Annotated in this window: 110 protein-coding genes and 4 pseudogenes (1 of these 114 cut by a window edge); 50 read left to right on the forward strand and 64 right to left on the reverse strand. The window is 66.2% G+C overall.

What is annotated here, in order from left to right; all coding sequences use genetic code 11:
* Positions 1-65 precede the first annotated feature (65 nt).
* The 4 genes from AC5Y6Y_RS11805 to AC5Y6Y_RS11820 all read left to right on the forward strand — a co-directional run bounded on the left by AC5Y6Y_RS11805 (position 66) and on the right by AC5Y6Y_RS11820 (position 4,152).
* Positions 66-443, forward strand: coding sequence for an STAS domain-containing protein (locus AC5Y6Y_RS11805; RefSeq protein ID WP_463827817.1), 378 nt, complete (start codon positions 66-68; stop codon positions 441-443).
* Between the two features lie 45 nt (positions 444-488).
* Positions 489-911 (forward strand): ATP-binding protein, encoded by a 423-nt coding sequence (locus tag AC5Y6Y_RS11810; protein ID WP_463827816.1) that lies wholly within the window; start codon positions 489-491, stop codon positions 909-911.
* Positions 912-1,026: 115 nt separating this feature from the next.
* Positions 1,027-2,787 (forward strand): N-acyl-D-amino-acid deacylase family protein, encoded by a 1,761-nt coding sequence (locus AC5Y6Y_RS11815; protein ID WP_473138795.1) that lies wholly within the window; start codon positions 1,027-1,029, stop codon positions 2,785-2,787.
* Positions 2,788-2,796: 9 nt separating this feature from the next.
* Complete coding sequence (locus AC5Y6Y_RS11820) at positions 2,797-4,152, forward strand: aromatic ring-hydroxylating oxygenase subunit alpha (RefSeq protein ID WP_463827814.1); 1,356 nt, start codon at positions 2,797-2,799, stop codon at positions 4,150-4,152.
* Positions 4,153-4,195: 43 nt separating this feature from the next.
* Here AC5Y6Y_RS11820 and AC5Y6Y_RS11825 read toward each other — a convergent pair whose 3' ends face one another.
* Complete coding sequence (locus tag AC5Y6Y_RS11825; protein ID WP_473138794.1) at positions 4,196-7,477, reverse strand: helix-turn-helix transcriptional regulator; 3,282 nt, start codon at positions 7,475-7,477, stop codon at positions 4,196-4,198.
* Between the two features lie 182 nt (positions 7,478-7,659).
* Here AC5Y6Y_RS11825 and AC5Y6Y_RS11830 point away from each other — a divergent pair, with 182 nt between their 5' ends.
* From AC5Y6Y_RS11830 to AC5Y6Y_RS11845, 4 genes are read left to right on the forward strand one after another with little or no spacing between them, the layout of a single operon-like run.
* The gene (locus tag AC5Y6Y_RS11830) at positions 7,660-8,907 is read left to right on the forward strand and encodes a cytochrome P450 (protein ID WP_473138793.1); all 1,248 of its coding nucleotides are present in this window, start codon (positions 7,660-7,662) and stop codon (positions 8,905-8,907) included.
* 57 nt (positions 8,908-8,964) lie between these two features.
* Complete coding sequence (locus AC5Y6Y_RS11835) at positions 8,965-9,738, forward strand: PP2C family protein-serine/threonine phosphatase (protein ID WP_473138792.1); 774 nt, start codon at positions 8,965-8,967, stop codon at positions 9,736-9,738.
* 37 nt (positions 9,739-9,775) lie between these two features.
* Positions 9,776-10,423, forward strand: coding sequence for a hypothetical protein (locus AC5Y6Y_RS11840; protein WP_473138791.1), 648 nt, complete (start codon positions 9,776-9,778; stop codon positions 10,421-10,423).
* A gap of 25 nt (positions 10,424-10,448) precedes the next feature.
* Positions 10,449-12,065: an FAD-binding protein gene (locus AC5Y6Y_RS11845; protein WP_473138790.1), complete on the forward strand. Its 1,617-nt coding sequence runs from the start codon at positions 10,449-10,451 to the stop codon at positions 12,063-12,065.
* On the opposite strand, the gene AC5Y6Y_RS11850 is transcribed toward AC5Y6Y_RS11845, so the two are convergent.
* The 5 genes from AC5Y6Y_RS11850 to AC5Y6Y_RS11870 form a co-directional block, all read right to left on the reverse strand.
* Positions 12,041-12,991, reverse strand: a complete 951-nt coding sequence (locus tag AC5Y6Y_RS11850) for an alpha/beta fold hydrolase (protein WP_473138789.1) — start codon at positions 12,989-12,991, stop codon at positions 12,041-12,043. The two genes, AC5Y6Y_RS11845 and AC5Y6Y_RS11850, sit on opposite strands and share 25 nt — an antisense overlap.
* A gap of 42 nt (positions 12,992-13,033) precedes the next feature.
* Entirely contained in the window at positions 13,034-13,993 is a 960-nt protein-coding gene (miaA, locus tag AC5Y6Y_RS11855; protein WP_473138788.1) for a tRNA (adenosine(37)-N6)-dimethylallyltransferase MiaA, read from the reverse strand.
* A 204-nt stretch (positions 13,994-14,197) separates the two neighbouring features.
* Positions 14,198-14,758, reverse strand: coding sequence for a hypothetical protein (locus tag AC5Y6Y_RS11860; RefSeq protein ID WP_463826411.1), 561 nt, complete (start codon positions 14,756-14,758; stop codon positions 14,198-14,200).
* Complete coding sequence (locus AC5Y6Y_RS11865; protein WP_473138787.1) at positions 14,755-16,107, reverse strand: FAD-binding oxidoreductase; 1,353 nt, start codon at positions 16,105-16,107, stop codon at positions 14,755-14,757. The genes AC5Y6Y_RS11860 and AC5Y6Y_RS11865 overlap by 4 nt, the downstream gene beginning before the upstream one ends.
* Positions 16,094-18,736, reverse strand: a complete 2,643-nt coding sequence (locus AC5Y6Y_RS11870; RefSeq protein ID WP_473138786.1) for a cytochrome b5 domain-containing protein — start codon at positions 18,734-18,736, stop codon at positions 16,094-16,096. Before AC5Y6Y_RS11870 ends, AC5Y6Y_RS11865 begins: the two co-directional genes overlap by 14 nt.
* Before the next feature lie 963 nt (positions 18,737-19,699).
* Here AC5Y6Y_RS11870 and AC5Y6Y_RS11875 point away from each other — a divergent pair.
* Positions 19,700-21,937, forward strand: coding sequence for an NADP-dependent isocitrate dehydrogenase (locus AC5Y6Y_RS11875; protein WP_473138785.1), 2,238 nt, complete (start codon positions 19,700-19,702; stop codon positions 21,935-21,937).
* Between the two features lie 38 nt (positions 21,938-21,975).
* Here AC5Y6Y_RS11875 and AC5Y6Y_RS11880 read toward each other — a convergent pair whose 3' ends face one another.
* Together AC5Y6Y_RS11880 and AC5Y6Y_RS11885 are read right to left on the reverse strand one after the other, a co-directional pair.
* Positions 21,976-23,448 carry a PPE family protein gene (locus tag AC5Y6Y_RS11880; RefSeq protein WP_473138784.1) on the reverse strand — a complete coding sequence of 491 codons (1,473 nt, stop codon included), beginning with the start codon at positions 23,446-23,448 and terminating at the stop codon, positions 21,976-21,978.
* A complete protein-coding gene (locus AC5Y6Y_RS11885; protein WP_473138783.1) occupies positions 23,445-24,131 on the reverse strand; it encodes a DUF998 domain-containing protein in 687 nt (228 codons plus the stop codon). The genes AC5Y6Y_RS11880 and AC5Y6Y_RS11885 overlap by 4 nt, the downstream gene beginning before the upstream one ends.
* A gap of 91 nt (positions 24,132-24,222) precedes the next feature.
* Between AC5Y6Y_RS11885 and AC5Y6Y_RS11890 the strand changes: the two genes are divergently transcribed.
* Entirely contained in the window at positions 24,223-24,855 is a 633-nt protein-coding gene (locus AC5Y6Y_RS11890; RefSeq protein ID WP_473138782.1) for a TetR/AcrR family transcriptional regulator, read from the forward strand.
* Between the two features lie 21 nt (positions 24,856-24,876).
* On the opposite strand, the gene AC5Y6Y_RS11895 is transcribed toward AC5Y6Y_RS11890, so the two are convergent.
* Entirely contained in the window at positions 24,877-26,121 is a 1,245-nt protein-coding gene (locus AC5Y6Y_RS11895; protein ID WP_473138781.1) for an adenylate/guanylate cyclase domain-containing protein, read from the reverse strand.
* 146 nt (positions 26,122-26,267) lie between these two features.
* Here AC5Y6Y_RS11895 and AC5Y6Y_RS11900 point away from each other — a divergent pair, with 146 nt between their 5' ends.
* Positions 26,268-27,482 carry an acyl-CoA dehydrogenase family protein gene (locus AC5Y6Y_RS11900; RefSeq protein ID WP_473138780.1) on the forward strand — a complete coding sequence of 405 codons (1,215 nt, stop codon included), beginning with the start codon at positions 26,268-26,270 and terminating at the stop codon, positions 27,480-27,482.
* Positions 27,475-28,515 carry a phosphotransferase family protein gene (locus tag AC5Y6Y_RS11905; RefSeq protein WP_473138779.1) on the forward strand — a complete coding sequence of 347 codons (1,041 nt, stop codon included), beginning with the start codon at positions 27,475-27,477 and terminating at the stop codon, positions 28,513-28,515. The genes AC5Y6Y_RS11900 and AC5Y6Y_RS11905 overlap by 8 nt, the downstream gene beginning before the upstream one ends.
* On the opposite strand, the gene AC5Y6Y_RS11910 is transcribed toward AC5Y6Y_RS11905, so the two are convergent.
* The 3 genes from AC5Y6Y_RS11910 to AC5Y6Y_RS11920 form a co-directional block, all read right to left on the reverse strand.
* Positions 28,516-28,668: a DUF8730 family Cys-rich protein gene (locus AC5Y6Y_RS11910; protein ID WP_499918733.1), complete on the reverse strand. Its 153-nt coding sequence runs from the start codon at positions 28,666-28,668 to the stop codon at positions 28,516-28,518.
* 80 nt (positions 28,669-28,748) lie between these two features.
* Positions 28,749-29,789, reverse strand: a complete 1,041-nt coding sequence (locus AC5Y6Y_RS11915) for an LLM class F420-dependent oxidoreductase (protein WP_473138778.1) — start codon at positions 29,787-29,789, stop codon at positions 28,749-28,751.
* 2 nt (positions 29,790-29,791) lie between these two features.
* The gene (locus tag AC5Y6Y_RS11920) at positions 29,792-30,202 is read right to left on the reverse strand and encodes a nuclear transport factor 2 family protein (RefSeq protein WP_463826400.1); all 411 of its coding nucleotides are present in this window, start codon (positions 30,200-30,202) and stop codon (positions 29,792-29,794) included.
* A gap of 121 nt (positions 30,203-30,323) precedes the next feature.
* Here AC5Y6Y_RS11920 and AC5Y6Y_RS11925 point away from each other — a divergent pair, with 121 nt between their 5' ends.
* Together AC5Y6Y_RS11925 and AC5Y6Y_RS11930 are read left to right on the forward strand one after the other, a co-directional pair.
* A complete protein-coding gene (locus AC5Y6Y_RS11925; protein WP_463826399.1) occupies positions 30,324-30,887 on the forward strand; it encodes a PadR family transcriptional regulator in 564 nt (187 codons plus the stop codon).
* On the forward strand, positions 30,884-32,338 hold the full coding sequence (locus AC5Y6Y_RS11930) for a flavin-containing monooxygenase (protein ID WP_473138777.1): 1,455 nt from the start codon (positions 30,884-30,886) through the stop codon (positions 32,336-32,338). The genes AC5Y6Y_RS11925 and AC5Y6Y_RS11930 overlap by 4 nt, the downstream gene beginning before the upstream one ends.
* Here the strand turns inward: AC5Y6Y_RS11930 and AC5Y6Y_RS11935 are convergent.
* On the reverse strand, positions 32,335-32,892 hold the full coding sequence (locus AC5Y6Y_RS11935; RefSeq protein WP_463826397.1) for a TetR/AcrR family transcriptional regulator: 558 nt from the start codon (positions 32,890-32,892) through the stop codon (positions 32,335-32,337). The two genes, AC5Y6Y_RS11930 and AC5Y6Y_RS11935, sit on opposite strands and share 4 nt — an antisense overlap.
* Positions 32,893-32,988: 96 nt before the next feature.
* Here AC5Y6Y_RS11935 and AC5Y6Y_RS11940 point away from each other — a divergent pair, with 96 nt between their 5' ends.
* The 8 genes from AC5Y6Y_RS11940 (at position 32,989) to AC5Y6Y_RS11975 (ending at position 40,149) form a co-directional block, all read left to right on the forward strand.
* Positions 32,989-33,396: a hypothetical protein gene (locus AC5Y6Y_RS11940; protein WP_473138776.1), complete on the forward strand. Its 408-nt coding sequence runs from the start codon at positions 32,989-32,991 to the stop codon at positions 33,394-33,396.
* Positions 33,393-34,856: an FAD-dependent oxidoreductase gene (locus tag AC5Y6Y_RS11945; RefSeq protein WP_473138775.1), complete on the forward strand. Its 1,464-nt coding sequence runs from the start codon at positions 33,393-33,395 to the stop codon at positions 34,854-34,856. The genes AC5Y6Y_RS11940 and AC5Y6Y_RS11945 overlap by 4 nt, the downstream gene beginning before the upstream one ends.
* Before the next feature lie 100 nt (positions 34,857-34,956).
* Positions 34,957-36,171 carry a GNAT family N-acetyltransferase gene (locus AC5Y6Y_RS11950; protein WP_473138774.1) on the forward strand — a complete coding sequence of 405 codons (1,215 nt, stop codon included), beginning with the start codon at positions 34,957-34,959 and terminating at the stop codon, positions 36,169-36,171.
* Between the two features lie 2 nt (positions 36,172-36,173).
* A complete protein-coding gene (locus AC5Y6Y_RS11955) occupies positions 36,174-37,121 on the forward strand; it encodes an NAD(P)/FAD-dependent oxidoreductase (protein WP_463826393.1) in 948 nt (315 codons plus the stop codon).
* Between the two features lie 61 nt (positions 37,122-37,182).
* Complete coding sequence (locus AC5Y6Y_RS11960; protein ID WP_473138773.1) at positions 37,183-37,791, forward strand: TetR/AcrR family transcriptional regulator; 609 nt, start codon at positions 37,183-37,185, stop codon at positions 37,789-37,791.
* A 29-nt stretch (positions 37,792-37,820) separates the two neighbouring features.
* Positions 37,821-39,032 carry an acyl-CoA dehydrogenase family protein gene (locus AC5Y6Y_RS11965; protein WP_463826391.1) on the forward strand — a complete coding sequence of 404 codons (1,212 nt, stop codon included), beginning with the start codon at positions 37,821-37,823 and terminating at the stop codon, positions 39,030-39,032.
* A 73-nt stretch (positions 39,033-39,105) separates the two neighbouring features.
* The gene (locus AC5Y6Y_RS11970; protein WP_463826390.1) at positions 39,106-39,534 is read left to right on the forward strand and encodes a hypothetical protein; all 429 of its coding nucleotides are present in this window, start codon (positions 39,106-39,108) and stop codon (positions 39,532-39,534) included.
* A gap of 60 nt (positions 39,535-39,594) precedes the next feature.
* Positions 39,595-40,149, forward strand: coding sequence for a DUF998 domain-containing protein (locus AC5Y6Y_RS11975; protein WP_473138771.1), 555 nt, complete (start codon positions 39,595-39,597; stop codon positions 40,147-40,149).
* On the opposite strand, the gene AC5Y6Y_RS11980 is transcribed toward AC5Y6Y_RS11975, so the two are convergent.
* Both AC5Y6Y_RS11980 and AC5Y6Y_RS11985 read right to left on the reverse strand, forming a co-directional pair.
* Positions 40,143-40,892, reverse strand: a complete 750-nt coding sequence (locus AC5Y6Y_RS11980) for an acyl-CoA thioesterase domain-containing protein (protein WP_473138937.1) — start codon at positions 40,890-40,892, stop codon at positions 40,143-40,145. The two genes, AC5Y6Y_RS11975 and AC5Y6Y_RS11980, sit on opposite strands and share 7 nt — an antisense overlap.
* A 125-nt stretch (positions 40,893-41,017) precedes the next feature.
* Entirely contained in the window at positions 41,018-41,512 is a 495-nt protein-coding gene (locus tag AC5Y6Y_RS11985; RefSeq protein WP_463826388.1) for a UCP032817 domain-containing protein, read from the reverse strand.
* A gap of 58 nt (positions 41,513-41,570) precedes the next feature.
* Here AC5Y6Y_RS11985 and AC5Y6Y_RS11990 point away from each other — a divergent pair, with 58 nt between their 5' ends.
* On the forward strand, positions 41,571-41,780 hold the full coding sequence (locus tag AC5Y6Y_RS11990; protein ID WP_473138770.1) for a hypothetical protein: 210 nt from the start codon (positions 41,571-41,573) through the stop codon (positions 41,778-41,780).
* Here the strand turns inward: AC5Y6Y_RS11990 and AC5Y6Y_RS11995 are convergent, their stop codons facing one another.
* A complete protein-coding gene (locus tag AC5Y6Y_RS11995; RefSeq protein ID WP_473138769.1) occupies positions 41,781-42,497 on the reverse strand; it encodes an NUDIX hydrolase in 717 nt (238 codons plus the stop codon).
* Positions 42,498-42,698: 201 nt separating this feature from the next.
* Here AC5Y6Y_RS11995 and AC5Y6Y_RS12000 point away from each other — a divergent pair, with 201 nt between their 5' ends.
* The 3 genes from AC5Y6Y_RS12000 to AC5Y6Y_RS12010 are packed head-to-tail and all read left to right on the forward strand — an operon-like array spanning position 42,699 to position 45,848.
* The gene (locus AC5Y6Y_RS12000; protein ID WP_473138768.1) at positions 42,699-43,115 is read left to right on the forward strand and encodes a DUF5313 domain-containing protein; all 417 of its coding nucleotides are present in this window, start codon (positions 42,699-42,701) and stop codon (positions 43,113-43,115) included.
* Between the two features lie 17 nt (positions 43,116-43,132).
* Positions 43,133-43,621: a MarR family winged helix-turn-helix transcriptional regulator gene (locus tag AC5Y6Y_RS12005; protein WP_463826384.1), complete on the forward strand. Its 489-nt coding sequence runs from the start codon at positions 43,133-43,135 to the stop codon at positions 43,619-43,621.
* Between the two features lie 43 nt (positions 43,622-43,664).
* The gene (locus tag AC5Y6Y_RS12010; protein WP_473138767.1) at positions 43,665-45,848 is read left to right on the forward strand and encodes a molybdopterin-containing oxidoreductase family protein; all 2,184 of its coding nucleotides are present in this window, start codon (positions 43,665-43,667) and stop codon (positions 45,846-45,848) included.
* An 8-nt stretch (positions 45,849-45,856) separates the two neighbouring features.
* On the opposite strand, the gene AC5Y6Y_RS12015 is transcribed toward AC5Y6Y_RS12010, so the two are convergent.
* Complete coding sequence (locus tag AC5Y6Y_RS12015) at positions 45,857-47,119, reverse strand: alpha/beta hydrolase-fold protein (protein ID WP_473138766.1); 1,263 nt, start codon at positions 47,117-47,119, stop codon at positions 45,857-45,859.
* 71 nt (positions 47,120-47,190) lie between these two features.
* The gene (locus AC5Y6Y_RS12020; protein WP_473138765.1) at positions 47,191-48,006 is read right to left on the reverse strand and encodes a hypothetical protein; all 816 of its coding nucleotides are present in this window, start codon (positions 48,004-48,006) and stop codon (positions 47,191-47,193) included.
* A 75-nt stretch (positions 48,007-48,081) separates the two neighbouring features.
* On the opposite strand from AC5Y6Y_RS12020, the gene AC5Y6Y_RS12025 reads away from it, so the two are divergent.
* Positions 48,082-49,308, forward strand: a complete 1,227-nt coding sequence (locus tag AC5Y6Y_RS12025; RefSeq protein ID WP_463826380.1) for a L,D-transpeptidase — start codon at positions 48,082-48,084, stop codon at positions 49,306-49,308.
* Between the two features lie 15 nt (positions 49,309-49,323).
* Here the strand turns inward: AC5Y6Y_RS12025 and AC5Y6Y_RS12030 are convergent.
* From AC5Y6Y_RS12030 to AC5Y6Y_RS12040, 3 genes and pseudogenes are all read right to left on the reverse strand, one after another.
* Positions 49,324-50,556 (reverse strand): annotated as a pseudogene (locus tag AC5Y6Y_RS12030) (DNA polymerase); the annotation flags it as partial.
* Positions 50,557-50,558: 2 nt separating this feature from the next.
* Positions 50,559-51,518 (reverse strand): dipeptidase, encoded by a 960-nt coding sequence (locus tag AC5Y6Y_RS12035; protein ID WP_473138764.1) that lies wholly within the window; start codon positions 51,516-51,518, stop codon positions 50,559-50,561.
* 18 nt (positions 51,519-51,536) lie between these two features.
* Positions 51,537-52,238: a Crp/Fnr family transcriptional regulator gene (locus AC5Y6Y_RS12040; protein WP_473138936.1), complete on the reverse strand. Its 702-nt coding sequence runs from the start codon at positions 52,236-52,238 to the stop codon at positions 51,537-51,539.
* 255 nt (positions 52,239-52,493) lie between these two features.
* Between AC5Y6Y_RS12040 and AC5Y6Y_RS12045 the strand changes: the two genes are divergently transcribed.
* From AC5Y6Y_RS12045 to malQ, 5 genes are all read left to right on the forward strand, one after another.
* Entirely contained in the window at positions 52,494-52,904 is a 411-nt protein-coding gene (locus AC5Y6Y_RS12045; RefSeq protein WP_463826378.1) for a Zn-ribbon domain-containing OB-fold protein, read from the forward strand.
* A gap of 28 nt (positions 52,905-52,932) precedes the next feature.
* Positions 52,933-54,144, forward strand: a complete 1,212-nt coding sequence (locus AC5Y6Y_RS12050; RefSeq protein ID WP_473138763.1) for a thiolase family protein — start codon at positions 52,933-52,935, stop codon at positions 54,142-54,144.
* 93 nt (positions 54,145-54,237) lie between these two features.
* Positions 54,238-55,038 (forward strand): SHOCT domain-containing protein, encoded by an 801-nt coding sequence (locus AC5Y6Y_RS12055; RefSeq protein ID WP_473138762.1) that lies wholly within the window; start codon positions 54,238-54,240, stop codon positions 55,036-55,038.
* A gap of 62 nt (positions 55,039-55,100) precedes the next feature.
* Positions 55,101-55,529 (forward strand): pyridoxamine 5'-phosphate oxidase family protein, encoded by a 429-nt coding sequence (locus tag AC5Y6Y_RS12060; RefSeq protein ID WP_463826375.1) that lies wholly within the window; start codon positions 55,101-55,103, stop codon positions 55,527-55,529.
* 115 nt (positions 55,530-55,644) lie between these two features.
* On the forward strand, positions 55,645-57,639 hold the full coding sequence (gene malQ / locus AC5Y6Y_RS12065) for a 4-alpha-glucanotransferase (protein WP_473138761.1): 1,995 nt from the start codon (positions 55,645-55,647) through the stop codon (positions 57,637-57,639).
* Here the strand turns inward: malQ and AC5Y6Y_RS12070 are convergent.
* The 7 genes from AC5Y6Y_RS12070 to AC5Y6Y_RS12100 all read right to left on the reverse strand — a co-directional run bounded on the left by AC5Y6Y_RS12070 (position 57,630) and on the right by AC5Y6Y_RS12100 (position 64,104).
* Positions 57,630-58,385, reverse strand: coding sequence for a class I SAM-dependent methyltransferase (locus AC5Y6Y_RS12070; RefSeq protein ID WP_473138760.1), 756 nt, complete (start codon positions 58,383-58,385; stop codon positions 57,630-57,632). The two genes, malQ and AC5Y6Y_RS12070, sit on opposite strands and share 10 nt — an antisense overlap.
* Complete coding sequence (locus AC5Y6Y_RS12075; protein WP_473138759.1) at positions 58,382-59,359, reverse strand: methylenetetrahydrofolate reductase; 978 nt, start codon at positions 59,357-59,359, stop codon at positions 58,382-58,384. The genes AC5Y6Y_RS12070 and AC5Y6Y_RS12075 overlap by 4 nt, the downstream gene beginning before the upstream one ends.
* A gap of 79 nt (positions 59,360-59,438) precedes the next feature.
* Entirely contained in the window at positions 59,439-60,422 is a 984-nt protein-coding gene (locus AC5Y6Y_RS12080; RefSeq protein ID WP_473138758.1) for a 2-hydroxyacid dehydrogenase, read from the reverse strand.
* A 3-nt stretch (positions 60,423-60,425) separates the two neighbouring features.
* Entirely contained in the window at positions 60,426-60,875 is a 450-nt protein-coding gene (locus tag AC5Y6Y_RS12085; RefSeq protein WP_463826370.1) for a YiiD C-terminal domain-containing protein, read from the reverse strand.
* A 35-nt stretch (positions 60,876-60,910) separates the two neighbouring features.
* The gene (locus AC5Y6Y_RS12090) at positions 60,911-61,885 is read right to left on the reverse strand and encodes a GGDEF domain-containing protein (RefSeq protein WP_499930095.1); all 975 of its coding nucleotides are present in this window, start codon (positions 61,883-61,885) and stop codon (positions 60,911-60,913) included.
* A gap of 228 nt (positions 61,886-62,113) precedes the next feature.
* Entirely contained in the window at positions 62,114-62,524 is a 411-nt protein-coding gene (locus AC5Y6Y_RS12095) for an ATP-binding protein (RefSeq protein WP_463826439.1), read from the reverse strand.
* Between the two features lie 110 nt (positions 62,525-62,634).
* Positions 62,635-64,104 (reverse strand): amidase, encoded by a 1,470-nt coding sequence (locus AC5Y6Y_RS12100; RefSeq protein WP_473138757.1) that lies wholly within the window; start codon positions 64,102-64,104, stop codon positions 62,635-62,637.
* Between the two features lie 106 nt (positions 64,105-64,210).
* Here AC5Y6Y_RS12100 and AC5Y6Y_RS12105 point away from each other — a divergent pair, with 106 nt between their 5' ends.
* Complete coding sequence (locus tag AC5Y6Y_RS12105; protein ID WP_463826367.1) at positions 64,211-64,378, forward strand: hypothetical protein; 168 nt, start codon at positions 64,211-64,213, stop codon at positions 64,376-64,378.
* Positions 64,379-64,396: 18 nt separating this feature from the next.
* Here the strand turns inward: AC5Y6Y_RS12105 and AC5Y6Y_RS12110 are convergent, their stop codons facing one another.
* The 4 genes and pseudogenes from AC5Y6Y_RS12110 to AC5Y6Y_RS12125 all read right to left on the reverse strand — a co-directional run bounded on the left by AC5Y6Y_RS12110 (position 64,397) and on the right by AC5Y6Y_RS12125 (position 67,527).
* Complete coding sequence (locus AC5Y6Y_RS12110; protein WP_473138756.1) at positions 64,397-65,521, reverse strand: acyl-CoA dehydrogenase family protein; 1,125 nt, start codon at positions 65,519-65,521, stop codon at positions 64,397-64,399.
* Positions 65,522-66,754 carry an acyl-CoA dehydrogenase family protein gene (locus tag AC5Y6Y_RS12115; RefSeq protein ID WP_463826365.1) on the reverse strand — a complete coding sequence of 411 codons (1,233 nt, stop codon included), beginning with the start codon at positions 66,752-66,754 and terminating at the stop codon, positions 65,522-65,524.
* A 50-nt stretch (positions 66,755-66,804) separates the two neighbouring features.
* A pseudogene (locus AC5Y6Y_RS12120) lies at positions 66,805-66,924 on the reverse strand (SDR family NAD(P)-dependent oxidoreductase); the annotation flags it as partial.
* Between the two features lie 27 nt (positions 66,925-66,951).
* A complete protein-coding gene (locus tag AC5Y6Y_RS12125; protein ID WP_473138755.1) occupies positions 66,952-67,527 on the reverse strand; it encodes a TetR/AcrR family transcriptional regulator in 576 nt (191 codons plus the stop codon).
* Between the two features lie 90 nt (positions 67,528-67,617).
* Here AC5Y6Y_RS12125 and AC5Y6Y_RS12130 point away from each other — a divergent pair, with 90 nt between their 5' ends.
* On the forward strand, positions 67,618-68,232 hold the full coding sequence (locus AC5Y6Y_RS12130) for a hypothetical protein (protein WP_473138935.1): 615 nt from the start codon (positions 67,618-67,620) through the stop codon (positions 68,230-68,232).
* A 40-nt stretch (positions 68,233-68,272) separates the two neighbouring features.
* Here the strand turns inward: AC5Y6Y_RS12130 and AC5Y6Y_RS12135 are convergent, their stop codons facing one another.
* The 4 genes from AC5Y6Y_RS12135 to AC5Y6Y_RS12150 form a co-directional block, all read right to left on the reverse strand.
* Positions 68,273-69,493, reverse strand: coding sequence for a cytochrome P450 (locus AC5Y6Y_RS12135; RefSeq protein WP_473138754.1), 1,221 nt, complete (start codon positions 69,491-69,493; stop codon positions 68,273-68,275).
* Positions 69,465-70,466 carry a glycoside hydrolase family 6 protein gene (locus tag AC5Y6Y_RS12140; protein WP_473138934.1) on the reverse strand — a complete coding sequence of 334 codons (1,002 nt, stop codon included), beginning with the start codon at positions 70,464-70,466 and terminating at the stop codon, positions 69,465-69,467. Before AC5Y6Y_RS12140 ends, AC5Y6Y_RS12135 begins: the two co-directional genes overlap by 29 nt.
* Positions 70,467-70,575: 109 nt before the next feature.
* The gene (locus tag AC5Y6Y_RS12145) at positions 70,576-71,061 is read right to left on the reverse strand and encodes an SRPBCC family protein (protein WP_473138753.1); all 486 of its coding nucleotides are present in this window, start codon (positions 71,059-71,061) and stop codon (positions 70,576-70,578) included.
* 2 nt (positions 71,062-71,063) lie between these two features.
* The gene (locus tag AC5Y6Y_RS12150; protein WP_463826361.1) at positions 71,064-71,402 is read right to left on the reverse strand and encodes an ArsR/SmtB family transcription factor; all 339 of its coding nucleotides are present in this window, start codon (positions 71,400-71,402) and stop codon (positions 71,064-71,066) included.
* A gap of 121 nt (positions 71,403-71,523) precedes the next feature.
* Between AC5Y6Y_RS12150 and AC5Y6Y_RS12155 the strand changes: the two genes are divergently transcribed.
* Both AC5Y6Y_RS12155 and AC5Y6Y_RS12160 read left to right on the forward strand, forming a co-directional pair.
* Positions 71,524-72,657 carry a glycosyltransferase gene (locus tag AC5Y6Y_RS12155; RefSeq protein ID WP_473138752.1) on the forward strand — a complete coding sequence of 378 codons (1,134 nt, stop codon included), beginning with the start codon at positions 71,524-71,526 and terminating at the stop codon, positions 72,655-72,657.
* A gap of 61 nt (positions 72,658-72,718) precedes the next feature.
* Positions 72,719-73,639: an SDR family NAD(P)-dependent oxidoreductase gene (locus AC5Y6Y_RS12160; protein ID WP_473138751.1), complete on the forward strand. Its 921-nt coding sequence runs from the start codon at positions 72,719-72,721 to the stop codon at positions 73,637-73,639.
* A gap of 25 nt (positions 73,640-73,664) precedes the next feature.
* On the opposite strand, the gene AC5Y6Y_RS12165 is transcribed toward AC5Y6Y_RS12160, so the two are convergent.
* Positions 73,665-74,480 (reverse strand): SDR family oxidoreductase, encoded by an 816-nt coding sequence (locus AC5Y6Y_RS12165; protein WP_463826358.1) that lies wholly within the window; start codon positions 74,478-74,480, stop codon positions 73,665-73,667.
* A gap of 179 nt (positions 74,481-74,659) precedes the next feature.
* Between AC5Y6Y_RS12165 and AC5Y6Y_RS12170 the strand changes: the two genes are divergently transcribed.
* Positions 74,660-75,460, forward strand: a complete 801-nt coding sequence (locus tag AC5Y6Y_RS12170) for a DNA-formamidopyrimidine glycosylase family protein (protein WP_473138750.1) — start codon at positions 74,660-74,662, stop codon at positions 75,458-75,460.
* 51 nt (positions 75,461-75,511) lie between these two features.
* The gene (locus AC5Y6Y_RS12175) at positions 75,512-76,537 is read left to right on the forward strand and encodes a fused (3R)-hydroxyacyl-ACP dehydratase subunits HadA/HadB (RefSeq protein WP_473138749.1); all 1,026 of its coding nucleotides are present in this window, start codon (positions 75,512-75,514) and stop codon (positions 76,535-76,537) included.
* A gap of 2 nt (positions 76,538-76,539) precedes the next feature.
* On the opposite strand, the gene AC5Y6Y_RS12180 is transcribed toward AC5Y6Y_RS12175, so the two are convergent.
* The 3 genes from AC5Y6Y_RS12180 to yaaA form a co-directional block, all read right to left on the reverse strand.
* Positions 76,540-77,184, reverse strand: a complete 645-nt coding sequence (locus AC5Y6Y_RS12180; RefSeq protein WP_473138748.1) for an ATPase — start codon at positions 77,182-77,184, stop codon at positions 76,540-76,542.
* Positions 77,185-77,196: 12 nt separating this feature from the next.
* Positions 77,197-77,553 carry a type II toxin-antitoxin system prevent-host-death family antitoxin gene (locus AC5Y6Y_RS12185; RefSeq protein WP_463826354.1) on the reverse strand — a complete coding sequence of 119 codons (357 nt, stop codon included), beginning with the start codon at positions 77,551-77,553 and terminating at the stop codon, positions 77,197-77,199.
* Between the two features lie 92 nt (positions 77,554-77,645).
* Positions 77,646-78,398, reverse strand: coding sequence for a peroxide stress protein YaaA (gene yaaA / locus AC5Y6Y_RS12190; protein WP_473138747.1), 753 nt, complete (start codon positions 78,396-78,398; stop codon positions 77,646-77,648).
* 91 nt (positions 78,399-78,489) lie between these two features.
* Here yaaA and rnhA point away from each other — a divergent pair, with 91 nt between their 5' ends.
* The gene (rnhA, locus tag AC5Y6Y_RS12195; protein ID WP_463826353.1) at positions 78,490-78,939 is read left to right on the forward strand and encodes a ribonuclease HI; all 450 of its coding nucleotides are present in this window, start codon (positions 78,490-78,492) and stop codon (positions 78,937-78,939) included.
* Positions 78,940-78,966: 27 nt separating this feature from the next.
* Here the strand turns inward: rnhA and AC5Y6Y_RS12200 are convergent, their stop codons facing one another.
* From AC5Y6Y_RS12200 to AC5Y6Y_RS12215, 4 genes are all read right to left on the reverse strand, one after another.
* Positions 78,967-79,737: a MerR family transcriptional regulator gene (locus tag AC5Y6Y_RS12200; RefSeq protein ID WP_473138746.1), complete on the reverse strand. Its 771-nt coding sequence runs from the start codon at positions 79,735-79,737 to the stop codon at positions 78,967-78,969.
* Positions 79,738-79,746: 9 nt separating this feature from the next.
* On the reverse strand, positions 79,747-81,228 hold the full coding sequence (locus AC5Y6Y_RS12205; RefSeq protein WP_473138745.1) for a flavin-containing monooxygenase: 1,482 nt from the start codon (positions 81,226-81,228) through the stop codon (positions 79,747-79,749).
* 14 nt (positions 81,229-81,242) lie between these two features.
* The gene (locus AC5Y6Y_RS12210) at positions 81,243-82,163 is read right to left on the reverse strand and encodes a ferritin-like domain-containing protein (protein ID WP_463826350.1); all 921 of its coding nucleotides are present in this window, start codon (positions 82,161-82,163) and stop codon (positions 81,243-81,245) included.
* Between the two features lie 153 nt (positions 82,164-82,316).
* Positions 82,317-83,399 (reverse strand): alpha/beta hydrolase, encoded by a 1,083-nt coding sequence (locus tag AC5Y6Y_RS12215; protein ID WP_473138744.1) that lies wholly within the window; start codon positions 83,397-83,399, stop codon positions 82,317-82,319.
* Between the two features lie 125 nt (positions 83,400-83,524).
* On the opposite strand from AC5Y6Y_RS12215, the gene AC5Y6Y_RS12220 reads away from it, so the two are divergent.
* Together AC5Y6Y_RS12220 and AC5Y6Y_RS12225 are read left to right on the forward strand one after the other, a co-directional pair.
* Positions 83,525-84,160, forward strand: a complete 636-nt coding sequence (locus tag AC5Y6Y_RS12220) for a TetR/AcrR family transcriptional regulator (protein ID WP_463826348.1) — start codon at positions 83,525-83,527, stop codon at positions 84,158-84,160.
* A 50-nt stretch (positions 84,161-84,210) separates the two neighbouring features.
* Positions 84,211-85,353, forward strand: coding sequence for an acyl-CoA dehydrogenase family protein (locus AC5Y6Y_RS12225; RefSeq protein WP_463826347.1), 1,143 nt, complete (start codon positions 84,211-84,213; stop codon positions 85,351-85,353).
* Between the two features lie 221 nt (positions 85,354-85,574).
* On the opposite strand, the gene AC5Y6Y_RS12230 is transcribed toward AC5Y6Y_RS12225, so the two are convergent.
* From AC5Y6Y_RS12230 to AC5Y6Y_RS12245, 4 genes are all read right to left on the reverse strand, one after another.
* Complete coding sequence (locus AC5Y6Y_RS12230) at positions 85,575-86,723, reverse strand: PucR family transcriptional regulator (protein ID WP_473138743.1); 1,149 nt, start codon at positions 86,721-86,723, stop codon at positions 85,575-85,577.
* 124 nt (positions 86,724-86,847) lie between these two features.
* Complete coding sequence (locus AC5Y6Y_RS12235; RefSeq protein WP_473138742.1) at positions 86,848-88,236, reverse strand: flavin monoamine oxidase family protein; 1,389 nt, start codon at positions 88,234-88,236, stop codon at positions 86,848-86,850.
* Positions 88,220-89,137 carry an alpha/beta fold hydrolase gene (locus AC5Y6Y_RS12240; RefSeq protein ID WP_473138741.1) on the reverse strand — a complete coding sequence of 306 codons (918 nt, stop codon included), beginning with the start codon at positions 89,135-89,137 and terminating at the stop codon, positions 88,220-88,222. Before AC5Y6Y_RS12240 ends, AC5Y6Y_RS12235 begins: the two co-directional genes overlap by 17 nt.
* On the reverse strand, positions 89,130-90,641 hold the full coding sequence (locus AC5Y6Y_RS12245) for a flavin-containing monooxygenase (protein WP_473138740.1): 1,512 nt from the start codon (positions 90,639-90,641) through the stop codon (positions 89,130-89,132). Before AC5Y6Y_RS12245 ends, AC5Y6Y_RS12240 begins: the two co-directional genes overlap by 8 nt.
* A gap of 251 nt (positions 90,642-90,892) precedes the next feature.
* Here AC5Y6Y_RS12245 and AC5Y6Y_RS12250 point away from each other — a divergent pair, with 251 nt between their 5' ends.
* Positions 90,893-91,582, forward strand: coding sequence for a transporter (locus AC5Y6Y_RS12250; protein ID WP_473138739.1), 690 nt, complete (start codon positions 90,893-90,895; stop codon positions 91,580-91,582).
* A 109-nt stretch (positions 91,583-91,691) separates the two neighbouring features.
* On the opposite strand, the gene AC5Y6Y_RS12255 is transcribed toward AC5Y6Y_RS12250, so the two are convergent.
* The 16 genes and pseudogenes from AC5Y6Y_RS12255 to AC5Y6Y_RS12330 form a co-directional block, all read right to left on the reverse strand.
* The gene (locus AC5Y6Y_RS12255; RefSeq protein ID WP_473138950.1) at positions 91,692-91,874 is read right to left on the reverse strand and encodes a hypothetical protein; all 183 of its coding nucleotides are present in this window, start codon (positions 91,872-91,874) and stop codon (positions 91,692-91,694) included.
* A gap of 28 nt (positions 91,875-91,902) precedes the next feature.
* A pseudogene (locus tag AC5Y6Y_RS12260) lies at positions 91,903-92,028 on the reverse strand (aminotransferase class III-fold pyridoxal phosphate-dependent enzyme); the annotation flags it as partial.
* 382 nt (positions 92,029-92,410) lie between these two features.
* Positions 92,411-92,698: pseudogene (locus AC5Y6Y_RS12265) on the reverse strand (zinc-binding dehydrogenase); the annotation flags it as partial.
* On the reverse strand, positions 92,595-92,819 hold the full coding sequence (locus AC5Y6Y_RS12270; RefSeq protein ID WP_473138933.1) for a hypothetical protein: 225 nt from the start codon (positions 92,817-92,819) through the stop codon (positions 92,595-92,597). The gene AC5Y6Y_RS12270 and the pseudogene AC5Y6Y_RS12265, both read right to left, overlap by 104 nt.
* Positions 92,723-92,950, reverse strand: a complete 228-nt coding sequence (locus tag AC5Y6Y_RS12275; protein WP_473138737.1) for a hypothetical protein — start codon at positions 92,948-92,950, stop codon at positions 92,723-92,725. The genes AC5Y6Y_RS12270 and AC5Y6Y_RS12275 overlap by 97 nt, the downstream gene beginning before the upstream one ends.
* A gap of 176 nt (positions 92,951-93,126) precedes the next feature.
* The gene (locus AC5Y6Y_RS12280; protein WP_499930096.1) at positions 93,127-93,405 is read right to left on the reverse strand and encodes a phytanoyl-CoA dioxygenase family protein; all 279 of its coding nucleotides are present in this window, start codon (positions 93,403-93,405) and stop codon (positions 93,127-93,129) included.
* A complete protein-coding gene (locus AC5Y6Y_RS12285; RefSeq protein ID WP_473138736.1) occupies positions 93,402-93,800 on the reverse strand; it encodes a phytanoyl-CoA dioxygenase family protein in 399 nt (132 codons plus the stop codon). Before AC5Y6Y_RS12285 ends, AC5Y6Y_RS12280 begins: the two co-directional genes overlap by 4 nt.
* Before the next feature lie 468 nt (positions 93,801-94,268).
* Positions 94,269-97,346 (reverse strand): replicative DNA helicase, encoded by a 3,078-nt coding sequence (locus AC5Y6Y_RS12290; RefSeq protein ID WP_473138735.1) that lies wholly within the window; start codon positions 97,344-97,346, stop codon positions 94,269-94,271.
* A 497-nt stretch (positions 97,347-97,843) separates the two neighbouring features.
* The gene (gene rplI / locus AC5Y6Y_RS12295; protein ID WP_463826338.1) at positions 97,844-98,302 is read right to left on the reverse strand and encodes a 50S ribosomal protein L9; all 459 of its coding nucleotides are present in this window, start codon (positions 98,300-98,302) and stop codon (positions 97,844-97,846) included.
* A 29-nt stretch (positions 98,303-98,331) separates the two neighbouring features.
* The gene (gene rpsR, locus AC5Y6Y_RS12300; RefSeq protein WP_463826337.1) at positions 98,332-98,586 is read right to left on the reverse strand and encodes a 30S ribosomal protein S18; all 255 of its coding nucleotides are present in this window, start codon (positions 98,584-98,586) and stop codon (positions 98,332-98,334) included.
* 41 nt (positions 98,587-98,627) lie between these two features.
* Positions 98,628-99,143, reverse strand: coding sequence for a single-stranded DNA-binding protein (locus AC5Y6Y_RS12305; RefSeq protein ID WP_463826336.1), 516 nt, complete (start codon positions 99,141-99,143; stop codon positions 98,628-98,630).
* Positions 99,144-99,214: 71 nt separating this feature from the next.
* Positions 99,215-99,505 carry a 30S ribosomal protein S6 gene (gene rpsF, locus AC5Y6Y_RS12310; protein WP_067415006.1) on the reverse strand — a complete coding sequence of 97 codons (291 nt, stop codon included), beginning with the start codon at positions 99,503-99,505 and terminating at the stop codon, positions 99,215-99,217.
* Between the two features lie 112 nt (positions 99,506-99,617).
* Positions 99,618-100,256, reverse strand: a complete 639-nt coding sequence (locus tag AC5Y6Y_RS12315) for a DJ-1/PfpI family protein (protein WP_473138734.1) — start codon at positions 100,254-100,256, stop codon at positions 99,618-99,620.
* The gene (locus AC5Y6Y_RS12320) at positions 100,256-101,908 is read right to left on the reverse strand and encodes a glycosyltransferase family 87 protein (RefSeq protein WP_473138733.1); all 1,653 of its coding nucleotides are present in this window, start codon (positions 101,906-101,908) and stop codon (positions 100,256-100,258) included. The genes AC5Y6Y_RS12315 and AC5Y6Y_RS12320 overlap by 1 nt, the downstream gene beginning before the upstream one ends.
* Entirely contained in the window at positions 101,905-104,364 is a 2,460-nt protein-coding gene (locus AC5Y6Y_RS12325; protein WP_499930097.1) for a transglycosylase domain-containing protein, read from the reverse strand. Before AC5Y6Y_RS12325 ends, AC5Y6Y_RS12320 begins: the two co-directional genes overlap by 4 nt.
* On the reverse strand, positions 104,357-104,788 hold the full coding sequence (locus AC5Y6Y_RS12330; protein WP_463826332.1) for a DUF5318 family protein: 432 nt from the start codon (positions 104,786-104,788) through the stop codon (positions 104,357-104,359). The genes AC5Y6Y_RS12325 and AC5Y6Y_RS12330 overlap by 8 nt, the downstream gene beginning before the upstream one ends.
* A gap of 110 nt (positions 104,789-104,898) precedes the next feature.
* On the opposite strand from AC5Y6Y_RS12330, the gene AC5Y6Y_RS12335 reads away from it, so the two are divergent.
* The 8 genes from AC5Y6Y_RS12335 to AC5Y6Y_RS12370 form a co-directional block, all read left to right on the forward strand.
* Complete coding sequence (locus AC5Y6Y_RS12335; protein WP_473138731.1) at positions 104,899-105,753, forward strand: DUF1707 SHOCT-like domain-containing protein; 855 nt, start codon at positions 104,899-104,901, stop codon at positions 105,751-105,753.
* Positions 105,754-105,877: 124 nt separating this feature from the next.
* On the forward strand, positions 105,878-106,420 hold the full coding sequence (locus AC5Y6Y_RS12340) for a PadR family transcriptional regulator (RefSeq protein ID WP_463826330.1): 543 nt from the start codon (positions 105,878-105,880) through the stop codon (positions 106,418-106,420).
* A gap of 81 nt (positions 106,421-106,501) precedes the next feature.
* On the forward strand, positions 106,502-107,596 hold the full coding sequence (locus tag AC5Y6Y_RS12345; RefSeq protein ID WP_463826329.1) for an inositol-3-phosphate synthase: 1,095 nt from the start codon (positions 106,502-106,504) through the stop codon (positions 107,594-107,596).
* Between the two features lie 48 nt (positions 107,597-107,644).
* Positions 107,645-108,538, forward strand: a complete 894-nt coding sequence (locus AC5Y6Y_RS12350; protein ID WP_473138730.1) for an Rv0045c family esterase — start codon at positions 107,645-107,647, stop codon at positions 108,536-108,538.
* A 17-nt stretch (positions 108,539-108,555) separates the two neighbouring features.
* Positions 108,556-109,356, forward strand: coding sequence for an LLM class F420-dependent oxidoreductase (locus AC5Y6Y_RS12355; RefSeq protein WP_463826327.1), 801 nt, complete (start codon positions 108,556-108,558; stop codon positions 109,354-109,356).
* 52 nt (positions 109,357-109,408) lie between these two features.
* A complete protein-coding gene (locus AC5Y6Y_RS12360; protein ID WP_473138729.1) occupies positions 109,409-111,220 on the forward strand; it encodes an ABC transporter substrate-binding protein/permease in 1,812 nt (603 codons plus the stop codon).
* Complete coding sequence (locus tag AC5Y6Y_RS12365; protein WP_473138931.1) at positions 111,220-111,948, forward strand: amino acid ABC transporter ATP-binding protein; 729 nt, start codon at positions 111,220-111,222, stop codon at positions 111,946-111,948. The genes AC5Y6Y_RS12360 and AC5Y6Y_RS12365 overlap by 1 nt, the downstream gene beginning before the upstream one ends.
* Before the next feature lie 67 nt (positions 111,949-112,015).
* A protein-coding gene (locus AC5Y6Y_RS12370) for a MarR family winged helix-turn-helix transcriptional regulator (RefSeq protein WP_463826326.1) crosses the window boundary here: on the forward strand, positions 112,016-112,046 show its 5' end (the start). 473 nt of this gene lie beyond the right edge of the window; the window shows 31 of its 504 coding nt (coding positions 1-31); its start codon is at positions 112,016-112,018; the stop codon falls past the right edge of the window.

Genomic DNA, 112,046 nt, shown 5'->3' on the forward strand with positions numbered 1-112,046 from the left:
CCCCGGCATGGCGTGGTTTTCTGAGCACTATTGTTGTCCCCCCGAGGACGGATTTGAGATAAAGCATGGTCGATCAACCCGGCGATCCAATCAACCGAACGGCTTTCGAAGTCGAGCAGTACCAGGCGGACGGTGCCGTGGTACTGGCCGTCTCGGGCGAAGTAGACATGCTGAGTGCTCCTCAATTGGCGGATGCGATGCACACGGCGCTGGCCGGCAAACCCCCGGCGCTCATCGTCGATCTGACGAAAGTGGAATTCCTCGCGTCTGCCGGGATGAGCGTGCTGGTCAACGGGCAAGCCGAATTGGCGCCGCCGACACGGTTGGCCGTGGTTGCCGACGGCCCGGCCACCAGCCGTCCACTCAAACTGATGGGTATCGACAGCGTGCTCTCGCTGCACCGCACCTTGGATAGCGCGCTGAACTGGATCACCGGTGCGTAGCACGGCATCGCCGGGGGTCGGCCAGACACTCTGATTCGGCACCCCGTGACATCCCAGAGCAACGATTGCCCGCGCTTCGTCCGAACGCAGATTGCCGCCGACGCATCGAATGCCACGCGGATTCGGGTCGAGTTTCGCAATTGGCTGAGTCGTCATTTCGCGCTCGACGCCGAGCAGTTCAGTGACCTGGTGCTGGCTGTCAGCGAGGCGCTGGCGAATGTCGCCGAATTCGCCTACCCCGATGAGTGCGGGACCATGGATGTGCGCGCCGCCTACGACCCCGGTTCGGACACCCTCGCGGTGAACATCATCGACCGCGGTCGGTGGCGCCAGCAGCCCAGCGCAGCGAATCTGGCCCGCGGGCGCGGCATCCCGTTGATGCGTGCCCTCGCCGACGAAGCGAGCATCGACGGAACCCCGCACGGCACCGCGGTGAAGTTGACCTGGAATCGCCTGACCGCATCCTGACCCGCCCGTCCGCGCGTCATTGACTCAAGCCACCGGGACGCCTACCGTCGATACATACGCTACTCACCGTAGCGAAATGATCGCACAGCCCTGATTCGCTGCCCTGGAGGCATCCATGTTCGACCTGAAAATCGTCGGTGGGACCGTCGTGGACGGCACCGGCGCGCCACGCTACCGCGCCGACATCGGCATCAAGGACGGCAAAATCGTCGACGTGGTCCGCCGCGGCGCGGATTCTCCGGAGCTTGCCGGCGAAGCCGCCGAGACCATCGACGCGACCGGACATGTGGTGGCGCCCGGGTTCGTCGACATCCACACCCACTACGACGGGCAGGTCAGCTGGGACAGTTCGCTGGAACCGTCCAGCGGTCATGGAGTCACCACGGTGGTCACCGGCAACTGCGGCGTCGGCTTCGCGCCGGTGCGGCCCGGGACCGAGGACTGGCTGATCAGCCTGATGGAAGGCGTCGAGGACATTCCCGGCACCGCCCTGACCGAGGGCATCACCTGGGGCTGGGAGACCTACCCCGAGTACCTCGACGCCATCGGTAAGCAGAAGTTCTCGATCGACGTGGGCAGCCAGGTCGCGCACGGCGCGATCCGCGCCTACGCAATGGGCGAACGCGGTGCCCGCAACGAACCGGCCACCGCCGACGACATCAAAGCGATGGGCCGCCTGGTCACCGAGGCCGTCGAAGCGGGCGCACTCGGATTCTCCACGTCGCGCACGATGGGTCACCGCGCGATGGACGGCGAACCGGTGCCTGGCACCTTCGCCGCCGAGGACGAGTTGTTCGGCCTCGGACGGGCCATGGCCGCCGGCGGTCAGGCAGTCTTCGAACTGGCCCCGCAGGGTTCAGCGGGTGAGGACATCATCGCGCCCAAGAAGGAACTCGAGTGGATGCGCCGACTGGGCGCTGAGATCGACCGTCCGGTGTCCTTCGCGCTCATCCAGGTGGACGCCGACCCGGGACTGTGGCGCGAGATGCTGGATCTCTCCGCGGCCGCTCACTCCGACGGCAGTCGGCTGTACCCGCAGATCGCCGCCCGCCCGTTCGGCATGATGATCGGATTCCAGGGCCATCACGGGTTCAGCCACCGGCCCACCTACCGCCGGTTGAAGGCCGAATGCGGCCGCGAAGAACTCGCGCAACGCCTGGCCGATCCCGCCGTCAAGGCCGCGATCCTGGCCGAGGACGACCTGCCGGTGGATCCGTCGTTGTTGTTCGACGGCATGTTCGCGCTGGTGCAGCATTCGCTGCACCGCCTCTACGCACTGGGCAACCCGCCGGACTACGAGCCCACCCCGGACCGCACCGTGCAGGCGATCGCGCAGGCGCGCGGCGAGGACCCGCTGTCGACCCTCTATGACCTGATGCTGGAACGGGACGCCAGCGCCATGCTGATGCTGCCGCTGTTCAATTACGCCGAGGGCAACCACGACGCAATTCGCGAGATGCTGCTGCACCCGGCCGGTGTGCTGGGCCTGTCCGACGGTGGCGCACACTGCGGAATGATCTGCGACGCTTCGTATCCCACGTTCCTGCTGACCCACTGGGCGCGGGACCGGCACCGCGGTGACAAACTCTCGCTGGAATATGTGATCCGCAAGCAGGCGCGGGACACCGCGCACCTGTTCGGTCTCACCGACCGCGGCACCATCGAACCGGGCAAGAAAGCCGACATCAACGTCATCGACCTGAACGCGCTGACGCTGCACCCAGCCGCGATGGCCTGGGACCTGCCCGCCGGCGGAAACCGGATCCTGCAGGGCGCCAGCGGATACGCGGCCACCATCGTCAGCGGCACGGTGACCCGGCGCCACGACGTCGATACCGGCGCACGGCCGGGCCGGTTGGTGCGCGGCGCGCGTTAGGCCGCGCCGGTGCAGACGGCCGCGGGTAACCCCGCCCGGACCCGTGCCGAGGACGCGATCGGGGTCCCGCCCGCGTCCCCGACCCTGGTGCCCGCCGAGCGCTACTACTCGCCGGCGTTCGCCGCCCTCGAGATCCAGCGGATGTGGCCGAAGGTGTGGCAGCTTGCCTGCCTGGTCGATCACGTCTCCCACCCGGGCGACTACTTCGAATACCGTTGTGGCCCATACGGAGTCCTGATTGTCTGCGATGACGACGGCGTGCTGCGTGCCTTTCAGAACGCCTGCCGGCATCGGGGGAATTCGCTGTGCGTAGGCAGCGGTTCGGGGTTGCGCGAACTCAAGTGCGGCTACCACGGCTGGACCTGGGACCTCGCCGGGGTGCTGAAGCGGGTCCCCAACCGCAAGGGCTTCGGATCGCTGAAGATGTCGGACTTTCCGTTGGTGCCGGCCGCTGTCGACGTTTGGGCGGGGATGGTGTTCGTCAATCTCGACCTCAGCGCGATGCCACTGATCTCCTATCTGGATGGCATCCCCGAGGACATCGCCTGGTGCGACATCGGCGACTTCCGTTGCTACGCAACGCTGACCGTCGACGTCGAAGCCAACTGGAAGACCATTGCCGACGGCTACAGCGAGACCTATCATATCCAAACGTTGCACCCCGAATTGCTGCGCTGCGTCGATGATATCCATGCGCCGCAACAGATCTGGGTGCACGCAGGTAAGTCCGACCAACCGTACGGGGTGCCCAGTCCGCGTTTCGAGGGCACCCTGAGTGACAAAGAAGTCTGGGACGCTTACGTTTACACCCAGGGTGCGCTGATGGGTGCGGCCGAGGGCACACCCTTTCCCGATGACGGCCAGTCGGTGCCGGACCTGATCGCGGCGCGCACCCGGGAGTTCGCCGCGGGACGCGGGGTGAACCTGGACTGGGCCGACACCGACCGGATCACCCGACTGCACCAGTACAACGTGTTCCCGAACATGACGTTCCTGGTCAACGCCGACCACTTGACGATCATGACGTCGCGGCCCGGCCCGGATCCGGACCACGGTGAGCTGACCATGTTCCTGATGACCCGGATGCCGCCCGGCGCCGACCGCAACAAGCCCGCCGACATGCGCATGTCGGCCGCGGATGCCGAACCGGGAATCGTGCTGACCCAGGACATCCGGATCCTGCCCGGCCTGCAACGCGGCCTGCACCAGCCCGGCTTGACGCATCTGGTGCTCTCCAATGAAGAACGTCGGGTGATCAACATGCACCGCAACCTGGAGCGCTACCTCGACCTACCGGAGTCCGAACGGATGACCGGCGGCGCTAGTGCTGCTTTTCTGGCGCGAGCAGACGCAGAATCGCACTAACACCGTCATTTTCATGCGATTCTGTGTCTGCTCGCCACCGATTTCAGGCGTGGCGGGCGGCTTCCTGGGCCAGTTGGACGCGCGAGGCCAAGCCCAGCTTCGTGTAGACGTGCGTCAGATGTGCCTCGACGGTGCGCGGCGAGATGAAAAGCCGGGCGGCGATGTCTTTATTCCCCAGCCCATCGCTGACCAGGCGGACGACGTCGAGTTCGGCGGGGGTGAGCGAAGCCCAGCCGGACGCCGGGCGTTTGCGTTCGCCCCGACCTCGCTGGGCATAAGCGATCGCTTCGGCAGTGGATAGCGCTGCCCCCTCGGCCCAGGCGGAGTCGAAGTCATTTTGGCCCATCGCATCTCGGAGCGTCGCCACCGAATTCTCATAGGCGGCCTGATGGATCAGGTATCGCACCTCCCCGGTGCGTTGCCGGATTGCCTCTGCGGCACCGAAGAGCCTAGCCGCCTCGGGATAACTCGCGGCTAGCACGGCCAGCCCAGCGAGAAAGTCGACGACGTCCGGCACTCCCAGCTGTGCCCCGGTATCGGCGGCACGCGTCAGCGCTTCGTGAGCGTCACGCTCGGCCGACTCCGCGTTCCCCTCAGCGAGCGCCACGCGGGCACGGGTGTTCAATGCGAACGTGCCGAAATAACCAGCGGTCGCCGGAACTCCGCGATCGGCCCAGCGGCGGGCCGCCACGACATCGCCTTCCGCGAGCTCGGTTTCGGCTCTCCACATCAAGTTGGTCGACGAAAAGCCGGCGTTCGGTATCTGGCCATAAGCTGTCGTGAGAGCGTCGCGCGCGCCTGCGACGTCTCCCACGGCCAGCCGTGACCAACCCAGTGCGAGATAGCCGAGCCCCTCGATCGCAGCACCTAGCTCAGCGGCGAACTCGACCGCCGTCTCGGCCGCGGCAAGCGCTGCAGTCGTGTTGCCGTGCCTCCCCAGTACAAAGCTCTGCGCCATCAGGGCGTTGAATCTCGTGAGCAGGTCGCCGGCTGCATCGGCCTCTGCGAGCAGATCCCCCAATTCATCCGCGGCGCCCTGGAGCTCACCGCGCATCGCCCGTCCCCCAGCGATACCCCATAACCGGCACTGGCCCGACGCCACCCGGTCGCCGACCGAGTCGGCGAGGTCGCGACCTTCGGCCGCCGCGTGCTCGGTGATCGAGCTGCCGGCCATCACAGCGGCGTATGCGCGGAAGCCGAGCAGCTGGCTCAGTCTCCACTTGTCGCCCAGGGCGCGCGCCAGCTCGATCGCCTCGGCGAAGTACGTTGCCGCTTGTTCGGGATCGAAGGCGGCCGTGCCAATGCAGCCGGTGAGAGCACGAACCAGCAGGACGGGGTCGTCCAGTTGGCGAGCAATGGTCAGCGCTTCGGTGGCTTGCTCCCCGCGCTCCGGCATGCCGACCCAGCCGTCGAGGAGTGCCGCGTCGGCCAGCGCCCGCGCCACCACCGCCGGTGCCACCTCGCCGTCCACGGCGTCCAGATCGGTCAGCGCCTCATCGATCCAGCTCATTCCTTCGCGCAGGCGGCCGCGCGTGAGCCACAGTGGCTGCAGCGACGACGCCAGCTGCAATGCCACTTCCGTGTCACACCTCTCGCGGCTCCAGGCGAACGCCGCGCGCAGGTTGTCGAGTTCGGTTTCGGTTTGCTCAACCCGCCGCTGGTGTCCGGTGGCGGCTGGCGCGTCGAGCGCGGCCGCCATTGCGGCGTAGTAGTCGCGGTGGCGTGCACGAACCGTGTCCACCTCACCGGATTCGTCAAGTTTTTCCGCGGCGTACTGCCGAACGGTCTCCAGCAGCCGATAACGCGTTCGCCCTACTGTGTTATCCGCCACCACCAGCGACTTGTCCACCAGTAGCGTGAGCTGGTCCAACACCTGGAAGCGCTCCACCTCTGTGCCCCCGGCCACGGCACGCGCGGCGGCGAGATCGAAGCCGCCGACGAATGCCGCCAGCCGCCGGAATAGGGCGCGTTCGGAATCGGTCAGCAGCGCATGCGACCAGTCGACCGACGCCCGTAACGTTTGCTGGCGGCGCACCGCAGTGCGCCCGCCCCCGGTCAACAACCGGAAGCGGTCATGCAGACTGCTCACGATTTCGTCGAGCGAGAGCGCCCGTACCCGGGCGGCCGCCAACTCGATCGCCAGGGGCATGCCGTCGAGCCGACGGCAGATCTCCTTGACCGTCTCGCTGTCGTCGTCGGCGATGTGCAGATCGGTGCGCGCTCGCCGGGCCCGGTCCAGGAACAGCGCAACGGCGTCGTCCTCCAACGACAGGGACGGCACCCGCCAGGTCACCTCGCCGGGTACGTCGATGGGTTCGCGACTGGTCGCCAGCACCGTCAACCCGGGGCAGGCCGTCAGTAGCGCGGCGGTGAGCGCGGCGATCGCGTCGAGGAGGTGCTCGCAGTTGTCCAGTACGACCAGCATCTGACGGTGACCCACGAACCGGATCAACGTCTCGGTGGTGGAGCGGCCGGGCTGGTCGGTGAGCCCCAGTGCGCCGGCCGTCGCGACCGGCACCAGATCGGGGTCGGTGAGCGGCGCCAGGTCGACGTACCAGGCGCCGTCACCGAACTCGGCGGCCTGCTGGCCCGCGACCTGAATGGCCAGCCGGGTCTTGCCCACCCCGCCGGCACCGGTCAGGGTGACCAGCCGGTTGGCGGCCAGGATGCGCCGTACGCCGTCGATCTCGGCGCCGCGGCCGACAAAACTGGTCAGTTGCGTCGGTAAGTGCTCGGCAGCAACGGTTTTCGATGTCCTCAGCGGCGGAAAGTCGTTGGCGACGTCCGGGTGGCAGAGCTGTACCACCCGCTCGGGACGAGCAATTCCGCGAAGTTCGTGGCGGCCGAGGTCGGTCAGCCACGCATCATCCGGGAGCGCGTCGACCACAATGTCCTCGGTGGTGCCCGACAGCACCGTCTGACCGCCGTGCGCGAGGTCGCGCAGGCGCGCCGTGCGATTGATCGTGGAACCGACGTAGTTGCACCCGTCGCGCAGTTGCACCTCGCCGGTGTGCAGACCGATGCGTAACCGGATCGGGGCCAGCGGCGCTCGTTGCAGGGCCAGGGCACACGCCACCGCGGCGCTAGCGCGCGGGAACGCGACCACGAAGCTGTCGCCTTCGCCTTGCTCGACCGGACGCACCCCGCCATGGGCGGCAAGCAGGTCGCTGAGAGTGCGGTCCAGGCGCGCGAACGCGGCAGTCATCGCGTCGGCTTCGGTCTCCCACAACCGCGTCGAACCCTCGACATCGGCGAGCAACAGCGTCACCGTTCCGGTTGGCAGCTCGCTCACGTCCAACTCAATCCGTCGATCGGTTTTGGTCATGCTAGCCAGGATCTCGGTGCGCGGAGCCGCGAACATCGGGGAAATCCCGTATTCGGACGCGCGGCGCGGCGTTGACCCTGCGGTGGGGGTGGGATTCTCCCGCTTCTTGCCGCCATAGCCGCAGAGTGAATTCCGAGTACTCCCCGATGATCTGGCCTGCGCGATTCAGCAGAGTCGATCCCATGACCACCACACTCAGCAACTGCCCCAGCGTCTTCGAGGCCGGGCTACCGGCGATTGACTACGCCGACGCCCAACACCCCGATGATGCGCACGCGATCATCAGCCGGGCCCGTGTGAGGGCACCGATCGCGATCGGACCCTACGGGCCCGAGCTGCTGAGCTATGACCTGGTGCACACCGCGTTGCGCGACCCCCGCTTCCGCGTGCCGCAGGGCATGTTCCTTGCGGCACAGGGCATTACGTCCGGCCCGCTCTGGGACCGCGTGGCCGCACTCATCATCTGCATCGACGGCGAGCAACACCACCGGCTGAGACGGCTGGTCAGCAAGGCCTTCAGCCCCAAGTCGACCGCGCGGCTGCGCACGACGATCGTCGACATCATCACCGGTTTGGTCGACGGCGTCACTGCGGACGGTCGCTGCGACGTGGTCACCGACATTGCCCGCCAATTCCCCATCCGGGTGATCTGCGCGCTGGTCGGCGCACCGCCGGAGGACTGGGAATTGATCTCGGACTGGACCGACCACATCATGGAGGCCTTCGGCTGGGACGCCGCGAGCCAGACACCCATGATCCTGCAGGCCTGGGAAGCTCTAGACGCCTATATCGACGAGATGATCGCGCGGCGCCGCCACACCCTGACCGACGACCTCCTCTCGGAGCTGATCCGCGCCGAAGACCCCGGCTCTCCAGGCGACCGCCTCAGCGGGGACGAGCTGCGCAGTATGGTCGCCTCGCTGCTCATGGCCGGCACCGACACCACTCGTCTTCAGCTGTCCGCCGCGGTGCAGGTGCTGTGCGAGCACCCCGACCAGTGGGAACTGCTCGGCCGGCAACCGGAGCTGGCCGTCAACGCCGTCCACGAGCTCATCCGCCACTCACCGATGACGTTCGTCACGCTGCGCATCGCCGGCCAGGACGTCGAACTCGCCGGAGTACGAATTCCCGCCGGCACGATAGTCATCGTCAACACCGGCGCAGCCAACCGGGATCCCGCCGCCTGCGACGACCCGGACCGTCTCGACATCCGCCGGGCAGGCGCCCCGCCGATTCAGACTTTCGGCGGCGGTATGCACTACTGTCTCGGCGCCAATCTCGCCCGGCTCGAGTTGACCGAAGCCCTGTCGGTCATGACCCGACGCATGCCCAACGCCCGCCGCACCGGTCCCGCTCCTTGGAAACCGGTGAACGCGCTGGGGGGACCCATCGCCCTGCCCATCGAATTCGACAGGGGGCGTGCGACGTAGACGACGAACCCGGTATCGTGCTGAGCCAGTATCCCGGGGGCTGTCCGAGAAGGAGCGGTGCATGACTCAAAGGCATCGCAACGGCGCCCAGTGACGGCGATCCAGCACGCGGGTCTCAGTGATATCGGCCGGCTGCGCGGCACCAATCAGGACCACTGGGGAGCCGACCCGGATCAGTCCCTGTTCATGGTTGCCGACGGTGTGGCGTGCAGCAGCGACGGCGCGCTGGCCGCGCACCTGATCGTCGAGTTGTTGCCCACCTACGTCGCCCGGCACCTGAAGCCGGCCGATGATGCCACGGCGGAGTCACTGGGCAGCGCAGTAACCGACTACTGCAACGACTTTCGCGCATTCGCAGCCACCGACCCTCGTGCCGTCGGAGCCAACACGACGGTAGTGGCCGTGGTGATCGCGGGGTCCCGCGCGCTACTCGTCCACCTCGGGGACAGCCGGGCCTACCTGTTCCGCGACCAGCAGATACAACAACTGACGCACGACCACAGCGTGATCCAGGATCTGATCGACGCGGGCAAGGTATCGGTCGAGGACGCCGAGCACCACCCCTCCCGTGCGACGCTGACCCGGCATGTGGCGATGCTGCCGCGCCCGTTGCCCGAGACCTCCGAGGTGGATCTGCGGCCCGGCGACCGGATCCTGTTGTCCAGCGACGGGTTACACAGTGTCCTCGCTGACGCGTCGCTGCGCCAGATCCTGGCATCGCACCCCGAACCCGCCGACGCGTGTGCGGCAATGATCGATGCCGCCAACCAAGCGGGCGGGCCGGACAACATCACCGCGTTAGTTGTCAATATTCCGGACGACGATCAATAGCGTTGCCCACGGAGTCCGGCCGGGGAAGGGGACACGAATGGCCAGCAAAGATCGTTTCGCGGTCATCGCCGTTGTAGCCGCACTGGCCGCGGCCTTCAGCGGCTGCTCAACACCGGACCGGCCAACTCCCACCACCACCACCACGACCACCACGTCAGCCACTACGACCACTCAGGCCACCACGTCGGCCCCCGACGGTCCCGGGCGGCACGGAACAGCGGACGGCCTGTCCATAACCCTTGCGCCGCAAGCAGGTACAACCGTCACGCCGGGCGGACCGCCGCTGTCCTTCAACCTCGCGCTGCTCAACACGACACCGACTGATATGACTCAGGTCGGGTTGGTGGTGTCACTGGGTCACTGCGGGTGTGGCTCACCCGAACAGCACATGATGCCACTCGGGTCGCTGCGCATGCTGGACCCGAACACCAAGCAATGGGTCGCGGCCCCGTACAACCGGGAAGCGGGCGGGATGGACTTCATCCTGCAGACATTCGCCCCGCCGTTCGGGATCAAGGCCGGGCAGATCATCAACTATCAGTTCGAGTTGCAGCTCGACGCGCAGCAGGACTTCACCGTCGGCAAGGGTGACGGCGCTGTCCACGTCACTAGGACCGACGCCGCCCACAACGCGATCGGCCCCAGTCCCGCAGCGGCCCTTCGGATTACAGTCGAACCCAGGTAACCCAGACATAACCGGGATGGCAGCAATGGCTGATGACGAGCGGTTCGTTGATTCCGCTGACGTCGTAGTGGTCGGTTTCGGTGCGGCAGGAACGTGCGCAGCCATCGCCGCCCGCGAACAGGGCGCCGAAGTCGTCGCCGTCGACCGTGCCAACGGCGGCGGCTCGACCGCGATGTCAGGGGGCATCATCTATGCCGGCGGCGAGACCTGGGTCCAGCAGCAGGCCGGGGTCAGCGACACCTTCGAGCAGATGCTGACCTACCTGCGCCTCGAAGTCGGCGACGCGGTCAGCCCGCAGACCCTGGAATCATTCGTCCACGGCAGCCCCGAAATGATCCAGTGGCTGACCGATTACGGCGTGCCGTTCGACTCCACGTTATGCCCGTACAAGACCTCTTACCCGAACAACCACTACTACCTGTATCACTCGGGCAGTGAGAACGCCGGTGCGTTCCGCCGGGTAACCCCACCCGTGCAGCGCGGGCACCGCGTCAAGGGCAACGGCACCTCCGGCAAGAAAATGTATGGCCCGTTAGCCAAATCGGCACTGGCACTCGGTGTTCGATTCCACCCGCAGACCAGGGTGACGAAGCTGGTGCAGAACTCCGCTGGTCGGGTCACCGGGGTGGAAGCGATGACGATGCATTACGCGCCGCCCCGCGTCCGCCGGTTGTATGCCCAACTGGCGGATCTGTCGACCAAACCCGGGGTGTACTACCCGCCGCTACGGACCGCAATGGAACGACGGCTGCGCAAGCTCGAACGACGTTATGCCAGAACAGTTCTGATCGAAGCTCGGCGCGGCGTGATCCTCTGCGCGGGCGGCTACATGGCTAACCGAGACTGGGTGCAGCGGTTCGCGCCGCAGTACCTGTGTGGACTGCAGCTAGGCACCAGCGGTGACGACGGCAGCGGGATCGCGCTGGCCCAGAGCGTCGGAGCGGTGACCGAACGGATGGACAACATCTCGGCGTGGCGATTCATCACGCCGCCAAGCGCTTTCCTCAGTGCCATCATCGTCGACGAACACGGGCGGCGAATCATCGACGAGAGCCGCTACGGCGCGGCGTTGGGTCGCGCCATGGTGCGAGACCACAATGCCAAGGGCTGGATCCTGGTCGACGCGGCGCTGATGAAAGAGGCGCGGCGCCAGATGATCAAGCAGCCGCTGTGGTTTCAGCGCGGTCAGTCCGCGGCGCTGATGCTGTTCGACTCGGTCAAGGGCGCCTCGTTGCGCGAGGTCGCGCACGCGGCCGGGATCGATGCCGACGGGCTGGTGGCCACCGTCGCCGCGCACAACGATGCCATCGACGCCGGCCGAGAAGACCCAGCCGGGAAGCATTCCGACTTTGTGCGCCGCATCGGTGAGCCGCCCTACCGGCTGCTGAATATCTCCATCCGGCCCAACCTGCTCAACCCCACTCCGATGCTCACCCTCGGCGGCATCCGCATCGACGAGGGCACCGGCGCGGTACTCGACGGGACAGGCGCGGCGATTCCCGGGCTGTACAGCGCGGGACGCACAGCGACCGGCGTCTGCTCGAATTCCTACGTCAGCGGCTTGTCGTTGGCCGACTGCGTGTTCGGTGGCCGTCGCGCCGGTTCCCACGCCGCCACTCAGCGGTTGGTGGCCGACCGCTGAATCGCCAGCTCGATACCGGCCGCAACCAAATCCGGCTGGTGGATCTGAACGAAGTGGTCACTTCCCGTCGCCACCAGGTGCGGCGTCTGTGGTCGCAGCGCGATCAATGTCGACGTGGCGTCCCGCCAGGCCTGTTCGAGCTTGGCTGCTTTGTCCCCGGCGAGGTCCGGCGGTATCAGAAACGGCTCGGTCCGGGTCAACACCACGACCGGGATGGCCGGGAAACCGGGAGCGGCGGCGACCTGCGCGACGCTGGCGTCGATGTCGATCTCCTCGAAGTTCGTGGCATCCCGCAGTTGCGCGGGTGGCGTGTCCAACTCCCGCCGGTAATCGGGCCAGTCCGACCCCATCAGGTCGGGTATCTCCACCCCGAACGCGTCGACGAACACCACCGCCCGCACCTGCTCCGGGTAGGTCTGGGCGTACAGCCGCGCGAACACACCGCCCAGCGAATGCCCGGCGAGCACGTACGGGCCCGGCACGTGCGCCGCGTCGAGCAGCACGTGCAGGTCGGTGACCACGTCGCGCGCGGTGCGCGGCATCGGGAGCGGCGAACTGCTGTCGCCGACGACGGGGGGATCGGCATAGCGCAGCGTGCCGGGCCGGTCGTAGGCGCAGACGCGATGTTCGCGGGCTACGGTGGGCAGCACGGCCGGGCCGGTCGCCGGTGCGGTGGCGTCGGATTTGCTCCACGGGTCGGACGAATTGTGGTATCCGGATTCCAGAATCACCGTCGGCGTGCCCTGACCGCGGCACTCTAGATACAGATGTCGCCCATTGCCGATGTCGACCGGGCCGGCGATGTCGCCGGGCGCCAGCGGCGGCATCGTCGGGCGACTGGTATGTGAGCAGCCGGCGAGCAGGGCGGCGACCGCCGAGATCACCGCGAGGCGCGCAATTCCCGGCCTGGTCTGCGATATGCGCATCGAAACATTGTGTCGCGCCGGTGGGTGATACGGCCGCCCGGATCAGTTGAATCGTGCCGGCCGACCCGCCTGCCAGGTCCGCAACGCGGCGTCGATCGTGTCTTGACGGCCGGACAAGGTCCCGTCGCTGATGTCGAGCCAGTGCACGCGGGGATCCCGCCGGAACCAGGACCGCTGTCGGCGCACATGTCGACGAGTGGCCAGGGATGTTCTGCGCTGGGCCTCCTGTAACGCGCTGGCATCGCCGCCCTCACGCAAGGTAGCGATGATCTGGGCGTAACCCAAGGCACGTGAGGCGGTGACACTTTTGCCCAATCCGCGCCGCAGCAGCGAAACCACCTCTTCGACCAGACCTTGGTCGAACATCTGCTTGGTGCGCAAGGCCAGCCGCTCATCCAGATTCCGGGTGTCACAGTCCAATCCGATGATGACCGTGTCCCAGCGGGGCTTACCGATGCGCGGCGCGTGGGCCGAGAACGGCTTGCCGGTCAGTTCGATCACTTCCAGCGCGCGTACCGTGCGACGCGTGTCGGCAATCGGAATCGCGGCCGCTGCGGCAGGGTCGCGGCGTTCCAACTCCAGGTGCAATTCGGCGGGTCCCACCTCGGACAACCGCTGCTCCCAGCGGGTGCGAACCGCTTGGTCGGTATCGGGAAACTTCCAATCATCAAGCAGCGCTTGGACGTACAGCATCGACCCGCCGACAAGTATCGGCAGCGCACCCCGGGCGAGGATCGCTTCGACATCGGCCTTGGCGGCCTGCTGATACCTCTCGACACTGGCGGCTTCGGTGATATCGAGGACGTCCATCTGGTGATGCGGAATGTTCCGGCGCTGGGCATACGGCAACTTCCCGGTTCCGATGTCCATGCCCCGATACAGCCGGGGTGCCTCCGCGTTCACCACCTCCACAGCACACTTGCCACCGAGTCTTTCGGCGATGTGCAGAGCGAATTCGGACTTGCCAGTCCCTGTGGGTCCGATGATCGCCATCGGCCTCATGCTCGCTCCATCCCGTCGGGACTTTCGCTCCTTCGCACCGGCATTCCAGTGGCCTTCCTGCGACGACAGCTATTCCGTGCAGCGCACACACGCCAAATGAGAAAAGGATCGGATGGGTCGTATCGCCAGGCCGTCTCGCAAAAGATCAGGTCCTCGCGCTACCGGAAATCCGGACCCCTTACCCTCTCCAAACGGGTTGCGATGTCAGATGACCCACGACTCACCGAGCAGGTGGTAGTCGTCTATTTCGTCGTCTGCGGCGACCGCGTGCACATACTTTTCGGGCTCGTCGGAATAGATCTCGACGATCGAGATCGCGGGCTCCCTGAAGCCGAAGTCGCCGTCGATGTCGGTGTGCAGTATCTGGAACGTTATTTCGATCATGCACATTTTCTCGACCCCGGCAGGGGTGTTATGCAGGAGGACCATCTGGGAGACCCGCCCGCTGGGATGTTTGGGCGGCTGACGACCGTTGGCGAACTCGTCTTCGATGTCGTAATAGCCGGGGAACCAGGTGTTGGTGTAGATGCCCATTTTGAGCAGGAGGTTCATCATGGGTATCCCGACGTATCGCGCGGCGAATTCGTAGGGCGCATGGGGCAGGCGCTTGCGGTGGGTGTAGGTATAGCGGTCGTCGGCCCAGAGAAAGTCATGGTATTCACTGCAATAGGTGAAGTATTTACTGTTCCGGAAGTCTGCCAGGCCCTTCTTGAGTGCAGCGCGCAGCTGTGCTTCCAGCTCGACGTAAAACGGGGCTTTGTTCACAAATCACCTTTCTTGACCGCACCGAACAACCCGTTGCCGGTGAGCAGTTGATCGGGATCGTATTCACGTTTGAGCTGCGCGAGCCGGGTGTAGTTGGACGCGTAGACGGCGCGCGGATCCGTGCTGCCATAGTTCTGGTAGAGCGATTTGCCCAGCATGTGACCCGACATCGCCTGCCAGCAGTCGTCGGCGTAGCTGACATGTTCCTCGGGCGGCTGCCGCTCCTCCCAGGCCGAGCAGATCAGCAGGTTGTAGGTCGCGCTGCGGTGCGGGAATGCGGTGTCGCTGGGAGCGTGGTGGTTGATCCGACCACCTACGTGTTCCACCGAGACCAGGCTGCGCGGTGAGGTGATGGTGTCCACCTGATCCAGCAGTGTTGCGGCGGCCTCAGCGGTCAGCGATCCCGCGCCCAGATATCCGGCCCGCCAGTAGTAGTGCTTGCCGTGGGGCACATGCGCATCGAGCATGCTCTGCAACTCGGAGTAGCGGATCTTGCCGATCTCGTCGCGCAGGGGTGTGCCCAGTGCGCGCACGCGTGCGACCAGCCGTGCATGGTCGGTGGCAGGCAGGTAGGACAGCAGCGACAGGACGCAGACGCGTTGATCGTCGACCTGCATGAAAGTGAGATACATGGTGACATCGTCACTGCACTGGTCAGTGAACTCGCGGTAGAAGTCGAAGACGGCCTTCGCGTCGGCGATCCCGAAAGTTATTGAGCCACCTGATACTTCGGGACCGACCTCGTGCAATCGGTAATGGAAGGAGGTGGCGATCCCGAAGTTACCGCCACCGCCGCGCAGGGCCCAGAAGAGATCGGGATGGTTCTCGCGGTCAGCGCGTAGGTATTCACCACGGGCCGTCACGACGTCGACGGCCAGGAGGTTGTCCGAGGCCAGACCGTGGCGCCGGGACAGCCAACCATAACCGCCCCCCAGCGTGAGTCCTGATATCCCGGTGTGCGACACGGTGCCCAGTGGTGTGGCCAGCCCGAATTGCTGAGTCTCGTGGTCGAATTCGCTGCCGAGCAGACCAGCCTGGGCCCAGGCGGTCTTGTCCTCGCGATGGACGACAATCCCTTTCAGAGCGGACAGGTCGATGACGATGCCGTCGTCGATCATCGCGTGTCCGGCGACGCCGTGGCCGCCCGCGCGGACGGCAACCGGCGTTGACCGAGCGTTGGCAAACCGCACCGTCTCGACGATGTCAGACACGCCGCGGCACTGGACGATCATTGCGGGATGTCTGTCGACACGGCCGTTCCACAGGCGCCGCGCCGAGGGGTAGTCGTCATCCCCCTTGACCAGAAGTCGGCCACGGAGATTGCTGCGCAACCGGTCAACACCGGTCATACTCAGGCCTGCTCTGCCGGAGGGCGCCGAACCGAATTTGTGCGTACCGCGTCAGATCGTCGATATGGTCGGGCGCGGTTTTGCCGACGGCGACGGCGCCCTCGAAGTACGCCTCCCGCAATATGTCGCAGAGGTGCAGGGTCAGCATCCGGCCGTAATCTTCGTAGGTGGCAACGCAGGTGGACAGTCGGTCCGCCCAGTTCGCCACACCGGTTGGCTCCGACAGGCAGTCCTTGACGAAGGCAATCATGTTCTTGTGGTGAGAGCTGCACAGGTTTTCCAGAACGTGTTGCTGCGGAGTGTCGATTCCAAGACATTGCGCCAGTTCTTGGCCCCACATCGTCGCTTCGGGCCAGAGCTGAAGTGCGCTCAACAGACCACACGCCTGCACATAGCTGTCGGTCTCGTTGTTCCGGAGAACCTCGGTCTGGGTGACGACAAATGCATTGGTGTACCGGACCACTTTGTAGAGAAAGGCGGTCAGCGGTTGCAGTGACTCGGGCATGGGCGCCACTGCGCCTTCGACGAACACGTCGGGCATGCCGAGCGTCTTGGCTGCCGAGCCGTGCGCAATCTCGAATTCTTTGGTGATGTCGGTCCCGGCCAGCATCGACAAGATGGTGTCACCGCCGATATGGATGGCCAGAAACCCGGTGATGTCGAGGACATTGTTTCGACAGATGACCCGCACCCGGCAACGCGGGTCCGTTGCGGTGGCGACATCCCACGGATACAGGCGGGCCGCCACGGCCGGCCGCGCGCCCGTGGCCGGCTGCACACAAAAATGGAGTCGCCGCTGTTCGCGTAGACGTCGGAACGCGTCGTCCACCAGAGCGGAATGCATGGCGATCGCCGTACGCAATGCGGTGTGAATGCGCCGCACGAACACCGCGTCGCCCAACACGTAGAGGTGCGCCGGGCCGTCGAGTAACTGAAACAACTCGCCCGCGCGCTGCTGCACGAGACCAACCAGGTTCGGATGCGATACCAAGGTCATGTCCCCGTCCACCAGAGCACGCAGCTCAGCGGGGACGTTCGCCCCTTCCAGCCATACTGCGGCGGCGCGGGCATTCTGGTGTTGTCCGAGCGCTATCCCCATGCCAAGGCAGTCGACATCGGAGAAGATGACGACGGGTGAAGGTTGTTTCGGTGGCCGGCAGAACGCACCTGGTTCGCGCTCTACGAAGCGAATCGACGCGATGTCGTCGACCACAGGAGCCCAGAAGATCGTTTCGTTGCCGCCCGGGTCCCGGCGCACAAAATTCGCCAGAAGCGTTGCGCGCGTTCCATCCCGGTGCTCGATACCGATGGCCGCGCGGTCGCCGGGCAGCCAGCCCAGATCGCGTACCGGCAACCTCCACAATCGCGAGGTGCAGCCACCGGTCTGCACCGGAAGCACATGGGCATGAGCACGCCGCGAGCCGCTGAGTCGTTCGGCCGCACTCACCCGCAAGTGGCGGTTCGCCAGTTCCCACCCCGGTGTCGAGGCATTTCCTTCGATCCCCCCGTTGCTTCTCTCCCGACCACTGAGAATCGCCTGGTAGGAATAGGCGAACACTTTCCGGTGGTGCAACTGGAAGAAATACCCGTAGCTCTCGCACAGGAAGTGGTAGGCCTCGTCGAGTTCGGGGCAGCGCCCGCGATGCGTCGCGACGTACTCGGACACGGGCATATCACCTACGGCGGCAATCAATTCCCGCCACGCGGGCGGCAGCATTGCACGTGTTCTCGTCATGATCTGTCCGAGAAACGAGGTGTACTTGGTGCGCCCGATCAGCTGGTCCATGACGTGCCAGGCGGGCGCGAACAGCCCCGAAAAGCCCTCCTCGCCTTCGGACATCGCGGCTGTCCACCGTGCGGTGGTATTTCCCCACTCGACCGCGCTGACCCGGGTGTCGGCCGAGGCCAGCACTTCCTCGACCAGCGTTTGCCAGATCCGCGCAAGTCGGACTAGTTGTCCTGCCACACCCGCATGATCTTCGGCTTGCATAGCGCGTTGAATCGCCAAGGGAGCACTGACACCGGGGAAACGGGAGCAGATTTCGATGACGGAAAACCAGAACTGGTGTTCGGTCCTCGATAAAAAGAATGGCGCGAGCAACCGGCAGCTGTCGCCTCTGACGCGTTCGGGTGTGTAGCGTTCATCCCCGCCCCACACGAAGTTGGCGACAAACAAGTCACTTTCCACGCAGGACCGATGCCGTCCCATTCGCCGCCACACTGCCTGCCAAGGCTGCATCACCTGCGCTTGCACAGGCGCCAGCACACTGTCGCCGACGGTAGGCACCAGGGTGCCCGCATGGAGACGCTGACTGCCTTCGTCCATCTCCTGCCAGCAGTATTTGAACCCGAGGGCAAGGACGCCCAGGACCATGTTCGCCCGAACCAGATACTTGTCCGGCAGCCCAGTGGGATCCAGCGCGGGCAGGCTCATCAAATTCCGGCACACCTGACCGGCGCGATACCAGGAAGGAATTTCAGCCAGGAATTCGTCCCAAACCCGCCATTGGGCAGGCAGACATCGCGGTAGCGGTTCCCGGGGCAGAAACTCGTAGTCCTGGCTGATAAATCCACGGTGGCCGTAAACATCGGTCGCGCTGTCTTTCAACAATGATTCGACAGGGGTCAAGGGCGGCACAATAACACCTCTCAGTGGAGACCAGCGGGTGTAAAAACTGCTCGATATCGGTGCTTGCCAAACGCGAGGTCAGGCACTATTTCTGCGCGTGTTGCTACCCAGTTCTGCTGCGGGACCGCATATCTCGTCTCGCTGTCGGTTGCCGGGCGAAACTCTTCATTGGGTGCCGCATTGCTCGAGTATCCAGTACTTAGTGGCGCAAAGTTCTGTCGTCCCGCGAACACTCATAGATTCTTCATATCTGACGCAGCGTTTCCTATCGCCACGCCCGCCGGACCTGCGGAGTTATTTGTTTTCTGGACAAGGGCCGAATAACCTCACTTTCCACGAATAGCAAGTTTTCGGGACACCTGTCCCCCGGAGAGAGGCAGGAAATTCGCGAAGAAATCCCGGGCCTCCTTTTCAGGGAGGGCCGAGTACGCGCAATTCGACTGTCGGCCCTCGTTGAGAGCGGTTACCGACGCCGACGCTGCAGCTGGGATCGGCCTTCCTACGGGGAATGCCGACGTGTCTCGATCTCCTTTAGAGGGAGATTCGAGCGAGGGGTGGCCCCGGCTCAGGTGCTGAATCTGAGCGGGACGGACGGAACTATAAACATGTGGTCCACATCACCGCAACCGGATCTCGTGAATTGCCTGAATGTTTCGCGATCTGGACAGCTGCGCCGACCAGGCCGGCGCACTTCACCAAAAGAGCTGGCGCCACCGTCTTTTGGGCAATGCACCAGCGTTCCAGGTGGGCCCGCCCGGCCCCAGTCCGGCCCGCGGCGCGAGCGGATGCACCTGCCATTGCTGCCGCGGGCTCGATACACCGCCGCGAAGTTCATCGGTGGCCGCTTAGAGTCCCCTGTCGGGGTCGGACCCGGAAGTCGCCCGTACGTTAGGGTCGGTTACGTGGCTGACGATGAACTGAGCCTTTCACAATCTGTCCGACACTGACGCCGGGAGAACACGCATGAGCGCCGAGCAGCCGACCATCATCTACACGCTGACCGACGAGGCGCCTCTGCTGGCGACCTACGCCTTCCTGCCGATCGTGCGTGCGTTCGCCGAGCCGGCCGGCATCACGATCAAGACCAGTGACATCTCGCTGGCGGCCCGCATCCTCGCCCAGTTCCCCGACGAACTCGACGAAGACCAGCGCGTTCCGGACAACTTGGCCGAGCTGGGCAAGCTGACCCAGCATCCCGACACCAACATCATCAAGCTGCCCAACATCAGTGCCTCGGTGCCGCAGCTGGTTAAAGCGGTCAAGGAGCTGCAGAGCAAGGGCTACAAGATTCCGGACTTCCCGCAGAACCCGAAGACCGACGAGGAAAAGGAGATCCGCGCCAAGTACGCCAACTGCCTGGGTAGCGCGGTGAACCCCGTTCTGCGGGAGGGTAATTCCGACCGTCGCGCACCCAAGGCGGTCAAGGAATACGCGCGCAAGCATCCGCACAGCATGGGCGAGTGGTCGATGGCCTCGCGCACACATGTCGCGACGATGAAGCACGGCGACTTCTACCACGGCGAGAAGTCCATGACGGTGGACCACGCATGCGACGTGAAGATGGTGCTGGAGACCAAGAGTGGCGAGACCATCGAACTCAAGCCCAAGGTGTCGCTGAAGGACGGCGACGTGATCGACAGCATGTTCATGAGCAAGAAGGCGCTGTGCGAGTTCTACGAAGAACAGATGGAGGACGCGCACAAAACAGGCGTGATGTTCTCCCTGCACGTCAAAGCGACGATGATGAAAGTCAGCCACCCGATCGTGTTCGGGCATGCGGTGCGCATCTTTTATAAGGACGCCTTCGCCAAACACCAGGAGCTGTTCGACGAACTGGGCGTCAACGTCAACAACGGACTGGTCGACCTCTACGACAAGATCGAGTCGCTGCCCGCGTCCCAGCACGACGAGATCATCCGGGATCTGCACGCCTGCCACGAACACCGGCCGGAGCTGGCGATGGTCGACTCGGCCAAGGGCATCTCCAACTTCCATTCCCCCAGCGACGTGATCGTCGACGCGTCAATGCCGGCGATGATCCGCGCCGGGGGCAAGATGTACGGCGCCGACGGGCGGCAGAAGGACACCAAAGCGGTCAACCCCGAGTCCACCTTCTCCCGCATTTACCAGGAGATCATCAACTTCTGCAAGACCAACGGACAGTTCGATCCGGTCACCATGGGCACTGTCCCCAACGTGGGGCTGATGGCTCAGCAGGCTGAGGAGTACGGCTCGCACGACAAGACGTTCGAGATTCCCGAGGACGGGGTCGCCAACATCGTCGACCTCGAAACGGGCGAGGTGCTGCTCAGCCAGAACGTCGAAGAAGGCGACATCTGGCGCATGCCGATCGTGCGGGACGAGCCGATTCGCGACTGGGTCAAGCTCGCGGTCAACCGGGCACGTAACTCCGGCATGCCGGTGCTGTTCTGGCTGGACCCCTACCGTCCGCATGAGAACGAGTTGATCAAGAAGGTCAACACCTATCTGAAGGATCACGACACCGAAGGTCTGGACATCCAGATCATGTCCCAGGTGCGATCCATGCGATACACGCTCGAGCGCCTGATCAGAGGCTTGGACACCATCGCTGCCACCGGCAACATCCTGCGCGACTACCTCACCGACCTGTTCCCGATCCTCGAGCTGGGCACCAGCGCCAAGATGCTGTCGATCGTGCCGCTGATGAAGGGCGGTGGGTTGTACGAAACCGGCGCGGGCGGCTCGGCACCCAAACACGTCCACCAGTTGACGGAGGAGAACCACCTGCGCTGGGACTCACTGGGTGAATTCCTGGCGCTGGGGGCGTGTTTCGAGGACATCGGGATCAAGACCGACAACGAGCGGGCCAAGATCCTGGGCAAGACCCTGGACGCCGCGATCGGCAAGCTGTTGGAGAACAACAAGGGCCCGTCGCGCAAGACCGGTGAACTCGACAACCGGGGCAGCCAGTTCTACCTCGCGATGTACTGGGCGCAGGAGCTCGCCGATCAGGACGACGACGAGGACCTGAAGAAGCACTTCGGCAAACTCGCGGAGGTCTTCGCCAAGAACGAGGACAAGATCGTGTCCGAGCTGAACGAAGCTCAGGGTAAAGAGGCCGACATCGGTGGCTATTACTACCCGGATGCGGAGAAGACCGCAGCGATCATGCGGCCGAGCAAGACGCTCAACGACGCGTTGTCCGACGCCCGGGAGTAACCGCCGGCCTGCCGCCCGGAGCGATGGAGTTCCGGGCGTCAGCGCGGCGGGTGCGTCTCGTCGGTCCACGTGGTGGGCAGCAGCGGCTGCGGCGGCCCGTTGCCGAATGAGTCGGCGGCCAGTTCGGTCATTCCGGCGGGCTCGATAGCCCCGGACGTATGGTGCGTGCCGGTGAAGCCGAACTCCCTACCGGCACCCCGGTCCGAAGCGGTTGCACCGAGCTCTGTCGGTTCCGGGCCAGCCGGCGTCGCTTCATCGGAATCCAGAAATTCATAGACGTATCCGCGGTCCTTGACGTCGGCCGCGCGACGGCGGCGGGCCTTGCGCCGCTGCGCTGCGGTCGAGACCGCCGTCGCGGATGCCACGGCCGCATGATCCGCAGCGGGTGCCTTTGCCGCCGTGTGGTCGGTCAGGGTCGGGCCGACGCCCTGGTCGGGGTCCATACCGCCGACCGCATAGGGCACTGCCGCCGGCGGCCCCGGCAGCGGTGCCGCGCTGGGACCACCGACACCGGTCAGACCGGTCGGGGTAGTCGCGGGTGCCGCGATACCGGTGATCGGCGCGATCGACGCCATCGGGAACGGATTGGATGCGGACTGGTGCGGCAGCGAATCGCCCGCGGCATCGGGCAGCACCGATGCGGGTTCCGGCACCGCCAGGGCGGCCAGGCCGCTGAGTCCGGCCAGCCCGACCGCGGCGGCCATCAGCAGCGGCGACGCCAGGAGCATCCCGTAGAGCGTCCACCACAGCGGCCAACCCCAGAAGTTGTAGCTGATCACAAAAATTATCGGGCCCCAGGTCGTCAGTGCCACAACCGGATTGGCGGCGAAGTCGACCAGGAACGCCTGAATCAGATTGAGTGGGTTGCGCAAGAAATCCAGGGTTTCCTGCCCAGCCGGAAAGGTCAGGATGGTGGGCGCCAACGCGTCGAGGATGTCGTTCCAGATTTGCGCCAAGGACTGCGCTTCGGCTGCGGCGATCACCGGCGGGGCCGGCGAGTCGGCCGGTATTGCCGCCACCGCGGTCTGGGTCACCGCCTGGTAGGTACTCATTGTGGTGGCGGCTTGGATCCACATTCTCGCGTAGTCCGCCTCGTTGAGTGCGATGGGAATTGTGTTGATGCCGAAGAAGTTCGTGGCCACCAACACGCCGTGCACCGCATGGTTGGCCGCCAGCTCGGCCGGTGTCGGCATGGTGGCCAGCGCCACGGTGTAGGCAGCAGCCGCGACCTCGTGCTGGGCAGCGGTGTTGGCGCTGTTGCTGCTCTGCGCGGCCAGCCAGGCCAGATACGGCGCGTGTGCGGCGAGATATCGCTCGGCGGTCGATCCCTGCCAGGACGAGCCCCCCACCACCTCCAGCAAGGTGCTCAATTCTGTTGCAGCGCCCAGATACTCGCGTGCCAGCGCGGTCCAGGCGGCAGCCGCGGCGAGTATCGCGCCGGGCCCGGGCCCGCTGAACAGCAGCACCGAGTGCACCTCGGGCGGCACAGCCGCCCATAGCGGCGCAGTCATCGCCGCGATCCGACGAGGAGTCTGCCGGCGACCGCGGAAACATAGAGCCACAGCACGAGGCTGCCGACCCATGTTGGCACGTAATCGAATTCGTCGGCCCGAGCCGAAGCGTTGACACCCAGATAGGCGCAGACCGCGAGCACCGAGATCCCCACCAGTGCCGACAGCGCGGCCCACCGGTGATCACCGGCCCCGGCAAAGTACCGGGCGAAGGCGAAACATGCCACGGTGACCGCGAGAAATCCGATCATGCCGCCGATGCCGTGGATCCTGGCGGACGTGCTCAACGCGTCGTAACCGGGGAACCCGCCGGACGTTCCCGGCGGGAAGCCGAAGGCGGGCTCCGGCGGACATAGACCGACGATGAGGCCGGCGCCCAGACCGTAACCCACCAGCCCGGCCGCGGCCACCACCCCGGAGCGCTGCGGCCACGCGGACCATCCGACACCCACTCCGAAGGCGACCAGCAGCACACCGTAGACCAATATGTCGATGGTCTGCACCCACCCCCAATCACCCAGCACCAGAAGGCTGTTGGGGTGGCGGCGGATGTCGAATCCAGGCCGCACGGCAGCCAACAGGCACGATGTCACGGTCATGCAGACGCCGGCGACCACGCCGGCCCACAACAGGGTCGCGGCCAGGCGCGGGGCGCGGACGGCCACCTCAGCCTGCAACGTCATCGCGGTACCCTCTCGGAATACTTGGTTAGCCAAACCTAACCGAACATAACATGAATGATGTTCATGTTCGACCCTGTGCAACGATATTCCGGTGGCCACCCACAATGCGTTGCGTCGGCGTCAGCCGGTGCAGGAACGGAGCAGAAAGCGCGTCGCGCGGATGCTGGCTGCCGCGCTGGAGTTGCTCGAATCCGGCGGCGAGGAAGCGGTCACCACCCGCGCGATCGCCGAGCGCGCCGGGATCCCGGTCGCCACCGTCTACCAGTTCTTCCCGAACCGGGACGCGATGTTGCAGGAGATCCTCACCGACCTGCTGGACCGCCGCGACGCCGAAGGCAGCATGGTGTTGTCCGCGTTGGCGCCGGCCAGTCTGGGGGAAGTGATCCATGCGCTGTTCGAATTTCACCGCGAGTACCTGGACACCCACCCGCAGCTGGCTAATCTGTTCTACCTCAGTCGTTCCCGGGGATTGATCGCCGACCCGCAGCAACGCCGGGCACGCTTCGCCGAAGCGCTGCACGCCGCCCTCATCGAATGGCGGCTACTGCGCGCCGACACCGACCTCCTGGTGACCACCATGGCCGTCGAACTCGGTGATCACGTCTTGGAGTTGTCGCACCGCGCCGGCCCCGGCCGGGCTCGCGCGGTGTTCGCCGAGGGCGAGCGCGCGCTGACGAAATACCTGGAGCTCTACGCAATCCCCGACGAGACACCGGCTAACTAGCTGGGCAGCGCTTGACATCGGCTACCGACTGCCGACCAGGTACCAGGTGTGCATCACGCCTTTGCCTTTGACGTCGACGTCGCCGCGCTCCTCGAACAGAAACGTGCCGTTGAGCCGCTCGTGGACATCCTGGGGCACCTGAATTCGTCCCTCGACGCCGGTGGTTTCCATCCGCGAAGCCACGTTGACCGCGTCCCCCCACACGTCATAGAAGAACTTTCGCGCCCCCACCACACCGGCCACCACCGGCCCCGCCGCCAAGCCGATGCGCAATGGCACCGCCCTGCCGCGCATGTCGGTCAGATCCGCGACCGCGGCCGCCATGTCCAGCGCCAGGCGGGCCAGCGCCTGCAGATGATCGGGTCGCGGTTCCGGTACACCGCTGACGATCATGTAGGAGTCACCACTGGTCTTGATCTTTTCCAGGCCGTGGCGATCCACGAGTCCATCCAATTGGGTGTACAGGCGGTCCAGGAAGCCGACCAGTTCGGTGGGCGCAGTGTCGCTGGCCTGCCGGGTGAAACCGGCGATGTCAGCGAACAGCACCGAGGCGTCGTCGTATTTGTCGGCGATCACCGGCCGGGACGGATCTTTGAGCCGCTGGGCGATCTGCGCCGGCAGGATGTTGGCCAGCAGCGCCTCCGACCGTTCGTATTCGGCCTCGATGGCCTGCTCGGCACGGGTGACCTCACGTACCGCATACCAGATGGTCGCGACCACCATGACCCACGAGGAGATCACGGTGATGACGAATCCGAAGGTGTAGGCCCAATCCGGTTGTACGCCGGTTCTTTCCGGCACCAAGAGTTCGGTTGCGACGGTCAGGACCGCGCCCAGCGCCGCCATCAGCACGGCCAGTCTCAGATGGTCGACGGCGAGCACCAACACGATCAACGTCGCCGCCACCAGGAAGTAGAACTGCATCCCTGATCCGGTGCCGACACGCAAGGTCACGATGAGGATCAGCAGGTAACCCACCATGAGAAAGGTCAGCGGGGCGACCAGCGTACCGAACCGGTACAGCAACGGGATCGACAGATAGAGCGCGGTGCCGATCGCGCTGACGACGCCGATCCACAACCCACCGTGACCGATGAAGATCGACAGCACACTGAAGAAGCCGCTGACCATCGCACCGATCCGGGTCGCCACGGTCAGCACCCGCTCTTGTCGGGCAATACGTTTCGACGAGGGCGCAACATCCGGCGGCGTACCGTGCTGCCGGCCCAGACCAGGCACGACCAGCGATCGCGGTCCGACCGTCATGGTGGCAGCGTAACGCCGTCGACACGGTGGAGACCTTCGATTCAGCGGGTCCACGGTGTTGCCGGTCAGCCCTGCACCACCTCGGCCGCAGCAGGATCCGAAGACTGGCGCACAATGCAATCACCGGCACTTCGTGAGGAGTTCTCATGTCCCTGTTCGATATCTCCGAACGCGCCCAGCAGTACCAGGCCGATCTGCGCGAGTTCATGGATTCCCACGTCTACCCGGCGGAGACGATCTATGACGAGCAGATGCGGGAGGCCGGTGACCCGCACTTCCACCCGCCCGTCCTGGAGGATCTCAAGTCCGAAGCGCGAAAACGGGGATTGTGGAACCTGTTTCACCCGCACCCCGAGTGGGGACCGGGGCTGACGAACCTCGAGTACGCGCCGTTGGCCGAGATCATGGGCCGCAGTCATCTGGCGTCCGAGGCGTGCAACTGCAGCGCCCCGGACACCGGGAATATGGAGGTGCTCACGCTGTTCGGCACCGACGAGCACCGGGAGCGTTACCTCAAACCGCTGCTGGACGGCAAGATCCGGTCGGCGTTCGCGATGACCGAGCCGGCGGTGGCGAGTTCGGACGCCACCAATGTCGAAATGTCGATGGTCCGCGACGGTGACGGCTATGTGCTCAACGGCCGGAAGTGGTTTGCTTCCAACGGAATGCACCGTAACTGCAAGGTGCTGATCGTGATGGGTAAGACGGATCCGGACGCCGCCCCGCACCGGCAGCAGTCGATGATGGTGATGCCGATTGACGCGCCGGGCATCACGGTGCGACGCAACTTGTCCGTCTTCGGTTACCAGGATCGTGAGGGACATGCCGAGATCGACTTCGACGATGTGCGGGTGCCGGCCACCGATGTGCTCAAGGGGGAGGGCGAGGGTTTCGCGATCAGCCAGGCCCGGCTGGGCCCCGGCCGCATCCACCACTGCATGCGGGCCATCGGCATGGCCGAGCGCGCGCTGGAGCTGATGTGCCGGCGCGCCCAGTCTCGCGTCACCTTCGGAAAACCGATCAGCGACAACGCCAATATCCGGGACTGGATCGCCGAGGCGCGTATCGACATCGAAATGATCCGTCTGCTCACGCTCAAAGCCGCGCATCTGATGGACACCGTCGGCAATAAGGAGGCGCGCACCGAGATCGCGGCCATCAAGGTTGCCGCCCCCAACATCGCGTTGAAGATCGTCGACCGCGCCATCCAGGTGCACGGCGGTGGCGGTGTCACCGACGACTTCCCACTGGCGATGGCGTGGGCGCATCTGCGCACACTGCGACTGGCCGACGGCCCGGACGAAGTGCACAAGCGGGCCATCGCAAGTCAGGAATTGCGCAAGTACCGCAACGATGTCTGAGGACATCCCGGGCGTCGACGCCGCGGCGGTGTCGCGCTGGCTGGTGACCCTGGGCATCGACGCCACCGGTCCGCTGCGCTTTCAGCGGATCGGACTCGGGCAGTCGAACCTGACCTATCGCGTCAGCGATGCCGACGGGCAGGCCTGGGTGCTGCGCCGCCCGCCGCTGGGTCACCTGCTGGCCTCGGCCCACGATGTGGTGCGCGAGGCGCGGATCATGGCGGCGCTGGCCGACACCGACGTGCCGGTCCCCCGAATACTGGGCGTGACAACCGATCCGGAGTTCACCACCGCACCGTGGGTGTTGATGGAGTTCGTCGACGGTTTGGTGGTGGACACGATGGCGGTCGCGGCGGCGCTGACACCGCAGCAGCGCCGCCAGATCGCGCTGTCCCTGCCGCGCACCCTGGCCAAGGTCCACGCCGTCGACCTCGCGGCGGTGGGCCTACAGGATCTGGCCAGCCACAAGCCGTATGCGCAGCGCCAGCTCAAGCGCTGGGCCGGACAGTGGGAGCTGTCGAAGACGCGCGACATCCCCGAACTCGACGATCTCACCGCCCGTCTCTCGGCCTGCATTCCCGAGCAACGCGAAGTCAGCCTGGTGCATGGTGATTACCATCTGCGCAACCTGATCACCTCGCCGCAGACCGGGGCCGTGATCGCGACTCTGGACTGGGAGTTGTCCACGCTGGGTGATCCGCTCGCGGACATGGGCAGCCTGCTCACCTACTGGCTGGAGCCCGGGGAAACGACCAAAAACGACTTCGAGCCGACCACACTGCCGGGTTTTCCCGATCGCGCGGAGATGACCCGGCTCTACATCGACGAGACCGGCCGCGACCCCGCCGCGGTGCAGTACTGGCACGCGCTGGGACTGTGGAAGCTGGCGATCATCGCCGAAGGCGTCATGCGCCGGGGCATCGACGAGCCGCAGAACAGGGCCGCCTCCGGAGCACCGACCACCGACCGGATCGACGCGACCGTGCGCATGGCATGTGAAATCGCCGCTGCGGCAGGGATCTTCGGGCGCTGACTACCGGCCTGAAGTCTGCGCAGCCGGACGACCGGCGTGCTGCCCGTCGCACCACTGGTCGGGAGGCACCGACTGGCGTACCTCCGCCACATGCTCCCCACACCCCTCCCACGTGGTCTTTCCACAGACCGGGCATTGCACCGCACGACACATAGAATCTCCTTGAAACGCGTTGGCGCCACCGCTACTCGATAGACTAATGCGCCCTACTGGCGCTGCTGCGTGCCGTTCAGTTAATCGACGAGGTCACGCAGCGTCTCGATCAGCTTGACCCGCTCGGCGGGCGTGCCGGCCAACGGCATCACGTTCAGCGTGGTCACCCCCGCGGCGCGATACGCGGCCACCCGTTCCTTCACGAATTCCTTTGTGCCGATCAGGTTTACGTTGCGCACCAACTCGTCGGGAACGGCTTTGGCGGCCGCGTCCTTCTCCCCGGCCAGGTAAAGCTGTTGAATCCGATCGGCTTGCGGGCCGTAGCCGTACCTGGTGGCCAGGGTGTGGTAGAAGTTCTTGCCCTTGGCCCCCATGCCGCCGATGTAGAGCGCCAGGTGCGGTTTGACGAATTCGAGCATCGGCTCGACGTTCTCACCGATCGCCAGCGCCGGTCCGGCGTACACCTCGAGTGCGCCGAGTGCCGGATCGCGCTTCGCCTGCCCGGCGGCCAGGGCCTGGCCCCACACGTCAGCCGCCTTCTCCGGCAGATAGAAGATGGGTTGCCAGCCCTCGGTCAGCTCGGCGGCCAATTCGACGTTCTTCGGGCCCAGCGCCGCGATCAGGATCGGAATGCGTTCCCGGACCGGATGATTGATCAACTTCAGCGGCTTGCCGAGTCCGGTCCCCTGTCCGGCGGGCAACGGGACGGTGTAGTGATTGCCCCGGTACTGCACGGTCTCGCGGCGCCACACCTGGCGGCATATCTCGATGATCTCGCGGGTGCGGGCAATCGGGGCGTTATAGGGCACCCCGTGAAAACCCTCGACCACCTGCGGACCGGACGCACCCAGCCCCAGGACGAACCGACCGCCGGAGACGTAGTCGAGGCCCGCCGCGGTCATTGCGGTCAGGGTGGGCGTGCGGGTGTAGAGCTGCAAAATGCCCGATGCCAGTTCCACCCGTTCGGTGCTGGCCGCCAGATAACCCAGCGCACTCACCGCATCGAACGAATACGCCTCGGGCACGAATACGATGTCCAGCCCCGCGTGTTCGAGGTCGGCCACCTCGGCAGCCACTTCCTTGAAGCCGCCGGCGTAGTTGATGCCCAGTCCGATGCGCACGATCAGCCGTTCTGGGCGCCGGCGAACTCGACGGCCTCCTGCTGGATGCGGTCGAACTGGGCGCCCATCGCCTCCGACAGCGCCTGCGCGCCGGACAGCGGCCGCACCATCACGGTGAAGTCGTCGATCAGGCCGTCCTCGTTGAAGTGCAGGAAGTCGCAGCCGGTGATCTTCTTTCCGGACACCACGGTTTCGAACACGAACGCGTGGTCCCGCCCGTTTTCGTCGTGAATTTCCCGGATGTAGCGAAAGTCCTGGAAAACCCGCAGCACACCGCGCAGGATGGCGGCGGTGATCGGTTTTCCGACATACGGCTTGAAGGCCACCGGGCTGGTGAACACCACGTCGTCGGCCAGTAACGCCTGGATGGCCGCTTCGTCGTGGTCTTCGACCGCTTTCCGGAACGGATGCATGAGAACCTCGCAATAGTCAATTTGTTGAGTAGACCCGATCGACGCTAGAGCGTCCCTGCCCCGCCTGTCTATAGGTAACTAATAACCTTGTTGAATAGGTGCTTCGTTGTACGATGCGTCGATGTCGCTGCGTGACGCCGTGCTGACGGCACTTCTCGACGGTGAGTCCTCCGGCTACGACCTGGCCAAGGAGTTCGACGCGTCGGTGGCCAACTTCTGGATGGCCACCCCGCAACAGTTGTATCGCGAACTCGAGCGACTGGCCGAGCAGGGTCTGATCCAGGCGCGCGTCGTGCACCAGGAACGGCGACCGAACAAGCGGATGTACTCACTGACCGACGCGGGCCACGAGTCGATTCGGCACTTCACCGCACGGGCGCCCAAGCCGGCGGCGATCCGCGACGAATTGATGATCAAGGTGGCGGCCGCCGATGCCGGCGACACATCAGCCGTCCGTGCCGCGATCGCCGAACGGCGGGATTGGGCGACGGCCAAACTCGAACGCTACGAACGGCTGCGCGCCCGCCTGCTGGCGGGACGCACCGAGGAGGAGTACGTCGCCCACGCCGAACGGGTGGGCCCCTATCTGACTCTGCTACGCGGAATTTCGTTCGAGGAAGAGAATATTCGCTGGGCCGATCATGCGCTGACCGTCATCGGCCGTCGTCTTCCGGCGCGCGCATGAACCGCGGTCCCCGGGTGGTGATCATCGGAGCTGGGCTCGCCGGAATCACTGCGCTGCACACCTTTACCCAACGCGGGTTCTCCGATGTCACGGTGTTCGAGAAGGGCGGTGCCGTCGGCGGTGTGTGGCACTGGAACCGGTATCCCGGTCTCACCTGTGACGTGCCCTCCCAGCTCTACCAATTCGGGTTCGCGCCGAAATCCGACTGGTCGCACATCTGGGCCGACGGGGCTGAGATACAGCGTTATCACGATGACGTGGTGGCCTCACTCGGCCTCGGCGAGCATATCCGGTTGAACACCGAAGTCGTTGCGGCACAGTGGGATGAAGAAACCTCCAGCTGGACGTTACGCACCGCCGCCGACGAGCAGATCGTCGCCGACGTCGTGGTGTGCGCCACCGGCGTGCTGCATCATCCGGCCGTACCCGACATCACCGGACTCGACGAGTTCCGCGGGCCTGTGGTGCACACTGCCCGCTGGGACGACGCCGTCGACACGCACGCCAAGAACATCGCGGTCATCGGCACCGGCTCGACGGGCGTGCAGATCATCTCCGCGCTGCAACCCGCTGCGACCGCGATCACGCATTATGTGCGCTCCCCGCAGTGGATACTGTGGGCGCCGATGTCGTTGCGGCAGAGCGCGGTTGTCACCGCGACGTTGCAGCGCTCTCCGCGCGTCCAGCACGGGTTGTACCGAATGATGTTGTGGGCGTCCGGGATTCTCGCCGACATCACCACCCGCCCGTCCTGGCGCCGGCGCGCGGTGCAGAACTATGCGCGCCTGTGCCTGCGCCTGCAGGTCCGCGACACCGCGCTACGGGTCAAGCTCACCCCGGACTACCAGCCGTTGTGCAAACGCCAGGTGGTGTCCGGAACCTATTACCGCGCAATCCAAGCCGACAATGCCGAGTTGGTGACCGACGGCATCGACGAGGTGACGCCCACCGGGATACGGACCGCCGACGGCCGGCACCGGCCGGCCGACGTGATCGTGCTGGCCACCGGCTTCCATTCGCACAACTACATGCGGCCGATGGAGATCACCGGCCGCGACGGCCTGACCATCGACAAAGCGTGGGCCGGCGGACCGCGGGCCTACCGGATGACCGCTATCCCGGGTTTTCCCAACCTGTTCACAGTGCTGGGGCCCAACTCTCCGACGGGGTCCATCTCCCTGCAGTATTCCGCCGAGCGGACCGCCCGCTACATCGCGCACTTCCTGGAGATGCTGCGTACCGGCGCGGCGACCTCGATCGAGGTCACCCAGGACGCGACCGACGAGTTCAACGCCGATGTGGCAGCGGCCATGGCGCCGACCGTCTGGAACACCGGCTGCAACTCGTGGTACCGCACCGACGACAACACGATCGATCTGTGGCCGTACGACCGGGCGACCCTGACGTCGATGCTGGCCGCCCCGGAACCGGCGCACTTCGACATCCGTTAAGGCACGGCCCCGGTCAGGTAGTGCGCAAGTACCGGCCGGAGCCATTCGGTGAGGGTCGCGTCGTCCATCTCCACCAGCGCTGGGATACGCAGCACGTAGCGGGCCGTTGCCAGACCGAGCACCTGCGATCCCACCAGTGCGGCACGCTCGGCGGCACGGTCGGGAACGGCTGCGGCCAGGGCCGGGGCGACCCGGTCGACGAACACCTCGAGCAACGCTTCGGCGGCCGCCTGGTTCGTCGCGGCCGCGCGCAGCAACGGCAGGAACGGCCCCTGTGATCCCCAGATCGCGACGAACATCGGCAACAGCACGTCGGCGAGTTGGTCAGCGGCCACTCCGGACAGGTCGGGGAAATCGATATCCAGGCGGGACGCCGCGGCGAACAGTTCGGCTTTGCTGCCGAAGTAGTGCATGACCAGCGCCGGATCGACGCCGACGGCCGATGCCACCGAGCGGATGGTGGTGCGTTCAAAGCCATGGTTGCCGAACTGTGATCGCGCGGTCGCCAGGATCGCGGCTCGGGTGGCTTCCCCATCGCGTGTCTTCCGCGGCATGGTCGACAGTGTATTTCAACAACTGTTGACAGTGCTACCGGCTCGGACTACCGTCCATTTCAACGGTTGTTGAAATCTGCGAGGAAGGTTGTCGCCATGACCATCACCGCCATCCAGATCGGTCTCGACCCCGACGTGATCGACTACTCGTCGCCGGAGTTCGCCCGGTTTCCGGGGCTCAGCAGAAGAACGCTGCGGGCGGCCAACGACGACAATGTCGCGGCACTGCGGGCGGCCGGCTACCGCGTCGACAACTGCCTGATCGACTTCGGCGACGCCGGCCTGCAACAGGCCCGAAAATGGCTGGAAGCCAACCGATATGACGCCGTGCTGATCGGGGCGGGCGTGCGGCTGGTCGCGAGCAACACCCTGCTGTTCGAGGCGATCGTCAACGTCGCACACACCACCCAGCCCGGCTGCCGATTCGTCTTCAATCACGCAGCGACGTCGTCCCCGGACGACATTCGTCGCTGGTTCCCGCATCCGGGGGCGGTGCGGGCATGAACACCCACGACTGCGACGTTCTGATCGTCGGCGCCGGTCCCACCGGACTCACCGCCGCGGGTGACCTGGCCCGGGCGGGTCACTCGGTGTGCGTGCTGGAACGCCGGCCATCGGTGAACCCGTCCAGCCGGGCGTTCGCCACCATGGCGCGCACCCTCGAGGTCCTCGACGCGCGCGGACTCGCCGAGGACCTGCTCAGCCGGGCACACCGGGCGCCGGGCGTCACGATCTTGCGCGGCGCACGCATCGACCTCACTCACCTCGATTCGCCCTATCGCTTCGTGATGGTGACGCCGCAGACCAACGTCGATGCGGCGCTGCATGATTACGCTGTCGCACAGGGGGCCGACGTCCGGCGCGGCGTCGAAGTCGTCGGCCTGCAGCAGGATGATGCCGGCGTCACTGTGCAGACCGCAGACGGCGACCGGTGGCATGCCCGTTACCTGATCGGCGCCGACGGAGCGCACAGCGCGGTCCGCACGCTGATCGGCGCGGATTTCCCGGGCGAGACGATCTTGTCCTCGGTCGTGCTCGCCGATGTCAAACTGGCGCAGGCGCCCACCGGCGACGGCCTGCGGGTCGGCAGTACCCGAAACAGGTTCGCATTCCTGGCCCCCTACCAGCGGCGCGACGGTGACGGCTCGTGGTACCGCGCCATGACCTGGGACCGCGGTTACCAGGTGTCCGATCACGTGCCGGTGACCGACGACGAGATCGTCAACGTGCTCGACACCGCCATGGGCGCCGAATTGACCGTGCAGGAAGTGCGCTGGAAGTCCCGGTTCCACTGCGAGGAAAGGCAAGTCACCAGGTATCGGCACGGGCGCGTGTTCCTGGCCGGCGACGCCGCCCACGTGCACTCGCCGATGGGCGGCCAAGGCATGAACACCGGGATCCAGGACGCAGCGAACCTGGCTTGGAAGATCGGCGCGGTGCTCGCCGGTGCCGACGACGCGGTGCTCGACACCTACCACGACGAGCGCCACCCGATAGCCAAGCGGGTGCTGTTCCAGTCCGGGCTGTTGGCCCGCGGCGTGACACTGCACCCCCGGGTGGCCCGGGGTTTGCGAAACATATTGGTACCCAACCTGCTTCGCGTCCCGCGGGTACGCGATGCGATCGCCGGCAGCTTCGCCGGGACGACGTTGCGGTATGCGCGGCACCGCGGTGAGCATCCGTTGGTGGGTACCCGTGCGACACAGGTGCCGTTGACGGCGGGCCGGCTGACCGAACTGCACCGCAGGTCACCCGGCTTCGTGCTGATTCGGGAGCCCGATGCCGCCCCGGCCACTGCGGTCGCTCTGCAGCAGGCGCAACGCACCGACGCCGGCCCGGCGGTCCTGGTGCGGCCGGACGGCTACGTCGCCTGGGCCGGGGACTCCGCGGACCGGGCGGGGTGGGTTGCCACCCTTACCCGATGGGTTGGACCTCGAGCGACATCGCTGCCGGCTACCGCGTGAGTCAGGTCTGGAGGGGATACCGGGGATCCGGGGCGTTTGCCGGCATTGCTGACCGGCCGCTGCGGCGCACGGGTTCGCCGGCGCCCGGCATGATGGCCGGGTGACCACCGAGATCCGCGTGCTCGACGACGAGGGTGACCTGCTGGCGGCGTCGAACGTGTTCCGCGCCGCCATGGTCGGGTTCCCACCGCTGAACCTGGCGCCCGGCCGGATCACCAGAATGCTCGAGCCGGGCCGGACCATCGGGGCATTCGTCGACAACCGGCTGGTCGGCACCGCCGACGCCGTCACCAGCCGGCTGACCCTGCCCGGTGGCGCGCTCGTCGGACACGCAGCGGTTACCCACATCGGGGTGCTGCCGTCCTTCACCCGGCGTGGGGTGGCGACTGAGCTGGTGCGCCATCAGCTGCAGGACATCGCCGCTCGCGGCGAGGTGGTGGCGACGCTGCGTGCTTCGGAGGCGACGATTTATGGCCGGTACGGGTACGGGGTGGCGAGTTCGGTGCAGAGCGTGGAGGTGCACACGGCGCGGGCGGCACTGCGGCCGGGCGTCCCGTCCGGCGGGCCGGTGCGGTTGCTCGACCCGGCCGACGCGTGGGAGCTGCTGCCGTTCGTCTACTCCGAGCATCGGCCGGCGCGTCCGGGCAGCATCGACCGCCCCCCGGTGTGGTGGGAAAGTTTGCGGTCGCGCAGTGAATCGGCGCCGGGCGCTTCGTATGTGGCGGTGCACGGCGACCCCGGATCCGAGTCCGGGTTCGCCCGCTACCGCCCGATCGACACCGACCGGTGGTTCGTCAGCGATCAGCGCACCATCGTGGTGGAGGACTTCTTCGCGCCCACCCCCGATGCCTACCTGGGACTGCTGCGCTTCCTGTTCGGACTGGACCTGGTCGATCGGGTGATCTTCTGGATGTTGCCCGTCGACGATCCGCTGCCCTTGCTGCTGCAGGATCGGCGCGCGGCGAAGATCACCGCTCGCTACGACGAAACCTGGTTGCGGATCATCGACGTTCGGCAGGCGCTCACCGCCCGAAGCTACGCCGGTGCCGAATCGGTCAGCATCTCGGTGAAAGACCCTCTGTTGACGGACAATTCGGGTGTTTTTCGGATCAGCGGCGATGGTGCTGCGCCGGTCGAGGAGAGTGCGCAGTTACACGTTGACGCGGAGGGCCTGGCCACCGTCCTGCTGGGCGGTGCGACATGGCACAGCCTGGCCCTCGCCGGACTGGCCCGCGCCGACGATCCCGCGGCGCTCGCCGCCGCCGATCAGCTCTTCAGCGTGCCCGAAGCCCCTTACGCCGGCTTCTACTTCTAGCGATGATCGTCGTCGTCGGCGCCGGCATCTGCGGGCTGGCAGCTGCGCACGAACTATCGCGCCGTGGCGAACGGGTGATCGTGGTGGAGCGGGGCGAGCCGTTCGCCGAGCAATCGGTGGGACTGGCCCGGATATTCCGCATCGCGCACCGACGACCGCAGTTGTGCCGGCTGGCGCTGCACGCCCGGAAGGGTTGGCAGCGCTGGGAATCCGAGTTCGGTGCCGGGCGACTACTGGGCACCGAGGGGTTCATCGCCGCAGGCGCGGACGCTGAGGTTGCCGCGGCAATGTCGCACGCGGGTGCTGCATTCTCCCGGTTGGATCCCGACGAGATCGCGGCCCTCCTGCCATTCGCTGACGTGCCTTGGGAGACAGCGGTTCTCGATCCGCTCGGTGGCAGCCTGCGGATTCGCCGCGCATTGTCCGCCCTGGCGAAGCGCGTGAATATTCAGCGCGCGCGGGTTATTTCGGTCAACGACGACGGTTCGGTCCACTTGGCCGACGGCGCCGTGCTACCCGCCGACCGGGTGCTGATCTGCGCAGGGGTGCAGACCCAGGCGCTGTTCGGCCCGCTCGGAATCGAGTTCGGCCCGCACACCCGGTTCACCTACCAGGGTGCTGACGCCCACGGCGCCGCCTGTCTGTCTTCCCCCGAAGGTTACGGATTGCCGATCGGCAGCACCGGCCGCTGGGCCTTCGGGCAGGACGTGCCGGACCCGGCGACGGTACGCGCGTTGTTCCCGTCGTTGGCAGCGGTCAGTCGGGTCGATTGTGTGACTGCGCGCGCAGCCTGGCTCGACGAGGGCGGGGACGGCTGGCAGGTGGCCCGGCGCGGCAACGTGATCGGGTTCGTCGGCAGCAACCTGATGAAATTCGGCCCGCTGCTCGGCGAACTGCTCGCCGACGCCGTGCTCAGCGAACATCTTCCCGCTGCGCTGGTCCTCGAGTAGGCGCGACGGGGCCGACCAGGCAGTTTGGCGGCGATCGGGGTGAGTGAGTACTCTCTCACCTATGGTCGCCTCGGGACGCGATCGGCTGTTGGCCGAAGCGTTGAAGCTGTTCGCCGCCAAGGGTTACGCGGCGACCTCGGTGGCCGATATTCAGCGGGCGTCCGGTCTGGCGCCGGGATCGGGCGCGCTCTACAAGCACTTCGGTTCCAAACGCGAGCTGTTGGAGGCCGCTGTCGCGCACCGCATCGACAGCATTGTCGCCGCCCGCGAACAGTACGACGCCAAAGAGCCGCACAGCGTCGAACATGCGGTACGCACCGCGGGGCAGTTGATCTGGAGCAGCTTCAAGCAGAGCGAGGACCTGCTGCAGGTCATGCTGCGCGAGCCCGACGAGCTCGGCGACCTGGACGAGAAGACCTGGCAGGTCATCACCGACAACGCCTATCAGCGCTTCGCCGACGAGCTCGCCGCGTCCAACCGTAGCGGTCGCACGCAGATCCCCGACCCGGATGCCGCGGCGGCGGTGGCGATCGGCTCGTTGTCCTACGCCGCGACGCTGCAGGCTCTCACCGGTCGGCTGCCCGGCAACATCGACGAAGAGCGTTACTTCGAGGCGTGGGTGAACCAGACACGCGCCGTGCTAGCCCAGTACCGAACCCCAAAAAATTAGTAATAACAACATATTTCAGGAGTGGATCCGTGACATTTTCCATGCAGCTCAGCGACGACGTGATCGAGGTGCGCGACTGGGTGCACAAGTTCGCCGCCGACGTCATCCGGCCGGCCGCGGCCGAATGGGACGAACGCGAGGAAACCCCGTGGCCGGTGATCCAGGAAGCCGCCAAGGTCGGCCTGTACTCCCCTGACTTCTTCGCCCAGCAGGCGGCCGAAGAGACCGGCCTGGGCATGTTGACGGCCTTCGAGGAGATGTTCTGGGGCGACGCCGGCATCGCGCTGTCCATCATGGGCACCGGTCTGGCCGCAGCGGCGTTGGCGGGCAACGGAACTCCCGAACAGCTGGGTCAATGGCTACCGGCGATGTTCGGTACCGCCGAGGAACCCAAACTGGGCGCGTTCTGCTCGTCCGAACCCGACGCGGGATCCGACGTCGGTGGCATCCGGACCCGGGCACGCTACGACGAGGCGGCCGGTGAGTGGGTGCTCAACGGCACCAAGACCTGGGCCACCAACGGCGGAATCGCCAACGTGCACATTGTGGTGGCGTCGGTCTATCCCGAGCTGGGCACCCGCGGCCAGGCCAGCTTCATCATCGGACCGGACACCAAAGGTCTCTCGCAGGGTCAGAAGTTCAAGAAGCACGGCATCCGCGCGTCCCACACCGCCGAGGTGGTGCTGGACAACGTCCGGTTGCCCGAGGACGCGATCCTCGGCGGTCGGGAGAAGTTCGAGGCGCGCGTCGCCCGGGTCAAGTCCGGGGCTTCCGCGCGTGGCCAGGCGGCGATGAAGACGTTCGAACGTACCCGGCCGACCGTCGGGGCGATGGCGGTCGGCGTGGCCCGGGCCGCTTACGAGTACGCGCTCGACTACGCCTGCCAGCGTGAACAATTCGGCCGCAAGATCGGCGAGTTCCAGGCCGTGGCGTTCAAGCTGGCCGACATGAAGAGCCGGATCGACGCGGCGCGGCTGCTGGTGTGGCGGGCCGGCTGGATGGCGCGCAACAACCAGAACTTCGAAGCGGCGGAGGGTTCGATGGCCAAGCTGGTGGCGAGCGAAACCGCCGTCTACGTCACCGACGAAGCCATCCAGATCCTCGGTGGTAACGGTTACACCCGCGATTACCCCGTGGAGCGGATGCACCGAGACGCCAAGATCTTCACCATCTTCGAGGGCACCAGCGAGATCCAACGGCTGGTGATCTCGCGCGCCCTGACCGGACTGGCCATCCGCTGACGCCGGGCCGACACGGCGTGCGTGAGCGGCTCGCAGCTTCAGCTTCGGTGGCGCGGCTGACATGATGTCACCCATGGCGACTGCGTTGGATTCGGTGCTTGCCGCCGACAGTGAATCGACCGCTGGTTCGATCGCGGTCCGTGGCAGCATCGCAGTTGCCGGATCGACCGCGATCGCAGGCAGCGTCGCCGTTGCCGGATCGACGACGGCGGCGGCCAGCGTCGCAGTCGCCGGGTCGGTCGCGACGGCGGGCGGCATCGCGGTCGCCGGATCGGCCGGAACGGCCGGCGGAGTCGGGGTGATCACCAGCCTGCTCACGGTGATCTGTATCGGCGTTCGGGAATGCGTGGCATGCCTGGCATGTATCGCCTGCGCCCGGTGCGTCGGTTGCATCGCGTGTGTCCGATGCACCGATTGCGTCGGTTGCATCGGCTGTGTGAACTGTTCTGGGCTGCGAAATGTGGTCGGCGCCAGGAATATTCACCTGCCGGTTGCGGCGTGACACGTCCCGCGAATCGGTAGCCCGGGTTTGATCGCGAGGTGTGGAGCCGTCCTCTGGATCGTGGGCCCGGTTGGGTACCTGCTCCTCGAAGCGGTCGCGGCGGCAGCCTTCCGCGATTACAGCTATGCGAACAACTACATCAGCGACCTCGGACTGACCGGCCCGCGAACGCGGCTGATGCAGCTGGCCTTCTGCATGCAGGGCACTTCCTTCCTGTTCGGCGCCCTACTCATCACCGGATCTGCGCGCAGCGGTAGGCACCGGCTGTTCCTCGGCCTGGCCGTCGCGAACGCACTCGGCAACTGCCTGGTCGGCACCGTGCACCGGGGTGGGCTGCACGTCGTCGGCGCCGTGCTGGCCATCCTGGGCGGCAATGCCGCCGTGCTGGTCGGTCGGGCGGTGGTCAGCTCGTCCGCGTGGTACCGCCAGACCGCCAAAGCAATTGCGGCAGTGGGATTTGTAAGCTTCGGCGGGTTTGCTGCCGGGACGTTCGGCGTCGACCTGGGCCCGAAGGGGATATGGGAGCGCGGCAGCGTGTACACGATCCTGCTGTGGCAGCTGCTCACCGCGTTCCTGGTGCTACGCGGGCACCGCGCGGCCACCCCGGATCATTGACCCGGTTGTTGATTGGTCGGGCGGAAGCCGGACTGCGCCACCGCAACCGAGACACCGTTGCCGATCGGCCCCCGGTGATCGACGAGGACGGCCGATCCGGTCGCCACGCCGTCGTCGCTGTAATGCGTCATGGCGGCCAGGCCGAGCTGGGGACCGTCGGGCAGCCGGCTCAGCGTGAGCGTGTAGTCGACGTTGATGAACTGCAAACCCTTGCTGCCCCAGTTCGCGATCGACGCGGTGATGTCACCGGCCATCGCGGCGCGGGTGAAGGGCGTCAGCTCCTCCCCGCCGATCAGCGGACGGGTCTCCTGCAACCAGGTGTACTTCGGCCCCTGCCGGTCTGCCCAGTCGGGATCGGGATTCTGCAGTTCACCGCCCCACCCGTAGGTCCTGATGAAAAGCGACTCGACACCTTCCTGATCGACCGGCAGGGGCGGCAACTGCACCGGGGGTGACCACACCTGTCCGTCGGGCTGGTCCCCCCGCCGCACGAACAGGGCGCTCGCGTGTGCGACCACATGGCCGTCCTGGACGAGTGCGGTCTCGACAAGTCGCAGCCGCCGCCGGTCCTGCTGGATGCGGGTGCGCACCTCGAGCGGCTTCGGCGCCGTCGGCCGGGGCAGGTCGACTGTCAGGCGGGCGGGCTGGAACTGCGGATCGCCGCTCGCGCGCTCGGCCGCCCAGCCCAGCAGGCCGCCGACGACGTGGCCACTGAGCGATGGCCCCCAGCCACCCCGAGCCATAGTCGTTGGCACATAATGGTTTTCGTCGCGGACGAAATACGGCAGCGGATCCGCCGGGTCGCCGGCCGGGGAATTGCGGTGCACATCGTGTTTCTACAGCAATGGGCCGGCGGCGTTGCGCCGGGTTACGACAACCGCGCCAGCGCGGTCCTGATCTCGGCGACGCGGGCCGCATCGATACCCCAGGGTCGCTCGACGCCGACCTGCTCGTCGAGATCCCAGAGCACGCACTGTTCGTCCGGTTCAGCGACCAACTGCCAGGCGATCACCGTTCTGCGAAGCTGCTCGTCGGCCGATTCGCTGGCGGCCCGGTTACCCGGCAGCGCACCGCCGTCCGGGTGGTGGTGCAGGAACCGACCGTATGCCGCGTCGCAGAAGACGGCATACCGCGCGGTGCACAAGATCAGACCGTGCCACGCCTCGTCCACCGCATGCGACGGCATTCCGATCACCTGCTTGTCCCGTAGCGCGGGCGCACAACACCGAAGCCACTGCCGCAGACCGGTCTCGACGAGCGTTCGCGGTTGCCATGGACACGTCTTGAACACGGCCGGGGGCAGTTCCAGTGCCGCCACCGCACGGTGGGCGCGGTCGTGTCGATCCAGCCGTCGGCGTAGCACGAAATCACTGTAAACGGCGTCCGCGAACGTCCGCAGTCCTTGGGATTAACGTGGGTGCATGACCGTGACTGAACTGAGCATCATGACGGGCGTGATGGGGTTGTTCATCGCGGGCTGGCTTCAGAGCCGGCGTGGCCGGGGCCGCGGCGACTTCGGCGACGGCGACATCTGGTCGTCTGGACTGGGATCCCACGGCGGCACGGACGGCGGGGGTGGCTGCGGCGGCGGGTCGAGCGGGTGCGGCGGCGGGTGCGGCGGCGGCGATTAGCTATTTCCAGGCGAACAACGGTTGCTCGAGTTCATCCACCGGATCGTGCCGGCCTTCCAGACACCACCACCGAAGCTGCAAAAGCACGGCGCCGGTGGGAGCGTGGATCAGATCGTTGCCCAGCGGAATCTGGACGACCGGACGCGGGCTTTCCGGGATGGTGATGAAGCGGGGCGAATCGTCGCGTTGCAATTGGTGCAAGCCCACCCGGTAGACGGCCACCACCTCGTCGGGGGCCGGACGCAGATCGCCTCGGCCGCCGCCCCAGATCACCACCGGGGTGATCACGTACCCCGACCGGGTCGGGTAGTCGTCCAACATCCCCAGCACCGCCGACGGCGGCAACCGGACGCCGACCTCCTCGTCGAGTTCCCGCAACGCCGCGTCGATCACGGTCTCACCCGGATCCAGCCGGCCACCCGGCAATGCCCACTGCGCAGCATGGGAGGACAGCCGAGAGGTCCTGCGGCACAACAGAAAAGCCGCGCCGCCGGCCACGTCGACCATATGTCCGTCCAGGTCGCCCGGCATCGGCCGGTCGGCGATCCAGTCGTCCACCGGCGCCGGATCCACCCTGTCCTCGCCGACTTCGGAGTCGACGAGAACGACCGCCACCGCCGCGTGCCTCTTGGTGGGGTCGGTCACCGCACGCCGGTCGCACTCGGCCAGGCGAGCCCTAATCTGATCCCGCAGCGCGTCGTCGTAGGTGATAGTCACCGCTTGACCATAGGCGGCGGGACGGACTCCGACGCGGCACACGGGTACGTCGACCGACTCCCCAAGGACCACCGGTACCTGCGTGACGTCTACTGAGGGTGTGACCGAGCGAACATAGTTAGTGCCCTAACTAATCAGTACGATGGACACAGACGGCATCGGTCGCGGTGCCCGATCAATGCATCCCGATCAGGAGCGAACATGGCCTCCGCTCGCCCGAACCTGTGGCAGTACATCACCTATTCGTACGGGCGACGCCTGCCCGCCGCGATGCAGGAGTGGGTCGCCAATGACCTCGCGGGCCCGGGCGCGATCCGCCGCCACATGGTCCGGCTCTCGATCCCGCCGCTGCTGGTCCTGGCACCATTCTGGCTGTTGCCGGCGTCGGTGTACGTGCACACCGAGATGACCTTGCCGATCTACCTCTGGACCCTGGTGATGGCGTTTGCCCTGAACAAGGTGTGGCGCCGGCACCGGTTGGCCCAGCACGGTCTGGACCCCAATCTCGTCGACGTGCTCAACCGGGAAAAGAACGCGCGCCTGCACGAGGACTACGCACGCCGCTACGGGCCGCGCCCGCAATCGGCCGAGTGGCAGGCGAACAGCAGCCCGTTCTGAGCCGAGGAGGCAGCGCGATGGCCCGCGAACCGGCCACTGTCGCGGAGGTCGATCCGCTGTCCCTGGAGAGCCAGGTGTGTTTCGCGCTGGCCGTCACCAACCGCGCCGTGCTGGCCGTATATCGGCCCTTGCTGGAACCGCTCGGCCTGACCCATCCGCAGTATCTGGTCATGCTGGCGCTGTGGGACACCAGCAAAAAAGAGCGAAAACCGCTGTCGGTCAAAGATATTGCCACGCTGCTGCAGATGGATTCCGCCACCCTGTCGCCGATGCTCAAACGTCTGGCTGCACAGGGCCTGATCACGCGCACCCGCAGCACCACCGACGAGCGAACCACCCATGTCGAGTTGACCCCGAAGGGTCGCGACCTGCGCCGGGCGGCGTTGCAGGTACCCCCGGCCGTAGTGGAACGCCTCGGCGTGCAGCTTTCCGAACTCGATCAGCTACGTGAGCTGCTGACCGGGATCAATACCGCCGCGCGGGCTACCGCCCCGCTCGACCCGTAGCGGTCGGCCAAAATACTGTAAGGCATACAGTACGATTCCTGGGATGGCTGGCCGTGTCGTCCACACACCCACCTTCTGCCGCATCTGTGAGCCGTTGTGCGGCATGGTGGCCACCGTCGAGGACGGCAAGCTGGTCGCGCTGCGTCCCGACAAGGATCATCCGCTGTCCGCCGGTTTCGCCTGCCAGAAAGGCATCGCGTTCACCGAAGTAGTCAACGACCCCGACCGCATTCAGACACCCTTGCGCCGCACCGCTGACGGCTTCGAGCCCGTCTCGTGGGACGAGGCGCTCGACGACATCGCGGTCCGGGTTGCCGCGATCCACCGCAAGCACGGCTCGGGAGCGTTCGGCTGGTACCTGGGCAACCCGGCGGCGTTCAGTTACTCCCACCTGTTCGGGGCGATGTCGTTCATCAAGGGCATCGGCCGGCACAGCCACTTCTTCACGTCGTCTTCACAGGACACAAGCAGTCGGCTCATCGCCAGTCAATTGCTGTACGGATCGCCGATGTCGGTGCCGATCCCGGACCTGATGCGCACCGACCTGCTCGTCATGATGGGCGCCAATCCGGTTGTCTCCCATGGCAGCTTCCTGACGGCGCCGCGGATCAAGGACCGCATGCACGACATCGTCAAGCGCGGTGGTCGTGTGATCGTGGTCGACCCGCGCCGCTCTGAAACCGCCGCGCAGTTCGAATGGCTGGGCATCACGCCGGATGCCGACGCCTACCTGTTGCTGTCGCTGCTGCAGGTGCTGTTCGCCGAGGGCCTGGCCCACGATGTCGGCGCGCATGCCGACGGAGTGCGCTGGCTGGAAAAGCAGTGTGCGCCTTTCACTCCCGAACGCACCGAACGCCACACCGGGGTCGAGCCGGCAGTGGTGCGCTCGCTGGCCAGAACCTTATCTGACACCCCGCGCGCCGCGGTGTACGGGCGGCTGGGCACGTGTGTGGGCAGACACGGCACCCTGACCACCTATCTGATCGATGCGGTCAATCTGATCGCGGGCAACCTGGACCGCCCAGGCGGCAGCGTCTTCAGCACCTTGGGTATGCCCGGACAGAAGTGGGGACTGAAGTTGATGGGGTGGTCGTTGCGGCGCACCTACCGGCGCAACCGAACCCGCATCGGTGGCTTCGGCGCCGCCATCGGTGCCGAACCCGCGGCGCTGATGGCCAAGGAGATCACCACCGTCGGCGATCGGCAGATCAAGGCGCTGTTCGTCGGGGCCGGCAACCCGGTGCTTTCGGTCCCCAACGGCGACGAACTGGAACAGGCCGTCTCCCAATTGGACCTGATGGTCGGGCTGGACCTGTACGTCAACGAGACGACCGCCCACTGCGACTACGTGCTGCCCGTCACCACGATGTACGAACGCGATGACTTCGCAGTCACCTTCCAGACGTTCCAGGCCACCCCGTTTCGTCAGGTCACCGAAGCAGTGGTGGAGCCGGTGGGTCAGGCGCGCACGGAATGGGACATCATCACCGAGTTGATTGCGCGGACCACGGCTCGGACGCCCGCCTTCGTCGCCCTGACGGGTCTGCGTCGCGTGTCGGTCTCGAGGGGCAGACGGCTGCAACCGCGACCTCTGGTCGACCTGATGATCCGATTGTCCGAGGGTGGCGACCTGTTCGGAATGCGGCGCCACGGGCTGACTTTCGCCCGGTTGGCCGGGAAGCACCCGCACGGTGTAGTGCTGAGTCCACATCTGCGCACCGGCGTGCTGAACGAGGTGGTGGCCTACCTCAACGGTCGAATCCGGCTGCAGCACAATGACATCTACGCCGAGATCAGTGCGCTGACCCGGCGCCGCAGTCCGGATGACTACCCGCTGCGGTTGATCGGTATGCGTGAGCCGCGGTCGGAGAATTCGTGGTTGCACAACTCGCCATTGCTGATGCGCGGCAACCGCTCTCACCACGCGGTGATGCACGCCGACGACGCCGCGCAACGCCACATCGCCGCCGGCGACACCGTGATGGTCCGTTCGCCGTTCGGGCAGATCAGGATTGCGGTGACCCTGACCACCGACCTGGTCCGCGGCACCATCGCCGTGCCCCACGGGTGGGGCCACAAAGGCACCGGGAGATGGCAATTGGCCAACCGGGCCGGCGGTGCGAACGTGAACCAACTGACATCGAGCCACCCCGATGACCTCGAGGCGCTGGCCGGCATGTCCTGGTTGACCGGTGTGCCGGTCGAGGTCGACGCCGTCGCGAGGTGAGCTGGTCGTCACCCCCGCGGGTCCGGGGTGCCCAACTGCTCGGCGAGCCAGGGCAGGGTCAACGCGAAGGCAGTGGCGGCCGACGGCCAGTCATGTCTGCCGGGCAGCGCGACCACCTGGCACGAAATGCCCTGCTCCGTACCGACTTTGCACAGGTGCTCGGCGGCGTCCTGGCCCACCCCTCTGCGGTGATCGGTTGAGCCGGGAACCGCGAAGAGACCGGACAGGTCGGCATAACCACCGTGGCGGTTCATTGCCGTGGCCGGGTCGAACCGCCGGTATGCGTCGATGTCGCCGTCGAAAAGCCGGTCGATAGTCTGCGCAGGGGTCCCGGCGTTCGGACCGCTGTCGCCGCCGATGTCGACGAAAGCGCTGAAGATCTCCGGGTGTGTCACCGCGAGTCCGACCGCGCAGGTGCCGCCCGAGGAGAATCCGACGATGCCCCATCTGGTCTCGGCACCGAGGGCGAACAAGTCGCCGATCTCCGGGACCACCTCTGCGGTCAGGTGATCCGCGGAGTTGCCGCGTGACCCGTTGACGCATTCGGTGTCGACGGTGAATCCGCCGGTGGCGTCGGCGAATACGGCCACGGGCGCCTGACCGCCATGTGCTGCCGCGAGACTGTCCAGCGCGGCGGTGGCCCTGCCGACGCGAACCCAGTCCGCCGGCGTGTTGAACTCACCGCCGATCATCATGATGGCGGGCAGGGGCCTGCCCGAGAACCATGCCGGCGGCAGGTACACCCACTCGCGCCGGTGAGCGAAACCCGACTTGCCCGTGCTCGTGGTCACCGCCACCACCGCACCGTGTCGTGGGGTGACATGATCGCGCCGCATCGCTCGCGCGGTGTCCAAATCGAGCTCATTCGGCAATGGCCGGTTGGCCAATTGGCTCCATGCGGCATGCACGGTGGGGTAGTAACCCAGCCACCCGTTGATCGTCAGACCGATGCTGAGCAGACAGAACGACGCCGCGAACACCGACGCGTTGCGCCGCCACCCCCCGGCGCTCGCCCAGCCGGCCACAGCGACGGCGATGGCCAGGCCGGCCAGTGACACCCACAACCACAGCTGCCACGGCGCCGGCTCGCTGGCCAGCCCGAGCGTGCCGTAGTACCAGTGCACCGCCACCCCGGTGCTGACGCCCACCAGCACCGTCAGGGCGAACCAGCGCGTGCGCCACCGGCGCCCGACGGCATAGAGCAGCGCAGCGACGGTCACCACCTGCACCGCCGCTGGGATCGGTCCATGCATCAGCGAGCCGTGCCACACGGTTGTTCCTTCGATCAACAGCCTGGGAGTTTTACCCGAAGCTGCGCCCGGGAAACCCGCGGCGCCAGCACTTACTTCTGCTGCCTCAGCTGGGCCCTGGCTTCCTGCAGCGCGTTCGCGGCGTCACGGCCGTCCCGGCGCGCCTTTTCGTACCTGCTTCCGGCGCTGGCCAGGGCACGCTCGGCCTTGCTGAGGTCTGCGGCGGCCTGGTCCCGACGGGTCCGGGCGGCGTCTCGTTCGGCACGCCGGGCGGAAAGCACGCTGTCGGCCTGCGCGGCCGTCCGTTCCGCGGCGGCTACCGCTGCCGTCAACTTTTCGCGCCGGGCGGCCTCGACTTTTTGGTCGCGCTGCGACGTCTTGGCCGGCCGGGACGGTTTGTCCGCCGGCGCGGTCCGTTGGGTGGCCGCTGACACCGCCGCGCTGTCGCCGAAGTCGCCGAAGCCCGACCAACGTTCCGCCTTGACCAGGCGCCCGAGCCGCGCCCGCACGTCGGGGTCGGCGATCGCAGCTTGCAGGGTGCCCGCAACGTCGTCGCGCACCGCCGCCGACGGGTTTCTCACCTCGGCGGCATCGAATGCGGCGTCGGTGAGTTCGGTGACCAGGTGGTGTTGGCGGGCCGAAAGCTCCCGGATCTGCACGCCGTCCAGCGCGGCGTGCGCAGTGCGCAGACTCTCACCCAGCTCGGCCAGGCTGGCCCGTGCCTGACGACGCCCGAGCACCAATCGATTGACGATCCACGCCGCTGTGGTGGGTTTGCGGGCCGCTGAAATCCGTTTGGCCGCATCGGTATCGCCGCGTTGTTTGGCCGCCGCGGATAGCTTCCTCCGCTCGGCAGTGAACTGATCCGGCGGAATCCAGTACAGGGCATCGAGCTCGTCGTCGGCCATGACGTCATAGTCTCTCGCGGTGGGGTGAGCTATCCAACGGTTTGAAGCCACCGTCGGCGGCTACGTAGTTCGGTGATGAAAGCCAACAATCTCGCCCACCGACGGCGCCACATCGTGCTGGCCGTGCTCGTCGTCCTCGGGCTGCTCGGCGCCGCGGCGTGCCACTCGCCCGGCGGCGCATCCACTGCGACCGGTCCGGCGCGGGTGACAGTCACGCCGAGTCCGGACGCACGTGATGTCCAGCCGACGGCCCCGGTGCAGGTCAAAGCTGACACCGGGACCCTGGTCGAGGTGCGTATGGTCAACGACGCCGGCAAACCGATCGACGGCGTCCTGACACCGGACAGCACGGTGTGGAAACCGACCGGTCCGCTGGGCTACGCCCACACCTACACCCTCGACGTCACCAGCCGCGGAACCAATGGGGTTGAGAGTAAGCAGGTTTCGTCGTTCGCCACGGTGCGCCCGTCCAACCAGACCAAGGTGTCGTTCACCATGACGTCGGAGGCGGCGTTGCGCGAAGGCGGCACCTATGGAGTCGGAACGGTGGTCGTCGCGCACTTCGACGAGCAGATCACCGATCGGGCCGCCGCCGAACGCCAACTGGTTGTCACCACCGATCCCGCCGTGCCGGGATCCTGGTATTGGGTCGACGCCCACAACGCGCACTGGCGCCCGGAGCATTACTACGCGCCGGGCACCACCGTGACCGCCGAAGCCAGGATTTACGGTATTGCGCTGGGCGGCGGCATGTTCGGGCAAGAGGACAGCCGAGTGTCCTTTCGCATCGGCGATGCGCACGTCTCCATCGCCGACGACGCGACCAAGCTCATCAGCGTCTTCGACAACGGGAAACTGGTCCGGACCATGCCCACCTCCATGGGTATGGGCGGCACCGAGACCGTCGGCGGACGGACCTTGACCTTCTGGACACCGCCGGGTGTCTACACCGTGCTCGACCGGGGAAACCCGGTGGTGATGGATTCGTCGACCTTCGGGTTGCCGAAGAATTCCCGGCTCGGTTACCGCGAGATCATCAACTACGCCACCCGAATCAGCATCGACGGCATTTATCTGCATCAGCTCGATTCGACGGTATGGGCCCAGGGCCATACCGATACCTCGCACGGCTGCTTGAATCTCAACGGCGAGAACGCCAAATGGTTTTACGACTTCTCCGTGCCGGGTGACGTCGTCGAGGTGCACAACACCGGCGGTGCGGCGCTGAAGATCGAGCAGAACGGCGATTGGACGCTCAGCTGGGAGGAGTGGCGCAAAGGTAGCGCGCTGCCGCGCTCCTAGCCCGTTCGGGGCCGTTCACCGGATGTGCACGTGCACGTCCAGCGGCTCCGGCAACTCGTAGGCGCCCAGCATCTGTTCACGGACGTATCCGGCCAGCGTGTCGCGTTCGCCGTCGGCCACCTCGAAGAGCAGATCGTCGCCGATCTGCAACACCATTCGCGACGTCAGCCGGGCAGCAGTGAGCACCTGGTCAATGCCGATCATCGCCAGCTTGAGGATCTCGGCCGCGCTGCCCTCCACAGCCATGGCGACCGCGTCCCGCTCCGCCGCGCGGCGCAGCCGGTTGTTTCCGCTGTCCAGGTCGGGCAGGTAGCGCCGGCGTCCCAGCAGGGTGGACGCATATCCCACGCGCCGGGCGTCTGCGACGAGTTCGCGTTCGCCACCTCCGCCGCTGAGGTACGCCGACAGCCGCGTCTCGAGCTGACTGTAGCTCGCGGTCATCACCTGGTAGCCGTCAGCCGCCACCACCGCAGCGCGCAACTGCGCACCGATCGCATCGTCGTGCAGATTCGGTTTCGACGACGACAGCCGGCCGGTGACGGTGCCGGTCTGCTGCAGGGTGGCGTGGGTGCGTCCGTCCGGCGCATGCGATTTCAGCAGGTCGGTACCGGCGAGCAGGGCGTGGTCCAGCGCGATGCCCGTCGACTCCAGCCGTGCCAGCACCCGGGCCACCGGTAGCTCCACCCGGCCCAGTAGTGACGACGCGTCGATACGGGCCAGTTCCTCGTCCAGCACGTCGGCGAGGTCGAGGACCGCGCAGGTCCGCAGCATCAGCGCCTGGATCGCGGACTGGTCCTCGGCAGCTGAAAGTAATTGCCAGTCAATAGCTTCCGCCGGCAGTGCGCACCGCATATGGCACACCAGCAAGTCGTTGAGATCCAACCGCCGCTGCTCGGGACGCGCTAGATGAGCCGCCAACAATGTATCCGAGGTCACCCCGCGCAGTGTCCAGCCGCAACCGGCCAGCGCATGCAACGTCGACTTCATGTCGTGCACCGCCTTGGGTGGGCCCGGGTCGGCCAGCCACGACGCCAGCGCCGCCTCGTCGTCCGGGTTCAGCGCGGCAATGTCGATATGCCGGCCGTCGCCGTCGGCCGCCACCACCGCCAGGGCGGTCGCGGGGCCGGCAGCACCGTTTGCGCCGACGACGGCCAGGCCGAACCGATTGCCCAGGCTGTGCTCAGCCAGCCACGGGGCGAGTTCACCGGCACGCAGTGCCCGCCCGCGAACGTCGAAACCACTCGGCACGTTCACTCCCCGGTCCAGGTCTGTTCGGCGACCCGGTAGAAGTTGCCGCCCAGCACGGCAGCGATGTCGGCGTCGGGCCAGCCGCGATCGCTCAGATGCTGACCGAGGGTGAGCAGGGTTTCCGGCGGCATCCACTGGATCGGTCCCCAGCGGGTGTAGCTGTCGTCGAAAAGGGCTGGATTGCGCCGTATTTCGTCGACGAAGTCGTCGTGGTCGAACGAGAAGTCGCTGCTGACACCGACGTGATCGACGCCGATCAGATCGACGGCGTATTCGAGATGGCGGGTCATGGCTTCCAGCGTTGGAGTGTTGGGCCCCAGGAAAATTCCCACGCCGGTGATGCCGACGACACCTCCGGTGACGGCGCAGGCACGGGCCTGTTCATCGGTGATGTTGCGGGGATGGTCCCACACCGCGCGCAGGCACGAATGGCTGTACACCACCGGCCGGGTGGAAACCTCGCACATGTCCAGACCGGTACGGCTGCTGCAGTGTGATCCGTCGGCCACGATGCCGACGCGGTTCATTTCGGCGACGATGTCGGCGCCCCACCGGGTCAGGCCGGTGTCGTCGGCGTCCAGACATCCGCTGCCTGCCCGGTTGGCGTGGTTGTAGGTCGGCAACAGCGTGCGGAGCCCCAGTTCGGCGAGGGTGGCCAGGTTGCTCAAGTCGTCGTCCAACGGCGCGGAGTCTTCCAGGTCGAACACCACGGCAATCTGGCCGGACCCGGTGATCGCGGCGACATCGTCAGTGCCCGTGGCCAATTGCAGCTCCGGGTGGTCCCGGACCGCGGCTCGAAAGTGCTTCAGCAGCGCCATGGTGTCGGCGAAGGACTGCGGTGAATAGCCCACATTGACCGACAAAAGGGCCCCGCTCTCCCGCCGATAGCGGGTCAGCGGCTCAATGTCGGCGGTGAGTAGCAGGGGCAGACATGTGTGTTGATCCCACAGCACGGTCGCCATGACACCCATGGTGCACGATCAGGCCCAGCGCATCGGTGTCACCGACCGGGTCGCCCGACCCGCCAGCTGCTCGAAATCATGGATCAGCAGGCTCTTGCTCTCGATGGAGACCCACCCGTAATCGGCGAATTCCAATAGGACCTTGTTGGCCGTCTCGCGGGACGTCCCGGCGAGCTGGGCGATCTCCTCCTGGGACAGGCCGTGATCGACCCGCCACGCCGTACCCGCGCGGACACCGAATCGCTTTGTCAGCAAGACCAACTGCTGGGCGACCCGGCCGGGGACGTCGTTGAAGACCAGTTCCGAGACGATGTCGTTGGTACGACGAATCCGGCGCGCCAACAACCGCAGCAGTTGGTCGGCGACCTCCGGGCGCTCGTCGACCCAGGCCCGCAGGATGTCGCCGTCCATGACCGCTGCCCGGACCCGGGTGAGGGCCACCGCGGTGGATGAGCGCGGCGCCGGATCGAAAACCGAGAGTTCGCCAAGCATGTCGGACGGGCCCAGCAGGGTGATCAGCGTCTCGCGGCCGTCGCGGCCCCTACAGCCGATCTTCACCTTGCCTTCGGCGATGATGTACAGGCAGTCACCTGCCTGTCCCTCGACGAAGATCGTCTGCCTGCGCGCGAACGTCACCCACCGCAGCGATTTGGTGACTTCGGCAAGCAATCCGCGGGCGACACCGTGGAAGACTCCGGCGCGCGCCACCACGTCGTCCAGGCCCAGCTCGTTCACCAGACTCAGCCCCTCGCGCCTCGATACGCGTCGATATCTACCACGCGATGCGCACCAAATCCTACATCACGACTAGACGATCTGTCTGATTTGTCCAATCTGGTGTGCCCGACACGCATTTCGATTGCACCCCAACGGGTATGGATTTTCCTACCACCGCCGTCGGGACCGGTTGTCGTTCCCGGCACCGGAGATCCGTAGGCTGCATGCAGGCTTTGCCAGGGACACGACGGAGGTTGCATGGCCGATTCGAAGGCTGGACAGATCCCCATCGTCGACTATCTGGTGCTCGACGACGGCGAACCCCACCTCGTCGCGCGGGAATGCGCCAACTGCGGCGCCCGCTTCTTCGACCGGCGCAACGCGTGCGCGGGTTGTTTCCGGACGGACTTCACCACCGTCCCGGTGGCGACCGAAGGCACCGTGCGCACCTTCACCATCGTCACGTTCGCCGCACCCGGGATACCCACCCCGTTCGTCGCCGCGGTCGTCGACTGCGACGGCACTCAGGTCCGGGCCAATCTCATCAATGTCGAACCTGATCCCGAGCACGTGCGCGACGGGATGAAGGTGCGGCTGACCACCTACCCGCTGGGTACCGACTCGGAAGGCACCGAGGCGATCGGCTTCGGGTTCGAGCCGGCCGCCTGACCTGATCACCGAAGAAGGAGCAGCGACGATGGCCGCCAGCGACGACATCTGGATCCTCGGGATCACGATGACCAAGTTCGGCAAGCACCCGGATCTGGACACCGTCGACCTGGCCGCCGAAGCGGCCACCGGAGCGCTCGCCGACGCCGGGCTGACCATGGCCGACATCGGTGTCATCGCCGCGGGCAACCTGATGGCGGCCAACGCCGGGATCGGTCAGCAGTTGCAGAAACAGATCGGCCAGACCGGCATCCCGGTGTACAACGTGGCCAATGCGTGCGCGACCGGCGCCACCGCGCTGCGCACCGCGATCATGGCTGTCAAAGCCGGCGAGGTCACCTACGGCATGGCCGTCGGCGTGGAGAAACTGTCCGGCGCGGGGCTGCTCGGCGGGGGCGGCACGAAGAAGTCCGACGCCGACGTGTGGGCGCCCAAGGGGCGTTACGGTGCGGTCGCGCCGGTCGACGGACGGATCGGCACCGAGGCTATGCCCGGTGTCTTCGCCCAGATCGGCACCGAATACGGCCACAAGTACGGCGGCACCAGCTTTGAATTGTTCGCCAAGATCAGCGAGAAGAACCACGCGCACTCGACGCTGAACCCACTGGCCGCCTACCAGAAACGGTTCACCCTCGAGCAGATCATGAACGACGTGATGATCGCCTATCCGAATACGCGGGCGATGTGCTCGGCAAACTGCGACGGCGCCGCGGCCGCCATCGTGTGCAACGGCACGACACTGAAAACACTGTCCCTGGAACAGCGCCGCCGGGCGGTGAAGGTGTCGGCATCGGTGCTGACCACCGACCCGTTCGAAGAGGGGTGCCAGGTGCTCCCGAACGTCAACACGCTGACCCGCAACGCCGCGGCCACCGCCTACGACGAGGCGGGCATCGGCCCGGCCGATCTGGACCTGGTCGAGTTGCACGACTGCTTCGCCACCGCCGAGCTGGTGCACTACGACAATCTGATGTTGTGCGAAGAGGGCGGCGCCGCCGACTTCTTCAACAGCGGCGCCACCTGGCGTGACGGCGCGACGCCGGTCAATGTGTCGGGCGGACTGCAGTCCAAGGGCCACCCCATCGCCGCGACCGGCATCGCCAACATCTGGGAGGTCTGCCACCACCTGCGCGGCGAGGCCGGCGACCGTCAGATCGACAACGCCAAGGTGGGGCTCGCCCACGTGATCGGCCTGGGCTCCGCGTGCGGCGTCCATGTGTTGGAGAAGTCGGCGGTCTGAAACATCATCCCGACGCCAGTTGGGTAACCAGATATCGCGACACGCGTGTGTCCCGACGCTCAATTCCGTACCGACGACGAAAGACGCGAAAACATGCAGGCAGCGGTGACCCCCGAAGCGGAGCACGCGATCACCGAGATCGCCCAGCGTCACGGCCTTTCCCGCGAAGCGGTGCTGGCCATGCTGTTCGCCATCCACACCGGGGGTGGCACGATGGCCCAGTTCTCCATCCCCGAACTCGGCGGCTCCGGCCAATGGATGCGGGGTGGGATGACGATGGTGGGCAACATGTTCGACGACGCGCTCAAAGCCCGGGTCGACGCGCTGTGCAACGAATTGTCCCAGCTGATCACCACGACCACCGTGTTCCGCGGGTCGGGTTCGCAATCCCAGTCGCAATCCCAGGGCGCCGGGTTCCAGACCGGCTTCACCTCGTCCAATTGGTGGCCCGCGGACCTGGGGGTACCGAGTTCGACCGGCGGGCAGAACGACGCGCGCTACGCCGTCTTTCCCAACACCCGCCGGCTGGCGATGCAGATCAACGGTGTGACAAAGGTTTTCGACACCGGTGAGCACCAGATCAACGGGGTGCAACAACAGCAGGGCGGTGGATACGGTTCGGTGAACTTCACCAGCCAGTTCGGCACCTTCGACGTGTCGAGTCTGCGTGAGCTCGGTGCGCAGCAGGTGGCAGAAACCCCCGCCGCTGCCCCCGCCCCGCAGTCCCAACCCCCGGCGGCGCCACCATCACCGGCGCACGCCGCGCCCGGGGGTTCCGACGATTCCGCGAGCATTGTCGCCGCCATCGAGTCGCTGGCCGGGCTGCATCAGCGCGGGATCCTGTCCGACGAGGAGTTCGCGGCGAAGAAAGCCGAGCTGCTCGGACGCCTTTGAGCAGCGCGGCCAGCACGCCGAGCGCCGGAATAGGCCGGGCGGGAGGCCGCGTTTGAACCCGCATGAAGAAGTTCTCCGAGACCGAGCGTCAGCAATTCCTCGCCGACAAGCATGTCGCTGTGCTGTCCGTCGACGCCGCCGACGGCCGCCCGCCCGCCAGCGCCCCGATCTGGTATGACTACACCCCCGGAGGAGACATCCGGATCACCACCGGCCCCACGACTCGCAAAGCCAGATTGATCGAGCGAACCGGTGCGGTGACGCTGGTGGTGCAGCGCGAGGAGCCGCCGTACCAGTACGTGGTGGTGGAAGGCACCGTCGTGGACACCACCTCGCCCGCCCCGGCAGCGGCGCAGCTGGAGATCGCTGTCCGCTACCTGGGCGAGGAAGGTGGGCGTGCCTTCGCTCGTTCCCTGGAAGGTGAAGAGACCGTGCTGTTCACCATCCGGCCTGACCGCTGGCTCACCGCCGATTTCTCCGACGAGCAGTAACCGCCGGATCTGCCTCGCGCGCAATACAGTTCGGCCCCCGTCGGTGTGAGAAGACGGCGCCCGGGTATACCAGCGCCGTGAACGCATCCGCGCGGGCGAGCGCCGGCCACGACGCATGAGTGGACGTCCCGAGCCTGTTCCCGACGACCTGCGCCGCGTGGCGGACGCGCACGGCGTGGCCACCAGTTACCGCAACGAGCGCCGCGAACCCGTCGACGTCGACGCCGACGTCGTCATCCGGGTGTTGGGGCTGCTGGACATCGAGGCCGGAACCGCAGCCGACCGGCGGCGCGAATTGGCCAGGCTCGCCGCACTCGACGAGCGGGGCGCGCCGGCGCCCACCATCGCGGTGCGTCTCACCGGCCGGTCGCATCCGCTGCCCGGCGCGGTATTGCTGGAAGCCGAAGACGGTGCGCAGACCGCGGTGCGCGACGAACTGCCCGCCGAGCTGCAGCCGGGCTGGTATCGGCTGCGCACCCGGGACGGCCAGCAGGTGACCCTGGTGGCAGCACCTCCCGAGGTGCCCGCGGCCCCGGCCACCTGGGGATGGATGCTGCAGCTCTACGGGCTGCGCTCGGCTCGCTCGTGGGGCATCGGAGATCTCGCGGACCTGCGGGAGTTCCTCCGGTGGACCGCCACCGAACACGGTGCCGGCGCCGTGCTGCTCAACCCGCTGCACGCGCCGGGCCCGACACACCCGGTGCAGCCCTCCCCGTACACCCCGTCGAGCCGCCGGTTCGCCAACCCGCTGGCGCTGTGCATCGAGGATCTCGGCGCGTACCGACGCGCTGACCCGGACACCCGTGCGGAGGTGGACGCGCTGCGGGTGTCGGCGAGCATCCCGCGGATCGACCACGATCTGGTGTGGGCGGCCAAACGGGCTGCGCTGGAGTTGTTGTGGCGTTCCGAAGGACGGCCGGCTCCGCGCCAGGACACACCGCCGGGCCTGATCGACTGGGCCACCTACTGTGCGTTGGCCGAACGGCACGGCGGCCGGTGGAGCCGGTGGCCCGCGCCGCTGCGGGACGTTCGAAGCCAGGCGGTCAGCGCGACGCGCCGGGAGCTGGCGCCGCGGGTCGCCTTTCACACCTGGGTGCAGCAGCGATGTGCGGAGCAACTGACCGCGGTGCGGCAGTCGGCCCGCGAGGCGGGCATGGCGCTGGGTGTGCTGCACGACCTCGCGGTGGGCGTCGACCCCGAAGGCGCCGATGCGTGGGCGCTGGCCAATGTCCTGGCCACCGGGGTGAGCGTCGGCGCGCCACCGGACAATTTCACCCCCCGCGGCCAGGACTGGGGGTTGCCCCCGTGGCGACCCGACCGGCTGGCCGCTACCGGTTACCAACCGATGCGGGAGATGGTGCGCGCTGTGCTCGCCCATGCTGACGGGCTGCGGATCGACCACGTGGCCGGGCTGTGGCGACTGTGGTGGATCCCGCCCGGCGACAGCCCCGACCGCGGCACCTACGTGCATTACGACGCCGACGTGATGCTGGCCGTGCTGGCTCTGGAAGCGCACCGCGCCGGGGCCACCGTGGTGGGCGAGGACCTGGGCACCGTCGAACCCGAGGTCACCGAAGCGCTGGCCGCCAACGGGATGTTGGGCTGTGCGGTGTCCTGGTTCACCCGTGACCAGTCCGCGCCGGACGAGCCGTTGCTGCCGGCGGCGCGCTGGCCGACGCGGGCGGCCGCCACCATCTCCACGCACGACCTGCCGACAGCGGCCGGTTTCCTCAGCGCCGAGCATGTGCGGGCGCGCGCTGATCTGGGTCTGCTCGACGACGTCCCCGCCGAGCAGGCCAACGCCGCGAAGGAACGCGCCGAATGGTTGGCGCTGCTGCGTTCCGAAGGGCTGCTCGACGACGCGACCGAGCCGGACGAGAACGCGATCATCGTGGCGATGCACCGCTTCCTGGCCTCGACCCCGAGCCGGTTGAAGTTGATCTCGCCCTACGACGTCCTGGGCGAGACCCGCCAGCCCAACCTGCCGGGCACTGTCGATGAGTATCCGAACTGGCGGCTACCGCTGCCGCAGACCTTGGAGCAGTTGCGTGACGACGGACGGGTCGCCGAAACGACGGCCCTGTTCGGCGCGGGCCGCACTCAGGCGTGACGTAACACCAGCAACTCGCCGGTCAGGGTCCCGTCGCCGAGCAGCCGGCCAATTCTGGAACTCTGGCGTTCGGCCAGTTCCCAGGCCTCGGTGTGGCCGTAGCGTTCGGCGAGCGTGTCGGTGACGATGTCCACCTGCTCGTTCCACGTCTCCGGGATCGGCGGCAACTCTGCGGTCCCCAGCCGTTGCTGCACGCGTAGCGCGGACCGGTGCACCAGGTCGTCGAGCTCGTCGACAGTCGGAAAATGGTTGCCGGCAAGGTAATCCGGCGGCAGCGTGTCGTGAGCGAGGAAGACGAGCAACCCGACGCGGCCGGGTGGCCGGACGATGCGACGCAGTTCGGTGAGCAACCCCAGCTGATCGGACATGGTGCACAACACCCCCAGCGACCAGGCGGCGTCGAAACTGGCGTCCACTATCGGCAACTTGTCGCCGGCGGCACACAGCACCGGGTGGCTGAACAACAGCTTCGCCGCGCGGCACGCGCCCGCCTCCGGCTCGACCAGAACGGGCTGCACCGAGCGTGCTTGTGCCGCATAGGCGGCGGGGCCTCCGACGCCGGCTCCCGAGTCCAGCAACCGAGTACCCGAGGTCAGCCCCATCTGCTCGATCAGCCAGTCCAGGGCCGCCGGACTGCCACTACCCCGACATCCCGCCGGCACGTAGTGGTCCGGTCCCAAGTCGAGGGCCACTTGTGCCGTCCACTCCGCGATCGTGTCGAATTCGGCCTCCATCGCCTCGGTCACCGGACACCCTCCCGAATCCGCCGTCCAACTTCGGCCTTGATCTGCGCACCGACGCGGGCCCCGGACGATGACGCCAGCCCCGACACGTTCACGCCCTCGACACCCTCGATAGCCAGCAGCGCGTGCGCTTCGTCGACCGCCGCGGAAATGCCCGCGGCCACCGGGTCCGGCGCGTCCAGCACCTGTCTGGCCACAACCGGGTCGAGTTCGAGGCCGGGCAACCCCTCCAGGACGGCCGCCGACACACTGTCGGTGAACACCGCGACGGCGGCAATGACCGGGATCGACAACCCCGCTGCCCGCGCCGCCGCCATGAACTCGGCGATCATGTCCGGGGCGGGCACATGGTTGAGCACCGCCAGGCTGGCTCCGGCACGTTGCTTCTCGACCAGCCGTCGGGGCCGGGCGGCCACCGGCGGGGCCGTCGGCGTTTCCGGCACTGCCGCGACCATTCCGACCGAGGCGGCCAGGGCGACCAGGCGCGGCCCGTCGAGATCGAAGGTCTGGGTGACGTCCGGGCGCACGTCGTAACCGCGTCCGTCACCGGTTACGCAGAGCACGGTGTCGACACCGACGCTGCGCAGCCCCCGGAGTTCCTGCTCGAGAACCACGCGGTTGCGATCCCGGCAGGACAGGGTGATCAGCGGCACGACGCCGGCGTCGAGCAGCATCGCCCCCATCAACGTGGGGGGGAAATCCGGTTTGTTCTGGTGCTCGCCGACCAGGACGGCGTCACAGGCGGGTCCCAGGATCGCGGCCGTGGCGGCGATGTCGTCGCGATCGAACGGTGTAGCGCTGAAATCGGTCAGCACCAGCGGAACGCGCGCAGCAACTGCGCTGGGCGAGGGCCCAGCCCAGGGCACCACATCGTCGAACGCGCAGGCTCCGGCGCGCATCTCGCACTGGCCGTCCGGCCGCACGCCCCCGCAGGGCCCGAACGTCATCCGTTTCGGACATCCGGCGAACGTCGACATCGTCGGCCCTTTCGGCGGCAAGCAGTGATCGGTGAACGCAGGGGCGGATACCCCGTGACCCGCCGGGGCAAGCACCGCGTCAGCCGCGGGCGGGCGGTCTCAATTGCGGCGTCAGTACCGGCGTCACCAGTTCGCCGGTGTCCAGGAAGCTCTCGAGGTTACGGATCGCCAGCAGCGCCATGGCCGTGCGGGTGCGCGCCGTGGCGCTGCCAATGTGGGGAAACAACACCACGTTGTCCAGGTCGAGCAACGCGGCGGGCACGGTGGGCTCGTCGGTGAAAACATCCAACCCGGCTCCGGCCACACCGCCGACGGTGATCAGCTCCACCAACGCATCCTGGTCGACCACGCTGCCCCGGGCGATGTTGACCAGGTACCCCTCGGGACCGAGCGCCTCGAGGACGTTGCGGTCCACCAGCTTTCGCGTATTGCGGCCACCTGTCGTGGCAACGACCAGGACATCGACCGACCGGGCCAGTTCCACCGGCGACTCGGCATATCGATACGGCGACCCCTCGATCCGGTGCCGGTTGTGATAGGCGATCACGCAGTCGAATCCGCGCAACCGGGCCGCGATGGCCGCACCGATGCGGCCCAGCCCCAGGATGCCGACCTGCAGCCCGGTGACATCCCTGGCATAGGGGAACTGACGTCCGTCGGCCCACCGGCCCGCCCGCACGAACCGGTCGGCGGCGCCGAACCGGCGCAGTGACATCAAAATCAGTCCCACCGCCGTATCGGCGACCGTATCGGACAGCACATCAGGGGTGTTGCTGACGCCGACACCCAGCCGCTGCGCCGCGTCCAGATCGATGGAGTCCACCCCTGCGCCGTTGTTCACGATGGCCTGCAGGCGAGGCAACGCCGCCATGGTGTCTGCGTCCACGCCCGGGGGCCCGGAGGTCACCACGACGCGGAACTCGGGGCCGTGCTCGGCCAGGTATGTGGCGCGGTGCGGTCCCGCCGGCAACCTGGACAGCTGGTAACGGCAATCCAACTCGTCCTGGAAGGTCGGCTCCAGTCCGCCGATCTGCAGGACCTCGCCCAACTTGCGCACTGTCACCGATCAGCGGTGTGCGCGCAACTGATACAACCCGCGGGTGGTGGCAACCACCGTGCCGGCGGCGTCGGTGACGACCGCTTCCAGCGTGTAGTCGGCCTTGCCCTGCGCGGCAGCCTCGGCTTCCACCCGCGCGATGGTCTCATCGTCCATGGTTGCCTCGGCGCGGAGCTCGCTGGTAGCCCGACCGACGAAAGCGATGTCGACGTTTTTCACCAGCGGGTAGAACCTGCCGGCATCGAACGTCGCCAACGCGATGATGCCGCCCAGGATTTCGGCGACAGTGAACTGGACACCGGCGTAGACGACACCGAAATGGTTTCCGTTGCCCTCGGCCGGCACCGCGGCCGCGGCAAAGCCGCGCCGGGCCTCCAGCACGCGCACCCCCATCCGGGCGGCGATCGGGATGGTCGATTCCATTCCGGCGTTCATCATTTCGACGACGGTGTCAGCCATGCCGTCGATCGTCGCACATCCTGCGGCTGGGCCGATCAACACAGCTGATGATGATGACACCGGTTGCCGCCGAGGCGCTTGGCCTGATACATCGCGGCGTCCGAGGCAGAGATCAGCCGCTCGAGCAGCGCTTGGTGGTCGCCCGGAGCGGTGTGGTCCAACAGGGCACACGCCGTGCCGATGCTGGCGGTGACCCCGGCCGTCGATCCACCGATGGCCTTGCACAGCTGGGCGGCCAGCGTCTCGGCGTTGCACTGGGCCGCAGTTCCGGCGACCAGGAATTCCTCGCCGCCGCTGCGCGCCACCACCGCCTGGTCTTCGGCGGCGGCCAGCAACACCTGGGCAACCTGGACCAGCGCATTGTCACCGGCGGCGTGACCGCGCCGGTCGTTGAGGCTCTTGAAGTTATCGAGGTCGATCAGCAGCACCACCAGATGTTCATCGATGCCCCGACGGGCCAACATCATGCCCAGGGCGTTGTGCTGGAACGCACGGCGGTTGAGCAGGCCGGTCAGCGGGTCACGGTCGGCGCGCAGCAAGTCACCCGCCAGAGCGCGCACCAGGATGCCGATGGCCAGCGGCAACGCGATATTGACCTCCAGCACCAGCCACAGATCGACCCCGGCCAGAGAAGGATGCCCCGACCCGGCCAGCCGCGCCGCTTCGTATACCCCCACCCCCGCCGCGACCACGAAGTTGTACAACACGAACGCCGTGGTGTGGAAGAACGCGATGTAGGCACCGAACGTGGCGAAGGCAATGCAGCCGATCAGCGCCGGCAGCGGATTGGGGTGGGCGAGGCATGCCAGCGCGACCGCGGTATTGCAGGTCACCGCAAACGCGATCGACAGGATCCGGGTCGGCCAACGCCAGATCCACAACAGTGCCCCGGCCACCCCACCGATCACCGCGATCCAGGTCATGGCGACCGGCCCGGCTCCGCGCGGACCGTCCGGGCCCCATAACAGGGCGAACAGGCACAGCACCATCGACGACGCGATGAACGCCATCAGGGCGCGGGTCGCACCACTGAGTCCGCGCACCGCCAAGTAGCCGGATAACCAGTCGAACTGATCGCCGCGACGCCATCTGCTGGACGTCGCAGTCCCCGTTGAACCCTTAATCGCTTCCACCGAAATCGAAGTTGATCCGCGGCCCCCAACTGACGCCGCCGAAAAGATTACCGCGATTCCCGCGGCGATCGGGTGAGTACGAATCGGACGCTGCGGCGGTAGGGACTACGCGTCGTGGTGCGGACGGGCGAGGTAATCCAGGCACACCGTGGTGCCTTCGGGACGAATCTTGATGGTGCACTGCTCGGTCAGGGCGTGCATCAAGATGATGCCGCGCGACGCCCGAGCGTCGTTGCGTGGCCGCAGCGTGGGCTTGCGCCACGTGCCGTGGTCGCTGACGCAAATGCGCAGGGAGCGTGCGGCTCGGTCGTAACTGACCTGCAGTTTCATCGGACCCACCGCATCATGGGCGCGGTAGGCGTGCTCGACGCAGTTGGCCAGGGCTTCGTTCACGCTCAGCACGATGTCGTCGACTTCTGCCGGTTCGTCAACCAGGTCCTGCAACCATCTCTGCAAATCGCGGCGCAGCCTGCCTGCGGTGGTCGCATCGGCGGCACCGGCAGAACTCATTTCAATGACCTGGCGGGGATCCGCCGCTACCAATGAGTTCATAAGGGGGACATACCCGCTCGGTCGCGAGCCTGAAACCCCGCGGCGAGTATCGCGTCGGCCACAAAAAGGTGTCCTTACAGCGGGGCGATGCGATCACACCACGGGTTCGCCTGCTCCAGCTGGGCGGCCAGCCTGATCAGCAGCGACTCCCCGCCCAGCGGCGCCACGAACTGCACCCCCAGCGGCAGGCCGCCGGAAGTCCAGTGCAGCGGCAGCGAAATAGCCGGTCGGCCAGTGAGATTCGCCAGCTGGGTGTAGGGGACCCAGCCGAGATTCTTGTCCACCATGTCGTCGACGATGTTGGTGTATCGAAGCAGACGTGCGACACGGGTCTTGATCAGGCCGTCGGCGGCGTGCTGCAACGCGACGGGCAGGTCGAACTCCCCGATCGTCGGGGGTGGGGTCGCCAGCGTGGGCGTCAGCAACAGGTCGTACGACTCGAAGTAGGTGCTCAGCCGGCGGGTGTGCTGGTGGCGGCGTTCGATCGCGTCGACGTAATCGACGCTTTTGGTGGCCCGGCCGAGCGCGGCCATGATCAGGGTGTCGCGCTCGAACGAGGCATCGCCGGCACCGGTGTGGCGCTTGGCCTGGTCGACGTCCCAGGCCAGGTGGACGAACCAGGCCAGCAGGAAGTCGCGGGCCAGGGCGGCGTCGTCGTACGGCGCTGCGGACAGTTCGTCGACATGGTGTCCGAGGTCGGTGAGGCTACGCACGGTGGCCTCCACCGCCGCGAAGGCTTCCCGGTGCGGTTCGGGATTGATCGCCGACGGCACCCGCACCCCGATCCGTAGTGCGCCGGGGTCCTGTCCCACGGCAGACAAGTACGGCGAATCGGGTACCGCGGGCAGATACGGACCCGACGATTCGCCCCCGCAGATGACGTCCAGCATGGCCGCGGTGTCGCGCACCGTCCGGGACACGACGCCTTGCACGGCGGCGCCGTGCTGGGCCTCACCCGTCGCCGGGCCCATCGGCGTCAACCCGCGGCCCGGTTTCAGGCCCACCAAGCCACAGCAGGCGGCCGGGATTCGCGTCGACCCGCCGCCGTCGTTGGCGCCTGCGCAGGGCACGATGCCCGCTGCGACCGCGGCGGCCGACCCGCCCGAGGAACCGCCCGGCGTGTGATGCAGGTTCCACGGGTTTCGCGCCGGCCCCCACGCCTGCGATTCGGTGATCGCCTTCGCGCCGAACTCCGGCAGGTTGGTCTTGCCGAAGATGACCAACCCCGCGTCGATCCAGCGCTGGACGACGGTTGCGTGTTCGGCCGCCGGCGTCGACATCCAGGCGCGGGATCCCTGGGACGTCGGCAACCCGGCGTAGTCCTGCGCGATGTCCTTGATCAGGAACGGGACGCCGGCGAACGCGCCCCCGGCATCGTCGACGGGTTGCGCCGGCACATCCCGCACGATCGCGTTGATCCGCGGGTTGACCGCGGCGGCGCGCTCCCTGGCCAGGGTCAACAGCTCGGAAGCGGTCACCTGTTTGTCGGCGACGAGCTTCGCCAGGCCGGTGGCGTCATAGCTGCGGTACTCGTCGAAGTTCATGGTTCGACCGTAAATGTGGCGCCCGTCGCTACTTCCTGCGGGTTTCGCCGAGTCGGTTTCGGGCGATCCTGCCGGCAAGCATGTGCCGGCACCTAGGAGGTTTCGCGTGGATCAGCACCCCGACGACCACTCAGCACCGGTGCCGAAGGACGCCAGGGAGTCCACCGAAGAACAACGTGAAGTGGAAGAGCAACTGGAGCATGCGGGCGACGACCCCGACGCCCCGGGTGCGCAGCAGTCCGCGGATCAGCTCGCTGACGAGAGCAGGCGCTGACCGGACTCGCCGGCGGAACTACGCCTGCGTCAGCTCCGCATACCGGGCGATGTGTTGGTCGGTGGTGCCGAATTCGTACTGAATTGCGGTGAGCCGCTTGAAGTAGTGGCCGATCGCCAGCTCTTCGGTCATCCCCATGCCGCCGTGCAGCTGCACGGCCTGCTGGCCGATGAACCGCGCAGCGCGGCCGATGGTCGCCTTGGCCGCCGATACCGCACGGGCGCGGATCGCCTCGTCTTCGTCGAGTTTGAGGATCGCCAGGTATACCGCGGCGACGGATTGCTCGAGTTCCATGTGCATGTCGACCATGCGGTGTTGCAGCACCTGGAAACTGCCGATCGGCTGACCGAACTGCTGACGTTGCTTGGAATATTCGACGGTGTCCGCCAACACTTTTCGCATACAGCCGACCGCCTCGGCGCAGATTGCCGCCGCTCCTTCATCGCGCGCCCGGCTCAGCGATGACCACGCCTGGCCCGGTTCGCCGAGCAGCGCCTCCGGCCCCAGCCGCACCTTGTCGAACGCGATGTCGGCGGCGCGGCGGTCGTCGATGGTGCGATAGGGATGCACTTCGATACCGGACGCGTCGACCTCGGTGACAAACAGCGAGAGCCCGTTGGCGTTTGGCGTGCCGGCGGTGACCAGCAGGTGCGTGGCCAGCGGCGCTCCCACGACCATCAGTTTGCGGCCGCTCAACACCCAGCCGTCGCCGTCGGGTTCGGCCGTGGTCGACACGTCCTGCCATCGATCGCCGGACGCCGGTTCGGCGGCCGCCAACGCCACCACGGCCTTGCCGTCGGAGATCTTTTCCAGCAGCGCACGGGCCAGCGGTCCGCCGGCGCGGTGCAACAGCCCGCCGGCCACGACGACGGTGTCGACGTAAGGTTCGACGACCAGCGCCTGACCGAGTTGCTCGGCGATGATCATGAGTTCCACTGGGCCGCCGCCGATCCCGCCGACGTCTTCGGGCAGCGTCGCGCCCAGGATGCCCAACTCTGTGGCGAAGCCTCGCCAGATGTCCGGCTGCCAGCCGACGCCGGTCTTGGCCGCGGCGCGACTCTTGTCGAGGTCGTAACGGACGGAAAGGAACTTCGCCAGGCCGTCGCGCAGCAGCTCTTGTTCTTCGGTCAAATTGAAGTCCATCTATAACCCCAATGCCGCTTTGGCCAGAATATTTCGCTGGATTTCGTTGCTGCCGGCGTAAATTGAGCCGGCCCGGTCATTGAAGTAACGCAACGGCGCCACCGCCTGCCACGGCTCGCCCGAGGCGTATCCGTCGGCGGGCGCCGTGAATTCCGCGACCCGCCCCCCGGGTGCGGTCACGTGTGGCTGATAGGCCCGTCCCCACGGCCCGGCCGCCTCCAACGCGAGTTCGGTCAGGGTCTGGCTGAGTTCGGTACCCAGGATCTTCAGCATCGACGACGCCGCGCCCGGATTGCGCCCCTGCGCCACCGCGGCGAGTACCCGATATTCGAGAATCTCCAGGACCTCAGCGCGGATTCGGGCGTCGGCCAACTTCCGGGTGAAACCCGGATCGCCGGCCAGCGTTCCGCCACCCGGACCGGGTTGGCTCTTGGCCGCCGCGCCGATCTCCTCGGCCATCACTTGCAGGCCCGGCGCCACCGCGCCGCCACCCCGCTCGAATTCCAGCAGATACTTGGCCACCGTCCAGCCCTGGTCGATCTCGCCGAGGACGTTGGCCTTGGGCACCCGCACCTCGTCGAAGAACACCTGGTTCTGCACTTCTTCACCCGAGGTCATCACCAGCGGCCGGATCTCGATGCCCGGTGCGGTCATCTCGATCAGCACAAACGTGATGCCCTGCTGCTTCTTCTGCGCACGCGAAGTGCGCACCAGGGCGAACATCCAATTCGCCTCGCTGGCATGGGTGGTCCAGATCTTGCTGCCGGTGCACACCAGGTCGTCACCGTCGGGCACGGCCGCCATCGACAGCGCCGCCAGGTCCGACCCGGCCTCCGGCTCGGAGTACCCCTGGCAGAAGAACACCTCGCCGGTCAGGATCCGCGGGAGGAAATAGTCTTTCTGCGCGTCGGTGCCGTACCGGATGATCGCGTGCGCCACCATCCGGATGCCCATCGGCGACAGCGAGGGCGCACCGGCCAGCATCGATTCCCGGGTGAAGATGTAGTGCTGGGTCAGGCTCCAATCACAGCCGCCGTACTGCACCGGCCAGGCCGGCGCCGCCCAGCCGCGTTCGTGCAGGATCGCCTGCCAGGCCATGCTGGCCTCGTGATCGGCATAGACGCTGGTCATGAGCTGCCCGGCGCGTCGCAATTCGGGAGTGAGCTTCTCGTGGAGGAACTGCCGGACCTCGTCCTGGAAGTCCAGCTCGTCCTGTGACCACTGCAAATCCATCAGTACCGGCCTCGGCGTCGTGTCGGCGAATCGTCGGCGCGAGTCTAGCCTCAGCCGGCGCCCTTACCGTTGTCGACCCGGTAGACCGCACCGTGGATGACCGCGGCGTCGTCGCTGGCCAGGAAGGCGATCACGGAGGCGACGTCGCGGGGTCCCCGAGGATCTTTCGTCGTTCGCGGCTGCGGCAAACCGTTTCGTCAGACCTGTCGTGGCGTGACGAACGGAACCAGCACCTCGTCGACCAGTTGGACGATCAACTGCTCGTCGATGGGATCGCCGGTAACCAGCAGCCGGTGCCACAGCACGCTCTGCCCGAGTTCGCGGGCGATCTCGATCGGCACATCAGCGCGCACGTCGCCGCGAGCGATCCCTCGGGCCAGCAGCTCGGCCATTTCCTGCTTGCGCCAACCGATCACGTCGGTGCGGAATGTTTCGGCGAGTACAGGATCGTGAGCTGCGGCAGCGATCCCGGCCCGGATGACGTCCGCCTGCGGCCCGGTGAACAGCTGCGCCCAGCCGCGCAGGACCGCCAGCATGTCCTGCCGGTAGCTGCCGGTGTCCCGGTGCGGAATCGCGGTGACGGCGACGCGCATCAAGGTGTCGCGCACCAACGCACGGCTGTCGGGCCAGCGCCGGTAGAGCACCGGTTTACTCGTTCCTGCGGCAGTGGCGACGGCCTCCATGGTGACGCCGGCGGCTCCGTGCAAACCGATGAGACGCAGGACTGCGTCCCTGATTGCCGCGTCGAGTTCTGCACCGTGCCGTCGACGCATCACACTCCCTCAGAAAGAAACGGTTGCGTTTCTCAGCATGGCCTCGTACCGTAATTTGAGAAACGATACCGTATCTTGGAGGCCGTCATGCTGAGTCGCCCCGTCCGCTACCCGTTGCGCCCGGTCGACACAGCGACGGTGCGCTGCACCACCGCCGCACACCATCGCCGCCGCGTCACCATCGACCATCGAGTGCTGACCGGCATCACCCCGGCGATGCTGCTCGATTGGTTCACCCACCTGGACGGGACGATGCGCTACGCAGGCGAAGTCATCGACCGCTACCTCGCCTGGCACCCGATTGACCACATCCGCTGGGAATTGGCGAAGCCCGCACCGGGTGGCGGCGCCGGCGAAGGCGCTCGCTTCCGGATCGTCGAAGCCTTCGGCGCGCGGCCGGAATACAAAGTAGACGTGACCGATCGGGTGGAGAAGCTGGACGAGACAGGTATCCGCCTGGTCACGCGCATCGCCGGCGTCATCGTCATCCAACTGGAGCACACCTGGTCGGCCGGTTCTGACGGTGCACACTACGTCACGGTCCTCGACCTCGGAGCGCGCAACGCGTTGTTCGCGCCGGTCAACCGCATGCTGCACCGGCGTTTTCCCGACCATATGGTCCAGGCCTGGATCAGACACAACATCGAAGAGGTCGGGCAGCTGGAATACCTGCTGCCGCAACTGGACTCGGTGCCGGCGGGATAGCCGCAGCCGTGGACGACGTGCTGTCCTGCGGCGACGACCGTCACCGCCGGCGCGGCGTCGGCGCGAAAGTGACCGGCATCGATTCCAGCCCGCTGACGAAATTGGCCGGCCGCAGCGGAAGTTCGGCGCCGTCGGCCAGGGTCAGGTCCGGGAGCCGGCGCAACACCGTGCCCACCATGGTGGTCAATTCCAGCCGCGCCAGCTGGTTGCCCAGGCAGAAGTGGGTACCGAAGCCGAATGCCAGGTGGTTGTTCGGATTTCGGCGAATGTCGAAGTCGTCAGGGTCGGCGAACACCGTCTCGTCGAAGTTGGCCGACTCGAACATCAGCAGGATCTTCTCCCCGGCATACAACTGCGTTCCGTGAAACACGTTGTCAGCGGTGACCAGGCGGCACATGTTCTTCACCGGCGAGGTCCAGCGCAGCATTTCTTCGATCGCTGTTCCGAGCAGACCCGGATCGGCGCGCAGCGCGTCCCACTGCCGTGGCCGCGCCACGAGCGCCGCGACTCCACCAGACAGGGTGTGCCGGGTGGTCTCGTCGCCGCCGATGAGAATGAGCAGGGTCTCGGCGGCGATCTCGTCGTCGGACAGGCGGCGCCCGTCGATCTCAGCCTCCACCAGAACGCTGACCAGGTCGTCACCCGGATCGCGGCGCCGCCGCCCGATCAACTCGTGCATGTGCGCGTGGTACGCAGTCAGCGACGCCACGGAGCGCGCGAGCAACTCCGGTGTGGCCGTCGAACTCAGCGCGACGACCATGTCGTCAGACCACGCCAGGAACATGTCGCGCTCGTGCGGCAGCACGCCCAGCATGTCGCCGATCACCGCCATCGGCAGAGGCGCGGCGATATCGGTCACGAAGTCGCATCCGCCGGTTTCGCAGACCGCGTCGATCAGGGCGTCGCACAGCGACTGAATCGAATCTGTATGGGCGGCAACGCGTTTGCGGGTGAAGCCGGTGTTGACGAGTTTGCGGCGCAGCAGGTGCGCCGGGTCGTCCATGTCGATCATGTGCAGCAGCGGCGGCGTCGCCGGTCGGATACCACCGGCATTGGAGAACAGGCCCGGATCGCGTTCGGCCTCGAGCACCGCGCGGTAACTCGCGGCGGCCGCAAGGCCATTGCGGTCCCGAAAGACCGGGCGATGGGTACGCATCCAGCGGTAAACGGCGCGAGCTTCACCACTCGCGTAGAACCGCCCGTCGGTGAGGTCGACGTCGGGGGCGGCGTCCTTATTGACCGGCGTTTTGGCCCAGCTCAATTGCGTACGAGCTGACGAACCGTCCGGCCGACGGCCCGCCGTTGCACGATCCGTCGGACTCCCCGGGCCGTTTGATCCATAGATAGGCGTCGGCGTGCCCACCGGCGGTGGCCGTCGTGGGCGGGGTGCCCAACGCCCGCCCGCTGGGGTTGCACCAGCTGAGCGCAGAATCCGGTGCAGGTCCCGCACCATTGCGGCCGGTGTCGATCACGTAGTGCGCTCCGCCCGTCATCCCGGAAATCGCCTCGCCGTAGCCGGTCTCCTCATCGGTGGTGAAGAAGTTCGACACGTTCAGACTGAACCCGCGCGCGTGGCCGACGCCGGCGGCATTGAGCCGGTTGGCCATTTCCTCCGCGCTCACCCAGCGCGAGTGTCCACCGTCGACGTACACCGCGGCGTTCGGATCGCGGGTCAAGGTGTCGACGGCGTACCGCACCAGGCTGTAACGCTCCTGACGCTGGTCGCCGGACAAGCAATCGGCCATGGCAAGCGCGTCGGGTTCGACGATGATCGCCACCGGCGAGGCGCCGAGCCCAGCGGAGATCGAATCGATCCACCCGCTGTAGTCCGCGCCAGATCCGAAGCCGCCGGACGCGTAGCTGCCGCAGTCGCGATGCGGGATGGCATAGAGGGTGATGATCGGCATGCTGCCGGCCGCCTGCGCCGCGCCGACGTAGCTGGCGACCCGGCCACCGACCGAACCGGCGGGAAAAGCCTGGTCGAGCCAGTACGACTGCGGCGTGTTGGCGATCGCGGTGAGCTGCGCGCTGGGCGGATTGGCGCCGCGCGCGGCGTTCATCGCGGCCGACGACGGGTCGACATAGAAGGGTTGTCCGGCCAGCGGGTTGCCCGAATCGGTCAGACGTATCGCCGGGGTGGACGTGACCGGCGCGGTCAGGCCTGCGGCGACAACGGCCACGGCTGCCAGGAAAGGGACCATCCATCGTGCGGCTGCGCGCGCAGCTGAGATCATCACGAAAGCAAAATAGTGCCGAATCGTGATAATCGCCAGCCGATGCGGGCGCGGACGCAGCGATGAGACCGGCCCAGCGCCGCAGCGCAGTGGTGAAGCTACGCCGGATTCAGGAAGCGACGAGGTCGTCGATCTGATTGATCGCCTCCGTGCTGCCCTCGACCACGCCCATGTCCAGCACCTGCTGCAGCGCCGCAGCGGATTCGTAGGTGCTGACGAACGTGGCGCGGGTGTGGCCGTCGTGCTCGGCGAAGGTGTAGACGTTCTTGGAAACCGGCATTTCGGCGTTCGGCGTGAAGTCCTCGTCCGCGAAGCCGTCGTCGAAGGAGAAGCTCGTCGGCTCCTCGACGGCGGTGATCTGCCAGTACCCGGCGTACTTCTCCCCGTGCGGGCCGGTCATGTAGTACGTCATGCGACCGCCGGGCGACAGATCGTGGTCGACGAAGGTCGCCGGGTACTCCGGTGGCCCCCACACCTTCTCCAGCTGACGCGGGTCGGCGTAGACCTGCCAGATCCGCTGCACCGGCGCGGCAAAGTCGGCGGTGATGGTCAGCGTCAGATTGTCGAGGTCCTGCTGGACGTCGGTCACGGGCATGTTCAGTCCTCCTTCGGGTCCGATGAGATGAGTTCGTCGATGCTCGCCACCCGGTGACGCCACAGGGATTCCAGCTCCGCGAGCATCGATGCCACCGATCGCACCGCTGCCACGTCGCCACTGGCCAACTGCTCGCGACCGGTACGTCGCTTGGTGAGCAGGCCGGCTCGTTCCAGCACCGCGACGTGCTTTTGCACCGCCGCGAAACTCATCTCGTATTTCACTGCGAGCGCGGAAACCGAATGCTCGCCCGTCAACACCCGACGCATGATGTCGCGCCGGGTCCGGTCGGCGAGCGCATGGAACAGAGCGTCAGCCCGGTCCTCGAGATCCACGGTCACCGCACTAACATACAACCAATTGGTTGTATGTTGTCAAGAGGTCGCCGAGCCGCTGCAGGAAGTCGTTCAGCGCGGGTACAGACACACCGGTGTCCTGTCCGTCGATCCGTCAGGAGTTCTGGTGTGCGCAGCCCTGCGTATCGCACTGCTCGCGCACAATCACTTCCCGATCCGCGAGCCGTTTGCCGGTGGGCTGGAGGCGCACATCGGGCACCTGGCCGGTGCCCTGGCCCGGCACGGGCACCAGGTGACCCTGTTCGCGGCGGCGGGTTCGGCCCCCGAAGTGTCACACCCCGGCCTGTCGCTCATCGACCTGACGTGCAGTCCCGCTGCCGCACAACCGTTTCCGCGGCCCGGAGCGGTGAAGGAATCTCATCACCGCGCGTTTGTCACCCTGATGGCCGAGCTGATCCGGGACGGCGGCGCCCGGTTCGACGTGGTGCACAATCACACCCTGCATTACGTCCCGATCATGATGGCGCCTCGGCTGGCCACCCCGATGCTGACCACCCTCCACACCCCGCCGTTGCCCCTGCTGGAGGCCGCGGTCGGTGCGGTCCGCGGTATGGCCTACGCAACGGTCAGCCGCCGGGCCGCTGCCGCGTGGGCAGATGCCGGCGCCAGCCGAATAGCGGTGGTGCCGAACGGGATCGACGTCGAGCGTTGGCCGGCGGGTACCGGTGGGGCGTATCTGGTGTGGTCGGGCCGGCTGGTCCCGGAGAAGGGTCCGCAGCTCGCGATCGAGGCGGCGCGACGGGCGGGGTACCGGCTTGTGCTCGCCGGGCCCGTGGTGGATCGTGACTTCTTCCGGCGGCGGATCGCGCCGCACCTCGGCGACGGCGTCAGCTACGCGGGCCACCTCGACCAGCGACACCTGGCGGCACTGGTGGGAGGTGCCGCCGCGGCACTGGCGACGCCGCTATGGGACGAACCGTACGGCTTGGTGGTTGCCGAAGCCATGGCGTGCGGGACTCCGGTGGTGGCTTTCGCGCGCGGCGGCATCCCCGAGCTGCTGGACGAATCCTGCGGTCGCCTGGTGGCCGGCGGCGATGTGACGGCCATGGCGGCGGCCATTCCCGCGGCCGTTGCCCTGTCCCGCGCGACAGTACGCAGGATCGCCGTCGAGCGTCACGGTCTCGACGCGATGGTCGCCAAATACATTGCGCTGTACCGCAGTTTGATCCTCCGGCGAAGGCGACCGGCGCGCACCTCGGTGCCGCGTCACACAGTCAGCGGACTCGCACACGCCGAGTAGTCCGTTGCATTGCGGGTATACGCGCATGCGTTATCCAGTGCTCCGAGCCGAAGGATCTGAGATGAGCGATTCCACTTCTGTCAAAGGCACCACGGTGGTGATCACCGGTGCCTCCAGTGGTTTCGGCCGCGGTGTGGCGCTGGAACTCGCCCGTCAGGGCGCGAATGTCGTGCTGGCGGCGCGCCGTCAGCACGTCCTCGATGAACTGGCCGCTGAAATCGACCGGACGGGTGGCACCGCGCTGGTGGTGCCCACTGACGTGAGCGACGCCAACCAGATCGCCAACCTCGCCGCGGTGACGATGGAACGGTTCGGCAACATCGACGTCTGGATCAACAACGTCGGAGTGGGAGCGCTCGGACTGTTCTGGGACATTCCCATCGAGGATCACGCCCGTCTCGTGGACGTGAACCTCAAGGGACTGATCTACGGCGCCCACGCCGCGTTGCGGCACTTTCGCGCACAGGGCAAGGGCACGCTGATCAATATCGGCTCGGTCGACAGCGAAGTTCCCCTGGCCCTGCAAAACACCTACGCCGCGACCAAGGCGGCGGTGCTGAGCCTGGGACGTTCGCTGACCGAAGAACTGCGACTGGCCGGCGACACCGACATCAAGGTCGGCACCATCATGCCGTGGGCGGTCGACACACCGTGGTGGACCCATGCGGCGAACTACACCGGTCACGCGCCGCGGATGGCGGCGATGGACGACCCGCAGATCGTGGTGGACGCCATCGTCAAAGCCTGCACCGACCCCAAGGAACAGCAACCCGTCGGCGCAAAAGCGCACGCCGCCAACATCTCCCACAACCTCTTCCCGGGTCTCACCGAGCGGCTGTCCGCCAAGACGGCTCAGTCAGAAGCCGAGAAAGCGGCCCCCCTTCCGCCCACCACCGGATCCATCTACGAACCGATGGCCGAAGGCACCACGGTGGGCGGCGGCATCCGGGAGCGGATGCAGGCCGAGGACAACGACGATTGACTTCGCCCGGTGTCGCTGAGCCGCGTCAGTGCCCGGAGAACTCGTCCATCGAGTTGTATACACCGACCCGGCGCAAGTAGAAGTCGCGCAGCCGGATCGGCAACACCGCGGTGAGTACCTTGTTCATCTTCGACGTCCACGGCATGACGACGAACGGGTCACCGGCGAGCATCGCCGTCCACGTGCGCGCTACCACGTCCTCCTGCTCGAGCATCGGGGTGAACAGGATGCCCTTGGCACCGTCGAACATTCCGGTGTTGATGTAGGTCGGGCAGACCGTGGTGACCTTGACCTGGTCGAAGCCCGCCTGTTCCAGCTCCAGGCGCACGGAGTCGGAGAAGCCGATCGCCGCCCACTTGGAGGCGGAATACGCGGCCATCCGGGGGATGGCGTTGAGCCCGGCCGACGAGGCGATGTTGACGATGCGGCATTGCCCCGTGGACTCGATCATCGCGGGCAGGAATTCGCGGGTCACCAACATCGGGCCGATGGAGTTGACTTCCATGGTCAGCGTGAAGTCTTTCGGCTCGTTCTCCCAGAAGTAGCCGTTGCCGCGCACGATGCCGGCGTTGTTGAACAGCACGTCGATCCGGCCGACCTCGCTGCGGGTCCGCTCGGCGGCCTCGGCCACCTTCTCCTGCGAGGTGACGTCGACGGTTTCGTAATGAACCGTGCCGCCAGCTGCTTCCAACTCGGCTGCAGTGTCCTTGAGCGCGGCTTCGTTGGCATCCCACAGCACCACCGCGGAAGCACCTTCCTGCACGGCCTGGGTGGCAAACAGCTTGCCCAGGCCCATGGCGGCCCCCGTGACCAGGACGTTGGTTCCCTTGACCGATTCCATAGCTTTGCTCCTCCTGTGGGGGCGTCGACGATTCTCCGGCACATATACCCGTTCCATGACCAATACCGTCCAATCGCGTCCAGGGATAGAGCTCCGGCCAGATTCGCCGGCCTCGAACACGGGTAAGTCCCCGAAGTGGCTGTCGGGAACCTGGTCCGGAAGGGCCGTGTGTAGGCCGCATGCCTGAAGGCGACACCGTGTACGCCCTGGCCCGCCGCCTCGACGCAGCCCTGGTCGATCGCGTCCTGACCCACGGCGAACTACGCGTGCCGTCCCATGCCACGGCGGACCTGGTCGGGCGAACGGTGCAGGCGCACGTCACACACGGCAAGCACCTACTGACCCGGCTGTCCGGCGACCTCACCCTGCACACCCACCTGAAGATGTCCGGCTCGTGGACCATCTCCCTGGCCGGTCGCCGGCTGCCGTCGGCGGTGATGCCCGATGTCCGGGTGGTGCTGCGCACGGACGGCCCCGCGGCCTACGGCATCCGGCTGCCGGTGGTCGAACTGCTGCGCACCAGGGACGAGACGTGCGTGGTCGGTCACCTCGGCCCCGACCCGCTACGTGCGGACTGGGATCCCGCCGAGGCGACTCGGCGACTCACCGCTGATCCCGGTCGGCCCCTGGTCGCCGCGCTACTCGACCAGCGGTGTGTTGCCGGGTTCGGCAACCTGTGGGCCAACGAACTGTGCTTCCTGCGCGGGCACAACCCGTGGACGCCGATCGGGGCGGTCGACGTCCCCGCGTTGCTGGAGGTGGGTTCGCGCGCATTGCGCCATTCGGCGACCTTCCCCGGTGCGATGCAGGTGACGACCGGCCGCCGGGGTAAGGGTGGGCAGCACTGGGTGGCCGGACGCGCGGGCCGGCCGTGCCTGCGCTGCGGCACCGAGGTGCAGGTGGTCGCCGAGGTGCCCAACGACCCGGAACGGCGTCGGACCTGGTGGTGTCCGAACTGCCAACCAGGCCCGGCACGTTAGTGTGCTTTGGTCGGCTTCCGTGAACAAGCCGACAGAAAAGTTGGGCATTTCATGACGACAGCAGAGGCGTCGGCGATCGAGGCACGAGTCGGCCACTACTACCGGATGGACAACACCTACCTGGTCGGCCGCGAGAAAGTGCGCGAATACGCACGCGCGGTGCAGGACTACCACCCCGCGCACTGGGACGTGGCTGCCGCGGGCGCGCTGGGCTATTCAGACCTGGTGGCGCCGCTGACGTTCACCTCGGTCCCGGGTATGGCGTGCAATCGCCGCATGTTCGAAACCGTGGTCGTCGGCTACGACACGTACGTGCAGACCGAAGAAGTCTTCGAGCAGCATCGGCCAATTGTGGCCGGCGACGAACTGCACGTCGACGTCGAGCTGACGGCGGTGCGCAAAGTCGCCGGCAGGGAGCTGATCACGGTCACCAACACCTTCACCGACCAGTCCGGCGAGCGGGTGCACACCCTGCACACCACGGTGGTGGGGGTGACCACCGAAGAGGTCGATCCGGCCATCAAAGCCGCTGTGCAGAACGCCATGATGCACGACGTGAAAGTGCTGGTGAGCGAGGAATCCGACACCGACTACCGCAAGACCGTGCGTCCCGACGGCGAGTTCCGCATCGCCGACGGGGGCAACCGGATGCCCGGCACACCGTCCTTCGACGACGTGCAGGTGGGTGATGAGCTACCGCTGCACAACGCGCACCTGTCCCGCGGTGACGTGGTGAATTATTCCGGCGTCGCCGGCGACGCGAACCCGATCCACTGGGACGAGAACCTGGCCAGGCTCGCCGGGCTGCCCGACGTCATCGCCCACGGCATGCTCACCATGGGTCTGGGTGCCGGCTACGCCTCCGCGTGGACGGGCGACCCCGGTGCGGTGACCCGATTCGCGGTCCGGTTGTCGGCGCCCGCTATCGTCTCTGCGATCGAGGGCGCCGACATCGAATTCAGCGGTCGGATCAAATCGCTGGACCCGGCGACCCGGTCCGGTGTTGTCCTGGTCGGCGCCAAATCTGCAGGCAAGAAGATCTTCGGGTTGGCGACGCTCAACGTGCGGTTCCGCTGACCTCACCCATTTCGAAGGGCCGCGGCGACAACGGGTTTCGCCCAGCGAGGGGTCGCAGCCAGATCGGGTGGTCCCACGATGCGACCTCGGTCCACGTGCAGCACCAGCCGCAGAAGTGGGGTGTGGCCGGTTGCGGGATCAGCATCCGCCGAGTTGTCGTACACCCGCAGCTCGGTCAGTACCGGCAGCACGTGCACCAGATTGAGCAGGCTGTGCCGGTAGCGGCGGCGGATCGCAGCTTCCGGGATATCGTGACCGCCGGCTCGGACCCGGTGCCGCACCCGCTCGATGTGGGCTTCGGCGCTTTCCAGCCCCACGTAGAAGACCCGAACCTCGATTCCCTCAGCGGCGGCCCGGGAAATCAGAGCCGGCATGGTGTTGCCGCCGAGGGTGGTCTCGAAGGTGAAATCGAGTCGTTCAGTTATCGCCCGTTCCAACAGTTTTCGGCCCTGCTGCCACGCCGCGGCGTTCGACTCGGTTTGGTCCCAGCTCGGATTGGACCGCCGTAGCGCACGGGCCGCCTCATCGGGGTTGTAGTACTCACCCCCGGCGGCGCGGATCGCGGCACCGCCGATGCTGCTTTTGCCGGCGCCGTTGACGCCCGCCAGAACATACAGTCGCGGCGCGACAGGTGCTTTGCGAGCCACGGGCCGGCCGGGCTACCGCCGTTTCGCGGGCTTGGCCGCCGCCACCGCCGCGGTGCCGAGCTCTTCGGGGGTGGCGTTGAACGCCGCTGCCACACCCGCTTTGGCCTGCGGCGTCTGCATCGCCGCCAGCAGCTCGTCGAACTGGCCACCGAGCGCGTTCAGGTCCGGGGTGACCGAGTTGACCAATGCTTCGAACTCTGCGAACGCCACCAGCACCGCTCTGGGAGTGTTGTGTTTGGTGATCACGACCGCGCCGTCCACTGCGGCCTGTTCGAAGACCGAGCCGAACTCATTCTTGAGCCGGCTGGCAGCCACCGTCGGCACATCGACCAGCCGGCCCTCGCGGTTGCGGAACGTGACGGTGGACATTGCGCCTCCTCTGCCGAGTTTGTGACTCTTGACCCTGATTCTAACCGAATTGTCTATTTTGGCTAAAAAAGCTCATTCGTCGGCCACCGCGGTCATCGGTCCGGGGTGACGACGACGGTCAGGTCATTTCCGTTGCGCTCCACGCACATACCCGCCCGGCGGGCGACGGCAGCTACCGCGGCCGCGTTGTCGGGCTCGGCGCGGCTGGCGGCCAGCGCGCGCGCCAACCGGCCCTTGTGGGCCTTGTTGAAATGGGAGACGACGGTGCGGCGACCGTCAGGGTGCTCGTTCAGTACCTCCACGCGGACCGCAGTCGGTGTCCTGCCCAGCGCTGCATAGGATCCGGAACGCAGATCCACGATCAGGTGTTCGCCGGCCAGTTCGGCAAGCAGCGGCTCCAGCAGGGGCCGCCACCGGGCGGCCAGCGTGGGTTTCGCGGGCAGTTTCGACGTCGCCGAAAGCCGGTAGGTGGGCACCTGATCGTCGGCGCGAAGCAGCCCGAACAACGCCGAGCCGATGGCCAGCCGGGCATGCGCGCGCGCTGCTTGGGCGCCGTTGAGCGAGTCGATATCCAAGGCGTCGTACAGGACGCCGGTGTAGCGGCGGATGGCCGGCAGCGTCGGCGCCGTACGCAGGGTGGCGTTGTGCGCGATCGCGGCGTCCTGTCCAGATGAGATCGCCAGTGCCGCTCTGCATGCCGCTGGGTCGGATGCGAGGTCGACGAGTTCGCCGATCAGCGCAGAACGCAGCTGGTTGAGACCAGGATTGCTGAGTTGTTCGAGGTGCAGTGGGGTTGGGGTGCCACCGTCCCGTTTGGTTTCCGACGGCGGCAGCAGCACGATCACGGGAGCCGACTCTAGGCCGTCGACCGCGGCTCGCGCGACACGTCCCAGGTGCGTCAGCGGGACCCATCGGTCGAGGTGCGAAACTGATCCGATGGATCCCGTTGTCATCCACACCGACGGAGGTTGCCGCCCCAATCCCGGCCCCGGCGGTTGGGGAGCGGTGCTGCGGCAACGACAGCACGTCCGCGAGATGTGTGGCGGTGAGCCCGGTCCGACAAGCAATAACCGGATGGAGTTGACCGCGCCGATCATGGCGCTCGAAGCCCTGACCAGACCCGTGCTGGTGCACCTCTACACCGACAGCACCTACGTCCGCAACGGCATCACCAAGTGGGTGCTCGGCTGGGAGCGCAACGGCTGGCAGACCGCGGCAAAGCAGCCGGTGAAGAATGTCGACCTGTGGCGCCGGCTCCAGATCGCTTGTGCCAGACATCAAGTCGAATGGTTCTGGGTGAAGGGCCACTCCGGCGTCGCGGACAACGAATTGGCTGACGTGTTGGCGACCCGGGGGTTGCGGGAAGCGGTCGCGGCGTCGGCGTGACGCATTCCCCGGGCCGAGGCTCCCCGATTACCGGGCAGCCGTCGACACGTCCGGGGCGCTGGTTTGTACTGCCGCCTGGCGGTATTCGCGCATTTCGGCGCGCACTGCTTCATCGAGTGCCCGGTCCAGGCTGGCCTGGGCGGAACGTCGTGCCACCCGCCGCATGACATCGATAATGTCTGCGGCCCAGGCCAATTCGGCATCGTTGGTGGGATACCAGCCGCTGCCGCGTTGCCGGACGATTTCGGTGTGTCCGTGCCGTGCCAGCGCACGCGCCGCGTCGTCGAGTTTCTTGTCCACCGCCCCGGACGTCGTCAAGATGGCGGCCAGCGGCATACCGCGAGACATCAGGGTCGCAAAGTCGTTGATGATCCGGCGGTCCGGCACCAGGTAGCCGTCACCGGAAGGTTCGATCACCCCGCTGCTGCACAGCCGGCGAAGCGTCTTTGCGTCCAGGGGACCGAGCTTGTCCTGCAACTGCTCCAACGACATGACCCGCGACTCCGGGTGTGACCACGGCGAGGTCACCAACTCGCCCAGGTCCGCGAGGTCCAGCACCTCGACCAGCTCCTGACCGCTCTGCAGACCGGTCACGAATTTCAGGATGTGCTTGACGGTGAAGCCTTCTTTGAGCAGTCGGGTGACCGCCTGCAGCTGGCTGAGGTGCCGGTCGGTGTAGATCGACACCCGGCCGCGCCGCTGGGGACGAGCCAGCAGGCCGTTCTCCTGGTAGACCCGCACGTTGCGGGTGGTGGTACCCGCTTCGCGCGCAAGGTCGTCGATGCGGTACTCGGTCACCGGGGGAGCCTATCCGGTGAGAACCGGATCGGCGGTGTTCAGTGCTGCGGTGATCTTGTAATCCTGCAGATCCAGTGCCTTCAGTTGTTTCACGTACTGGGTGGCAAAGCCGGGATACATGGTGGCGTTGAAGCCGTCCTCGGTCAGGTACCAGCTCTGGCAGCCGGAGTTCCAGGTGGTGGCTTGCAGGCGCCGCTGGATGTCCTCGTTGTACCGGTCCTGCACCTCGGGCCGGACGTCGAGCGACTTCCAACCGAATTCCAGCAGCTTGAAAATCGCCGCGACGATGTAGTCGATCTGGGCCTCCATGTACACCAGCGCCGAGCTGTGGCCCGGTCCGGAGTTCGGCCCGAAGGTGAAAAACAGGTTGGGATAACCGGATACGGCAACGCTGCGATAGGCGTATGCACCTTTGCTCCACTCCGAGGCCAGTTCCCTGCCCTCGATCCCGGTGACCGGGATCGGCGATCCGGTCGTGGACACGTCGAAGCCGGTAGCGAACACGATGGCGTCGAAGTGATGCTCGATGCCCTCGACCGTCCGAATTCCCTTGGGCGACAACCGGGCAATCGGCCAGGTCACCAGTTTGCAGTTCTCGGCTTGCAGCGCCGGATAGTAGTCACTGGTCATCAGCAGCCGTTTGCAACCGGCCGAGAAGTCCGGCTGCAGCTGGCGCCGCATCCACGGATCCCGTACCTGCACCCGCAGATTGGCCCGGCTCACGGCCTCCACCACCCGGGTGAACGGGGTATCCCACACCACGCCGAGCGCTACCGACTCGTGTCCCCAGTACCAGGCGGACCGGACCAGCTTGCCGGCCAGCGGCAGTTCCTTATGGACACGTTTGATCCACCCGCTGACCTCGCCGTTGAACTTCGGCAGCACCCACCCCGGCGTGCGTTGGAACACCTTGACCGATTCGGCGACCTTGACCAATTCCGGGATGATCTGCACGGCGCTGGCGCCGGTACCGATCACCGCGACCTTTTTACCGGTGAAGTCGTAGTCGTGATCCCAACGGGCGCTGTGGATTTTGCGTCCCGCATACGTGTCGATGCCTGGCAGGTTGGGCAAGCTCGCGTTCGACAGCGGGCCCGAGGCAACGATGACGGTGCGGGCGCGGACCGGTTCACGGTCGGCAAAACTGAGCGTCCACTGTCCCTGCGCCTCGTCGTAGACGACGCCGGTGACGTTGTGCGCGAAGCGGATGTGCGGTGCGATGCCGCGGGATTCGACCATGCCGTCGATGTACTGCAGGATCTCGGCACTGCCCGAATAGGTGCGCGACCAGTCCGGGTTCGGCGCGAAACTGTAGGAATACAAGCGAGACGGGATGTCGCACGCCGCACCGGGATACGTGTTGTCTCGCCAGGTGCCTCCCACCCGGGTATCCCGCTCGAAGATCGCAAAGTCGGTGATGCCGCGGTCTTTGAGGCGGATTGCGGCGCCGATGCCGGCGAACCCGGCACCGATGATTGCTACGGAAATCATGTCGTGGGGCTCCATCAGGCGACTGGTTCGTAGGTGAGTTCCTGCGACCAGGTGGGTGTGCGGTGCACCAGGGGCATCGGGATGACACTGGTGACCTTGACCAACGAATCGGCGAACCAGTGGTACTTGGAGGTGCGGTCGATCACCTTCTTGCCGTGCCAGGCGACAAGCCGATACATCGGCAGCTTGCGGGCGAAAGCGCTTCGCTCACCGACACTTTGGAATCGGCGTACCGCTGCGTTCAGGCGTTGTTCGTTGACGCCCATCGCAACGATGTTGTCGCGCATCTTGTTCAGCAGCGCGAAATAGCTGAAGATGCCGACCAGGATCTGGGGGTTGAGCCAGCCTGCGGCGGTGTCGATGAGCATCTTGCGCATGGTGGCGTGTCCCAGCAGATCGATCACCTCGAAGTCGACTGCCAAATGCCGGGACTCGTCCGAGTTGATCCGTTGAAACACCTCTTGGGCCACCGGGTCCTTGATCTCGTCGGTGATGAACTTGATCAGGGCCCCGTCCAGCGCCACCTCGAGCATCGGAATCACCGTGCCGAGAAAGGGCAGTTTCAGATCGTCGGCGTGCTTGTCCAGGAAGTTGATGATCAACTGCACGTTGACATTCGGCGCCGGGATCTCGTCGTCATCGAGCATCCCCCACCGACGCATCAGCGCGAGTTCGGCGTTGGCGTGCTTCTGCTCTTCGGCATGGAAATGCTGGTAGATGCTCTTCAGCGTCGGGTTGGGTGCCTTCTTGGCTAACGCGGCGAAACCACGGGCACCGACGTTCTCGATCCACATCAGGTCACTCATGAACGGCTTGAGCTTGGCCCACAACTCCGGATCGATCAGCTCGGCTCCCGGTGCGTCCCAGTCGATATCGACCAGGGCCCACTGCTTGTCTTTGATCTTTTGCAACATGCTGTCCAGATCCATCGCCACGATCAATCAGTCCTTTCGGGGATTCACTCGGAGATCGGCCTGCAGTGCCGAACCGGCCGCGAACAAGGACCGAGCGGCATTCGGACGGGAACCGTCATGTCCCGAGCCCACCACGGACTCTGCCATTTGTCAATGTGCCAACAGCTAATGGCACTATCGCTCGCGGACGGTCTGCGGAAGGGCCTCGTCCGCCGCCGCCGTGCGGATGACGTGCTGGAGCGTGCCTGAATCAGGCGTTGCGGCAACCCCTTTCGGATGCCGGAGAACATTGCGGCCGCGCAGGTTCTGCACGCCTCGTCGCAATCGCCCCCGGGCAGCAACTCTTTGGGCAGGCGGGACCGCCTGCGGCGGGTCGCAGCGCCCGGGCGCGAGGGCAGCGGCCAAGAAGTCGCCGCTGTGCCGCAGCGCGGTCCGCGCTTCGGGAATGGCGCGGAACATGGCAGGGAAGACATGTATTTGTCCCCGCGCGACGTGCAGGCTGACCGCCGCGCCGGCCGCCCCCAGCCGGGCAGCGAACGAACGGGCATCGTCAAGCAGCATTTCGGTGCCGCCGACATGGATCATCGTCGGCGGAAATCCGTCGACGTCGGCATTGAGCACATCCAGCAACTCGTGGCGAGGGTCCGCCTCGCCGATGTAGAACGCGAACGTCGCTCCCACCCGCCGCGCCGGGGCGAAGGCGTCACGTCGGCGGCGATCCCTGCTGACCGCGAGGCCACCGGTCAGATCCAGCGCGGGCGAGAACAACAGCACCGCGGTGGGAGCCGGCAGACCTTGCCGGCGCGCTGCCAGGGTGGTGGCCACGGCCAATTGGCCGCCGGCAGAATCGCCGGCCACCGCCACTGGCCGCCCCGATGCTGTCAACCACCGGTAGGCCCGTACGGCGTCGTCCACCGCGTGCGGGAAGGGGTACAGCGGTGCCTTGCGATATTCGACGGCGAAAACCGGACGGCCGGCCGCGGCGGACAACTCGCCGATCAGCCCGCGATGGGTCCGCGGGGAGCACGCCACGAAGGCGCCGCCGTGAATGTAGAGCACCGCAGGCCCGCCGGGATCGACTCCGGCCGCACAGACCCATTCGCCACGGATCCGGCCGTCCACGCCAGACATGTCGACAGGTTCGATGCGCAGCCCCCGCCGCGGCGCGGACGCCGCCGCCAGGAACACCCGCAGCGTCGCGTCCAGACCGGCCACGCCCATCGGGTTGCCGGGCAGCACGCCGGCCAACGGCCGCATCGTCGAACGGCTGAGCGCAAACAGAGCTCTACTCTGCCGACTCGGCCGATGCACTACATCGTTGTGTTGCATATGTATCGATGTAACATTATCGGTGTGTTTGTTTCAAATCGGGTGGTGCGGCGGTGAGGTACACCGGGCTACTCGCCAAGGCGGTGCAGAAAGTCGGATCGATACCGGCCGAAGGAACCACCGCTGAGCGCATTCTGGACTCCGCGCTGAGCCAGTTCGAGGTGTTCGGCATCAACCGGTCCACGGTGGAGGACATCACCCGTCGCTCCGGGCTGTCGCGGGTCACCCTCTACCGGTATTTCTCCAGCAAGGACGCGATCATCGAGGCGGTCCTGGTTCGCGAACTCGAGACGTTCCTGCGGGAGCTGAACAGTTACGCAGGCCAGCAGTCCACCGTCGAGGACAAGTTCGTCGAAGGGTTCGTCTTCGTCCTCAACACGTTGCGCGAACACACCCTGTTGCAGCGCCTGCTGGCGACCGAGCCCGAAGCGGTACTGCCCTTCCTGACCACTGAGGGGTCCAGCACCATGCAGACGGCGTCGGCGTTCCTGGCCCGCCAACTGTCCTCGGAACTGCCGCACGACGACCGCACGCAACTGGAACTCCTCGAGATCGCCGAAGTGACCGTGCGGATCTGTCTGTCGTTCGTGCTCACGCCCTCCCAGCACATCGCCCTCGGCGACGACGACGCGGCACGCAGCTTCGCCCGCCGCTATCTGTTACCGCCCCTGCTCGGGCTCAGCACCTAGCCCTGGCACCACCCATCCCGCATCAAACCTGTACGAGAATAGGAATTTTCATGGCGCACCGCTCGGCTTGGATGACCGAAGAACTCGACGGACTACGCGACCTGGTCCGTGACTTCCTCGCCAAGGAGGTCACACCCAACGTCGAGAAGTTCATCGACCAACACCACGTCGACCGGGACCTGTGGACCAAGGCCGGAGAGGTCGGCCTGCTGTGCATGTCGATCCCCGAGGAGTACGGCGGGGGCGGCGGAACCTTTGCCCACGAAGCGGTTCTCATCGAGGAACAGGCCCGCATTGCGGACACCTCCTGGGGAGTGAGCCTGCACAACACCATCGTCGCGCATTACCTGCTGGCCTACGGCACCGAAGAGCAGAAGCAGACGTGGCTGCCGCGGATGGCCTCCGGCGAAGTCGTCGGCGCCATCGCGATGACCGAGCCGGGCACCGGATCGGATCTGCAGAACGTCAAGACCCGGGCCATCCGCGACGGGGACGAGTACGTCGTCAACGGCTCGAAAACGTTCATCACCAACGGCTCTCAGGCCGACCTCATCATCACCGTCGTCAAAACCTCGGTCAACGAAGCCGCCAGCGGTATCTCGCTGGTGCTCGTCGAGGGCGACCGGCCCGGGTTCCGCCGCGGTCGCGTGCTGGACAAGATCGGCCAGAAAGGCCAGGACACCTCGGAGTTGTTCTTCGACGACGTGCGCATCCCCACCACCAACCTGCTGGGCGACACCGAAGGGCAGGGCTTCATCCAGCTGATGCAGCAGCTGCCCCAGGAACGCCTCATCATCGCCGTGGGATCGGTTGCTGGAATGGAATCGGCTGTCGCGCAGACCATTGCGTACACCAAGAGCCGACAAGCCTTCGGCAAGCCGATTTTTGGATTCCAGAACACCAAGTTCAAACTCGCCGAAGCTGCCACCGAGACCAAGATCGCGCGCGTCTTCCTCGACGACTGCATCACCAAACACCTACGCGGCGAACTCGACATCCCGACCGTCGCCATGGCCAAGTGGTGGACCACCGAACGAGCCATGAACGTCGCCGACCAGTGCCTGCAGCTGCACGGCGGCTACGGCTACATGACCGAATACCCGATCGCCCGTATGTGGGCGGACAACCGGGTGCAGATGATCTACGCCGGCACGAACGAAATCATGAAAGAGATCATCGCGCGGACGTTGTGAAGCGGCCGGTGCTTCCTACCTGATATTCGCCAGCTTTACGAAACCGCGACCGCGGGAGCCAAGCGGGTGGCAGCGCGACAGGCGTTGCGCTCACGATGGTGTCGTCTCTGGCGGAGTCTACACAGTAGCGGCCAGTGTTAGGTCGACCGCTCCCTACCTGCCGGTGGTATACGCCTGCGGATGCTGTTCGCGGTGTCATCTTGACGCCCCGTCTCGTGCAATCAGGAGGGCATGGTCGTCGCGATATTGGGCGCAATATCCAGCACCAAGAGTGCCGCGGCGACGTGTGTGGGGTTGTCTTCCACTTTGACCACGGAGAGTTCATTAGCACGCGACACCCGGCGCTCGACGGTGTTTCGGTGCGCATAGAGGTTGGCCGCCGCCCGAGTGGTGTTGAAGCCGCACTGCACGTAGGTCAGCAGCGCCAGCCGCAACGCTTCGTCTGCTTCGGCCAACGCGCCGAGAGTCTTGGTGACGAACCGTCGTGCGCTGGCGGGGTCCGTCGTAATGCTGTCGATGAGCTCGACGTCTGCGTACGCCGTAAAGCGCCGGTCGGATCCGAGCCGAACGATCAGCGCCTGAGCCGCGAGGGCGTCCTGGTGGCTGGACCTGAACCCGTCGAGTCCTTTTCCCGGCCTTCCGACGGCCGCTCGAATATCCGCTGCCTTCGCCACGATCTTCTCGACGTGGCGGACGTCAGGTGTCGCGGTCCCGGATAGCCAGATCCAACGCGACGCAGCACTTGCGCGGGCTATCAGGGCGCTTCCCCCCGCCGAAGCGGAACGCACGGCCGCGACCACGTCGTCCAACGCGTCGGCCCGCTGAAGATCGTCGGTCCATACGACGAGTCCCACGTGCGAGCGGGCCAACCGGTACCTCAGCCGCCCTTCCGCGAGGTCCTCGGTCATGGGGGCCCCACTGGCGATCAGCTGTATCAGCGCAATCGCGTCGGCACTCGCATTACCCATCGCGGCCGCAAGGCTGGCCTCACGCAGGGCAGAGACCGAGTCGAGGGCGTACTGCACCAACGACTTCGCCGACACGTCGAGAACCTCCACGAGGAGGTCAGGGTCTGTGCAATGCGACACGCATTCTTCGAGCCATCGGCGCCAGCCGACACCGAGCGCCACCCGCCATCCTCCCGCGAAATCCGGTGCGATGCCGCGGGAAACGAGGTCGCGGATGTACTCCGCTATCCTCGGGCCGATGTAAGGTTCGACCCTTCGCCCCGGTTGCTGGATGTTCGACGTCAGCCACTGGACGAGATCGGAGCGGTTGAGGTGGCGGTCCTCCTCGACCAGCGACGCATCCGGAAGCAGGGCAGGCTCGTACTGCGCCATGAGTGCGGCCCCCGCGATGACCTCAGTCATCGCATCCGTCTCCGTCAAGAGCCGCTGACACAGTGTTCGGATTGCGTCAGCGGCCTCGACGGTGGGCAGGGGCCACAAATCCTCCATACCGACAAGTCTCCCCTGACCGTGCGGGACGAGGCGCTTACACCGACGCCTTTTCCTCGACGCTGACCAGCCCGGCGACCCGTTCTGCGGCCCGCAGGCCAGCGAGAATGGCACCATTCATGGTTCCGGCCCACTCGCCTGCGGTTTCGGTGCCAGCCCAGTAAATCCGCCCGTGCGGGTCGGTGAGGGCGCTGCCGTAGCTCACGGACGCATAGGGAGGCGCGGCGGGGTGCGGTCCACCAGGGGCGAACGCATCTGTGCCCCAGCAGTGGTCGATGTAATCGATGGGGGTCATCGCCTGTGGGCCGTACAAGTCGGCCAGCTGTTGGATCACTCGGCTGCGCCGCATCTCGGGACTGAAGCCGTCGAACACGCGCGGGGAGCAGAACACCATCAGGATTCCGGGTCCACTGTCGTCCGGCGAGACATCGAAGGTGATGAACGCCGTTCCGGTGTCGGTAAGCCCTTCACCCGAAAGCCCGTCAGCCCGCCAGAATGGCTTTTCATAGGCAACGAACGCCTTGCTGAGCGCGCCCATGGGCCAGGTTCTCGTGAGTCCCGCAGCTTTCTCTGGAAGCGCAGGCTGGAACTCGATGTCGGCGCGGTGCGGCGGGGCGACCGTGACGATGGCGTACTTGGCTCTGATTGTTGCCGAGTCGGTCTGGACGGTTGCGCCGTTGTCGTCTTGAGTGATACGGCGAACCGGAGCATCTACGACAATTCGGTCACCGAGCCGCTCGGCGAGCCGCTTGGCGATCTCCTGAGTGGTTTCGGTGATTCGGTCCTGATTGGCCCCGTTCTCGACGTCGAGCATATGGCTGAGCCCCCCTGCGGCGCGGATGTAGCGCAGTACGTGAAGCAGCGAGACGTCTGCCGGGCTGCAGCCCCACTGCACCTTGCTGACAATCGCCATCAGCGCACGAGTACTGGACAGCGCCCTTTTGCGATCGAGCCATTCACCGAACGAGACGGCGTCGAGTTGGACGGCGTCCGGGGACTCCCAGGCGGCATCGACGTTGACGGTCCGTACCAACTTTTCCAGCGCCCGCTGGATGCGGGCCATGTCGACCAAGACTGCCGGGGAGACGGCAGGGATGGTGCCCTTGTACGTGCGACGGCGACCGGCCATCCACAGGACGTTGCGGCCTTCGTTGAACTGACCGGTCGTCGTGCATCCCATTCGCTTGGCGAGGTCGCGGATTGCGGTGTGCCGCGGCGAAACCCACGTTGCCCCGAGGTCCACCTCGACGCCAGCGACCTCACCGGAGAACGATCGACCCCCGACCCGGTCCCGACCTTCGACAACTATGACTGAAAGCCCCATGCTGACCAGGCGCTCTGCTGCACTCAAGCCGGCGAACCCCGCACCGACGATGACGACATCGACAGTCGGGGCGCCGGAACTGCTTTCACGAGATTTCGACATGATTCCCTCCTTGGTTCACGCGGTCTGCATGTTGTGAGACGTATTGGGCGATCGGATCGACGAGGGCCTCGGGAATGTGATGGCCCATCCCGGGAATGACGACATGCTGGGCCGAGCGGATTGCCTGCACGGTGGCTGCGCCGCCACTGGGGTTCACCAAGACGTCGCGATCACCGTTGATGACCACGGTCGGTGCAGTGATCCTGCGCAACTGTTCGGTCCGGTCGCCGGATGCCTGGATCGCCTGAATCTGGCGGGCGATTCCGGCGGCCTGGTCCCCGGCGCACCGATCCCAACCACGCGCTGCGACGGCTGCTTCCGCGGCGTCGTCGATGGGGTACGCCGTTCCGGCGATGTGCCGAGTGATCTGCAGGTGGTTGCGCACGGCTGCAGTTCTGGTCTTGGCCGGCGCAGCGAGGAGCAGTCGCATCGTCGACAGCGCAGGCCGGCCGACTTTGCGCGCGCCGGTGGTCGAGAAAATGGACGTCAGGGACAGCACCCGCTCCGGTTTCGTCGCCGCGATCGTCTGCGCGATCATGCCGCCCATCGATCGTCCGACGAGGTGAATTTGCGCGATCCCGAGATGGTCGAGCAATTCAACACAGTCAGTTGCCATGTCCGCCAGCGTGTAGGCGTCGCTGCGGGGGCGCGCGAACACCCGGCGCCAGATCGAGGGGGGCGGGCTGCTCGCGAACGTGGACTGGCCGATGTCCCGGTTATCCATGCGAAGGACCCGAAAACCCTGGCCGACAAGCGATCCGACGAATGACTCGGTCCAGAAGGTAAGGTCCTCCCCTAGCCCGGCGATGAGCAGGATCGCGGGGTCGGCCTTGTCTCCGGACTCACGGAAGCAGATCGTCACTCCGGATGAGAGGTTTGCGTACCGGTCTGAGTCAGACATAGGCCTGTGCCCTCTCGCTGACGCCGAACTCGAGGTGCTCGTCGGCGACCGGACCGCGCAGCGCCTTGGCGTCCTCCTGGTACGACATCGCCATCCGCCACGGGGCGACCGCGCCCTGCTTCGGTAGGAACTTCGCCCCGCGCTTGGCGTAGCCGGATTGAAGGTCCATCACAGGCCTGCGATCCATTCCGGGCAGCGGAACCGGGACCGCCCGGTCGTAGCCATGGGCATCCATGTGCTTGACGAGGTCGATGAAGTAGCGGCACATCAGGCTCACCTTGAGAGTCCAGGACGACGTCGTGTAGCCAATGGCCATCGCCCAGTTGGGGATTCCGCTCAGAAGCATCCCGCGATAGGCGAAGGAGTCGGCGAGGTCCACCTGCTGCCCGTCGACCACGATCGGCATTCCGTCGAACAGTTGCAGGTTCAGTCCGGTGGCGGTCACGATGATGTCGGCTTCGAGCTCTTCGCCCGACTTCACGACGATTCCGTGCTTGCTGAACCGCACGATGGAGTCAGTGACCACCGAGGCGCTGCCGTCCTTGATCGCGTCGAAGAAGTCGCCGTCGGGCGCTGCACACAGTCGCTGGTCCCATGGGTTGTAGGGCGGGTTGAAGTGCTTGTCGACGTCGAAACCCTCGGGGAGTCGCTTGATGTTCGCGCGGCGAATCAGCTTTCGCCCAGCGTGCGGGAACATCCGAAGCCCCTTGACGATCCCGCGTTCGATCCAGATGTTCTTGAACCGAGTCACGGCGTATCCACGTTTAGCGCCCAGGAGTTTCGTGAGCGCGACCGCGACGCTGTCGACCCGGGGAATCGGCATGATGTAGGTCGGAGTGCGCTGCAGCATCGTCACGTGTTGGGCCGCACCAGCGCCGGTCAACATCGCCGGCACCATCGTGACCGCGGTCGCGCCGCTGCCGATGATGACGACCTTCTTGCCGCGGTAGTCGAGGTTGTCCGGCCAGTGTTGGGGGTGCACCACCAGCCCTTCGAAGTCGTCGCGGCCGGCAAACTCCGGAGCGAACCCCTGGTCGTAGCGGTAGTAACCAGTGGCCGCGAAAACCCACCCAGTGCGGATCGTCTTCGTGGCAGTCCAGCCGGTGACGGGGTCTGTCGCTTCGACGGTGAGCGTCCACTTCGAGTCCGTCGAGGACCATTCGGACTGTGCGACGCGGTGCCGGAACTTGATGAGGCCCGCCAGGTTGTTCTCGTCGACCGTTTCCTGGAGGTACTCCCGGATCAGGTGTGCGTCGGCGATCGCCGACTCGTGGCGCCACGGCTTGAACTCGTACCCGAAGGTGTGCAGGTCGGAGTCGGAGCGGATGCCCGGGTAGCGGAAGAGATCCCATGTGCCGCCGATGTTGTCGCGGCCCTCCAACACGACGAGGGACTTGTCCGGAAGCTCGCGGGTGAAATACGTTGCCGCGCCGATTCCCGAGATTCCCGCTCCGATGATGACGACGTCGAACTCCTCGACCTCGCCCAATACCTCAGTTGTCATGGCTGCCAACTCCTCGTCGTTCTGGTGACTTCGTGACGTCCACAGTGGCTGAGGTATGGCGTTGCTCACTACGACGTTGCGCACCTCCTTTCGTCCGAGCGAGTGCATGGTGCACCGGGAGCGGTACCGGGGTGTCTGACGGGTGCACGGTGCCCTTGGTGCGCCCCTGAACAGGTGCGCAGTGTCGTTGTGACCGCAGTGACCAGCCGGCGACAGTAGAGGCACCTGAATCTTGAAAGGAACCCTGGCAAATGAAGGACATCGCGTTCCTCCTGTCCGATGTGCGGCTGATCGTCGTCGGCTTCTTGTGCGGCTGGAAGTTCCTCCGCAACTACGGCAACTGGCTGCTCGGCCTCGAATGCATGGTCGTCGGTGTATCGGCGACAAACTTCCTCGTTGGCTCGCTGCTCGGCCCCGAAGCCGGCAACGTCCCGTTTTCCGTCGCCTTCTTCCTCGACGCGTTCTCCCGGTCGTTCGGCTTCACACTCGTCCCGGTGTTAGGCCTGATGGTGGTGACCCACCGGTACAAGCCGACCCTGGCGGTCGAGGTCGGCGCGTTCGGGCTCGCCGTTGTGGGCGGACTCGTCCTGGGCGGGCTGGACCACTCGACGCTGCACGTCGGCCCCGCCAGCTTCTTCGTCGTGATGAACCTGCTCACCACGCTGTTCCTCGCGTACTTCGTGACGCGGCTGTGGGGCATCGGCGTCAAGCATCTTGCCGGCTGGGCGGCGTTGGTCACGGCTGCGGGGACCGCGATCGCGGTCACCTACGACTTCTTTCCGCTCCCCTTCGACGACGAACTTCGCACGATCTTCTACACCGCCGCGCTGACGACGTGGGGCGCTCAGGGCTTGGTCTACTACCTCGCCTACCGCGCAATGCACACCCACAACATTTCCGCCGATGCGAAGCCGGATCAGAAAGTGACTGCACTGTCATGAAGATCGGCAGCGTGGAGTACAGCATCTTTACCGGCTCTGACCAACGATCTCATTTCTTCAGTGGGGTTGTCGGAGTATGTGATTGAGAGTCTCGGCGGTCGCCTCGACATCAGCGGAGGGGTGCGCTCGGTGCGGCCGACGACGCCGCTCTGGGTGGATCCACCTGCCATCGCCTGGCCGAACACCGAAAGATCCGGCAGCACAACGTATTCTCGGCGGTGCCGCCACCGGCCAGCCGGAATCCGGCGATCACTTCGTCGAAGATGAGCACAACTCCGTGCCGATCGCACATGCCGGCAGACCACCTGCATCGCACCGACAACCTGTCGGACGGCATCCACGATGCGCGGATCACTGTGCCCGAGAAGTATTGGGCCACAAGTCATCAGGTAGTCGACGTAGCGGTCACCGTCCAAGTCCCAGACGTACGCGCCGCGCACCCGCACGAAAAGCGGGTGGGGCGCATGGCGGCGCGAAGACCGGACCCTACTCCCCCGCCGAGACTGCGACGAGCACGCTCGAAGGCAAGACGCGAACTATTGAACGCCACCGCGCGACTCCCTTGCTTGTTCTTCTGCAGGCTTCCGGCGGGCGGACGAGATGTTCATCAGTATTCGATCACTGAACGAATTCCGACGCCACGCTTCATCTCGTCGAACCCCTCGCTGATGTCTTCCAGGTCGATGACCCGAGTGATGAGTGAGTCGAGATCGATGCGTCTGTGCATGTAGTGCTCGACGAGCATGGGGAAATCGGCGTCGGCCTTGCTGAACCATAGTTCGAGCCGATGAGCGAAAGCTCCTGGCCGGACATGACAAACGGATCGATCGTGACCGTCACGCCGTCCGCCACTTGGCCGGCGACCACGGCAGTGCCGCCGCGGGCCAACACGGCGTAGGCGGCCTCGATGGTCTGCGGCAGCCCGATGGCCTCAATCGCGACTTCCACGCCCCGACCGTCAGTGAAGTGCGCGACCTTCGCCGCCAGATCGTGGCGGGCGCTGTTGATGACCTCAGTGACTCCGAAAATGCTTACGTGGTTGAGCTTTTCGTTGGAGATATCGGCAGCGATGATCTTCTGCGCGCCGACGAGACGAGCACCCTGAATCGCATTCAGCCCGACGCCGCCACAATGCCTGGCTCACCATGTCGCACAAGACGGGCCGGTCGCTGACGCAGTAGCGGCACCGGCGACACGAGGGCGTCCAGGAGAGGACAACATGATCGCCGGGCGCCAGCGTCGTGACTGCCCTCCCCGACGCTCTCGACGATCCCGGCGCCCTCGTGGCTGAGGATCAATGGGGGTGGGCGCGTCCCATTCACCGGCGATCACATGCAGGTCGCTGTGGCACAACCCACTCGCCTGCATCCGCACGAGTACGTCGCCAGGCGGCGGAGTCGAGGGGCCGAAACTTTTTCGATGGTGAGTGGCGCGTTCGCGGTCCGGAACACGGCGGCGTCGAATTCGATGGTCATGACATCTCCTAAACGAGGTTGGATTCCGACCGCAATACGGAGTCCCCGCCCGTCTGGCCGCACTATCGGTCAGAGGTCGAGGTAGTCCGCGAGCTCGCTGTAGTCGACCTGCCAAAGTCCCGGAGAGCCGGTCGGGTATTGCGAGCGGAATCCGATGAGGCTCTGAACGCGGGGCGGGAGTGATCGTGCAAGTTCGCGGTCGACTAGAAACGGGTAAGCCTCCTCGCCTACCAGGAAGCCCGGGTTGAGTGCGAAGCTGACCGCACGGCGGTACTCGTCGGAAGTTCGGTTCGCGCCGCCGCCGTGGGCGGTCTTGCCGCTGAAGAACAGCGCGTCGCCAGCGCTCATCTCGGCTGGAACGGTCTGCTCACGCGTGCCGCGGTCCTCGAAGTCATCCCACTTGTGGCTACCCGGGATTCTTCGAGAAACACCGCATCGGCAAGCGCATGAACGAGGTCGTGATCGATCACTTCGCGGCGGAACGTCTCGCTTCGGCTGACCAGGTTGGTGAGGCGCTTGGTGTTCCGGCCGTGGAACTCAGCGATGATTTCGTTGTCGTGCTTGGAACCGGGATTCAGCTCGTGCAGAGCCGGGTCGATCTCGGTATTGAATCGTGCGACTTGATCCGGTGTGAGAAGTCGTTGAATGATGACGCCGCCATCCTCGCGGACGATCGACAGAATCTCGTCGATCAGAGCGGTACTGGCGATCGTGCGTAATTTCGCGGTGGCAGTTGCAGACATGGCGGCGACATTCCTTGCTGTGGTCGGTGTGATCCGGGGACTCCACAATGGGCGAAGCTCGACCCACGGGACTACAGCATCCCGTCGCAGATTTCGGTGTCAGGGGTGCACATTGCACTACCCCGGGTGACGTATATCCGCTCCCAGTGGACGTGCCGCATCGAGGACGTCAGATGACCATGACCCCGGAACGCGGTCAGCGCATGCCGCCCATCACGACTGATGGCGCCAAACAACTCGATCAGATTGCCGGCTCAGTACTCTGGCGTGCTGGTGGGATCACCGGGCTACAGAGCACCGCACTACCTCGGAACCGTTGTCAGCTCTGAGGATTCGAGCACCCTCGGGCAGGGTCTTTGAATCACTGCTGCCACGGTCACCGCCCCCCGTCGCCAGTCGTCGCGTCTCATTCTCTCGGCTAAGAACGCAACCCGCGGGCACCATCTGCAACTGACCTCGGCTCGGCCCTTACCGCGCCATGTTGGCGAAGCGCGACAAGTGCAGCTGGTGCGCCACGGTCACCGTCCTGGTTGGGCCGTTACGGTGTTTGGCGAGAATGAAATCCGCTTCTCCCCCGCGCGGGTCATCCCGTTCGAATGCATCTGGACGGTTGAGCAATATGACCATGTCCGCATCTTGTTCCAAACTGTTGTGTGCTGTAATACCGTTCACAACGAAATTATGTGTGCCGCTTACTGTTCCGTCGTAAACATCTTGTCCGCCTAGGCTCGTAATTTCCACGACCGCATCCCAGTAGACGTCGCTGGTCGCCAATGCATGAATATTGCGATCCTCGAGTAGTGCCGCCGCGCGGTGCAACCGGGCCCGGCTCGGCGAGTGCCGCCACATGGTCGATCCGCAGAAGTGCGTGCCCATCGCGGTCGCGAACTGACGGTGCGTCATGCGCTTGTCGGACAACGCATTCCGGACCTGCGTCCATACTCCCGCCGGCACTGTGTCTAGGTTGGGATTACGGACTCTCCCGTCGAGGTGCGACAACACCTCTCGCGCCGCCGCTGCCTTTACGCCGTGCACACCGACATGATTCAGGAAACGCACCTGGTTCTGCGCGCCATAGATGTACAGGTGCCACGAGTCGCGGTAGCCCAGCTTTCTCGCGCGCTTGATCCGCGCGTAAACCCCTACCCGCAGCAGCAATTGCGCTACATCGTCGATGAGACGCCGGCTCGTCGACGCGTAATAAAGGCGCCCAATACCCGCCGTCGCATCCCAGCGCACCGAACCGTCCGTCGCCCACAGATGCCGCAGGAACAGCGCCACCTGATCGTTGGGAGCGCGGAAAACCGCTTCGGGAACGAACTTTTCGTAGCTGCGCTTTCCGAACAACCCGAGTCCGTCCAGCCACGCCGCGATCGGGTTGCGCCGCCCGCGCGCCAATCGCTGCGGTGCCGGCAACCGCAGGGTAGTCACTCGTGCCGCCGGATATTCGTCGCGGACGGCCCGCACGCCGAAGTGCGCGGCAGCCACCGTCACTGCGACAAGATTCGCCTCGTCGGTGGATGCATAGCGGATCGGTTGCCGCTTCACGCACGATCCGTCGCCGATCATGTGCGCGAGCAGCATTACCTCGGCATCGTCCATCCGCTGGGTGTCGACGGGTTCCGGCACCCGCCGCGGCGCCGCGATGCGATCACCAATCTTGAGCTTTTCCAACGCTGTCCAGCCTTCAAGCTTCAGGAAGGGGTGGTTGGCGGTGGCCTCGATTTCGCGCCCGGAGGCCAGCCGCAGCCGGAACACTTCCTTATGCCCGCTCGGGAACACGTTGGTCATCGGTCGCGCGACCATGCGGAAACGCTCGTCCAGTGACCAGACCAGCGGCCGTTCCCCGGTGCGCATCAACTCGCCGAACGTGACTTCGGCACCGGTGTCGGCGCGCAGCACTCGCGTCGCAGCGGTGACGCACCCCGACTCACGGAGGTCCGACAGCATGGGTTTCTTGTCGGTGCGCTGCTCGGGACCGCGGTTGAGCTGACTGATCGCGACCACCGGAACCTCGAGTTCCTTCGCCAACAGCTTGAGATGCCTGGAGAACTCGGACACTTCGATCTGACGGGACTCGACCTTCTTGCCGGAGGACATCAGCTGCAGATAGTCGACCACGACGAGTTTCAGGTTGGCTTTCTGCCGTAACCGGCGCGCCTTGGCACGGATCTCCATCATGGTCAGGTTCGGCGAGTCGTCGATGTACAGCGGTGCCTCGCTGATCTCACTCATCCGCCGTGCCAGCCGAGTCCAGTCGTCGTCGGTCATCCGGCCCGAACGCATGTCGGCGAGTTTGATCTTTGCCTCCGCTGACAGCAAACGCATCACAATCTCGGACTTGCTCATTTCCAGCGAGAAGATGACGCTGGCCATCCGGTTCTTGATCGAGCACGACCGCATGAAGTCCAACCCGAGGGTGGAGTTGTGTGTCGGCACCATCCCCTCGCCGGCCAGGTACAGGTGCTCCTCGTTGTCCACCTCGACGCAGCGCACCGCAACGCTGGGCACCCGGCGGACGGACACGATCTGCAACACCGGAGTCATGACCGCCACGTGCCGCCCGAGCAGTCCCGATCCCGCCGGCGCGATGGTGTCCAGGCCGCTGCGCAACTGGGCCGATGCCCGGACGCCATCACGGGTGGGCCACAGGTGCTGCGCATCGGCGACGATCGTTGTGCCGTCAGAAAACTCGATCTCAAAGCACGGCCGACCCAACAAAATCTGAGTCGCTGCCGTCACCTGGGTTGGAAGGCCGTCCGCATCCAGCAGCCAGTCACCGACCGAGACGTCACCCATGGTGGTCCAGCCGTCAGGTGCGGGCAGCGGCGTATCAAGTGCCAGTGCCTTCCCCACCCCCGGCCGCGCCGCCACAATGATCATCTGCCCCGGATGCAGTCCATTGGTGACCTCGTCGAGTTCGGTGAACCCGGTCGGCACACCACGCGAGATACCGCCGTTGGAGGCGATGGCATCGATCTCGTCCATCGTCGGCTGCAACAACTTTTCTAGCGGGACAAAGTCTTCCGAGGTCCGCCGGTCCGCGACATCGTAGATCTCGGCCTGGGCCCGGTCCACGATCTCGGCCACATCAGCGCCGTCGGCACCGGCGTAGCCGTACTGCACCACCCGGGTGCCGGCCTCGACCAGGCGGCGCAGCAGGGCCTTCTCGGCGACGATCCCCGCGTAGTAGCCCGCGTTGGCGGCCGTCGGCACGGTCGAGATCAAGGTGTGCAGATACGGCGCCCCGCCGATGCGGCGCAACAACCCGCGGCGGTCGAGTTCGGCGGCCACGGTCACCGCGTCGGCAGGTTCGCCGCGCCCGTACAGATCCAGGATGGCGTCGTAGACGTTTTGGTGGGCCGGACGGTAGAAGTCGCCGGGCCGCAACCGCTCCAGGACATCGGCGATGGCGTCCTTGCTCAGCAGCATCCCGCCCAGCACCGACTGCTCGGCCGCGAGATCTTGCGGCGGCTGCCGGCCGTAATCTTCGCTGGGTGGCGAAGCATCCATCCCCGGATGCGACAGGTCATCGACGACCGCCACAGGCCGTCACCTCCCTTTGACTACGGCACCGAACATACATTCGATCTCTGACGTTCAGAGCGTAAGTCAAAGCACCGACACCACCCCCTGCTCGACTGGCCTCGACGAACGTAAACGTTGCTGGGTCCCGGTCAAAGCGCACTTGTTCATGAAGCTGTGCATCGCGTGTGCATAGCCGTCGACACCCGTGTTGAGCGGACTGTGGACAACCTGTGTATCGAGATGGCTGAGGACGACATCACCGCTGCTAACCGGCATACACCGCCTGCGGCATGGTGTGGACAACAATCTCGTCGGCGTGTCGGGCCAGGTTATCGCGCCGGGCGTGTTGGTTTTCGGCCAGATTTTCGCGAAGTAAATGCCCGGTTACGGGGGCTGTCCGCAGAGCACTTCGGTTTTGTTCGCCAGGGGGACACGGCGCGAAGTCTGCGCCGCGAGATGTCGGGCATGCGAAACCCGGCACGGCCGATGACGACCGTGCCGGGGAAGGTCAGAAGTTAGCTCTCGGCGACGACGTCGAGCGACACCTCGACATCGATCTCCGGGTGTAGGTGCACCACCACCGGGTGCGTGCCGACGGCCTTGATGTGCGCCTTGGGCAGCCGGACGATCCGCTTGTCGAGGTTCGGGCCACCCGCCTTCTTGATGGCGGCCACCACATCGCCGGAGGTCACCGAACCGAACAGCTTGCCTCCGTCGGCGGCGGTCTTCACCGGCAACGAGACCGAACCCAGCGCCTCGATGGCGGTCTTGATCTCGTTGGCGTGCTCGCGGTCGCGGACCGCTTTGGTCTCCCGAGACCGGCGGATGTCGTCGGCCTGCCGCTGCGCGCCGCGCGAGGCGACGATCGCCAGACCGCGGGGCAGCAGGAAGTTGCGGCCGTAACCGTCCTTGACCTCGACTGTGTCACCGACGGAACCGAGGTGGTCGACGTCAGCCGTGAGAATCAGCTTCATCGTGAGTACTTTCGTTAGACGCGCGGCGCTCAGCGCGTTGCGGAGGTGAAGGGCAGCAGCGCGACCTCGCGGGCGTTCTTCACCGCGATCGCGATGTCGCGCTGGTGCTGCACGCAGTTACCGGTGACCCGGCGCGCCCGGATCTTGCCGCGCTCACTGATGTAGGTCCGCAGCAGGTTGGTGTCTTTGTAGTTGATCGCTTGGTCCTTCTTGGCGCAGAAGACGCATTTGCGCGCTTTGATCGGCTTTTCCGGAGCCGGACGCCTTTTGGTGGACTTGGCCATGAGTGTGTTTCTTCCGTTCTCGTTCTCTGAAGTTCTCTAAGTCAGAAGGGGGGTTCGTCGTCACCGCCGGCGAACGATCCCGACGCCGGGGCGCTGCCCCACGGGTCGTCACCGGAGCCGCCGGACTGGGCGGGCGCCGACTGCCGCGATCCCCCGCCGCCGCCGCCACCGCTATAGCCTCCACCGCCGCTGCGGCTGGCCTTGTTGACCTTGGCGGTGGCGTACTTGAGCGAAGGCCCGATCTCGTCGACCTCGACCTCGAACACGGTGCGCTTCTCCCCTTCGCGGGTTTCGAAGGACCGCTGCTTGAGCCGACCGGTGACGATCACGCGCGACCCCCGGGTCAGACTTTCGGCGACGTTCTCGGCAGCTTCCCGCCAGATGTTGCAGCGTAGGAACAGCGCCTCGCCGTCCTTCCACTCCCCGCTTTGCCGGTCATAGATCCGCGGTGTGGAGGCCACGGTGAAGTTGGCCACCGCAGCACCGGACGGCGTGAACCGAAGTTCGGGGTCCGCGGTGAGGTTTCCGACGACGGTTATGGTCGTGTCACCAGCCATGAGTGCCCTCCTTGTTCGGCCTGTGTCCGCCTGTGTGGGTCATGAGTGACTGTACGCAGCGACGCCGACAGTCAGTGCTTGTCGGTGCGCATCACCTTGGTGCGCAACACCGACTCGTTCAGGCTCAGCTGGCGGTCGAGCTCGGAGACCGTCGCGGGGGCGGCCTTCAGGTCGATCACGACATAGATGCCTTCGGCGTGCTTGGCGATCTCGTACGCCAACCGCCGACGGCCCCAGATGTCGACCTTCTCCACCGTGCCGCCGTCTTTGCGGACGACGTTCAGGAACGTCTCCAGCGACGGGGCAACGGTGCGCTCGTCAAGCGTGGGGTCGAGGATGACCATGATTTCGTATGGACGCATAGGGACCTCATCACCTCCTCTGGTCTGGTGCGGCCACGGCGTGTCCGTGGCAGGAGGGTCGCCTGCGTCGGCAACCGCCCTAGGCTACCGGATGACGGGCTGAGCTCGAAATTCACTTCCGGGACCGCAGGAACTCGACCACCCTGGCCCGGGTGCCCGCGTCGGCTTTGGCCGGCGCGCCCGAGTCGAACGGCGGCTGCGGGTCGTATTCGATGATCAACTGCGCGGCCTGCGCGGCTTCCCGGTCGACGAGCAGCTCGACCAGACGCAGGGCCATGTCGATGCCGCTGGACACCCCGGCGGCGGTGATGATGCGCTGCGGCAGATGTTCGACCACCCGCTCCGGGACATACCGCGCACCCAGCGCGTCCAGCTCCTTGGCCGCGGCCCAGTGCGTCGTTGCGGTCAGTCCGTCCAGCAGGCCCGCGCCGGCCAGCAGCAGCGCGCCGGTGCACACCGACGTGGTGAACCGGGCACCCGGGTGCACCGATTGCAACCAACCACGGATGGTTTCATCGTCGACGAGCACGCGCGTTCCGATGCCCCCGGGTACCACCACCACGTCGGGCGCGGTCACTTCGTCGAAGGTGGCGTCGCAGCTGACGCCGAGCATGCCGTTCTCGGTGCGGACCACCCCGCGCCGATGCCCGAGGAACACCACCTCGATCGACGGAATGCGTTGCAGCACTTCATAAGGTCCGACCGCGTCCAGCGCCGTGAACCGCGGGAAGACCGGAATCGCAACCTGCATCAGGTTTTTCCGAGCACCAGGCCGGGGACAGCATCAGCGGGCGAGGTCGCGGCCGGCGGCCGGCGGCCGGCACGCGGACGCAACCATTGCGGCAACCAGCCGGGCGACGCATCGGGCGCCAGGTCGTAAATCCCCCCGACCGGGTCGTCGACCCGGCCCTGCCAGCGCACCAGGTCCTCGTCGGGTCGGTAAATCTGACGAATCACCAACGCACACAACACCATTACTGCGATATCACGCACCAGCACCGTCGTGGTGAACCACTGCTCGGGCAACGAACGACCCGGGTTGCCGTACAGGTAGTACATCCGCGGCACCCAGACCAGCGCATCGATCGTCATCCACGCCAGCAGCACCCGACGGTGCGGGAGGGCCAGCACCGCCAACGGCACCAACCACAGCGAGAACTGCGGACTCCACACCTTATTGGTCAGCAGGAACGCCGCCACCACTAGAAATGCGAGCTGAGCCACCCGCGGACGCTGCGGGGCGGTCAGAGCGATGTAAGTGATTGCCGCGCAGGACAACGCGAAGAGTACGGCGACGACGGCGTTGAGTATCGTCGGCGGCTCCCAGAAGCCCAGGGTGGAGTCGAAGCCACGCCAGCCGGTGAATGACTTCACCACGTTGAACAGCGAATCCATGTCGTCGCCGCGACGGGTGTTGAGCCGGAAGAATTCTGACCACCCTCGGGGGTAGAGCACCATCACCGGCAGGTTCACCACCAACCAGGTCGCCGCCGCGCCCACCGCGGCGCGCCACACGCCGCCGAGCCGGCCGGACCGGATCCCCAGCACCAGCAGCGGACCCAACAGCAGCAGCGGATACAGCTTGGCCGCGGCACCGAGGCCGATCAGCAGACCGGCCAGCCACGGTCTTCGCCGCGCCCACGCCAACAACCCACCCATCGCCAAAGCCGTTGCCAGTGCGTCGAAATTGGTGAAGATCTGGAAGATCAGCAAGGGGGAGGCGCCCACCAACGCGGCGTCCCAGACCCGGCGCCCCGCGAGACGCGCACTGGCCCAGACGGTGACCAACCAGGCCAGCGCCAGCCCGATCGCCGCGAAGTTGAAGAACATCACCACCTCGGCGACCACCGGAACCACACCCAGTTTGCCCAGCGCGGTATAGGTTTTCGCCAGCGCCATCGACACGTATTGGTACAGACCGGTCAGCACCGGATATTCCATGTAGCGGACGGCGATCTTGCCGTCGTACCGGATCTGCGGCGCCCCCGCGGCGTCGGTCTCGATCCAGCTGGACTTGTACGGAAACTTGCCCTGGCTCAACAACTCTGCGCCGTAGAGCGGCACCGTGTCGGAGTAGCACAACTCGTAGTAGGCGCGTTGGTTGCCCCAATTGGCCACCCGCTGATCACCGCTACCGGTACCGGTGCTCTGCAGGCAGGCCGCTTTCGTCGACCAACCCAGCGCCAGGAACACCAATGCGATCGCGATCATCACCCGCAGCGGCGTCATGAACCGGGTGCGACCGATCAACGCGTGTCGCCCAACCGGCCCGCCGGCCAGGTTCGCCAGCGCGGCACCCAGAACGTCGTTGCGACTGGGGCAATCGCGGCTGTCAGCACTTCGGCGGTCGGCAGCCAGCGGCTGCGGCGAAATTTTCACCCGCTCGGTGCCGGCCCCGGTCACGGCGGCGGTTGCGGCACGTCGGAGGGCGGCGGTGCGACAGGCCCGGGCGGCGCGACGGTCACCGTCTGCGGCGGACCCACCGGCACGGTGATTCCCGGCGCCACCTCGATCGTGGGCTGAATCACCGTCTCGGAGGGTGGCGCTGGACGTGGTGGGGGCGGCGGTGGTGCGGGGACGCCGGCGTAGCCGCCGATCTCGGTGGGCTTGGGGAAGGTCTCGTTCTGGGTGCCCTTGAGGGCACCGTCCATGGTCGACTTCCAGATGTCCGACGGCAGGCCCGATCCGTAGACCGCGCCGCCGGAGGCGGTGACCAACGGCTGGTCACCCTTGACGGTGCCCACCCAGACCGCGGTGGACAGCGACGGTGTGTACCCGACCATCCAGGCGTCCTTGTTCGATGTGGTGTCGCCCAACTGAGTGGTACCGGTCTTGGCCGCCGACGGCCGCCCACCGGACAGGCTGTGGCCGCGGGAGTATCCGGCGATCGGTTGCATGGCCGCGGTGACGTTGTCGGCCACCGCCTTCGGGATGCGCTGGTTGCCGCTGTTGTCGGTGGAGCCGGCATCGAAGAGGACCTGGCCCTCGGCGTTGACCACCTTCTGCACGAAATGCGGCCGGTAATAGATGCCCGAGTTGGCCAGTGTGGCGTAGGCCGAGGCCATGTCGATGACCCGGGTCTGGTACTGGCCCAACACGATTCCGTTGTTGGGCGGGCCACCCTGGCCGTCTTCGGACAGCGTGTGTGCGACCCCGGGAAAGCTTTCGGCGACGCCCGCCTGGTGCGCCGCATCGGCCACCGCCTGCGGCCCGCCCTTGAGCTTGAGCATCAGCCGGTAGTACGAGGTGTTCAGCGACATCTTCAACGCCTCGGCCAGGTTGCAGGTGCCGCAGCTCTCGCCTTCGACATTGGTGATCTTGATGCCGTCGACGGTCAACGGGGAGCTGTCCACCTGGTACCCGAGCCCGATGCCCTGTTCCAACGCAGCGACCAGGGCGAACACCTTGAACGACGACCCGGTCTGCAACCCGGCCTGGGCGAAGTCGAAACCCTGCGCGTTGGAGCCGCCGTAGTACGCCTTCACCGCGCCGCTGTGCGGGTCGATCGACACCACCGCGGACCGCATCTCCGGGTCCTGGCCATCGAGATACTTGGCGACCGCCTTCTCCGCGGCCTGCTGGGCTTGGGGGTCGATCGTGGTGGTGACCTGCAAGCCCTGAGTGTTGAGCGTCTGCTCGTCGATATTGAACAGCTCCATCAGTTCCCGGGTGACCTGCCGCTCGATGAGTCCGTTGGGTCCGGAGGGCTGGTTGGCCGCACGCGCCTGCTCCGGCGGCACGGTAGCGGGGAACACCTGCGTCGCACGGTCGCCGCTGGCTAAGGCTTTGGTCTCCACCATGCCGTCGAGCACCCAGTTCCAGCGCGTCAGGGCACCGTCGGGGTCGACGGCGGGGTCCAGGGTGGACGGTCGCCGGATCAGCGCGGCCAGCAGTGCGCCCTCGGACACGGTGAGCTGTTCGACGGGTTTACCGAAATAGGCCTTGGCGGCCGCCGAGATTCCGTAGGCCCCGCGCCCGAAGTAGATGATGTTCAGATACGCCTGCAGCACATCGTCTTTGGACCACTCCCCCGACATCTTCGTCGCGATGACCAGTTCCTTGGCCTTGCGCATCATGCCGCTCAGCCCGTGTTGGGCCGAACCGACCAGCGCGTTCTTGACGTACTGCTGGGTGATCGTCGATCCGCCCTGCAGGTCGCCGCCGAACAGGTTGTTCTTGGCCGCCCGAGCGAAGCCGCTGAAGGAGAAACCCGGATTGGAGTAGAAGCCCCGGTCTTCGGCGGCGATCACCGCCTGGCGCACATGCACCGGCACCTGGTTCAGGTTGACGTCCACCCGGTTGCCTTCGGGCGGAACGATTTTCGCGATCTCGGTGCCGTCGCTGGCCAGGATGGTGGACACCTGGTTGGTGCGGATGTCGCCGGGTCGCGGCACATCGACAATGAAATACGCCATCGTGAAGGTGACGATCGGCAGCAGGATCAGGGCCGCCGCACTCAGGTACGCCGCGCGTTTGACCCAGCGCCAGTTGATCTGCTCGGTCCAGGTGGGCCGCGGTCGGCGTGGGCGTCCACCCATCGTCGGCCCCGACGGCGGCGGTCCGTCCGGGGGGCTCGGGCCCCCGGCCGGCCGGTCTCGCGCAGGTCGGCGCACCGGGGCGTCCAACGCAGCTTTGACCTGGTCGAGGTGATCGCCTTCGGGCGGCGGGTTGTCGAGTGCGGCCTTGACTTCGTCGACGGGGTCAACGTGCCGAGACGGGCGGCTGTCGGGCACCGCCGGGATGATCGTCGTCATCCGGTCGTCAGGGGGCACCGCACCGCGCGAGTGCCGCCCGTCGGCAGCTGTCGCCTCGTCCGGGGTGTCGCTCGACGACTGGTGATGGCGCCCTTCGTTATTCACTGGCCGTCCGGGCGCCGTTGCGCGCCGTCCGGGTCTTCGACCCGTTGGGCGGCTGCGCCGGACGCGGCGCACCGAGCACGTACGACTTGACCAGGTGATTCCAGCTACACGTCCGGCACACCTCGACCACGTGCACAGCAAACTCGGAGAACCTGGTAGCCAACAGCACCAGCTCCTCGGCGGTACGCGCAGAGCCGGACACCGCGCCTAAATGCTCGCCAAACACCCAGGACACCAGCGTGAGCTGCTCCTTGCGGCAGATCGGACACATCACCTGGCTTTGTTTCCCGTGAAACTTCGCCGCACGCAGCAAATATGGGTTGGCGTCGCAGACTTCGGACACGCCGGTGCGTCCCGAGTACACCTCGGCCAGCAGTGAGCGCCGTCGAAGCGCGTAGTCCACCACCTGTCGCTGCAGTCGCACGCTGACCAGAGTACGTCGCCATCCCCGGCGCCGATATGCAACTAACACTCTCGTGGCGGCCGGGCCGGTACGGATGATTACGTCGCTGCCCGAACTTCTACGATCTCCTCGTGGCGAAATGGGCAGGGTCGGGGTCGACGCGGGCGAAAGACAGCGACCGGCAGGACACGTGCCGGATTCTGGACAATGCTTTCAACGACGGTGAGATCTCTTCGGAGGAACACCGTGAGCGCATCCGCTCGGCCACCAATGCGGTGACACTGGGCGAACTGCAGCGCCTGGTCGCAGACCTACAGTCGCAAGGCGCCGCCGAGAAGACGCCGGGGCCCGGGACCAGGGTGCGCTGGCCCAACGGCCTGGGCCTGACCGTGGCGGCCCTCGTCGTGACGGTGCTGCTGGGCATCGCCATCGGTTGGGGGCTCTACGGCAACACCACCTCGCCACTGGACTTCACCTCGGATCCGGGCGCCAAATCCGACGGCATCGCGCCCGTGGTGCTGACGCCGCCCAAACGACTGCAATCCCTCGGCGGCCTGACCGGTCTGCTGGAACAGACCCGCAAGCGGTTCGGCGACACCATGGGCTACCGCCTGCTGGTCTACCCGGAGTACGCCTCGATGGACCGGAGTGATCCCACCGACGAGCGGCGGGTCCTCAGTTACACCTACCGCGGCGGTTGGGGTGATCCGAGCAGCTCGGCCAAGAACGCCAGCACCCAGACCACGCTCGTCGATCTGAGCAAGTTCGACGTCAAGACGGTGGTGGGAGTGCTGCGCGGTGCGCCGGAGACCGTCGGCATCAAACAGCAGGACGTCAAGTCCAGCTACCTGATCGTCGACCCGGCCAAGGACCCGACCACGCCGGGCGCGCTGTCGTTGTCCATCTACATTTCCAGTGACTACGGCAGCGGCAGTATCGAGTTGGCGCCCGACGGTACCCCCAAGCAGGTCCGTTACGTGAGCTGACCGAACCGGCGGTGTGACTAACAGCGCATAAACACCCGGTGGTGTTGTCGCTAATATATCGGGACGATACGATGACGCGAGGCGTCGTACCGTCGTAATCAGTCCGTCAAAAGGAGGTGACTCGATGCTGGAATTGGCCATCCTGGGCCTGCTGATCGAGTCACCGATGCACGGCTACGAGTTGCGCAAGCGGCTGACCGGCCTGCTCGGCGCCTTCCGCGCCTTCTCCTATGGGTCGCTGTATCCCGCTCTGCGCCGCATGCAGACCGAGGGTCTGATCGCTGAGAACGCCGCGCCTGCCGGAACACCGGTGCGTCGGGCCCGCCGCGTGTACCAGCTCACTGAGGAGGGCCGGCGTCGTTTCGGCGAGTTGGTCGCCGACACCGGGCCGCACAACTACACCGACGACGGATTCGGTGTGCACCTGGCGTTCTTCAACCGCACCCCGGCGGAGGCGCGGATGCGCATCCTGGAGGGTCGGCGGCGCCAGGTCGAAGAGCGTCGGGAAGGTCTGCGCGACGCGGTGGCGCGGGCCAGTAGCTCGTTCGATCGCTACACCCGTCAACTGCACCAACTCGGGCTCGAGTCCAGCGAGCGGGAAGTCAAATGGCTCAACGAGCTCATCGCCGCCGAACGAGCAGCCCCCAACCACGTCGAACAGACGTGACCCGCTCGCAGCACGTCAGAACCCCTTGCACGACACGAATTGCCAAGACACCAGAGAGTTACGAGGTTAGGAGAACGCCCCATGAGTGAGCAGAACGCGTCACAGGCGTCCGAGGTACGAGTCGCCATTGTCGGAGTCGGCAACTGCGCGTCCTCGCTGGTCCAGGGCGTTGAGTACTACTACAACGCCGACGACACGTCGACGGTCCCCGGCCTGATGCACGTGCGCTTCGGCCCGTACCACGTCCGCGACGTGAAGTTCGTGGCGGCGTTCGACGTCGACGCCAAGAAGGTCGGCTTCGATCTGTCCGACGCGATCTTCGCCTCGGAGAACAACACCATCAAGATCGCCGACGTCGCGCCGACCAACGTGCTGGTGCAGCGCGGCCCGACCCTGGACGGCATCGGCAAGTACTACGCCGACACCATCGAGCTGTCCGACTCCGAGCCGGTGGACGTGGTCCAGGTGCTCAAGGACGCCGAGGTCGACGTGCTGGTCTCCTATCTGCCTGTCGGTTCGGAAGAGGCCGACAAGTTCTACGCCCAGTGCGCCATCGACGCCGGCGTTGCGTTCGTCAACGCGTTGCCGGTGTTCATCGCCTCTGACCCCGTGTGGGCCAAGAAGTTCGCCGACGCCGGGGTGCCGATCGTCGGTGACGACATCAAGAGCCAGGTCGGCGCCACCATCACCCACCGGGTCATGGCCAAACTGTTCGAGGACCGCGGTGTGCAGCTGGACCGCACCATGCAGCTCAACGTGGGCGGCAACATGGACTTCCTGAACATGCTCGAGCGGGAGCGCCTGGAGTCCAAGAAGATCTCCAAGACCCAGGCCGTGACCTCCAATGTTCAGCGTGAATTCAACTCCAAGGACGTCCACATCGGCCCGTCCGATCACGTCGGCTGGCTCGACGACCGCAAGTGGGCCTACGTGCGCCTGGAAGGCCGCGCCTTCGGCGACGTGCCGCTGAACCTGGAGTACAAGCTCGAGGTGTGGGACTCCCCGAACTCCGCGGGCGTCATCATCGACGCGGTGCGGGCGGCCAAGATCGCCAAGGACCGCGGCATCGGTGGACCGGTGATCCCGGCGTCGGCCTACCTGATGAAGAGCCCGCCCGAGCAGCTGCCCGACGACGTCGCGCGCACCCAGCTCGAAGAGTTCATCAGCGAGGGCTGACCGCCTGACCCAAACGGCACGCCGGCGTGACTCGTAGAGTCACTAGGCGTGACCGACGACGATCTGACCGGGCTTTCTGAGTTCGACCTGCTGGCTGAGAACGCCGAACAGGCCGGTGTCACCGGACCGCTGCCCCGCGCCGAGCGCGTGACGGTAGGCGAAATCAGCGCGTTGCGCTGGGGTGACTCTGACCCGCGGGTGATCTTCCTGCACGGCGGCGGGCAGAACGCGCACACCTGGGACACCGTGATTGTCGGTCTCGGGGAACCGGCGCTGGCCGTTGACCTGCCCGGTCACGGTCACTCCGCCTGGCGCGCGGACGGCGATTACTCCCCGCAGCACAACGCCGACACCCTGGCGCCGGTGTTACGCGAGCTGGCACCGGATGCGGAGTTCGTGGTCGGCATGTCGCTGGGCGGACTGACCGCCATCCGGCTGAGTGCGCTGGCACCGGAGTTGGTCGACCAACTCGTGCTCGTCGACGTCACCCCGTCGGCGCTGGCGCGGCACTCGGAGATGACCAAGGAGCAGCGCGGCACGGTGGAACTGATGGCCGGGGAGCGGGAATTCCCCAGCTTCCAGGCGATGCTGGAGCTCACGGTCGCCGCCGCTCCCCACCGCGAGGTGAAAGCCTTGCGCCGCGGCGTGTTCCACAACTCCCGGCAGCTGGACAACGGCAACTGGACGTGGCGGTACGACACCATCCGCAAATTCCCCGACTTCGACAGCCTGTGGGAGGACGTCGATGCGTTGGCCGCGCCGGTGACCCTGGTGCGCGGCGGCACCTCGGGCTTCGTCAACGACCACGATGTCGCTGAATTGCAAAGGCGCGCACCAAATTTCCGTGGTGTTCACGTCGTCGAGAACTCGGGCCACTCGGTGCAGAGCGATCAGCCCCGCACTCTGATCGACCTCCTGCGCGCGGTGATCGACGGCCGCTGAGGCCTACGGTGGTCTCTATGACCTCCCCCGTGCTTCCCGACTTCCCCGTCCGCATCGGCGTGCAGCTGCAGCCCCAGCACGCACCGCAGTACCGCGACATTCGCGACGCGGTGCGCCGCTGCGAGGACATCGGCGTCGACGTCGCGTTCAACTGGGACCATTTCTTCCCGCTGTACGGCGACCCGGACGGCGCGCACTTCGAATGCTGGACCATGCTCGCAGCCTGGGCCGAACAGACCGCACGCATCGAGATCGGCGCGCTGGTGACGTGCAACTCCTACCGCAACCCGGAACTGCTGGCCGACATGGCCCGCACGGTCGATCACATCTCCGACGGGCGGCTCATCCTGGGCATCGGCTCCGGTTGGAAGCAGAAGGACTATGACGAGTACGGCTACGAGTTCGGTACCGCCGGCAGCCGGCTCGACGACCTGGCCGGCGCACTCCCCCGAATCACGTCGCGGCTGGCCAAACTCAACCCGGCGCCCACCCGCGATATCCCGGTGCTGATCGGCGGCGGTGGCGAACGCAAGACCCTGCGCCTGGTCGCCGAGCATGCCGACGTGTGGCACAGCTTCAGCGACGCCGAAGAATTTCCCGGCAAAGCCGCCGTACTTGCTGAGCATTGCGACGCCGTCGGGCGCGACCCGGCCACCATCGAGCGCTCGGCGTCCGCCGGCAGTGGCAAAGACGTGGTCCCCAATGCCGAAGCTCTCACCGCCCTCGGCGTCACGCTGCTGACCGTAGGTGTCAACGGACCCGACTACGACCTGAGCGATGCCGAAGCGCTGTGCCGGTGGCGCGACAGCGCACGCTGAGCTCAACCGCGTTGCCGCTCTGACCGATGTACCGCTCGCTACGGTGGCGGTGATGAGTGCCCGCTTCGCCCCCACCGCCGGACGCGGCGCCAAGCTGTTCAGATTCGTTGCGACGATCCTGCTGGTGGCCGGTCTGGCCGGGGCCGCTCCCGCCCTGGCCGACCAGAACCAGTGCGCACCGCCGGGCGTGGAAAGCGCGACGGTGCTGCCGACAGACCTGATCTCCGCGCGCGGTGGTGCCGGCGACGACGACTCCGACACCACTGCCACCGTGGTGCCGTTGAGCTCGGTGAACATCGCAGAGTTGGGGCTGGGCACCCCCGGCATGCTGCTGGTCGGCACCCTGTCCGACGCACCGCCCAGCACCTGCATCAACGCCACCGGCCGCTTCACCGGCTTCGACAACGAGTTGCTGCGCGCGGTCGCGGCCAAGCTGGGCTTGCAGGTGCGTTTCGTCGGAACGGATTTCTCCGGCCTGCTGGCCCAGGTGGCGTCACGACGCTTCGACGTCGGCTCATCGTCGGTCAAGGCCACCGACGCACGTCGCCACACCGTCGCCTTCACCAACGGTTACGACTTCGGTTACCACTCGCTGGTGGTTCCGTTGGGATCGCCGATCAAGCATTTCACTGATCTGGCCGCAGGCCAGCGCATCGGCGTCGTCCAGGGCACCGTCGCAGACTCCTACGTGGTGGACGTCCTGCACCTGCAGCCGGTGAAGTACCCGGACTTCGCCACCGTGTACGCCAGCATCAAGACCCACCAGCTCGACGCGTGGGTGGCACCGGCAGGTCAGGCATCGAGCGCGATCCGGCCGGGTGACCCGGCCATCGTGGTGGCCGACACCTTCGGCGCGGACGACTTCGTCGCATACGCCGTCGCCAAGGACAACCAACCGCTGGTGGACGCGTTGAACTCGGGCCTGGATGCCGTGATCGCCGATGGCACCTGGGCCGACCTCTACAGCAAGTGGAAGCCGCGCAATCTGCCGCCGGGCTGGAAACCGGGCTCCCGCGCCGCACCGGCGCCGAAACTGCCCGACTTCGCCGCCATCGCCGCCCACCACCACCGCAAACCGGCGGACCCGGCCGCCCCCAAGTCGACGTTGACCCAGCTGCGCGAATCGTTCCTGGACTGGGAGATGTATCGCCAGGCCATCCCCACGCTGCTCACCACCGGACTGCCCAACACGCTGATCCTCACCGGCAGTGCCAGCGTGATCGGGTTGGCGATCGGCATTGTCCTGGCCGTCGCGGGGATTTCCCACAGCCGCTGGCTGCGCTGGCCGGCCCGCGTCTACACCGACATCTTCCGTGGATTGCCCGAGGTGGTGATCATCCTGATCATCGGGCTGGGGGTGGGACCGCTGCTCAGCGGAATGACCAACAGCAATCCCTATCCGCTGGGCATCGCCGCGCTCGGTCTGATGACCGGCGCCTACGTTGGGGAGATCCTGCGGTCCGGCATCCAGAGCGTCGACCCCGGCCAATTGGAAGCCGCCCGAGCGCTCGGCTTCAGCTACCCGGCCGCGATGCGTCTGGTGGTGATGCCGCAGGGGATCCGGCGCGTCCTGCCGGCCTTGGTCAACCAGTTCATCGCCCTGCTCAAAGCATCCGCGCTGGTCTACTTCCTCGGTCTGATCGCCAACCAGCGCGAGCTGTTCCAGGTGGGCCGGGATCTCAACGCGCAGACCGGCAACCTGTCCCCGCTGGTGGCTGCCGGCATCTGCTACCTGATCCTGACCGTGCCGCTGACGCACCTGGTGAACTTCATCGACGCCCGGTTGCGCCGCGGCCGCGCCAAACTCGATCCGGCGGATCCCGCCGAAGTCGTCACCTCGACCATCGGCACGGAGATGACGTGATCCGGCAAGTTTCGTTGGCCGCCAACGACATTCACCAGAACTTGGGTGGCACCACCGTATTGCGCGGGGTCAGCCTGGAAGCCCCCGCCGGTACCACGACCGCGGTGATCGGCCCGTCCGGCTCCGGCAAGTCGACGTTGCTGCGCACCTTGAACCGGTTGTACGAGCCGGACAGCGGCGACATCCTGCTGGACGGCCGGTCGGTGTTGCGCGACGACCCCAACGAGCTGCGCCAGCGCATCGGCATGGTGTTCCAGCACTTCAACCTGTTCCCGCACCGCAGCGTGCTGGACAACGTCGCCTTGGCGCCGCGCAAGCTGCGCGGGCTACCCGCCGCGGCGGCCCGCGAGCTGGCGATGCACCACCTGGACCGGGTGGGGCTCAAAGGCAAAGCGGGTGCGCGCCCCGGGGCGCTGTCAGGTGGCCAACAGCAGCGGGTCGCGATCGCTCGCGCGCTGGCCATGGCCCCGCAGGTGATGTTCTTCGACGAGGCCACCTCAGCACTGGACCCCGAATTGGTCAAGGGGATCCTGGCGCTGATCGCCGACCTGGGCGCCGACGGCATGACAATGGTCGTAGTCACGCACGAGATGGGCTTCGCGCGCTCCGCCTCGGATGCCGTGGTGTTCATGGACCACGGCAAAGTCGTGGAGTTCGGGCCCCCGGAGCAGATCTTCGAAACCGCCGAGACCGAGCGGCTGCAGCGATTCCTCTCCCAGGTGCTGTGAACAGGGCGGGCACACCCTTCCAGACAGGGTCTTCCTTCGCCCCATGGTCGGGTTAGACTGCCGGTTTATGTCGGACAGCGAACCCACCGCCCCAGCGC

This window comes from Mycobacterium sp. NGS24 (assembly GCF_059813065.1).

Excerpts from the sequence above, each read along its gene's own strand:
- AC5Y6Y_RS11955 (WP_463826393.1), top strand. The coding sequence starts at position 36,174 with ATGATCGTCGTCGTCGGCGCCGGCATCTGCGGGCTGGCAGCTGCGCAC.
- AC5Y6Y_RS11885 (WP_473138783.1), bottom strand. The coding sequence starts at position 24,131 with ATGACGTTGCAGGCTGAGGTGGCCGTCCGCGCCCCGCGCCTGGCCGCG.
- AC5Y6Y_RS12035 (WP_473138764.1), bottom strand. The coding sequence starts at position 51,518 with ATGGCGACCGTGCTGTGGGATCAACACACATGTCTGCCCCTGCTACTC.
- AC5Y6Y_RS12235 (WP_473138742.1), bottom strand. The coding sequence starts at position 88,236 with ATGTCGAAATCTCGTGAAAGCAGTTCCGGCGCCCCGACTGTCGATGTC.
- AC5Y6Y_RS11895 (WP_473138781.1), bottom strand. The coding sequence starts at position 26,121 with ATGACGGTCGGACCGCGATCGCTGGTCGTGCCTGGTCTGGGCCGGCAG.
- AC5Y6Y_RS12090 (WP_499930095.1), bottom strand. The coding sequence starts at position 61,885 with ATGGCGTTCATCGCGTCGTCGATGGTGCTGTGCCTGTTCGCCCTGTTA.
- AC5Y6Y_RS12355 (WP_463826327.1), top strand. The coding sequence starts at position 108,556 with ATGACCTCCCCCGTGCTTCCCGACTTCCCCGTCCGCATCGGCGTGCAG.
- AC5Y6Y_RS11865 (WP_473138787.1), bottom strand. The coding sequence starts at position 16,107 with ATGACCGGTGTTGACCGGTTGCGCAGCAATCTCCGTGGCCGACTTCTG.
- AC5Y6Y_RS12045 (WP_463826378.1), top strand. The coding sequence starts at position 52,494 with ATGGCCGATTCGAAGGCTGGACAGATCCCCATCGTCGACTATCTGGTG.
- AC5Y6Y_RS11805 (WP_463827817.1), top strand. The coding sequence starts at position 66 with ATGGTCGATCAACCCGGCGATCCAATCAACCGAACGGCTTTCGAAGTC.
- AC5Y6Y_RS12010 (WP_473138767.1), top strand. The coding sequence starts at position 43,665 with ATGGCTGGCCGTGTCGTCCACACACCCACCTTCTGCCGCATCTGTGAG.
- AC5Y6Y_RS12050 (WP_473138763.1), top strand. The coding sequence starts at position 52,933 with ATGGCCGCCAGCGACGACATCTGGATCCTCGGGATCACGATGACCAAG.
- AC5Y6Y_RS11830 (WP_473138793.1), top strand. The coding sequence starts at position 7,660 with ATGACCACCACACTCAGCAACTGCCCCAGCGTCTTCGAGGCCGGGCTA.
- AC5Y6Y_RS11905 (WP_473138779.1), top strand. The coding sequence starts at position 27,475 with ATGTCTGAGGACATCCCGGGCGTCGACGCCGCGGCGGTGTCGCGCTGG.
- AC5Y6Y_RS11845 (WP_473138790.1), top strand. The coding sequence starts at position 10,449 with ATGGCTGATGACGAGCGGTTCGTTGATTCCGCTGACGTCGTAGTGGTC.
- AC5Y6Y_RS12185 (WP_463826354.1), bottom strand. The coding sequence starts at position 77,553 with ATGTCCACCGTCACGTTCCGCAACCGCGAGGGCCGGCTGGTCGATGTG.
- AC5Y6Y_RS11910 (WP_499918733.1), bottom strand. The coding sequence starts at position 28,668 with ATGTGTCGTGCGGTGCAATGCCCGGTCTGTGGAAAGACCACGTGGGAG.
- malQ (WP_473138761.1), top strand. The coding sequence starts at position 55,645 with ATGAGTGGACGTCCCGAGCCTGTTCCCGACGACCTGCGCCGCGTGGCG.
- AC5Y6Y_RS11925 (WP_463826399.1), top strand. The coding sequence starts at position 30,324 with ATGTCGCTGCGTGACGCCGTGCTGACGGCACTTCTCGACGGTGAGTCC.
- AC5Y6Y_RS12275 (WP_473138737.1), bottom strand. The coding sequence starts at position 92,950 with ATGCAGGCGAGTGGGTTGTGCCACAGCGACCTGCATGTGATCGCCGGT.
- AC5Y6Y_RS12305 (WP_463826336.1), bottom strand. The coding sequence starts at position 99,143 with ATGGCTGGTGACACGACCATAACCGTCGTCGGAAACCTCACCGCGGAC.
- AC5Y6Y_RS12145 (WP_473138753.1), bottom strand. The coding sequence starts at position 71,061 with ATGCCCGTGACCGACGTCCAGCAGGACCTCGACAATCTGACGCTGACC.
- AC5Y6Y_RS11945 (WP_473138775.1), top strand. The coding sequence starts at position 33,393 with ATGAACACCCACGACTGCGACGTTCTGATCGTCGGCGCCGGTCCCACC.
- AC5Y6Y_RS12075 (WP_473138759.1), bottom strand. The coding sequence starts at position 59,359 with ATGTCGACGTTCGCCGGATGTCCGAAACGGATGACGTTCGGGCCCTGC.
- AC5Y6Y_RS12285 (WP_473138736.1), bottom strand. The coding sequence starts at position 93,800 with ATGTCTGCAACTGCCACCGCGAAATTACGCACGATCGCCAGTACCGCT.
- AC5Y6Y_RS12085 (WP_463826370.1), bottom strand. The coding sequence starts at position 60,875 with ATGGCTGACACCGTCGTCGAAATGATGAACGCCGGAATGGAATCGACC.
- AC5Y6Y_RS11850 (WP_473138789.1), bottom strand. The coding sequence starts at position 12,991 with ATGCGCATATCGCAGACCAGGCCGGGAATTGCGCGCCTCGCGGTGATC.
- AC5Y6Y_RS12345 (WP_463826329.1), top strand. The coding sequence starts at position 106,502 with ATGAGTGAGCAGAACGCGTCACAGGCGTCCGAGGTACGAGTCGCCATT.
- AC5Y6Y_RS11970 (WP_463826390.1), top strand. The coding sequence starts at position 39,106 with ATGGCGACTGCGTTGGATTCGGTGCTTGCCGCCGACAGTGAATCGACC.
- AC5Y6Y_RS12020 (WP_473138765.1), bottom strand. The coding sequence starts at position 48,006 with ATGGCCGACGACGAGCTCGATGCCCTGTACTGGATTCCGCCGGATCAG.
- AC5Y6Y_RS12025 (WP_463826380.1), top strand. The coding sequence starts at position 48,082 with ATGAAAGCCAACAATCTCGCCCACCGACGGCGCCACATCGTGCTGGCC.
- AC5Y6Y_RS12165 (WP_463826358.1), bottom strand. The coding sequence starts at position 74,480 with ATGGAATCGGTCAAGGGAACCAACGTCCTGGTCACGGGGGCCGCCATG.
- AC5Y6Y_RS12055 (WP_473138762.1), top strand. The coding sequence starts at position 54,238 with ATGCAGGCAGCGGTGACCCCCGAAGCGGAGCACGCGATCACCGAGATC.
- AC5Y6Y_RS11980 (WP_473138937.1), bottom strand. The coding sequence starts at position 40,892 with ATGGCTCGGGGTGGCTGGGGGCCATCGCTCAGTGGCCACGTCGTCGGC.
- AC5Y6Y_RS12000 (WP_473138768.1), top strand. The coding sequence starts at position 42,699 with ATGGCCTCCGCTCGCCCGAACCTGTGGCAGTACATCACCTATTCGTAC.
- AC5Y6Y_RS12115 (WP_463826365.1), bottom strand. The coding sequence starts at position 66,754 with ATGGATTTGCAGTGGTCACAGGACGAGCTGGACTTCCAGGACGAGGTC.
- AC5Y6Y_RS12140 (WP_473138934.1), bottom strand. The coding sequence starts at position 70,466 with ATGATCTCAGCTGCGCGCGCAGCCGCACGATGGATGGTCCCTTTCCTG.
- AC5Y6Y_RS11825 (WP_473138794.1), bottom strand. The coding sequence starts at position 7,477 with ATGACCAAAACCGATCGACGGATTGAGTTGGACGTGAGCGAGCTGCCA.
- AC5Y6Y_RS11930 (WP_473138777.1), top strand. The coding sequence starts at position 30,884 with ATGAACCGCGGTCCCCGGGTGGTGATCATCGGAGCTGGGCTCGCCGGA.
- AC5Y6Y_RS12100 (WP_473138757.1), bottom strand. The coding sequence starts at position 64,104 with ATGAACTTCGACGAGTACCGCAGCTATGACGCCACCGGCCTGGCGAAG.
- AC5Y6Y_RS12245 (WP_473138740.1), bottom strand. The coding sequence starts at position 90,641 with ATGACAACTGAGGTATTGGGCGAGGTCGAGGAGTTCGACGTCGTCATC.
- AC5Y6Y_RS12230 (WP_473138743.1), bottom strand. The coding sequence starts at position 86,723 with ATGACTGAGGTCATCGCGGGGGCCGCACTCATGGCGCAGTACGAGCCT.
- AC5Y6Y_RS12205 (WP_473138745.1), bottom strand. The coding sequence starts at position 81,228 with ATGATTTCCGTAGCAATCATCGGTGCCGGGTTCGCCGGCATCGGCGCC.
- AC5Y6Y_RS11935 (WP_463826397.1), bottom strand. The coding sequence starts at position 32,892 with ATGCCGCGGAAGACACGCGATGGGGAAGCCACCCGAGCCGCGATCCTG.
- AC5Y6Y_RS12060 (WP_463826375.1), top strand. The coding sequence starts at position 55,101 with ATGAAGAAGTTCTCCGAGACCGAGCGTCAGCAATTCCTCGCCGACAAG.
- AC5Y6Y_RS11900 (WP_473138780.1), top strand. The coding sequence starts at position 26,268 with ATGTCCCTGTTCGATATCTCCGAACGCGCCCAGCAGTACCAGGCCGAT.
- AC5Y6Y_RS12225 (WP_463826347.1), top strand. The coding sequence starts at position 84,211 with ATGGCGCACCGCTCGGCTTGGATGACCGAAGAACTCGACGGACTACGC.
- AC5Y6Y_RS11840 (WP_473138791.1), top strand. The coding sequence starts at position 9,776 with ATGGCCAGCAAAGATCGTTTCGCGGTCATCGCCGTTGTAGCCGCACTG.
- AC5Y6Y_RS12110 (WP_473138756.1), bottom strand. The coding sequence starts at position 65,521 with ATGGACTTCAATTTGACCGAAGAACAAGAGCTGCTGCGCGACGGCCTG.
- rpsF (WP_067415006.1), bottom strand. The coding sequence starts at position 99,505 with ATGCGTCCATACGAAATCATGGTCATCCTCGACCCCACGCTTGACGAG.
- AC5Y6Y_RS11815 (WP_473138795.1), top strand. The coding sequence starts at position 1,027 with ATGTTCGACCTGAAAATCGTCGGTGGGACCGTCGTGGACGGCACCGGC.
- AC5Y6Y_RS12255 (WP_473138950.1), bottom strand. The coding sequence starts at position 91,874 with ATGTGCGATCGGCACGGAGTTGTGCTCATCTTCGACGAAGTGATCGCC.
- AC5Y6Y_RS11940 (WP_473138776.1), top strand. The coding sequence starts at position 32,989 with ATGACCATCACCGCCATCCAGATCGGTCTCGACCCCGACGTGATCGAC.
- AC5Y6Y_RS12215 (WP_473138744.1), bottom strand. The coding sequence starts at position 83,399 with ATGCGGCCGTTGGCCGGCGTGCTGCCCGGCAACCCGATGGGCGTGGCC.
- AC5Y6Y_RS11880 (WP_473138784.1), bottom strand. The coding sequence starts at position 23,448 with ATGACTGCGCCGCTATGGGCGGCTGTGCCGCCCGAGGTGCACTCGGTG.
- AC5Y6Y_RS11920 (WP_463826400.1), bottom strand. The coding sequence starts at position 30,202 with ATGCATCCGTTCCGGAAAGCGGTCGAAGACCACGACGAAGCGGCCATC.
- AC5Y6Y_RS12125 (WP_473138755.1), bottom strand. The coding sequence starts at position 67,527 with ATGCGTCGACGGCACGGTGCAGAACTCGACGCGGCAATCAGGGACGCA.
- AC5Y6Y_RS12005 (WP_463826384.1), top strand. The coding sequence starts at position 43,133 with ATGGCCCGCGAACCGGCCACTGTCGCGGAGGTCGATCCGCTGTCCCTG.
- rplI (WP_463826338.1), bottom strand. The coding sequence starts at position 98,302 with ATGAAGCTGATTCTCACGGCTGACGTCGACCACCTCGGTTCCGTCGGT.
- AC5Y6Y_RS12280 (WP_499930096.1), bottom strand. The coding sequence starts at position 93,405 with ATGAGCGCTGGCGACGCGCTGTTCTTCAGCGGCAAGACCGCCCACGGC.
- AC5Y6Y_RS12315 (WP_473138734.1), bottom strand. The coding sequence starts at position 100,256 with ATGCAGGTTGCGATTCCGGTCTTCCCGCGGTTCACGGCGCTGGACGCG.
- AC5Y6Y_RS12250 (WP_473138739.1), top strand. The coding sequence starts at position 90,893 with ATGAAGGACATCGCGTTCCTCCTGTCCGATGTGCGGCTGATCGTCGTC.
- AC5Y6Y_RS12175 (WP_473138749.1), top strand. The coding sequence starts at position 75,512 with ATGACGACAGCAGAGGCGTCGGCGATCGAGGCACGAGTCGGCCACTAC.
- AC5Y6Y_RS12360 (WP_473138729.1), top strand. The coding sequence starts at position 109,409 with ATGAGTGCCCGCTTCGCCCCCACCGCCGGACGCGGCGCCAAGCTGTTC.
- AC5Y6Y_RS11875 (WP_473138785.1), top strand. The coding sequence starts at position 19,700 with ATGAGCGCCGAGCAGCCGACCATCATCTACACGCTGACCGACGAGGCG.
- rnhA (WP_463826353.1), top strand. The coding sequence starts at position 78,490 with ATGGATCCCGTTGTCATCCACACCGACGGAGGTTGCCGCCCCAATCCC.
- AC5Y6Y_RS12240 (WP_473138741.1), bottom strand. The coding sequence starts at position 89,137 with ATGTCTGACTCAGACCGGTACGCAAACCTCTCATCCGGAGTGACGATC.
- AC5Y6Y_RS11960 (WP_473138773.1), top strand. The coding sequence starts at position 37,183 with ATGGTCGCCTCGGGACGCGATCGGCTGTTGGCCGAAGCGTTGAAGCTG.
- miaA (WP_473138788.1), bottom strand. The coding sequence starts at position 13,993 with ATGAGGCCGATGGCGATCATCGGACCCACAGGGACTGGCAAGTCCGAA.
- AC5Y6Y_RS12170 (WP_473138750.1), top strand. The coding sequence starts at position 74,660 with ATGCCTGAAGGCGACACCGTGTACGCCCTGGCCCGCCGCCTCGACGCA.
- AC5Y6Y_RS12340 (WP_463826330.1), top strand. The coding sequence starts at position 105,878 with ATGCTGGAATTGGCCATCCTGGGCCTGCTGATCGAGTCACCGATGCAC.
- AC5Y6Y_RS12160 (WP_473138751.1), top strand. The coding sequence starts at position 72,719 with ATGAGCGATTCCACTTCTGTCAAAGGCACCACGGTGGTGATCACCGGT.
- rpsR (WP_463826337.1), bottom strand. The coding sequence starts at position 98,586 with ATGGCCAAGTCCACCAAAAGGCGTCCGGCTCCGGAAAAGCCGATCAAA.
- AC5Y6Y_RS11990 (WP_473138770.1), top strand. The coding sequence starts at position 41,571 with ATGACCGTGACTGAACTGAGCATCATGACGGGCGTGATGGGGTTGTTC.